81 protein-coding genes, 2 tRNA genes and 4 pseudogenes (2 of these 87 running past the window's edge) are annotated in these 115,343 nt (G+C 62.3%); 63 read left to right on the top strand and 24 right to left on the bottom strand.

The genetic code is table 11. The annotated features are described in order from the left end of the window. The 9 genes from BMYO_RS02495 to BMYO_RS02455 all read left to right on the top strand — a co-directional run. Positions 1–588, top strand: partial view of an ABC transporter substrate-binding protein gene (locus tag BMYO_RS02495; protein WP_094666992.1) — the end only. Its footprint begins 768 nt before the window's first position; the window shows 588 of its 1,356 coding nt (coding positions 769–1,356); its start codon lies off the left edge, out of view; the stop codon is at positions 586–588. A 231-nt stretch (positions 589–819) separates the two neighbouring features. Then, the gene (locus tag BMYO_RS02490; protein WP_094666991.1) at positions 820–1,788 is read left to right on the top strand and encodes a carbohydrate ABC transporter permease; all 969 of its coding nucleotides are present in this window, start codon (positions 820–822) and stop codon (positions 1,786–1,788) included. Positions 1,789–1,855: 67 nt separating this feature from the next. After that, entirely contained in the window at positions 1,856–2,863 is a 1,008-nt protein-coding gene (locus tag BMYO_RS02485) for a carbohydrate ABC transporter permease (protein ID WP_094666990.1), read from the top strand. Between the two features lie 177 nt (positions 2,864–3,040). Next, positions 3,041–5,290, top strand: coding sequence for a beta-galactosidase (locus tag BMYO_RS02480; protein WP_094666989.1), 2,250 nt, complete (start codon positions 3,041–3,043; stop codon positions 5,288–5,290). A gap of 56 nt (positions 5,291–5,346) precedes the next feature. Then, a complete protein-coding gene (locus BMYO_RS02475) occupies positions 5,347–6,402 on the top strand; it encodes a LacI family DNA-binding transcriptional regulator (RefSeq protein WP_094666988.1) in 1,056 nt (351 codons plus the stop codon). Positions 6,403–6,501: 99 nt separating this feature from the next. Further along, positions 6,502–7,371, top strand: coding sequence for an aldo/keto reductase (locus BMYO_RS02470; RefSeq protein ID WP_094666987.1), 870 nt, complete (start codon positions 6,502–6,504; stop codon positions 7,369–7,371). A 52-nt stretch (positions 7,372–7,423) separates the two neighbouring features. Beyond that, entirely contained in the window at positions 7,424–8,167 is a 744-nt protein-coding gene (locus BMYO_RS02465) for an HNH endonuclease family protein (RefSeq protein ID WP_169834019.1), read from the top strand. Positions 8,168–8,518: 351 nt separating this feature from the next. Beyond that, positions 8,519–11,140, top strand: a complete 2,622-nt coding sequence (locus tag BMYO_RS12005; RefSeq protein WP_233428042.1) for a glycoside hydrolase family 127 protein — start codon at positions 8,519–8,521, stop codon at positions 11,138–11,140. Between the two features lie 334 nt (positions 11,141–11,474). Continuing rightward, positions 11,475–11,559 (top strand) — tRNA-Ser (locus tag BMYO_RS02455). A 633-nt stretch (positions 11,560–12,192) separates the two neighbouring features. Here BMYO_RS02455 and BMYO_RS02450 read toward each other — a convergent pair. After that, complete coding sequence (locus BMYO_RS02450; protein WP_094666986.1) at positions 12,193–12,471, bottom strand: helix-turn-helix domain-containing protein; 279 nt, start codon at positions 12,469–12,471, stop codon at positions 12,193–12,195. A 32-nt stretch (positions 12,472–12,503) separates the two neighbouring features. On the opposite strand from BMYO_RS02450, the pseudogene BMYO_RS12530 reads away from it, so the two are divergent. From BMYO_RS12530 to BMYO_RS02435, 5 genes and pseudogenes are all read left to right on the top strand, one after another. Next, positions 12,504–12,617, top strand: a pseudogene (locus BMYO_RS12530) (zinc-ribbon domain-containing protein); the annotation flags it as partial. A gap of 12 nt (positions 12,618–12,629) precedes the next feature. Further along, entirely contained in the window at positions 12,630–14,057 is a 1,428-nt protein-coding gene (locus tag BMYO_RS11425) for a hypothetical protein (RefSeq protein ID WP_143249092.1), read from the top strand. Then, complete coding sequence (locus BMYO_RS11420; RefSeq protein WP_143249091.1) at positions 14,017–14,694, top strand: hypothetical protein; 678 nt, start codon at positions 14,017–14,019, stop codon at positions 14,692–14,694. Before BMYO_RS11425 ends, BMYO_RS11420 begins: the two co-directional genes overlap by 41 nt. 2 nt (positions 14,695–14,696) lie before the next feature. After that, positions 14,697–15,509, top strand: coding sequence for a zinc ribbon domain-containing protein (locus BMYO_RS02440; RefSeq protein ID WP_094666984.1), 813 nt, complete (start codon positions 14,697–14,699; stop codon positions 15,507–15,509). Positions 15,510–15,512: 3 nt separating this feature from the next. Continuing rightward, positions 15,513–16,565, top strand: coding sequence for a zinc ribbon domain-containing protein (locus tag BMYO_RS02435; protein ID WP_094666983.1), 1,053 nt, complete (start codon positions 15,513–15,515; stop codon positions 16,563–16,565). Between the two features lie 792 nt (positions 16,566–17,357). On the opposite strand, the gene BMYO_RS02430 is transcribed toward BMYO_RS02435, so the two are convergent. Beyond that, positions 17,358–18,161: a 3-oxoacyl-ACP reductase gene (locus BMYO_RS02430; RefSeq protein WP_094666982.1), complete on the bottom strand. Its 804-nt coding sequence runs from the start codon at positions 18,159–18,161 to the stop codon at positions 17,358–17,360. Positions 18,162–18,453: 292 nt separating this feature from the next. Between BMYO_RS02430 and arfA the strand changes: the two genes are divergently transcribed. Then, on the top strand, positions 18,454–20,031 hold the full coding sequence (gene arfA, locus BMYO_RS02425; RefSeq protein ID WP_094666981.1) for an arabinosylfuranosidase ArfA: 1,578 nt from the start codon (positions 18,454–18,456) through the stop codon (positions 20,029–20,031). A gap of 323 nt (positions 20,032–20,354) precedes the next feature. Here arfA and BMYO_RS02420 read toward each other — a convergent pair whose 3' ends face one another. Together BMYO_RS02420 and BMYO_RS12000 are read right to left on the bottom strand one after the other, a co-directional pair. Next, the gene (locus BMYO_RS02420; RefSeq protein ID WP_094666980.1) at positions 20,355–20,894 is read right to left on the bottom strand and encodes a DUF3592 domain-containing protein; all 540 of its coding nucleotides are present in this window, start codon (positions 20,892–20,894) and stop codon (positions 20,355–20,357) included. A 185-nt stretch (positions 20,895–21,079) separates the two neighbouring features. Further along, a complete protein-coding gene (locus BMYO_RS12000) occupies positions 21,080–21,922 on the bottom strand; it encodes a hypothetical protein (protein ID WP_233428070.1) in 843 nt (280 codons plus the stop codon). A gap of 206 nt (positions 21,923–22,128) precedes the next feature. Here BMYO_RS12000 and nusA point away from each other — a divergent pair, with 206 nt between their 5' ends. The 7 genes and pseudogenes from nusA to ribF all read left to right on the top strand — a co-directional run bounded on the left by nusA (position 22,129) and on the right by ribF (position 30,785). Further along, entirely contained in the window at positions 22,129–23,286 is a 1,158-nt protein-coding gene (nusA, locus tag BMYO_RS02410; RefSeq protein ID WP_094666979.1) for a transcription termination factor NusA, read from the top strand. A gap of 338 nt (positions 23,287–23,624) precedes the next feature. Then, complete coding sequence (gene infB, locus BMYO_RS02405; protein ID WP_094666978.1) at positions 23,625–26,624, top strand: translation initiation factor IF-2; 3,000 nt, start codon at positions 23,625–23,627, stop codon at positions 26,622–26,624. A gap of 253 nt (positions 26,625–26,877) precedes the next feature. Further along, complete coding sequence (gene rbfA, locus BMYO_RS02400) at positions 26,878–27,477, top strand: 30S ribosome-binding factor RbfA (protein ID WP_094666977.1); 600 nt, start codon at positions 26,878–26,880, stop codon at positions 27,475–27,477. 112 nt (positions 27,478–27,589) lie between these two features. Next, a pseudogene (locus tag BMYO_RS02395) lies at positions 27,590–27,883 on the top strand (tRNA pseudouridine(55) synthase TruB); the annotation flags it as partial. A 267-nt stretch (positions 27,884–28,150) separates the two neighbouring features. Next, positions 28,151–28,351, top strand: a pseudogene (locus BMYO_RS02390) (tRNA pseudouridine(55) synthase TruB); the annotation flags it as partial. 219 nt (positions 28,352–28,570) lie between these two features. Further along, positions 28,571–29,092: pseudogene (locus BMYO_RS02385) on the top strand (tRNA pseudouridine(55) synthase TruB); the annotation flags it as partial. 418 nt (positions 29,093–29,510) lie between these two features. Beyond that, complete coding sequence (gene ribF / locus BMYO_RS02380) at positions 29,511–30,785, top strand: bifunctional riboflavin kinase/FMN adenylyltransferase (protein WP_094666976.1); 1,275 nt, start codon at positions 29,511–29,513, stop codon at positions 30,783–30,785. 22 nt (positions 30,786–30,807) lie between these two features. On the opposite strand, the gene BMYO_RS02375 is transcribed toward ribF, so the two are convergent. From BMYO_RS02375 to radA, 7 genes are all read right to left on the bottom strand, one after another. Continuing rightward, positions 30,808–31,584, bottom strand: coding sequence for an amino acid ABC transporter ATP-binding protein (locus BMYO_RS02375; RefSeq protein WP_094667069.1), 777 nt, complete (start codon positions 31,582–31,584; stop codon positions 30,808–30,810). A 68-nt stretch (positions 31,585–31,652) separates the two neighbouring features. Next, complete coding sequence (locus BMYO_RS02370; RefSeq protein ID WP_094666975.1) at positions 31,653–32,543, bottom strand: amino acid ABC transporter permease; 891 nt, start codon at positions 32,541–32,543, stop codon at positions 31,653–31,655. Positions 32,544–32,693: 150 nt separating this feature from the next. Beyond that, positions 32,694–33,506 (bottom strand): ABC transporter substrate-binding protein, encoded by an 813-nt coding sequence (locus BMYO_RS02365; protein ID WP_420807284.1) that lies wholly within the window; start codon positions 33,504–33,506, stop codon positions 32,694–32,696. 356 nt (positions 33,507–33,862) lie between these two features. Beyond that, on the bottom strand, positions 33,863–34,312 hold the full coding sequence (locus tag BMYO_RS02360) for a cupin domain-containing protein (RefSeq protein WP_420807283.1): 450 nt from the start codon (positions 34,310–34,312) through the stop codon (positions 33,863–33,865). 102 nt (positions 34,313–34,414) lie between these two features. After that, positions 34,415–35,809 carry an amidohydrolase family protein gene (locus tag BMYO_RS02355; protein ID WP_094666972.1) on the bottom strand — a complete coding sequence of 465 codons (1,395 nt, stop codon included), beginning with the start codon at positions 35,807–35,809 and terminating at the stop codon, positions 34,415–34,417. A 66-nt stretch (positions 35,810–35,875) separates the two neighbouring features. Then, positions 35,876–37,357, bottom strand: coding sequence for an adenosylhomocysteinase (locus BMYO_RS02350; RefSeq protein ID WP_094666971.1), 1,482 nt, complete (start codon positions 37,355–37,357; stop codon positions 35,876–35,878). A gap of 188 nt (positions 37,358–37,545) precedes the next feature. Further along, positions 37,546–39,057, bottom strand: a complete 1,512-nt coding sequence (gene radA / locus BMYO_RS02345; protein ID WP_094666970.1) for a DNA repair protein RadA — start codon at positions 39,055–39,057, stop codon at positions 37,546–37,548. Between the two features lie 242 nt (positions 39,058–39,299). Between radA and BMYO_RS02340 the strand changes: the two genes are divergently transcribed. Then, positions 39,300–39,932 carry a hypothetical protein gene (locus BMYO_RS02340; protein ID WP_169834018.1) on the top strand — a complete coding sequence of 211 codons (633 nt, stop codon included), beginning with the start codon at positions 39,300–39,302 and terminating at the stop codon, positions 39,930–39,932. Between the two features lie 200 nt (positions 39,933–40,132). Then, positions 40,133–40,222 (top strand): 30S ribosomal protein bS22, encoded by a 90-nt coding sequence (locus tag BMYO_RS02335; RefSeq protein WP_004268639.1) that lies wholly within the window; start codon positions 40,133–40,135, stop codon positions 40,220–40,222. A 135-nt stretch (positions 40,223–40,357) separates the two neighbouring features. Here the strand turns inward: BMYO_RS02335 and BMYO_RS02330 are convergent, their stop codons facing one another. The 5 genes from BMYO_RS02330 to trxA all read right to left on the bottom strand — a co-directional run bounded on the left by BMYO_RS02330 (position 40,358) and on the right by trxA (position 44,790). Next, a complete protein-coding gene (locus tag BMYO_RS02330) occupies positions 40,358–40,792 on the bottom strand; it encodes a hypothetical protein (protein ID WP_094666969.1) in 435 nt (144 codons plus the stop codon). Between the two features lie 241 nt (positions 40,793–41,033). Beyond that, positions 41,034–41,609 (bottom strand): arsenate reductase/protein-tyrosine-phosphatase family protein, encoded by a 576-nt coding sequence (locus BMYO_RS02325; protein WP_094666968.1) that lies wholly within the window; start codon positions 41,607–41,609, stop codon positions 41,034–41,036. A 336-nt stretch (positions 41,610–41,945) separates the two neighbouring features. Further along, positions 41,946–42,506 carry a hypothetical protein gene (locus tag BMYO_RS02320; protein WP_094666967.1) on the bottom strand — a complete coding sequence of 187 codons (561 nt, stop codon included), beginning with the start codon at positions 42,504–42,506 and terminating at the stop codon, positions 41,946–41,948. Positions 42,507–43,126: 620 nt separating this feature from the next. Next, positions 43,127–44,125, bottom strand: coding sequence for an aggregation-promoting factor C-terminal-like domain-containing protein (locus BMYO_RS02315; RefSeq protein WP_094666966.1), 999 nt, complete (start codon positions 44,123–44,125; stop codon positions 43,127–43,129). Between the two features lie 293 nt (positions 44,126–44,418). After that, positions 44,419–44,790 carry a thioredoxin gene (gene trxA, locus BMYO_RS02310; protein WP_094666965.1) on the bottom strand — a complete coding sequence of 124 codons (372 nt, stop codon included), beginning with the start codon at positions 44,788–44,790 and terminating at the stop codon, positions 44,419–44,421. 223 nt (positions 44,791–45,013) lie between these two features. Between trxA and BMYO_RS02305 the strand changes: the two genes are divergently transcribed. The 11 genes from BMYO_RS02305 (at position 45,014) to BMYO_RS02250 (ending at position 60,313) form a co-directional block, all read left to right on the top strand. Further along, the gene (locus BMYO_RS02305) at positions 45,014–45,646 is read left to right on the top strand and encodes an NUDIX hydrolase family protein (RefSeq protein WP_094666964.1); all 633 of its coding nucleotides are present in this window, start codon (positions 45,014–45,016) and stop codon (positions 45,644–45,646) included. 73 nt (positions 45,647–45,719) lie between these two features. Continuing rightward, the gene (locus tag BMYO_RS02300; protein ID WP_094666963.1) at positions 45,720–46,568 is read left to right on the top strand and encodes an alpha/beta fold hydrolase; all 849 of its coding nucleotides are present in this window, start codon (positions 45,720–45,722) and stop codon (positions 46,566–46,568) included. A 131-nt stretch (positions 46,569–46,699) separates the two neighbouring features. Then, entirely contained in the window at positions 46,700–47,803 is a 1,104-nt protein-coding gene (gene nudC / locus BMYO_RS02295; RefSeq protein WP_094666962.1) for an NAD(+) diphosphatase, read from the top strand. Positions 47,804–47,885: 82 nt separating this feature from the next. After that, complete coding sequence (gene gcvH / locus BMYO_RS02290) at positions 47,886–48,290, top strand: glycine cleavage system protein GcvH (RefSeq protein ID WP_094666961.1); 405 nt, start codon at positions 47,886–47,888, stop codon at positions 48,288–48,290. Between the two features lie 244 nt (positions 48,291–48,534). Continuing rightward, positions 48,535–49,785 carry an App1 family protein gene (locus tag BMYO_RS02285; RefSeq protein ID WP_169834017.1) on the top strand — a complete coding sequence of 417 codons (1,251 nt, stop codon included), beginning with the start codon at positions 48,535–48,537 and terminating at the stop codon, positions 49,783–49,785. Between the two features lie 99 nt (positions 49,786–49,884). Then, on the top strand, positions 49,885–52,341 hold the full coding sequence (locus BMYO_RS02280) for a S9 family peptidase (protein WP_094667067.1): 2,457 nt from the start codon (positions 49,885–49,887) through the stop codon (positions 52,339–52,341). 123 nt (positions 52,342–52,464) lie between these two features. Then, complete coding sequence (locus BMYO_RS02275; RefSeq protein ID WP_094666959.1) at positions 52,465–53,496, top strand: 3-isopropylmalate dehydrogenase; 1,032 nt, start codon at positions 52,465–52,467, stop codon at positions 53,494–53,496. 612 nt (positions 53,497–54,108) lie between these two features. Further along, a complete protein-coding gene (locus tag BMYO_RS11995) occupies positions 54,109–55,347 on the top strand; it encodes a lipoate--protein ligase family protein (protein WP_420807282.1) in 1,239 nt (412 codons plus the stop codon). A gap of 109 nt (positions 55,348–55,456) precedes the next feature. After that, positions 55,457–56,176, top strand: coding sequence for a Crp/Fnr family transcriptional regulator (locus tag BMYO_RS02260; RefSeq protein ID WP_094666957.1), 720 nt, complete (start codon positions 55,457–55,459; stop codon positions 56,174–56,176). A 242-nt stretch (positions 56,177–56,418) separates the two neighbouring features. Further along, positions 56,419–58,767, top strand: coding sequence for a transglycosylase domain-containing protein (locus tag BMYO_RS02255; protein WP_094666956.1), 2,349 nt, complete (start codon positions 56,419–56,421; stop codon positions 58,765–58,767). A gap of 193 nt (positions 58,768–58,960) precedes the next feature. Continuing rightward, the gene (locus tag BMYO_RS02250) at positions 58,961–60,313 is read left to right on the top strand and encodes an NADH:flavin oxidoreductase/NADH oxidase (RefSeq protein WP_169834016.1); all 1,353 of its coding nucleotides are present in this window, start codon (positions 58,961–58,963) and stop codon (positions 60,311–60,313) included. Between the two features lie 209 nt (positions 60,314–60,522). Here BMYO_RS02250 and BMYO_RS02245 read toward each other — a convergent pair whose 3' ends face one another. Continuing rightward, positions 60,523–61,671 (bottom strand): quinone-dependent dihydroorotate dehydrogenase, encoded by a 1,149-nt coding sequence (locus tag BMYO_RS02245; protein ID WP_094666955.1) that lies wholly within the window; start codon positions 61,669–61,671, stop codon positions 60,523–60,525. 592 nt (positions 61,672–62,263) lie between these two features. Here BMYO_RS02245 and BMYO_RS02235 point away from each other — a divergent pair. The 6 genes from BMYO_RS02235 to BMYO_RS02210 all read left to right on the top strand — a co-directional run bounded on the left by BMYO_RS02235 (position 62,264) and on the right by BMYO_RS02210 (position 70,001). Beyond that, the gene (locus tag BMYO_RS02235; protein WP_094666953.1) at positions 62,264–63,067 is read left to right on the top strand and encodes a DeoR/GlpR family DNA-binding transcription regulator; all 804 of its coding nucleotides are present in this window, start codon (positions 62,264–62,266) and stop codon (positions 63,065–63,067) included. Between the two features lie 5 nt (positions 63,068–63,072). Continuing rightward, positions 63,073–64,323, top strand: coding sequence for a galactose-1-phosphate uridylyltransferase (galT, locus tag BMYO_RS02230; RefSeq protein WP_094666952.1), 1,251 nt, complete (start codon positions 63,073–63,075; stop codon positions 64,321–64,323). 120 nt (positions 64,324–64,443) lie between these two features. After that, positions 64,444–65,694, top strand: a complete 1,251-nt coding sequence (galK, locus tag BMYO_RS02225; protein WP_094666951.1) for a galactokinase — start codon at positions 64,444–64,446, stop codon at positions 65,692–65,694. Between the two features lie 867 nt (positions 65,695–66,561). Further along, positions 66,562–67,965, top strand: a complete 1,404-nt coding sequence (locus tag BMYO_RS02220; protein ID WP_420807281.1) for a DHA2 family efflux MFS transporter permease subunit — start codon at positions 66,562–66,564, stop codon at positions 67,963–67,965. A 164-nt stretch (positions 67,966–68,129) separates the two neighbouring features. Beyond that, complete coding sequence (locus BMYO_RS02215; RefSeq protein WP_094666949.1) at positions 68,130–68,402, top strand: ACT domain-containing protein; 273 nt, start codon at positions 68,130–68,132, stop codon at positions 68,400–68,402. 234 nt (positions 68,403–68,636) lie between these two features. Continuing rightward, a complete protein-coding gene (locus tag BMYO_RS02210; protein ID WP_094666948.1) occupies positions 68,637–70,001 on the top strand; it encodes a PFL family protein in 1,365 nt (454 codons plus the stop codon). 441 nt (positions 70,002–70,442) lie between these two features. Here the strand turns inward: BMYO_RS02210 and BMYO_RS02205 are convergent, their stop codons facing one another. Next, positions 70,443–71,165, bottom strand: coding sequence for a tRNA (cytidine(34)-2'-O)-methyltransferase (locus BMYO_RS02205; RefSeq protein ID WP_375137702.1), 723 nt, complete (start codon positions 71,163–71,165; stop codon positions 70,443–70,445). A 308-nt stretch (positions 71,166–71,473) separates the two neighbouring features. Here BMYO_RS02205 and BMYO_RS02200 point away from each other — a divergent pair, with 308 nt between their 5' ends. From BMYO_RS02200 to BMYO_RS02185, 4 genes are all read left to right on the top strand, one after another. Continuing rightward, the gene (locus BMYO_RS02200; RefSeq protein WP_094667063.1) at positions 71,474–72,523 is read left to right on the top strand and encodes an HhH-GPD family protein; all 1,050 of its coding nucleotides are present in this window, start codon (positions 71,474–71,476) and stop codon (positions 72,521–72,523) included. Positions 72,524–72,541: 18 nt separating this feature from the next. Then, positions 72,542–73,210 carry a hypothetical protein gene (locus tag BMYO_RS02195; RefSeq protein WP_169834015.1) on the top strand — a complete coding sequence of 223 codons (669 nt, stop codon included), beginning with the start codon at positions 72,542–72,544 and terminating at the stop codon, positions 73,208–73,210. Positions 73,211–73,540: 330 nt separating this feature from the next. Beyond that, entirely contained in the window at positions 73,541–77,104 is a 3,564-nt protein-coding gene (rpoB, locus tag BMYO_RS02190; protein WP_094666947.1) for a DNA-directed RNA polymerase subunit beta, read from the top strand. A gap of 150 nt (positions 77,105–77,254) precedes the next feature. After that, complete coding sequence (locus tag BMYO_RS02185) at positions 77,255–81,304, top strand: DNA-directed RNA polymerase subunit beta' (RefSeq protein WP_094666946.1); 4,050 nt, start codon at positions 77,255–77,257, stop codon at positions 81,302–81,304. A 267-nt stretch (positions 81,305–81,571) separates the two neighbouring features. Here BMYO_RS02185 and BMYO_RS02180 read toward each other — a convergent pair whose 3' ends face one another. Continuing rightward, a complete protein-coding gene (locus tag BMYO_RS02180) occupies positions 81,572–82,522 on the bottom strand; it encodes an ROK family glucokinase (protein ID WP_094666945.1) in 951 nt (316 codons plus the stop codon). 779 nt (positions 82,523–83,301) lie between these two features. Between BMYO_RS02180 and BMYO_RS02175 the strand changes: the two genes are divergently transcribed. The 3 genes from BMYO_RS02175 to xylA all read left to right on the top strand — a co-directional run bounded on the left by BMYO_RS02175 (position 83,302) and on the right by xylA (position 86,661). Then, positions 83,302–83,375: transfer RNA gene (locus BMYO_RS02175), tRNA-Asp, on the top strand. 60 nt (positions 83,376–83,435) lie between these two features. After that, entirely contained in the window at positions 83,436–83,855 is a 420-nt protein-coding gene (locus tag BMYO_RS02170; RefSeq protein WP_094666944.1) for a peptide deformylase, read from the top strand. A gap of 1,456 nt (positions 83,856–85,311) precedes the next feature. After that, positions 85,312–86,661, top strand: a complete 1,350-nt coding sequence (xylA, locus tag BMYO_RS02165) for a xylose isomerase (RefSeq protein ID WP_094666943.1) — start codon at positions 85,312–85,314, stop codon at positions 86,659–86,661. A 995-nt stretch (positions 86,662–87,656) separates the two neighbouring features. Here xylA and BMYO_RS02160 read toward each other — a convergent pair. Beyond that, a complete protein-coding gene (locus BMYO_RS02160; protein ID WP_094666942.1) occupies positions 87,657–88,703 on the bottom strand; it encodes a LacI family DNA-binding transcriptional regulator in 1,047 nt (348 codons plus the stop codon). Between the two features lie 154 nt (positions 88,704–88,857). After that, on the bottom strand, positions 88,858–89,181 hold the full coding sequence (locus BMYO_RS11735) for a hypothetical protein (protein ID WP_169834013.1): 324 nt from the start codon (positions 89,179–89,181) through the stop codon (positions 88,858–88,860). Between BMYO_RS11735 and BMYO_RS02155 the strand changes: the two genes are divergently transcribed. The 15 genes from BMYO_RS02155 (at position 89,069) to mmsB (ending at position 112,113) form a co-directional block, all read left to right on the top strand. Beyond that, positions 89,069–90,352, top strand: a complete 1,284-nt coding sequence (locus tag BMYO_RS02155; protein ID WP_094666941.1) for an extracellular solute-binding protein — start codon at positions 89,069–89,071, stop codon at positions 90,350–90,352. The two genes, BMYO_RS11735 and BMYO_RS02155, sit on opposite strands and share 113 nt — an antisense overlap. A gap of 94 nt (positions 90,353–90,446) precedes the next feature. Then, the gene (locus BMYO_RS02150) at positions 90,447–91,499 is read left to right on the top strand and encodes a carbohydrate ABC transporter permease (RefSeq protein WP_094666940.1); all 1,053 of its coding nucleotides are present in this window, start codon (positions 90,447–90,449) and stop codon (positions 91,497–91,499) included. 20 nt (positions 91,500–91,519) lie between these two features. Continuing rightward, positions 91,520–92,395: a carbohydrate ABC transporter permease gene (locus tag BMYO_RS02145; RefSeq protein ID WP_420807280.1), complete on the top strand. Its 876-nt coding sequence runs from the start codon at positions 91,520–91,522 to the stop codon at positions 92,393–92,395. A 156-nt stretch (positions 92,396–92,551) separates the two neighbouring features. Beyond that, entirely contained in the window at positions 92,552–94,171 is a 1,620-nt protein-coding gene (locus BMYO_RS02140; RefSeq protein WP_094666938.1) for a glycoside hydrolase family 43 protein, read from the top strand. Positions 94,172–94,554: 383 nt separating this feature from the next. Further along, positions 94,555–96,291 carry a sialate O-acetylesterase gene (locus tag BMYO_RS02135; protein WP_233428033.1) on the top strand — a complete coding sequence of 579 codons (1,737 nt, stop codon included), beginning with the start codon at positions 94,555–94,557 and terminating at the stop codon, positions 96,289–96,291. Further along, positions 96,291–97,454, top strand: coding sequence for a family 8 glycosyl hydrolase (locus BMYO_RS02130; protein ID WP_094666936.1), 1,164 nt, complete (start codon positions 96,291–96,293; stop codon positions 97,452–97,454). The genes BMYO_RS02135 and BMYO_RS02130 overlap by 1 nt, the downstream gene beginning before the upstream one ends. 12 nt (positions 97,455–97,466) lie before the next feature. Further along, positions 97,467–98,987, top strand: coding sequence for a carboxylesterase/lipase family protein (locus tag BMYO_RS02125; protein ID WP_094666935.1), 1,521 nt, complete (start codon positions 97,467–97,469; stop codon positions 98,985–98,987). 90 nt (positions 98,988–99,077) lie between these two features. After that, a complete protein-coding gene (locus BMYO_RS02120) occupies positions 99,078–100,682 on the top strand; it encodes a glycoside hydrolase family 43 protein (RefSeq protein ID WP_094667061.1) in 1,605 nt (534 codons plus the stop codon). Positions 100,683–100,812: 130 nt separating this feature from the next. Next, positions 100,813–102,624, top strand: a complete 1,812-nt coding sequence (locus tag BMYO_RS02115) for a glycoside hydrolase family 43 protein (RefSeq protein ID WP_094667060.1) — start codon at positions 100,813–100,815, stop codon at positions 102,622–102,624. 29 nt (positions 102,625–102,653) lie between these two features. Then, positions 102,654–103,304 carry a sugar O-acetyltransferase gene (locus BMYO_RS02110; RefSeq protein ID WP_094666934.1) on the top strand — a complete coding sequence of 217 codons (651 nt, stop codon included), beginning with the start codon at positions 102,654–102,656 and terminating at the stop codon, positions 103,302–103,304. Between the two features lie 162 nt (positions 103,305–103,466). Next, complete coding sequence (locus BMYO_RS02105; protein ID WP_094666933.1) at positions 103,467–105,446, top strand: right-handed parallel beta-helix repeat-containing protein; 1,980 nt, start codon at positions 103,467–103,469, stop codon at positions 105,444–105,446. A 1,544-nt stretch (positions 105,447–106,990) separates the two neighbouring features. Beyond that, the gene (locus tag BMYO_RS02100; RefSeq protein WP_094666932.1) at positions 106,991–107,182 is read left to right on the top strand and encodes a hypothetical protein; all 192 of its coding nucleotides are present in this window, start codon (positions 106,991–106,993) and stop codon (positions 107,180–107,182) included. Positions 107,183–107,929: 747 nt separating this feature from the next. Further along, entirely contained in the window at positions 107,930–109,045 is a 1,116-nt protein-coding gene (locus tag BMYO_RS02095) for a substrate-binding domain-containing protein (protein WP_094666931.1), read from the top strand. Between the two features lie 191 nt (positions 109,046–109,236). Further along, a complete protein-coding gene (locus BMYO_RS02090; protein ID WP_233428066.1) occupies positions 109,237–110,778 on the top strand; it encodes a sugar ABC transporter ATP-binding protein in 1,542 nt (513 codons plus the stop codon). Positions 110,779–110,898: 120 nt separating this feature from the next. Continuing rightward, positions 110,899–112,113 (top strand): multiple monosaccharide ABC transporter permease, encoded by a 1,215-nt coding sequence (gene mmsB, locus BMYO_RS02085; RefSeq protein WP_094666929.1) that lies wholly within the window; start codon positions 110,899–110,901, stop codon positions 112,111–112,113. Positions 112,114–113,324: 1,211 nt separating this feature from the next. Here the strand turns inward: mmsB and BMYO_RS02080 are convergent. From BMYO_RS02080 to BMYO_RS02070, 3 genes are all read right to left on the bottom strand, one after another. Next, positions 113,325–113,669 (bottom strand): hypothetical protein, encoded by a 345-nt coding sequence (locus BMYO_RS02080; RefSeq protein WP_094666928.1) that lies wholly within the window; start codon positions 113,667–113,669, stop codon positions 113,325–113,327. A gap of 398 nt (positions 113,670–114,067) precedes the next feature. Then, a complete protein-coding gene (locus BMYO_RS11990) occupies positions 114,068–114,412 on the bottom strand; it encodes a hypothetical protein (protein ID WP_233428032.1) in 345 nt (114 codons plus the stop codon). 508 nt (positions 114,413–114,920) lie between these two features. Next, positions 114,921–115,343, bottom strand: the end of a protein-coding gene (locus tag BMYO_RS02070; protein WP_094666927.1) for a xylulokinase. 1,098 nt of this gene lie beyond the right edge of the window; 423 of the gene's 1,521 nt are visible here — the last part of the coding sequence; its start codon lies beyond the right edge, outside the window; its stop codon occupies positions 114,921–114,923.

Raw genomic sequence — 115,343 nt, 5'->3', positions numbered from 1 at the left:
AACTGGTCGGACGACTGGAACCGCGAGCTCAACGACGGCACTATCGCCTCCCTGACCATCGGCGCCTGGATGCCGATCAACCTCATGTCCGGCGCTCCGGACCAGGCCGGCAACTGGCGCGTCGCCCAGCTGCCGCAGTGGGAGGAAGGCCAGGAGGTCTCCGCTGAGGACGGCGGCTCCGCGCTCGCGGTCGTCAAGCTCTCCAAGAACCAGGCCGCCGCCTACAAGCTCGTCGAGTACCTGACCCACGGTGAAGGCGCCCAGACCATGGCCGACACCGGCACCTTCCCGTCCCTGAAGAAGATCCTCCAGTCCGACGCTTTCGTCGATCCGACCACCGAGGCCAACAAGAAGACCAACGACTACTTCGGCGGCCAGAACGTGAACGAGGTGCTCTCCGCGGCGGCCCAGCGCCCGACCGAGAAGTTCCAGTACCTGCCGTACAACCCGTTCGCCCAGTCCGCGTACGGTGACGAGGTCTCCAAGGCCTACTCCAAGGAGATCACCCTCGAGCAGGCGCTGAAGAACTACGGCGACAAGCTCGCCCAGCAGGGCAAGGATCAGGGATACACCGTCACCGTCAAGTAGGGCGGTTCCATGACGCGGGCTGCAGATTCGTAGCGGTCCGGTCCCTCTCCCTCCCCAGCGTCTGCCCTGACGGCAGATTCGCGCACAAGGCCCGCGGTCGGGCCCATCTCCTCTCGCTCGGCCGCCGTCCAATCGAAGGCGGGGATGCTCCCCAGTGTCCCCGCCTTCACCATGCCCGGAACGTCGAATGGGCCGGGTTACGACAAGAATGTTGTAAGGAAAACATCGATTATGTCCGAACAAACAGTGGTTCCCGGTCTTCGGCCGCAGTCCGCAACGGGCCTTCTGCCCGAATTGGCGGCCAGTCACACATCCGAGGCGCGGGTGAACAAGCATAAGGCGGATTGGCGTGGCTGGAAGTTCATGTGGCCGTTCGCGGTGGTGTTCGTGTTCGTGTTCATCGTGCCGATCGTGTACGCCATCTATATCTCGTTCTTCAAGAAGCAGATGGTGGGCGGCACGAAATTCGTCGGGGTCGAAAACTATACCCGCCTGTTCGTGGATCAGCAGTTCTGGAGTTCGGTGGGGCGCGTGGCTTTGTTCACGGTGGTGCAGGTGCCGATCATGTTGTTCCTGGCGGCGGCGATGGCGCTGGCCTTGGATTCGATGAAGCTGCATGGCACGAAGTTCTTCCGCATCTCCACGTTCCTGCCCTACGCGGTGCCGGCGGTGGTGTCCACCATGATCTGGGGTTTCGTGTACGGCGCGAAGTACGGTCTGGTTGGCTCCCTGAACGACTTCCTCGGCACCAACATCGACGTGCTTAAGCCCAGCGTGCTGCTCGCCTCGATCGGCAACATCAACACGTGGGAGTTCACGGGCTATAACATGCTGATCTTCTACTCGTCTTTGAGCACGATCCCGCATTCGCTGTACGAGGCGGCGAGCATCGACGGCGCGAGCGAGTGGCAGATCGTGAAGTCGATCAAGCTGCCGGAGCTCAGGGGCTCGCTGGCCATTACGGTGATCTTCTCGATCATCGGTTCGTTCCAGTTGTTCAACGAGCCGAGCATTTTGCAGAACATGGTGCCGGGCAATGCGATCACGACGTACTACACGCCGAACATGTACGCCTACAACCTGAGCTTCACCGGCAACCAGTCGAACTACGCGGCGGCCCTGGCTATCACCATGGCGGTCATCACGATGGCGATCGCGTACGCGGTGCAGCTGAACAGCATGAAGGAGCAGATGAAGTGATGATGTGCATGGCTGTTCCGGTTGCGATGGTCAAGGTTGTTCGTGCGATGGTGAAGGAGCGTGCGTGATGAGTGCTGCGACTACGGGCGCCTCCGCCCGTTTGACGGATGCGGAGTTGAGGGCCCAGGAGCGGGCCGCGAAAAAGGCGGAGCGTGAGCGTCAGAAGCGCATCGCGCGTGATGAGACGGCGGAGCGCAGGAGGAGCGCGAAGGCCGGGTTCGCGAACGTGAACAACCCCCGCCGTTCGACCCTGATGACGGTGGTGTGTGCGATCTTCGCGGTGTACTGCCTGTTCCCGTTCGTCTACCTGGTGATCAACGCGACGAAGACGCAGGCGGACTTCACCTCGACGTTCGGTTTGGGCTTCGGCAAGTCGTTCGCCTTGTGGGACAACATCGTGACGGTGTTCACCTACCAGGAGGGGATCTTCGCCCGTTGGCTCATCAACACGATCCTGTACGTGGTGGTGGGCGCTGGCGGCGCGACCCTGTTGGCGATCATGGGCGGCTACGCGCTGGCCAAGTTCCGCTTCCCGGGCCGCAAGGCGGTGTTCGCCATCATCATCGGCGCCATCTCGGTGCCGGGCATCGCCCTGGCCGTGCCGCAGTTCCTTCTGTTCGCCAAGCTGAATCTGACCAACACGCCGTGGGCCATGATCATCCCCTCGCTGGTCTCCACGTTCGGCTTGTACCTGATGTGGATCTTCTCCGATCAGGCCGTGCCGGATGAGCTTCTCGAGGCCGCCCGTGTGGATGGCGCCGGAGAGTTCCGCACCTTCTTCCAGATCTCGCTGCCTCTGTTGGCTCCGGGTATCGTGACGACGGCGTTGTTCACGATCGTGGCGACGTGGAACAACTACTTCCTGCCGTTGATCATGCTGAAGGATTCGAATTGGTATCCGTTGACGATCGGCCTGAACCAGTGGAAGGACCAGGCGTCCACCGCGGGTGGTCAGGCGATCCAGAACCTGGTGATCACGGGCTCGCTGATCACGATCATCCCGCTGGTCATCGCGTTCCTGTGCCTGCAGAAGTACTGGCAGTCCGGCCTCGCCGCAGGTGCCGTCAAGGAATAGGCCCCGCGTAGGCGGGCTTCCCGCAGCAGGCTCCCCTCAGTCGCCTGCGACGACAGCTCCCCCTCTCACAGAGGGGAGTCAGGGAAACTGAGGGGAGTTTCGTAGACGCCCAGCAGGGTGCGTAAAACGCAAACCCACACCGGCCACGAGCCGGTAGACAATAAGGATTTGATCGATATGACTGCTCGTAGGCCGTTCAGATGGCCGGCTCTGCTGACGGAGTCGGGACGCGGCATCGCGTTCGGTGGTGATTACAATCCGGACCAGTGGCCGGACGAGATGGTCGCCGAGGACATTCGTCTCATGCGCGAGGCCAAGGTGAACACGGTGGCGTTGGCGATCTTCAGCTGGGATAGGATCGAACCGCGCGAAGGCGAATTCACGTTCGACTGGCTGGATTCGGTCATCGACCAGCTCGGCGCGGCCGGCATCGCCGTGGACCTCGCGTCGGCCACCGCCGCCGCGCCCCTGTGGCTGTACGAGACGCACCCCGAAGTCCTGCCGATCGACAAATACGGGCATGTGGTCAATGCGGGCTCCCGCCAGAGCTGGCGTCCCACCAGCCCGGTGTTCAGGCAGTACGCGCTGGACCTGTGCCGCAGGCTCGCCGAGCACTACCGGGACAACCCGACCGTCACCGCATGGCATATGGGCAACGAGTACGGCTGGAACAACCGGTACGACTACTCCGATGACGCGCTCAAGGCCTTCCGTCTGTGGTGCGAGCGGAAATACGGCACCATCGAGGCGCTCAACGAGGCTTGGGGCACGGCCTTCTGGTCCCAGCACGTCAACTCGTTCGACGAGGTGCTGCTGCCACGCCACATGGGTGGCGACGCGATGGTCAACCCGCCCCAACAGCTTGATTTCGAGCGCTTCGGCAACGACATGCTCCTCGATTTCTACAAGGCCGAACGCGACGCGATCGAGGCGATCTGCCCCGACAAGCCGTTCACCACGAACTTCATGGTCTCCACCGACCAGTGCACGATGGACTATGCGCAGTGGGCCCGAGAGGTAGACTTCGTATCCAACGACCACTACTTCCACGAAGGCGAATCCCATCTGGACGAGCTGGCCTGCTCGGACGCGCTCATGGATTCGCTCTCCGGCGGCAGGCCGTGGTACGTGATGGAACACTCCACCTCCGCGGTCCAATGGAAGCCGCTCAACACGCGCAAGCGCGCCGGCGAGCTCGTGCGCGACAGTCTGGCCCATGTGGCCATGGGCGCCGATGCCATCAACTTCTTCCAATGGCGGCAGTCCTCCTCGGGCGCCGAGGCGTTCCACTCCGCCATGGTTCCCCACGCCGGTGCCGACTCCAAGGTGTTCCGCGGCGTATGCGAACTCGGCGAGGCGTTGGAGACCCTTTCCCGGGCCGGCGTGCAGGGCACCGAACTCAGGCGTGCCGGCACGGCCATCCTGTTCAGCGCCGAATCCGAGTGGGCCATCCGCTCCCAGACGCTGCCCAGCATGAAGCTCAGCCACTGGCATGACGTGCGTGACTGGTACCGGGGGCTCCTCGACGTCGGCCGCCGCGCCGACGTGGTTCCCCTCGCCTATGACTGGAGCGGGTACAAGACCATCATCCTGCCTACCGTGCTGGTGCTCTCCGAACGGGACGTGCGCCGCATCGCCGATTTCGTGCGTGCTGGCGGCAACGTGGTGGTCGGGTATGCCACCGGGCTGGTTGACGAGCACTTCCACGCCGGACTCGGCGGCTATCCCGGCGCCGGCGACGGACTTCTACGCGACATGCTTGGCGTCCGCAGCGAGGAATTCAACATTCTCGGGACGGAAGCCGAAGGCGAACCCGTGACGATTGGCCTGTCCAACGGTCTCGAAACCCACCTATGGCAGAACGACGTGACCTCCACGGCGCCCGACACGACCATAATGGCCACCTACGCCGGCGACGCGGCCTCCGATTGGGAGCTCGACGGCGTGCCGGCCATCACCAGTCACCCCTATGGGCAAGGTGCCGCCATCTACGTGGGCTGTGACCTCGACCGTCATGCCATCGCGCGACTTGCCGCCGCTGCGGATGGCCTGCCATGGTTCGGCGAACCCGCATGCGTCAAGCCGGGAGATTATGGCGACGCGGCTGGGCCGACGGCTGCGACCGCGAACGCTGTCCCCTCGGAGGACGCGGCGGGCGCCAACGCTCCCGCCCCTCGCATTCTCCACACCGTGCGCGAATCCGCGGACGGCGCCGTGCGCTTCGACTTCTACATGAATCGAGCCAAGGAATCCGTCGCCGTTCACGACGTGCCGGGCGAACCGATCATCGCCCACCGGTGCAGTCGCAGCCCAAGCGGGTCGGCCGGCGACATTGCCGATGGCATCGATATCACCGGGGTCGCCGACGGCTGGCTGCTGCGGCGCAACGCCATCCTCGTCACCAGAACCGTGCACCGGCAGGAATAAGGGCGGGTAGAATGGCGAAGTCAGCATAGGCGGTGGGCACAAGGAGTACACGCATCATGAGTGAGGTAAGGCCGGGTCGGAAACGTGCCACCTTGCGCGACGTGGCACAGGCGGCCGGGGTGTCGCTCAAGACCGCCTCGAACGTGATCAACGGCTCCGGTCGCATGACCGACGAAACACGCGCCAAAGTCGAACAGGTCATCAAGGATCTCGACTACCGCGTCAATGTGGCGGCCCGCAACCTCAATCGGGACCACACCGGTTTCATCACCCTCGCCGTGCCCTCGCTCACCCCGCCGTATCTGGCCGAGCTCGCCAATCGCATCATCGATGCGGCGCGTCGGCGCGACTACTCCGTATACGTCACCACATACGCGGAAGGCTCGGCCAAGGGCGCCCGCGACCTGCTGAGGAAATTCAATTCCACGGTATCCGACGGCATGATTCTGTCGATGAGCGAGGTGGAGACCATCTCGCCCGACGATCTCAAGGTCGCTTTCCCCTTGGTCATCGTCGGCGCGCGTACCACATGGGACATCGCCGACCATGTGACTCCGGACGATGTGGGGGCCGCCGCCACCGCGGCCGGATACCTTTATGACCACGGCTCCCGGCATCTGGCTGTGGTGGGCGCGCGCGGTACCTACGACGAATCCGCGCTGCTCAAGGTCGTGGAAGGCAACGCCCAGTTGCGTTTGCGAGGAATTATCGAAGAGACGCATCGCCGTGGGCTGTCCATCGACCCGCGACTGATCGGCGTCACCGATCAGGACTGGACCATCGGCGCCGGCGCCCGCGTGACACAGCATCTCATCGACTCCGGCGTACCGTTCGACGGCGTGGTGGCGCTGAACGATCAGCTCGCCATCGGCGCGCTCACCGCGCTGCGCACCTCGGGCTATGAGGTGCCGGGCCAAGTACAGGTGATTGGCTTCGACAACAACGAAGAGGCCCCATACCTCCAGATTCCGCTGACTTCCATGGATTCCAGGCTCGATTGGACCGCCCCCACCGCAGTGGACCGCATTCTCGGACGTATCCACGGACGTGTCTCCAAGCCCGAACTGCTGACCTGCGAGTCGCGGGTCGTCGCACGGGCGTCCACACGGTGACGGCCGGCCAGCAGGCACAGCGTGTACAGTGGCGTGTAGTCGCAAGCGCAACCGGCCGCCAACCGGACGCGGCATAACGCAGCACAAGGAGCAGCAATCATGACCAACGGTCACATCAACCCAGCCAACGTGCCGGACATCGCACTGAAGGACGGCCACTCCATCCCGCAGATCGGGCTCGGTGTGCTGCGCATCGACGATGACGGGGTCACGCCGGTCGTGGAATCCGCGCTCGAGGCCGGCTACCGCCACATCGACGGTGCGGCCGGTTACAACAACGAGGCCGGTGTGGGTCGTGCGCTCGCCGCCACCGGTTACAACACGGGCGCCAAGCGCGAGACCCTGTGGGTCACCACCAAACTGCGCGACTCGCAGCAGGGCTACGATTCCGCGTTGCGCGCCTTCGATGATTCGCTCGCCAAGCTGCAGCTCGACTACGTGGACATGTACATGATCCACTGGCCTACCCCGTTCGACTGGCGCAGCGGGGAGACCTGGAAGGCGTTCGTCAAGCTGCGCGAGGAGGGACGTGCGCGCACGCTCGGCGTGTGCAACTTCATGCCCGCCGATTTGAAGCGCCTGTATGAGGAGACCGGGTCGCGTCCGGCCGTGAACCAGATCGAACTGCATCCGACGTGGCAGCAGCGCGAGGTTGTCGCCTACTGCAAGGAGCAGGGGATCGCCGTCGAGGCGTATTCGCCGATGGCTCGTGGAGCCGACCTGAACGCCGGCGACGGCACCATCGCCCGCATCGCCGAGGCGCACGGCGTGAGCCCGGCGCAGGTGATTCTGCGCTGGCACATCGAGAACGGCACGATCATCATCCCCAAGTCCGTGCATGCGGAGCGCCAGCGGGAGAACCTCGATTTGTTCGGCTTCGCGCTTACGGCCGAGGAGCATGCGGCGATTGACGCGCTCGACGGTCCGACGCGCGCCGGCCACGATCCGGCCACCTTCACCTACGCCTGATCGAGCGGTTGATTGATTGGTTGACTGGACTGACTGACGGATTGATTGATCAATGGCGCGTCGTAATTCCGCACATTTCCGCCGCCGTCCGAACGCTTCGAGCCCGCTGGAGCGCATCCTGATTCTGGTGGTGCTTGCCGTCATCATCGGTGTGACCGTCGGACTGTTGCTGCCGCAGGTCAGCTCGGACGCGGCACGCATCACCGGCGGCTACACGGCCACCGGTTCGGCAGCGGACACGTTGAACCGGCTTACCGTGGACGACGGTCAGGACCCGTCCGGCTATGATCGTGATTCCTTCGGCTTCCGCGAAACCGACACCGACGGCAACGGCTGCGACGCGCGCGAGGACGTGCTCGCCCGTGACCTGATCGATGTGCGCTACAAGTCCGCCGGCTTGTGCACGGTCGAATCCGGCACGTTGGACGACCCGTACACCGGCCAGACCATCCAATTCGTGCGCGGCCGGACCACCAGCGCCAAAGTCCAGATCGACCATGTGGTGGCCCTTGAAAACGCATGGCAGTCGGGCGCCCGCGACTGGACCACCGCCGAACGCCATCAGTTCGGCAACGATCCATACAACCTGTTGGCTGTGGACGGGCCGGCCAATCAGGAGAAGGGCTCCGCTTCGGCCGCCTACTGGCTGCCCACCAACTCCGCCTATCGCTGCCAATACGTGGCCCGTCAGATCGGCGTCAAGGACAAATACCATCTCACCGTCACCTCTGCCGAAAAGGACGCCATGCTCGCCGTGCTCCACTCGTGCCCCGGACAGGAGGTGCCGGGGGAGTAGCGCTCACGGGCGATGGGCGGTCGGCCAGATGTGGTGATGGCCAGCCGGGGATTCACAATCGCGTCTGGCAGACGAGGGCGTGCGTGCCGCGCTGAGGCGGCGGAACGGGCTTGACGGATGGTCCGGCAGCGGGATTGCCGGCCGTCTGAACAGTTTCCGTTCGTCTACCTGACCAACGATTTCTCCACCACGCGGGGAGAGCGGTTTTTCTACGATGAAGGCTAATCCGGCGTTTCCGCGATCGCCGGAATTCATAGGGCGATGGGATGGTCGTCATCCGCGAATCGCCCTTACTTACGTCCGATGCCGAACGTATGCGACACCGTTATGGAGCCGCGCGAAGGAGCAGCCATGTCCCAGTCAGCACAATCGTTCCAGTCTCCACGCCCATCCCAGTCGCCGGCGGGAATCGCTGGGACTTCCCCTTCCCCGCAGCCCACACCCGCCCAGATTCGGCACAGCCACACCCTGCCGCTCAAGGACGTCACCGTGAATGATGCGTTCTGGGGCGAGGAACAGGAGCGCGTGCGCACGGCGGTGATTCCGTACCAGTGGCGCGCACTGAACGATCAGGTGCCCGGCGCCGCGCCCAGCTACTGCATGCATAATTTCAAGGCCGCCGCCGCGCAGAACGCGCGCAAGGAGCAGCAGGGCAAGGATTTCGTCCCGCCCACGTACACCTACCGTGGGTTCCAGGCACTGCCCGAGGACCCGGCGCACCCCGAGGCCGACAAGTTCTACGGCTTCGTCTTCCAGGACACCGACTTCTCCAAGTGGATCGAGGCGGTGGGCTACAGCCTCGTCCACCACCCCGACCCGGAACTCGAGCGGACCGCCGACGCCGCCATCGACATCGTGTGCGCGGCCCAGCTCGACAACGGCTATCTCGACACCTACTACATCCTCAACGGCATGGACCGCCACTTCACGTATCTGAAGGACCATCACGAACTGTACTGCTTCGGCCATCTGGTCGAAGGCGCGGTGGCCTACTATCAGGGCACAGGCAAGGACAAGCTGCTCAAGGCCGCCGAGCGATTCGCCGATTACGTCGCCTCCCGATTCGGTCGTGAGCCGGGCCAGCTGCGCGGCTATCCGGGCCACGAGATCGCCGAAATGGCGCTGGTTCGTCTGTATGAGACCACCGGGGAGCGGCGGTATCTGGACCTCGCCGACTACTTCGTCACCGAGCGCGGCCAACGCCCGTCGTATTTCGAGCAGGAGGACCGCGCCCGCGCCAAGGTGGACGGCACCGAATACCGGCCGGAAGCCGATCATTACGCCTATTATCAGGCGCATGAGCCGGTCGTCGAGCAGGACGAGGCCGTCGGCCATGCCGTGCGCGCCGGATACTTCTACTCGGGTCTGGCGGACGTGGCGCGACTCACCGGCGACCGCTCGCTCATCGACGCGGCGCATCGGCTGTGGCGCAATATCGTGGACAAGAAGCTGTACATCACCGGCGGCGTCGGCGGCACCACGGATGGCGAGGCGTTCTCCTACAACTACGATTTGCCCAACGATTCGGCCTACTCCGAGACCTGCGCGGCGATCGCGCTCGCGTTCTTCGCGCGGCGCATGCTCGAACTCGAAGCGAAATCCGAGTACGCGGACGTGATGGAGCTGGCGTTGTACAACACCGCGCTCGCCGGCATGGCGCTTGACGGGAAGAGCTTCTTCTACGTGAACCCGCTGGAGGTCAACCCCTACGCCTGCCACAAGGATTCGCGGCTCGCGCACGTCAAGCCCGTGCGTCGCAAGTGGTTCGGCTGCGCTTGCTGCCCGCCGAATATCGCGCGTCTCGTGGAATCCGTGCAGGAGTATGCCTACACGGTGGCCGACGACGGCGCGACGTTGTTCACGCATCTGTACATGGGCGGCACGGCGACCGTGACGCTTGGCGGCGCGCCGGTGACGCTGGAGATGGCGGCCGGACTGCCATGGCGCGGTGACGGGCGCGCGACCGTGCGGATTGGCGGTGGGGCTGGTTCCGGGGCCGGTGCGACTGGTGGGATTGGTGACGCAGCTGGCGGTGTTGCCGGTGCGCCCGGGGCCGATGCGACGGACGGTAAGGCGGCTGGCGAGACGGCCGGCGGGGTTGGTGGTGTCGGTGTCGTCGGCGGTGCGTCCGAATCTGATGCGCCGGCTGGCGAGGTGACCGGCAATGCGACCGGTGAGGCGGCCGGTGAGGCGACGTTCACGCTGGCCTTCCGCTTGCCTGGTTGGGTCGGTGGCGGTGATGCGGCCACTGCGGCTGGAATCGCGGCCGGTGCGCTGACCGCGTCTGGCGAGACGTCCGGGCGCGTGACCCGTGAGGTCCGCGACGGGTACGTCTACCTGTCTGGCGTGTGGCATAGCGGTGACACGGTCGAGTTCGACTTCCCGATGCCGGTGCGCATGATTGCCGCGAACCCGTTGGTGCGTGAGGACGCCGGTAAGGTGGCGTTCACGCGCGGCCCGGTCACCTTCTGCGCGGAGGAGCGCGACAATGGCGCGAACCTGCACCTGCTGCACGCCGACGTCGCCGCGATTCTGGCCGATCCGTCTGCGGTGAAGGCCGAGGAGTTCGACTTCCACGCCGGTGCCGACGGTCTGGATGACAAGGGGCTTGGTGAGGTCGATTCGGTGTCCCGGCGATTGGTGCGTCTGCAGGTGCCCGCGTGGCGCGAGCCGGTGCCGGGTGATGATGGCGTGAAAGTCGGTTCTTTCGTTATCGATGAGGCTAACGATTCTGGCGCTGATGCAACGGTTCGTGATTCGTCCGAGGCTGGTTCTGTTACGGCCGGTACCGCCGGCGCGGTTCCGGCATTCGCTGATGTCGCCGCTGTTCCGGCAGCCGACAGGACGGCCGTCGCGCCGTTGTACGCCGATTACAAGCCGGTCGCCCGTGAGCGCACGACCGCCACGCTCATCCCGTACTTCGCCTGGGCCAACCGCGGCGAAAACGAGATGACCGTCTGGCTGCGCGAGTAGCTGAACGGGTAATCGTAAGTGTGGCATGGACGTCGAGTGCCAGTCGATTGGCGGCCATGCCCCGGACTGTTGTGGCTCTGCCGGCTCAACAGGCGTGGCTTTTCTTCGTATATGAGAAGTGCCCCGCGAGGTGATTCCGGAATCGCCCGGCCGATTCGTGTGCCGTGTTGTGATTTCGGTGTCGGATTCCTGGCCGACATGTCGATTCGGGAATCCGGATTTTGGTAGTCATGAAATTTGGATCTCTGCATTCGGATTTCTACAGTTGTGCGAAACACCGACTTGCGTGGTCGGCGGATTGTGGCATAATGAACAAGTTGCCTGTTGGCAGCATGGATAAGTGTCCGAGCGGTCTAAGGAGCACGCCTCGAAAGCGTGTGAGGTTAACCCCTCCGCGAGTTCGAATCTCGCCTTATCCGCCCCTAGGGTTTCAGGTTAATCGCCTGAAACCCTTTTTCATGCCGAAAAACGTTGCGATTCCGCCGTTTTGCCCGCACTTACGTAACCGTGTGTAACGGTGCGTTTTAGTAGGTACCATAGTGGGTACATCGACGGGTACGGAATGCCCGCACGTCAGAAGACGTGTGTGCAGGTGTTGTGCTGTTGGACCCTGTCGGATTTCGACACGAGACTGTCGGATTTCGAGGTTTCGGTGTCGGATTTTGACGCAAGCCTGTCGGTCCTCGACGGATGACTGTCGGATTTCATGCGAAATACGTACGAAATCCGACACCGAAATGTCGAGAACCGTCAGTCATGAGATGAGGCCCGACACCGAAATGTCGAAATCCGACAGTCATGAGACGAGGCCTGACGGTGTGGACCGAATACGGTCGAATGCAGGTTGGCATCTGTCATGATTTGCTGATGTCAAATCATGACAGACACGGAAAGACGCCAATCATATTGGTGCGTGCAAGATTTTCATGGATATGGATTGCGACGAGTGCGGTAGCTTGATGAATTTTCCAGCTATTCGCTGGATTTCGAGGCTCATTGATGGTTTGGATTGCAAAGACCGATACCGTAGCTGAAAAATCGTTGGCTCATCTTTATCGTGTGTGCAGATCGGGCCAAGGTTCGGGCAGGAGCTCGTCGAGGGTGACGCCCAGCACCTGCGCTATGGCCATGATGTTTCTCAGGCTGGGGTTGGCTGGAGTGCCGGGCATGGATTCGCCCTTTTCAAATTTCTGGTAGGTGTACCGGCTTAGTCCCGCCTTGTAGGCGACGTGTTCCTGTGAGAAGTCTCGCGCTATACGCAGCCGTTGCATGTTGAGCCCCAGTTCCTGTGCGTATCGGCTCCAGGAGCCTGTGGGTGTATTGCGCGGCATGCGCCACAAGATAAGACCGCTCGGTTTTGTATATGGCCTCCTATATATGGCAATATGGGGGTGTCGAAGGATTGGGGGAGTTCATGTACTGCCGGTTCTGTGGAGCAAGGTTGCCCGAAGAGGCCGAGTTCTGTGTGAAGTGTGGCCGGAATCTCTCGGTGAATCAGTCAATCCCCACTGCCGGCGGTGAAGTCGAAGCTCAATCGCAATTTGGGACTGCTGGGGATAACGTTCAAATGGCGGTGCAATCGCCTTTGACGGTGAATAATGCCAATGGTTTCTCTGGCGACAGGAATGGAGACAGGTCCGCATCTCTGACGGTGCTTGGTCTGACTGAGGATGATTCTTGTCTGCTGTTGCAAACTCTGTACGAAGCTTGGAATCTGCAGGCGTCAATCAAAGACAATGTTTCGAAAGTCCGGGAGAATCAGCGGGTTCTCAAACGTGATCGGAAGAGGCTGCTCGTATGCGCCGTAGTCGCTCCCGTTGTTCTGCTGCTTGGTTTGGTCTGTCTTTTTGCTGTTCTTCGGTGGGGCTTGACTATTCATCTGATTGCGCCTCTCGTGTTCGAGATCGTTGCTATGTCGGTGATGATCATCGGGATAGTCTTATTGATAAAGATTCGTAAAGCTGACGCCTCCGGTAGTGCGAGTGACTCCTACATCAAGCATTGTGAGGACCTGAATAAAAGAATACAAACGATTGTCGCCCCAATCGAAGTGCAAATTCCCGAAGTCTATCATACTCAGGCTTTTGCTGAATCGGTGTTGCATGATATGCATTCTGCTCATATCAATTTCGATGCAGCGGTTGATAGATATGATAACGAGCATGTTTTCAAGGACGGTAATCGACTGTCTGATTGCGGTGTAAGTCGTGTGCTGATTGAATCAGTGAGAAAAGACTTATCTGGTATTGATTCGATTCACCCATCGTGGAAGTTTGCATCTCCGGGTGGAAAAAAGATTATGTGGATCTTGGTACCTTTGCTTTCGCCGATTATTGGGGCTGTTTTGGCAGTGGTTTTGTGTGTGACTATTGTGAATAATTCACGGATATATTTAGGTGGTCATGATCAGTATCCATCGTTCGGAATACAGAATATTCTTACTGCAACATATCGGCATTGTAGTCAGTATGGAGAGTATAGTCCGGCGGATTCAATTCAGATTGCATCTTCCTCGTTGACATATAGGCCGAACCGGCAAGCCATTTTAGCGATGTTTGATGTGCCTTATGAGAATGCTGATAATACCGAAAAGAACGGGAATCTTGCCTCGTGTCTATACAGAGAACTTGGCGGTGCTGCATCTGTTGGTTCATCGGAGGCGTTGGATTTCTTTAACAGGTTCGCTTTGGATGGTATGGAGATACGTTCCGATGGTGTCAATGTCAGTATGAAGCGAGGGAGGTCATGCTATATCGCTGATAAGAAAGTAACGATTGCCGGATATAGTATGGGTCTAACTGGCGTTCTGACAGTGACTATTGGTTTAGGCGCACGAACTCCAAGTCCTGACCTTTCTAAATTTGATGAAGATATTAATGATAGACTTGCAAATTGCAAGTCTATCAGAACTGGATAAGAGTCTTCCTTCATTAGGCGATATTGCGGCTAAGACGAAGGGTGATGATGGTGGACAATCATCAAAACAGTCTGCTGCCAGTAACAATGATGCGGGTACGAGCAATGGCAATCAAGGAACTTCCCCGTCTCCTTCCGGATCATCGGCCGATACAGATTTCGTAAATCTGTGGCATTCCGTGGTTGATGGGCAGAGCGTGGTTCCGTTGGCTGGGACGTATTGCCGACAGGATGGTGTGTGCGTCAGTCTGAACGCCAATCCGAGCTATACGCCGGGTACATATGGTGATGAGTATCCCGGGTCTCTTGCTTTTGCGTCGGGTATTGCCAGTCCTCTTCCCGGTGGTGCATCCCAGTCGGATTTGGGATTCCAATATCAGTCACAGCCGGCGCTTCCTTCGGCGAAGACGCCCATATCTTTGATGGCTGGTTGCCAGGGTTCCGCGGGATGCGATGATGGATCTCAAACGTTCGTGTACTTCGTGATGGCGGGAACGGGGCTGGATGCTGTTGGCCAATTCTCCATCCCAGTCGCTCCCGGCAATCCTCCGGATTCCTCCCGCGATTATCTGGTGATGGGGACCAGTGCGTCTGGTCCGACGATTGCCGATAGCACCGTCTTCTATCGTCAGGAGTGAGCATGTTCTGTCATAAATGCGGTGCGAAACTATTGCCGGATTCTCAGTTTTGCGCAAAATGCGGAACGAAAATTCCCGAGATAACGCAGTCGTCTCCTAGGCCGCCTCAATCAACCCGATATGGACAGGCGATACAGCCGCCGAATAATGCAGGTTCCGGCTCAGCAGGGCCAGCAAATTCGATGCCGCCATATGGCCCGGCTCCGGTTCCTCCAGTGTCGACGCATCTGCCTCTTTCTGATGCGAAGCATGCAGGTGGTCGGCGCACATGGCAACAGATGGCGTACGGTGCCCAGTCAAATGCCGGCGCGTATAATGCCCGCTCTTATTCGCAGACGACGAATGAGAGGCCTTTCGATACGCCAATGAATCATCCATCGTTACCCTCGCGAATCGAGCAGACTGTAGGCTCGATTCCCCCTAAGACGTTGAAGACCGGACTTGCCGTTGCAGTAATCATCTTGTTTGTGATAGCCGTTGTTGTGGTTCAACGTTCCAGCCCATTGAAACGAGCAATGCAGGGGTGCGAGTCCCGGATTGATTCCCAAACATGGTCTTGGGAAGTCGATAGCGAATATGGGTATTTTCAGCTAGCCGACAACGGCCATACGTTGACCGTCAACGGAATCGACAACTATGACGACGAAATTCTTACGTGTATTTTCGACGAGTTGGAGATGCCTCAGTCGGTACGGTCGAAGATTCTACATACTCGAGCTCTCGATGGAACGTTGTCGGACGAGTGGGATCGGATAAAGATTACTTGGAATTTCCAGCCGAATGAAGGTTTGGATATTGTTTTCGAGGAAGAGTGAGAGATGTCGCGGTTTTGTCATAAATGCGGTGCGAAATTATTGCCGGATGCCCGATATTGTGCAAAATGCGGTACCTCGGTATGGGATGAGGATTCCTTCGAGCAACAACACCAATCAAATGACTCGACGAAGACCGTTGCGCCTACTTCATATGTGATGGGGCAAGGTGATACTGATGTTGATCAGTCATATGAGAATAATCCGACGCGGAACAATAGTGCTAAGACATTGATTATTGGATTGTTGGTTATTTTGGCCGTGTTGGCTACCTCGGTGTTTATTATAAAGCCGTCGTATGAACACTTCCAACGTGAAAGCGAAAAACAACAGGCAGAGGAAGTGCAAGCAAAGTTCGAGGAAGAACATCCTGTTGTTGCGGGAATATTGGCGAATTGTCCGTCGACGCAAGATGTAATAATAAGTTCAGCGGAAAACAAAGCATATGCAAGTGTGGAATTTTCGATAAGTAAATATGCCGACAAAGTTGCAATCTCACAGGATTTGGATTGCGTTCGACAACAGGTTGGTGTTCCTGCTCATAGTAAGGAAGCATATTTGAATGGTGCTCAATTATGGACTGAGCTAAGTGGTTTTGGGCTCGATGAGTATAAGCAACATGGTACGGATATTCAGTCTATGGATTTCCGGAATATCAGTGATAAAGCAGTCGCTCGTTGCGCTGTTTCAGATTCCTCATTTCCAAAGGTGTACTGTGAGATTGGTGACAGCGACGATGCTCAATCATCCTCTGTGAATAACGGGGACGGTACTTCCGGCAATGAAGGCGAATCTTCGATAGATGATGCTTTGGGAACCGAATCGACGACCGATGGCAGCTCGCCTGCTGATGCTCTTGGATATGAGCAATACAAAGATTACAATTGTGCAGCCGGAAATTCGGGACGTCTTATCCCATGTTCGGAAATCTACGCTGACATGGGCACTGGTATGAAGTACCTGCCTTTTGGCAAGGAGAACAATCCTGATCCCTCCAACACCTATGGCTATATCCCCGTCGATGAAAATGGGAATGGCGTCATTGATGCCGATGAGTAGGTTGTGACGCTGATGCTTTAAACTATGGTGTCATAGTCGGTAGAAACTGGATTCAGGTCCGTAAAGCTCCCCTGATAAATCATAAAAATAGGACAATGCGCTCGCATCCGGCGGTTACTGCATCCGACATACGGTGGTGAATGTACGTTCGTTCAGGAATATCCGGCTATTGTTTTCCCGGGTTAAGTAAAAGAAACGTAGGCCTTATCCGCGTATGTTGCATGCGCGCCGTTGGACCCTGTCGGATTTCGATGTTTCGGTGTCGGATCTCGCCTCATGGCTGTCGGACCTCGTATGAAATACGTACGAAATCCGACACTGAAATGTCGAGAAGGGGTATGGAGCCGAATCTCGTCTTTATCCGGTACCGGAACAGGCGGTAAGTACGCGTCTCGTCGAAGGTCTTGCGTACTTACCGTCTGTTTTGGGGGTATGAGGGACTGTATGTACGCGAGTATTTCGTAATGGCGCGTACATACAGTCTGTTCCGGTCTTGTGAGGATCTGCAGGTGGGGCTTGGCTTTTACGCCAAAATACGAAGAGCCATGAAACTGGATTCAAGGCCGTAGATCCTCTGATAAGTCATAAGAACAGGGCAATGTGCTTGCGGCCGGCGGCTACTGCATTCGACAGGCTCCGGTGAGCGTACGTTCGCCATGAACGTACGCTCACCGGAGCATTCCAGCTCCCCACGTGGGATTGATATTACCGGTACGTGTCTGCAGTGTGCCGAACTCGGTGCCTGCGTCTTCATCTCACGAGTGCTGGGAACGCGACACTACGAAATCCCAATCAGCCCTTGACGTACCCGCCGTCGACGATGAGGTTTTGGCCGGACACCGCGCGGGAGAGCGGGGAGAGGAAGAACAGGGCGGCGTCGGCGAGCTCCTGTGGCGTGGTCACATGGCCGAGCGGCGTGGATTGGGCGATGATGTCGAACACGGCGTTGGGCGTGGCGCTGCTGGCGTCGGTGGTGCGCAGCAGTCCGCCGGAGACCATGTTCACCGTGACGTTCTTCGGGCCGAGCTCCTGCGCGAACGTGCGGGTCACGGCGAGCAGCGCGCCCTTGGCGGCGGTGTAGTCGTGGTAGGGGACCACCGGGTTCTGGAACAGATTGGTGCCGATGTTCAGCACGCGGCCGTAGCCGGCCTCCTCGAATCCGGGCAGCGCCTGCTGGATGACGGTGACCGAGCCCTTCACCGCGCCGAGCAGCTGATGCTCAAAATCCTGCCAGGTGATGGTGTCGGCCTTCGGACGGTCGTCGCCGTTGAACGAGAAGCTGACCAGCGCGTTGTTGACGACGCCCGTGACCAGCGTGCCCAGCGCGGCCTTCGCGTCGTGGAACAGCCGGGCCACGTCGTCCTCGTTGGTAACGTCGGCCTGGATCGCGGTCACCCGGCCGGCGTACTCGGTTTCGAGTGCCTTGGCCTTCTCTTCGCTGTGGAAATAGTCGACGACGACGTTCGCGCCGGCCTGCACGGCCGCGCGGGTGATGGCCTCGCCCAGTCCGCGCGCGCCGCCCGTGACCAGAATGGTCTCGCCTTTCAGCAGTCCGCCAACGGCGCTGCTGGTGTTCGGATTGGTCGTATCGGTCATGATGGTCCCCTTCGGTATGTGACGCTTGATGGTTACGGGTGCCGTTCGACACTTGCGGCCAGCGTATCCGCGCGCGGCCGGACACGCCATAGCCCGGAACGTGGGAAGGCTCACATGCGGGATTTGACGGGTGCACGGGCGCTTCACTGTGCCCTTGGGACGCCTCCTGAGTGTCTGCCGTCGGATTCCCAAAACGCGGCATAGAGTTATGCATACAGATATATAGAGAAGACAACGGTGTGATCTGAAAAGAATATTCCCACAGACGATTCGCAAAACAAAGGAGCCAGCAATGACGCAGCAGATTACCACGACTTCGACCTCTTCGCATTCTCCGGTATCCCAGACTTCCCGCCTAATCGTTGACAACGATTTTGAGGTCGCTCCGGTCAATGATCGTCTGTTCGGTTCGTTCGTCGAGCATCTGGGCCGTTGCGTGTATGACGGCATCTACGAGCCTGGTCATCCGGAGGCGGATGAGGACGGTTTCCGCAAGGACGTCATCGAGCTGGTCCGCGAGCTTGGGGCGACGACCATCCGCTATCCCGGCGGCAATTTCGTGTCCGGCTACCGTTGGGAGGATGGCGTCGGTCCCAAGGGGGACCGTCCGCGTCGCCTCGATCTGGCGTGGCATTCCACCGAAACCAACCAGTTCGGCCTGCATGAGATGGCCAAGTGGCTGCACAAGGTGAGCGGCAACGAGCTGATGGAGGCCGTGAACCTCGGCACGCGTGGCTTGAAGAATGCGCTGGATCTGTTGGAGTACGCCAACATCCCCGGTGGCACCGAACTGTCCGAACGGCGTCGCGCCAACGGCGCCGATGAACCGTTCGGCATCAGGATGTGGTGTCTGGGCAACGAGATGGACGGCCCGTGGCAGACCGGTCACAAGAATGCCGAGGATTACGGCAAGCTCGCCGCGTCGGTGGCGGCCGGCATGCGCATGATCGACCCGGATGTGGAGCTGGTGGTGTGCGGCTCGTCCAGTCATGCGATGGATACGTTCGGTGAGTGGGAGGAGACCGTGCTCGACAAGACGTATGAGAACGTCGATTTCGTCTCCTGCCACGCCTACTACCATCCTGAGCTCAAGGCCGACGGCACCCGTGACATGGCCAGTTTCCTGGCCTCCGGCGTGGATATGGACGGTTTCATCAAGGATGTCGCCGCGGCCATCGACGCCACCAAGGCCCGGCTCAAGAGCAGGCATGACGTGTTCATTTCGTTCGACGAATGGAATGTGTGGTATCTCGGTGAGGAGCCGAGCAGGAACCCCGAAGGCATCGGCAACTGGCCGGTCGCGCCGCGTCTGCTGGAGGATGTGTATTCCGCAGTCGATGCCGTGGTGTTCGGAGACCTGCTCATCACGCTGCTCAGGAACGCCGACCGTGTGCACGCCGCGAGCCTCGCCCAGCTGGTCAATGTGATCGCCCCGATCATGACCGAGACCGGCGGTCCCGCCTGGCGCCAGACCACGTTCTACCCGTTCTCGCTGACCGCCAAATACGCCAAGGGCGGCACGGTGCTGGAACCGAAGCTCGCCTCGGGCACGTACGAGACCGCCAAGTACGGCGAGGTGCCCACGATCAATGCCGTGGCGGTCCGCGGCGCCGACGGCGCGGTGACCGTGTTCGTCACCAACCGTTCGCTGGAGGCGGCCAACGACTTCGAAATCCGTCTGCCGGAAGACCATGGCACGACCGTTCATGCGCAGACCCTGCACGAGGACGACCTGCTCGCCGCCAACACGCTGGACGATCAGACGCGCGTGACCCTGCACGACAATGACACGGCGACGCTCGACCCGGCCACCGGCACCATCCATGTGACCCTGCCGCCGGTCTCCTGGACGGCCGTGCGAGTGAAGTAGCGTTATGTCGGCTGATGTCGAGTGGTACCGATGCCGATTTGACTGTGGAGGCAGGAATCGGCGATACCTATAGCATCCCGGAAAGCCGTTTGCGGCAAAGGGGAGGGACGACATACAACTGTCCGATTAATATTGAAGTTGTCGATGAAAGAATCGGTTCAACTTCGGGGCTCTTTTTAGGTGGCTACTTGAAGCTTCGGCTCCGATGGGTTCTGATTCGGCGTTAGGCGTATGACTCGCCTTGTGAAATGGTGGGAGGCCGCCGGCTGTGCAAAGTCGGCGGCCTCCCGTTATTCAGGTCCCTAGCCTTGCCGCAAGGACGATCAGGCCTCGTCGGATTGTTGGCGTTTGCTGGTGATCATCGCTACGGGCAGCGCAGCCGTGAATCCGAGAAACAGGACTGTTAAGGCGCCGTATAAAACAAGAGCAGAATGGTCTCCATCCGCCACGTACCGCTTCGGATCGGCTGGATCATACTGTATGGTTACAGCCTGCCCCACCTTGTATCGCGGCGGGTACGACGACGTCGAGGATTGCTGCTCGTAGATTCTTCCGTCTACGCCATACCGGAACACCGGCGCCCAGGTGGGGCCGGAATCCTCGTCGTCGTCCTCGTCCTCGATGCGGATCATCTGTGTCACAACCCCGTCGGTGATTTCGGTGCAATCCATTCTCAGGGTTATTTCGCCGATGAGGTTTCCGCCGACGGCCACCAGCAGAATCACGCCGACGAAACTGAACCATGCGCTGATAGCGTGCTGCTTCAACTGATTCCAGAAACCGCGGATGCCACTGCCGTCCCGGACGCGTCGTTGATTGGTGTCGCTGGTTGATTCGGGATTTTTGTAATCGTCCGATACCATGATTTGCCTTCCGCGAGCTTCTGCGATACTGCGTGCAGGTCAACGACGTCGTTAATTATTCCAATTCCAACTATATCAGGGCATTCGTCCTGCTGGCTGGTGCTCTTGGACGCGATGAGGCGCCGTTAGGCGCCATCGGTCGTGCAAGGCCGGCGGCATCTCGCATGTTCCGCGTGCTCCTTGCCTCACTCGAACAGCGCGGCATCGGTGGCGGGGTATCCGAGTTGGATGGCGGTGTAGGCATGTTTGGCGGCCAGGGCGGCGAGAATCGAGAGCGTGGTGTCGTCGAATTGGGCGTCGGCGTCGGTGACGGCCTTGATTTCGGCGCGGGCGCAGTCCATTTCGATGGCGGCGGCCGTGGGTACGGTCTGCCCGCTGGCCTTGTCCGCGATGGTGGTGGGATTGGCCAGCAATTGGCTGATGTCGTAGACCTTCTTGCGGGGGTCGGCGTGCGTTCCAGCGTTGTCGGTGCCGTTGCCGGAACCGGAGGCGGCGGTACTGCCGTTATCGCCGTCGTCGGAGGAGGTGCCGGAACCGGACGAGCTACCGGAACCGGAACCGGCGTCACCGGACTCACCGGATTTTCCTGAACCGGCACCCCAGCTGCCGTCCGCCAATGACACCAGCTGCTGCCCGGCGGTTTTGTGCATATCGCTCAGCGTGAGCGTCGCGCCATCGGTCTGCCCGCGCGCGGCCAGCACCTCCAGCGCGAACCCAGCGCGATCCTCGGCCACGGCCATCGCGTCCAGCACATCGGTCCCGGCGACGGCCGACGTGACGCCATCCAGACGCGCCGGCGTCACGGTCGGAGCCACGCCGCCCAGACGTTCCGCCAAAGACGACAGCTGGGCCTTGGTCTGCGCGTCGCGCAATACACCCTCGCCGAACCGGCCGGGGCAGTAGGTGGCCACATCGATCCACGTCAACGGGACGGACTGCCCGGCCACGAACCGCACCATCATCGGTGAGCCATCGCCGGCCCAATCGTGGTCGTTCACCAGCGTCAGTGCCTGTTCGCACGGGCTCATCGTGCGCTCCGCCTCGGCGCGCCCCGCCAGACGCGGCATCGAACATGCCGTGAGCGAACATAGCATTGCCCCGGCGCACGCCACGGCCAAGGCGCGGCGTGCGGAATCAAACCAGAGGGGGCGTGTCTGCATGGAACCCTACACTAATAGCTAACTGTGACCATTCAAGGCCATGCGCCACATAACTTCATAGGAGGTACGGATCGATGGAACTGGACCTGACAGGAATGCACAAGCTTGCCGCTGAGCAAGGAATCGACCCCGGAACCCTGGATGAGGCGTTGGCCGAGGCCCTGCGTCTCGCCTATCTCAAGACCCCTCACGCGGCCAAGCATGCCCGCGTCGAGTTGGATGAGCGCGCCGGCACCTTCACCATCTGGGCCGCCGACGAGATTCCGGTGGAGCCCACCGAGGACAATCCGCATCCGGCCCCCAGGCTCGGTGAGGAATACGACGACACCCCGCATGATTTCGGCCGTCTTGCCGCCGCCACCGCCCGTCAGGTCATCACCCAGCTGTTCCGCAAGGTCGAGGACGAGAAGATCTTCGGCGCGTTCTCCGGCCAGAAGGGCAAGCTGGTGACCGGCATCGTCCAGCAGGACGCATCCGATCCGTCCAACGTGCATGTGGCTATGGGCGACGTCGAGGCCATCCTGCCTCGTCGTGAGCAGGTGCCGGGCGAGCGCTACCGTCACGGCGAGCGCATCCGCGTCTACGTGGTCAACGTGGCGCGCGGCGTTCGCGGTCCGGAAATCGTGGTCTCCCGCTCCCACCCGGAGCTGGTGCGCCGCCTGTTCGAGCGTGAGGTGCCGGAACTGGTCTCCGGCGCCGTGTCCATCATGGCTATCGCCCGCGAGGCCGGCGCCCGTACGAAGATCGCCGTCAAGGCCAACACCGAGGGCGTGAACCCGAAGGGCGCGCTGATCGGCCCCGGCGGCGCCCGTGTGCGTGCCGTCATGGAGAGCCTTGGCCCGGAGAAGATCGACATCGTCGACTACTCCGATGATCCGGCCAAGTTCGTGGCCGCCGCGCTGTCTCCGGCCGTGGCCACCGGCGTGCAGGTGATCAGCGAGAAGAACAAGACCGCCATCGCCTTCATCCACGACGATCAGCTGTCGCTGGCCATCGGCAAGGAAGGCCAGAACGCTCGACTGGCCGCCAAGCTCACCGGCTGGAAGATCGGCATCGAGTCCGCCGAGGCCCACGCCAAGAAGCTCGCGGCCGAACAGTTCGAGGCTCAGGCCAGGGCGGCGGCAGCTGCTCAGGCCGCCGCAGCGCAGTCCGAGCAGTCCGCTCAGTCTGCTCAGTCTGCCGAAGCCGAGGAGACCGGCGAGACCGCCGGCGATGCCCCGGCCGAAGCCTGATTCGCTGATTCACTGAATCACTGATTCGCGCCCGGTCCGCCGATTCGACCGGCGTCTTCGCCACCATCGGCGGACATGAACATTCCGGGCTCATCCCAAGCCCGGCAGGGAATGTTCGTCCGAGCCGCGTCCCTCGATGAGACGCGGCTCGCTGTCATGCCCGCTATCCAGCACTGTGAGTATGCTTGATTGGCGTATGTGGGCGGCGCAGTGTGCGCGAAATCGCCCGCACGGAGACGAGGTAACACGATCATGGTCGCACGATGAGACAGGGCGAGCTTGCCGTCATCACCAATTGACCACGCCCATGCACGCGTGGTCGCAGATAGGAGTAATTAGTGGCGAAACCACGCGTATACGAATTGGCCAAGGACTTGCATGTCGATAGCAAGACCGTTCTTGAGAAGCTCAAGGATATGGGGGAGTTCGTCAAGTCGGCTTCCTCGACCATCGAACCTCCGGTGGCGCGCCGTCTGAAGGCCGCCCTCACCAAGGATAAGGAAGGCAAGGGCGAGCAGAAGTCGTCCGCTCCCGCATCGAAGAACGCCGGTCGTCCGGGACCGCGCAAGCCCGCCGTGCCCACGCCTTCCGCGCCGGCGGCATCCGCTACGCCGAGCGCGCCGAGCGCCGCTTCCGGCAACACCTCTCGTCCGACCGCGCCAAACGCTCCGGCTTCCGCTACGCCGACCCCGGCTCAGGCCCGTCACGCCGTTCCCGGCGCTCCGGCTCCGCATCCGCAGGGCGCACGCCCCGGTGCTCCGCTGCCCGGCCGTCATGGTCAGCATGACCGTCGCGACAACCGCGACCGCGACAGGGATAGGGACGGTCGCGAGGGCCGCGAGAACCGCGACAACAACCGTCAGGGCCGTCCGGGTCAGGGTCGTCCGAACGGCGGTCAGCCCGGTCAGCACCAGAACAACCGCAATACGCCGGGTCCGCGTCCGGGCAATCATGGCAATGGCCAGGGCCAGGGTGCCAACGCCGGTGGCAACGGCAACGCCGCATCCAACGCCATTCCGCGCCCGCACACGCCGGGTCCGCGTCCGGGCAACAACCCGTTCTCCCGCAAGCAGGGCATGCATACGCCTACGCCGGGTGACATTCCGCGGCCGCATCCCATGGCACGTCCGACCGCCGAGGGTGGCCGCAATGGCCGTCCGGGTCGTCCCGGTCAGGGCGGCGGCACTCGCGGTGGATTCCGCAATGGCCGTCCGGGTCAGGGCGGCGGTGCGCCGCGTCCGGGCCAGTGGGGCCACAACCGTCCGGGTCAGGGCGGTGCCGGAACCCAAGGCGCCCAGGGCGGTGCACGCGGTGGATTCCGCGGCGGCCAGGGTGGCGGCAACAACTTCCAGAACGGCGGTCCGTCCAACGGTCCGGCGACTCGTGGTGGCGGCCGTGGCCGCGGCGGTGCCGCAGGCGCGTTCGGCCGTCAGGGCGGCAAGTCCTCGAAGGCGCGTAAGAACCGTCTGGCGAAGCGTCATGAGTATGAGGAGCTGAAAGCGCCGACCATCGGCGGCGTGCGCATCCCCAACGGCAACGGTCAGACCGTCCGTCTGCGTCAGGGCGCCTCGCTCGCCGACTTGGCCGAGAAGATCAACGTCAATCAGGCCGCGCTGGTCACCGTGCTGTTCCACTTGGGTCAGATGGCCACCGCCACCCAGTCCCTGGACGAGGAGACCTTCCAGATCCTGGGTGAGGAGATCGGCTGGAACATCAAGATCGTGTCCGCCGAAGAGGAGGACAAGGAGCTGCTCCAGCAGTTCGACATCGATCTTGACGAGGAGGAGCTGCAGGACGACAAGGACCTGAAGCCGCGTCCGCCGGTCGTCACCGTCATGGGCCACGTCGACCACGGTAAGACCCGACTGCTCGACACGATCCGCAAGACCAACGTCATCGCGCGTGAGGCCGGCGGCATCACCCAGCGCATCGGTGCATACCAGGTCACCGTCGAGCTCGACGGCGAATCCCGCAAGATCACGTTCCTCGATACCCCGGGCCATGAGGCGTTCACCGCCATGCGTGCCCGTGGTGCCGAGCTCACCGACGTCGCGATCCTCGTGGTCGCCGCGGACGACGGCGTGATGCCGCAGACCGTCGAGGCCATCAACCACGCGCAGGCCGCCAAGGTGCCGATCGTCGTGGCCGTCAACAAGATCGATGTGCCCGGCGCCAACCCGGAGAAGGTTCGCGGCCAGCTCACCGAGTTCGGTCTGGTGCCCGAGGAATACGGTGGCGACACCATGTTCGTCGATATCTCCGCCAAGCAGAACATCAACGTGGACAAGCTCCTCGAGGCCGTGCTGCTCACGGCCGACGCCGAGCTCGATCTTCGCGCCAACCCGAACATGGACGCCCGTGGCGCCACCGTCGAGGCCCGACTCGACAAGGGCCGCGGTGCCGTGGCCACCGTGCTCGTCCAGCAGGGCACCCTGCACGTTGGCGACGCCATCGTGGCGGGCACCTCGTACGGCCGCGTCCGCGCCATGCTTGACGAAAACGGTCAGGTCATGGAGGCTGCTGGTCCGTCCACGCCTGTCCAGGTGCTGGGTCTGACCTCCGTGCCGACCGCCGGCGACCTGTTCCTCGTGGCCTCCGACGATCGCGCCGCGCGTCAGATCGCCGAGAAGCGTCAGGCCACCGAGCGTGCCGCCCAGCTGGCCAAGCGTCGCAAGGTCGTCTCCCTCGAGGACTTCAAGAAGAAGTTCGCCGAGTCCGAGATCGACATGCTCAACATCGTCATCAAGGGCGATTCGTCCGGTTCGGTCGAGGCGCTCGAGGACTCCCTGATGAAGATCGAGGTGTCCGACGAGGTCGGCATCCAGGTCATCCACCGCGGTGTCGGCGCGATTACGCAGAACGACGTCAACCTCGCCACGGTCGACAAGGCCGTCATCATCGGCTTCAACGTGCGTCCGAACCGTCAGGTCGCGGACCTCGCCGAGCGCGAGGGCGTGGAGATCAAGTACTACTCGATCATCTACAAGGCCATCGAGGATATCGAAGCCGCCCTCAAGGGCATGCTCAAGCCGGAATACGAGGAGGTCGTCACCTCCCACTCCGAGATTCGCGAGATCTTCCGTTCCTCCAAGTTCGGCAACATCGCCGGCGTTATGGTGCAGGACGGCGAGGTCAAGCGCGGTACGAAGTGCCGTATTCTGCGCAACGGCGTGGCCACGGTCAACGATCTGGAGATCTCCTCGCTGCGTCGTTTCAAGGACGACGTCCAGTCCGTCAAGGAAGGCTACGAGGCCGGTATCAACCTCGGCACCTTCAACGACATCGAGATCGGCGACGTCATCGAGACCTTCGAGATGCGCGAGGTCGAACGCAAGTAGTCCGATCGCAGTCCGTGCGAAGGCACCTACCGGCAAGCGCATGCGGCGCTGTCGATAAGGGCCTTTCGCGCGGACTGCGCGTCAACGGCCGTTCCGATAACGGCTGCGATATCTCTATCTCTGGCTCCTCCTGCAAGGGGAGCTGCCGAATGAAGTAAGGCTGAGCGCGGTCTCGGACCGCAGCCTCGGCCGTCTACAGCGACAGCTCCCTCCATCAGGGGGAGCCAAGTCATATGTGAAAGGATTTTTGCCCATGGCAGGAACCAACCCCCGCGCCGCGCGTATCGCGGCACTAATTCAACGTGTCGTGGCCTCCTCCCTCGAGCGCGAGCTGCACGACAAGCGACTGACCAGCATCACCATCACCGAGGTCCGCGTGACCAACGATCTGCAGATCGCCAAGATCTACTGGACCCAGCTGGGCCACGAAGGCAAGGAGAACGGCGAACGTAAGCGTGCCCGGCAGGCGCTCGAGCAGGCCAAGGGCCATCTGCGTTCGCTGGTGGGCTCGAAGGCCGGCCTGCGACTGACCCCGCAGCTCCAGTTCGTGTTCGACGAGGTGCCCGGCGAGGCCCACGAGATCGAGGACATCCTGGTCATGGCCCGCAAGCGCGACGAGGAACTGGCCCGCGTCCGTGCGAACGCGCAATACGCCGGCGACGCCGACCCGTACAAGCACGACGACGAGCCGGCCGAGGATGATGACGACTTCGAGGATGACGATATTGAGGACGACGACATCGATGATGCCGGCGAGGACTTCGGCGCCGCCGATGCCGATACCGATACCGATGCCGAGGCGTCTGAGTCTGAGACGTCTGAGTCCGAATCACCTGAGCCCGACGAGCGGTAGATTCGCCTTTCCCTCCTATGAGAGGGATGACAGAATACGGACAGCGAGCAGCAGATCATGGCTGGCCTCCCTCTGCCGGGAGGTCGGCATTACCGATGACGGAGGGAGAGACATGCCGGAGGCGCAGCCCAGCGGCCTGTTCATCATCGACAAGCCCCAGGGCGTGACCAGTTTCGACGCGGTGGCCGCCGTGCGCGGCGCGTTGCACATCAAAAAGGTCGGTCACGCGGGCACGCTCGACCCGATGGCCACTGGTGCCTTGGTCATCGCGTTCGGCCATGCCACCCGACTGCTCAACGCCATCGTGGAGCACGACAAAACCTATGAGGCCACAATCCGACTGGGCCTGGCCACCACGACCGACGATGCCGAGGGCGATGTCATACTCCGCGAGAATGCGGATGCGGTCGCGTCGCGATGGCGGCAACTTGCGGCGGGCGGAGCCGTGCAGTCGGATGCAGCTGAATCCGGTGCTGCCAATCTTGGTTCTGCCAATCTTGGTGCTGTTGAGCCCGGTACCTCTGGAGATGACGGTACCGATACCGCTTGTGGAGCCGATTCCGGGGCCGGTTTTGGAATCAATTCCCGTGCCGGTTCCCGAGACTCGACGGCTGCGGTCGTTGCGCTCAGAACCACGCCTGCCACAAACGATTCGTCGGTTCATGGCGGTGTCTGGCATGACCTGCTGACCCGTACCATCGGCGAACATTTCACCGGTGATATCGAGCAGGTGCCCAACACCTTCTCCGCCATCAAAATCAACGGCCAGCGTGCCTACAATCTGGCCCGCGAAGGCAAGGACGTGGAGCTCAAGGCCCGGCCTGTCACCATCAGCGAGTTCACCGTGTTGGGCGTGAGAGTGGGCGTCGTGGCTGGGATGCGGCCCGACGAACCGTTGCAGGAGCGTGACATCGCGGGATTCCCATCCGTTCGGCCCTGCCCGTCCGGCTGGTCTGGCTCGGTTGGTTCGGTCAGGTCGGCCAATCATATCGGCGATTGCACTTGCACTGATGGTCGCTCCGATGGCTGTCCCCCGGCATCCGGTCCCGCTGATCCCGCCAGTTCCGCTGATCCCGCCAGTTCCTCCGGTTCCGACTCGGCGACCGGCGAAGCGACGGCCTCGAACATCGTTCCGATACCCGTCCTTGACGTGGACGTGCGCGTCAGCTGCTCTTCGGGCACCTATATCCGCGCATTGGCCCGTGACCTCGGCGAGGAACTGGGCGTCGGCGGCTATCTGACCCGCCTGCGCCGCACCCGCGTGGGGAGGTTCGCCCTGCCGGACGACACCAGTGGACTCATCACCCCCGAATCCTTGGCCGAAACCCGCACCCATACGGTGACGGCGCACGTCGAAACCAAGACGTTCACCAACCGTGAAGGACAGACCGTCACGCGCAACAAGTGCGTGCTGGACACGCCGGATACGATGGCCGGCGAAGAGCGGCGCGAATGGCTGCTCGACCGGGCCCTCACGATGGAACAGGCCGCCCGAGGCGCCATGCCGGTAGTGGAGATCACGGCCGAGGAGGCCGCCGAGCTACGATTCGGCCGTCGTATCGAACGGGTGCTGGCCAAAGGCGTGCAGGCCGTGGCCATCGTGCCGTCGGCGCATAGTCCGGCACATAGTCCGGCACATGATGAACCGGCCGTGGAGTCGTGCGATGCGACGGACACCGGGACGAATATGAATAACGATGCGTTGCACGGTCGAGCGGCCGAGCCGGTTTCCGCTGAGCCGCATGGTGATGCGGTGCACCCCTCGGGCGTTGCCAACGCGCCGCGTTGCGCGACAGCCGACGTGGTGGCCATCATCGAACGCGCGAACGCCCATCAGGCCAAACCCGCCACCGTATTCCCCGCCGCGTAGAGTGGACGCGGTTACAGTACGATTCAACGAAGGCGCTTCCGGCAGGCGAGCTTGCGGAAATCCGCAGGTAGCACCGGTCGGACGATGACCGGGTTCCGCCACGCATATCGCTGGGACCCCGTCGAACCGGATGCGCGGAACTTGAGAAAAGGAACTGCACGATATGAACATCACCTACCTGACCCCGGACGCCGAGGGCGAAGTCGCATGGCCCTCGTTCGACAATGACAAAAAAGCCGTGGCGACGTTGGGAGCCTTCGACGGCATGCATCTGGGACATCAGGCCGTGATCCGCCGTGTCGTGGAGTTGGCTCACCGGCATGACGCCTTCTCCGTGGTGATTCTGTTCGACCCGCGTCCGGCGTTCGTCCACGGCTGGGCCGCACGTCACGAAGGCGCCGAACCGGATAGCGCGGCCATTGACGCTGAAGCGCTGACCGGCATCGGCGAACGTCTGCGCCGTATGGAGGAGCTGGGCGTGGATCATGTGCTGGTGGTCCGGTACACGCTCGCCTTCGCCGCCAAGTCCTATATCTTCTTCCTTGGCCGGCTGACCGGCAAACTGGGCATGCGCACGCTGGTACTCGGTCAGGACGGCGCCTTCGGCAGGAACCGTGAGGGCGATGTGCAGCATGTGGCCAATTTGGCCGCTGCCACCGGCGTCTTTGAGCTTGACATAGTGGATGATCGCGGTCCGGGCGAGGTGCGCATCCCGCGCGATTTCAAACCCGAGATGCCCGCCGAGTGGGGAGAACCGGCCGATCCGCTGGCCGGGGCCACCAAGGCGGAGCGTCGCGCGTGGAGCAAGAAGCATCAGGCCAAGGCCATGCGCGCTTGGAGTTCCACCAATGTGCGTTACCTGCTGGCCCACGGCCGCATTCAGGATGCCAACGCCATCCTGGGCGAGCCGCACGCCATCGAGGGCGTGGTGGTACACGGCGAGGAGCGCGGCCGCACCATCGGATTCCCCACCGCGAACCTCGGCACGGATATCGAGGGATACATTCCCGTGGACGGTGTCTACGCCGGTTGGTTGGTCGATCTGGGGACTGCTTCTGAGCAGGAGACGGACGCCGAAGCCGGGCAGCCGGCACAGGCCGGGCCAGGGGAATCCACCCAGTCCGAAGCCGCGCAGGCACAATCCGGCACTGAAGTTGTCTCCGACGCCGTTCCCGAAGCCGGTACACAGGACCAGCCGCGCCGCTGGCCCGCCGCCATCTCCATCGGCACCAAGCCGACCTTCAGCGAGAAGACCGGGCTTCACGAGCGCGTAGTCGAATCCTACTGCATCACCGATGACTGGATCGACCTCTACGGGCATAAGGTTCGCGTGGAATTCGCCGGCTTCCTGCGTCCGCAGGTCAAGTTCGACGGCCCGGACGCGCTGGTCGATGAGCTCAAGCGCAACGTCGAGGAGACCAGGCGTTTGACCGCATAATACGGCCAGACGCCGAAGTCCACTAGTGCCGGAAGTGGGCGAAGAACTCGCGGGTCTCCGGGTCCTGGGATTCGTCCATCACCTCTCGCGGCGTGCCGTTTTCGGCGATGACGCCATGACGCAGCAGCACGATGCGGTCGGCGGCGTCATGGGCGAAGCTCATCTCGTGCGTGGCCATCAGAATCGTCGTGCCCTGCGACTTGAGCTCCGCGACCATGTTGAGCACTTCGCCCACCAGCATCGGATCGAGTGCGGAGGTGATCTCGTCCAGCAGCAGCAGTTCGGGATCGGTCATCAGCGCGCGTGCGATGGCCACGCGTTGCTGTTGGCCGCCGGAGAGCTGGTCAGGGTAGGACTTCGCCTTGGCTCGCATGCCGATACGATCCAGCAGCTCCAGCGCGCGTGCCTCGGCCTTGTCCTTCGGCCAATGATGCACCTTGACGGCGGCCAGCGTCACGTTCTTCAGCACCGACATATGCGGGAACAGGTTGAACTGCTGGAACACCACGCCGATGCGCGAACGGATCTTGTCCTGATTGGCGCGCGGGTCCGTGATGTCGGTGTCGCCAAGCCATATCTGCCCGTCGTCCACCTGTTCCAGCAGGTTCACGCACTTCATCAGCGTCGATTTGCCCGAACCGGACGGGCCGAGCAGGGCGACCACCTCGTGCGGTTGGATGTCGAAGGAGATGCCGCGCAGCACCGGGGTGGAGCCGAAGGATTTGCGCACATCGTCCAATCGCAGCACCGGCTTGGACGGCGTCGTGCCGCTGCCTTGATTCTGCTGTGCCGTGTTCATATCGTTCACCGTGGTTTCCATCGTCGTTGTCATTGTTCCGCCCATGGTCCCTTCCATGCCATGCATACTCACACCGTGCCGGCGCTCAGCTCACGCTTGCGCAGACGGGCCGTGTACCAGTCGTTGAGCAGGATGAACGGCACGCTCATGAGGATGAACAGCAGGCTCGCCACCACGTACGGCGTGAAGTTGTACGAGCTCGCCACTTCGATCTGGGCGGCGCGCACCGCGTCGACCGCGCCCAGCACGGAGATGAGGCCCACATCCTTCTGCATGGAGATGAAGTCGTTCATCAGCGCAGGAGCGACCTTGCGCAACGCCTGCGGGATGACGATCATGCGCGTGGTCTGGCCGGCCGTAAGACCCAGAGATCGGGCCGAGGCACGCTGCGAGGGATGCACGTCGTTGAAGCCTGCGCGCAGCACCTCGGCGACGTAGGCGCTGTAGCCCATGATGACGGCTATCGTGCCGAGGATAGCCGGATTGATGCGGCCGAACAGGCCGAGGCCGGGGATGCCGAAGCCGATGAGGTAGAGCACGACGATCATCGGGATGCCGCGCATGACGGTGGTGTACAGCGCGGCCAGCACGCGCAGCGGGAACATCACCGGGTTCTTGCTGGTGCGTACCAGCGCGATGAGCGTGGCGAAGATCGCGACGCCGATCACGGCCACGACCAGCACCTGGATGTTGAGCCACAGGCCGTCCAACGTCTCCGGCAGCGACTTCATGAAATACTCGGGGGAGAAGAACGTCTGCTTGACGCGTGGCCAGCCGGGGGACATCTTCAGTCCGGCGACGACGATGACGGCCAGCACGATGGTGCTGACGAGACTCGTGACCACCGACTTGAGCTGTTGCCGGCGCCGGTAGTCACGGCGGGAAAGTTCCACCTCGCTCACCGAAGACGTGGATGTCGTTTCGGCGGCAAGGTCATGCGTGGATTGCGAATCGACCATATGTGGATTCTATTGCAGTGTGCGAACCGGTTTGATGCCAGACGTCCATTCTGCGAGTCGTCTTGACGGCAAAGCCCGTTCCCGGCATGACGAGGCGATGGGGGACGGGCTTTGCTCTGCGATTCTCCGATGGACGTGGCGGCGCGGTGGTTACTTGAGCTCGGTCAGGTCGGTGGTGTATTCGGCCAGCCACTTGTCCTGCAGCTGCTTGAGGGTGCCGTCGGACTCGAGATCGTCCACGGCCTTGGTCACGGCCGCGGTGAGCTTGGAGTCCTTCGGCAGCACGATGCCCAGGCCGTCCTTGTCCTCCGAGCCGGCGATGCGGCCCAGCACCTTGGCGTCCTTGACCTGTTCGGACTGCACCATGTACACGCTTTCCACCGTGTTGGTGACCAGCGCGTCGATCTGGCCGGCGTCCAGCGCCTGGCCGAGCGCGGCGTCGTCGTTGAACGTCTGGATGTCGTCCTTGATCTTGTCCTTGACGATGGTGTAGGCCTGCGTGCCCACCATCACGCCGATCACGGCGTCCTTGAGATCGGCCAGCGACTTGGCGGAGGCGAACTTGCCGTCCTTTTTGACCACCACGGACTGCGTGTCCTTGTAGTAGCCGGAGGAGAAGTCGACGGCCTGCTTGCGCTCATCGGTGATGCCGAACTGCTGGATGTTGAGGTCCCAGTCCTTCGGCCCCGGCGCGATGGCCGAATCGAAGGTGGTGCGGGTCCAGACCACGTCGGCCTTGTCGAAGCCGAGCTTGTCGGCCACGTCGTAGGCGAGCGCGGCCTCGAAGCCCTCGCCGGATTCCGGCTTGTCGTTCATAACCCACGGCTCGTAGGCGGGGTCGCCGGTGGCGATGGTGAGCTTGCCCGGCGTGACGGTCTGCTGCGTGATGTCGGAGCTGTCTGCGTTGGTCGAGGCGGTGTCGGACGAGCCGCTGTTGGAGGCGCCGCACGCGGTGGCGAGCATGAGGGATGCCGCGGCGAGTCCGGCCGCGACGAAGCGGATGGTGGTTTTGAATGACATGGTTGCTCTCCTTCTTCTTCGTTGTCTATGTCGGTCGTATTTCGGAACGAGACGTACCGATTCCGGCTGAACGGAACCTCTCCTGACCCTTGTGCAACTGGCAACTATAACGTGCCTGCGTAAGCGACATGTTGCCGGGGCTATCGATTCCTATGATGGCCGGTTATCGATGATGGCTGGTCATCGGTTTGTTGGCTGATTGGCTTGGCCGTGTTCGACGAGCCGGTTGAGGATGGGGTGGCCTCTTGGTTATCAGCTTCCGGTTTATCCGTTCATCGGTTCATCAGTTTCTTGGCGGGTCACTCCAGAGTGAACCCCTCGAAGGTGAAACCGGGGGACACCACGCACGAGACCAGGGCGTCACCATGCCCGGGGACGGTGCGTTGCCAGACACCTGTCGGGACGACCGCATGGCCGACGGGCATGGCAGGCGTACCGGCCTGTGCGTCGATGCCTTGACCCAGCACGACGGCCCGCCGTATTGCGGGGTCGTCGGACGGGCTGTCCCCGTCACCGCCGAACTCCAGCGTGACCGGTGCGGGCCCGTGCCACAGCCAAATCTCGTCCGCGTCCACTTTGTGCCATGCACTGGCGTCGCCTTCCGGCAGCAGGAAGTAGATCAGCGACGCCAGCGGACGGCCGGTGGACGGTTCCGGCAACGGTGACTGCCAGTCTCGCCTATACCATCCGCCTTCGGGATGGGGTTCGAGGCTGAGACGGTCCACCAGGGAACGGGCATAGGGGCTCATGGCCTCCAGTGCAATGCTCATCAGGTCATCATCCTTCTTGTTACTTGTCATGCTGCAGCGTACGACTGTGCTCTATCGTGCGTCGCTCTATCATGTGCCGCTTTACCATGCGCCGTCGTTGTAGGCGATGCGGCCGGAGATCACGGTGGCGCGATTCGTTCCGGCTCCATGGCATACCAGCTCCTCGAGCGTGTCCTCGATGCCGCGCGGGGTGGCCACATACACGGGCACGTCGAAGAACGCCAGATCGGCCATGGCTCCGGCGTTGATCTGCCCGATGCGGCCGGCACCCACATGCATGCCGAGCTCCTGCGCGCCGCCCAGCGTCATCATGCGGATCAGCCGATGGGTCAGGTCGTCCTTCGCATAGCCCTGCTCGCGGGCCAGATCGTAAAGCACCGCCACATCGTCGAGTACATCCAGACTCGGCGAGCTCGACAGCGAATCCGTGCCGATGGCCAGCAGATTCCCTTCTTCAAGATATTCGCGGATCGGTGCGTCGCGACCGGTCACCGTGATTCGGTTCGATCGGGGGCACAACGCCACGCCCACGCCGCGCTGGCGCAGGATGCGTCGGTCCTCGGCGTCGGCCCACACGCCATGCGCGATATGCACATCCGGGCCGAGCGAACCGAGCTGGTCCAGGAATTGGATGGCGGACGCGCCCTTGCCCGCCTCCTTGAGTTGCTGGTAGCTGGTCCAATCATGGTCGCGCCAGGACGCTGTGGAATACGTGGATAGCGTGGTTTCGCGTTCGCCGGCCTCCATCGGCGTCTCCGCCAGATGGATATGCAATCGCATGTCAAGCTGACGCGCGATATCCGGCAGATCCACGAACGGCGCGGTCTCCAGCGTGTAGGGGGCGTGCGGGCTGATGCCGATGCTGGGCAGGTCCTCCTGACGCATACGGCCCAGATGCCGGACCAGTTCATGTACGCCGGCGTTGCGCCAGTCGTCGTTATGCCAGTCCATCACCTCCCAGTACGCCACGCCGTGCATGCCCTGCGAGGCCAGGGCCCCGGCCGCTTCGGCATCGGTGACGATGTCCGCCGCGGCGGTGGTCCCCGCCTCGACCATCATGCGCGCGCCCTGCTCGGCCGACGTCTTCCAGTCGCCTTCCTTGCACAGGCGCTCGTACACCGGGTTGAAACCGAGCTCCCAATCGCGGAAGCTGCTGTAGGAGCCGCGGCCGACCTCGGCCATGTTGGTGTATTGCAGATGGGTATGCGCGTTGACCAGACCCGGCGTGATGATGCCGTGCCAGTGATGCTCCTCGATGTGGCCGTGCGCCGACATATCCTGCTTGAGCGTATCGAGTACCCAGCGCCGCGTGCCCACATGCACCACGCGGCTGCCGGCCACCGCGACGGCTCCGTCCATGATCACCGGTCCGGTGACCGGGATGATGAGTGGTGCGCTGTATAGCGTCACCGAATCCAATGGGGCCGGGTGCGCCGCCGCATACAACGGGTCGAACGAATCGTCGGTCAGAGTCATACCTCCTTTTATACCGGGTGCCGTATGGGTGCCGACCATAGGCATGTCGTACGGCATACGGTTATGTCATACGGTGTCGTCGAATCGGGTGAGACGCCAGTCATAGCCGTTGTCGGCCGTGGCATGGCTGGCGGACAGACCTCGCGTGCGCAGCGCGATGGCGGCGATATGCCGGTCGGATGCCGCTGACAGACGATGCACTTGCGGCGGCAGACGATGCTGTCCGCTCCGATGCGCGAGCAGATGATGGACCGCACTAATCTGCACGGCGAAACTGAGATCCATGATCTCGATGGGATTGCCGCCGCCGGCCGTGTAGTTCACGCCGTCGCCCTGTGCCAGCAGCGTGAGCGTTGGGCCGTCGGGCACGACGATGGCGCTCACGGGTTGCGTGTTGTCGTGATGGAAACCGGGGATGTCATCCAAGGCGATTTCATTGGCGATGCCTCCGATGACCGACAACACCGCGCGCTCGCGCATGAGCCGCATATGCTCCACGGTGATGGTGTGCCGTACGCCGGTGGCCGAAACCGCGATGTCGGCATCGATGACGGCCTCGTCGATATCGCGGGCGTCGAATCCATCGAACACGGCCTTGAGCGCGGCAACCGGGTCGGTGTCACAGATGGTGACGTTCGCGCCGAGCGCGCGCACCCGCAATGCGAATCCCCGCCCGACCGGACCGTATCCGATCACGGTTACGGAGGCGTCTCGGAAGCAGTGCGCGCCAAGGAGCTGCTGCATGGTGGTGACGCAGGTCTCGCCGGTGCCATGCGCATTGTCGAAGCCGGTTTTCAGCACGCTGTCGTTGACCGCCACGACGGGGAAGGTGAGCGCGCCGGCGTCCTGCATGGCTTGGAAGGCGCGCACTCCGCTGGTCGTTTCCTCCGCCACGCCGATCAGGCCATCCAGCAGGGCCGGGCGCTTGGCTGCGGCGAGTCGGGCGAAACTGGCGCCGTCGTCGATGATGATATGCGGCGCGATCGTGTCGAGCAGCCGCAACGCCCCGGCCTGCGCCTGCTCGGCGGTCCATCGCGCATCGGCTTCGACGGTGATGCCTTCGCGACGCAGCTGATCCGCCACACGCTGGTCCGTCTCCGACGGATCAGCGAACACGCCGACCAGCGCTCCGGCGGCTTTCAGCTGGCGCAGCAGCACCGCCGTTTTCGGCTCCAGAACGAGACAGACGGCAATGCGCAGACCGTTGAAATCGGTGCCGGACCGCAACTCGGCCATCAGCGTGCGCATCACCGGCATGTACCGTTCGGCGTAATCGATCGCATCCTTGCCGCTCAGCGTCCGGGCGTCCTGCACATCCCGCACGCCCAGTGCAATGGAGGCCGTTCCTTCGGTGTCGACGTCGGCTCCGGCATCAACGCCATCGTCATCATCGGCATCGGCCGACACGGTCACGCCCCACTGGACGGCCGCATTCCGGAACACGGCCGTCGGTTGTTCCCGTTCCGGTCGCAGGCGCGACCCGGCCAGCGACCGGTTCGTTCGTTGGGAGTAGGTCATCGCCCATTCGGCGAAATCCTCGTCTGCCATGTCGCTTCCTTTCCTATGACTGTCGTGCTTTCTTAATGACTGTCGTGACTTGCGCGACTTACGAAGTCGTTGCATGCAACGTTATCGTCTATCACATCGAACCGAAAAGACCGGTGCGGCACACGTCGTATGCCGATGGAGCGAATCGCCGCCCATGGTGCGGCCCGCGCGGGTGCAAAGCAGTATGGTCATGCCGTCTCCTTGCGTCGTGCCGGCCGTGTGTTGGAGGACAGCCCCAGCGCGTCCAACGCATCCTGCAGCGTGCAGACCTCCACCAGCGTGCACCCCTCGATATGCAGGGGTTTTCGCAGAGGTGGCACCACGGCGGTGGTGAAGCCCAGACGCGCGGCTTCCCTCAGACGGTATTCCATACGAGGCACGGGTCGAATCTGCCCGGTCAGGGAAATCTCTCCGATCGCGCATGCGGTGCGCGGAAGCGGCTTCGACGTGGCGGCGCTCGCCAATGCGCCCACAATCGCCAAGTCGCAAGCCGGCTCCCGCGCCTGACCTCCCGCGATGGTGGAGATGTACAGATCGTTGGAGAGCAGGTTCATCTTGCCATGGCGGGACAGCACCGCGGCCAGCATGGCGATGCGGCTGGGATCCACTCCGTTGACCGCGCGACGCGGCGTCGGCAGCACGGACGTGGTCACCAACGCCTGCACCTCGACGGGCAGGCTCCGATGCCCGTCCAGCGTGAACGTCACGCATGTGCCTTCGACGGGTGCCGCGTTCCCCGCATCCGGACCACTGCCGGAAAGGAACAATCCAGCCGGGTCGGTGACCTCCTCGATGCCCTCGCCGCTCATGTCGAAGCATCCGACCTCGTCGGTGGGGCCGAAACGGTTTTTGACCGCGCGCAGCATCCTCAGCGCGGTTTCGCTGTCGCCCTCGAACTGGCAGACCACATCCACCAGATGCTCCAAGGTCCGCGGTCCGGCGATGGACCCGTCCTTGGTGACGTGGCCGACGAGAAACACGGGGATATCAAGGGTCTTGGCGGTATCGATGAGGGCGCTCGCCACCTCGCGCACCTGCGTCGAGCCTCCGGAAATGCCGTCGACCTCCTGCGAGACTATGGTCTGCGCGGAATCGACGATGGCCAATGCGGGGCGATGCTCCTCGATAAGCCCCAGCACCGTGGCCAAATCGGTGGTGGATGCCAGCAGCAGGTTCGGTTCCACGGCATTGATGCGCGAGGCGCGGAGCCGGACCTGCGCCTGCGACTCCTCACCGGAGATATACAGCACGGTACTGGAATGGCCATCGCCGGACACCGAAGCGGCGACGTCGTGCCGTGCGCCGTTGCGGGAAACGGATCGTGCCACATTGCCGGCCGTCTGCAGCAGCAGGGTGGATTTGCCGATACCCGGTTCTCCGGCGATAAGCGTGACCGATCCGGGAACCACCCCACCGCCTAGGACGCGGTCGAATTCGGAGAACCCGGTGCCCAGACGTTTCACGCTTTCCGTGCCGATTTCGGTGATCGGACGTGCCGCCGTGCGCCCGGTCGATGGCACGGCCACCGATTGCGTGCGTGACGTCCTGCCCGGTGCGGCCGTGCGCGATCCCGCGGCGGCACGGGCCTCGTGGAATTCCTCCACCGTGCCCCACTGCCCGCACTCGGGGCAGCGGCCGTACCACTTGGGGCCGTTCCAGCCGCACTCGGAACACACATACTGCACACTTGATTTCGCCATGCATTCACCCTAACCCCGAATGACGTGGCCGGTAAAATTTTACCGAAACGGACGAAGTCAAGCCGAAAACAACCGTTTGAGGATGTGTGGCGGTGATCAGGGGCGGCAGCTCGGCGCGGCCGGCTGTCGCCACACGAGGCGTGGCGGGATCTCCTTCCGATTCACGATACATTCACGCGGGAGGCGGGAAACGAGCTGAGCGAGGCTGTCCCGCGTCACGCCGCTGTGAGAGAATCGGGGACATGACTAACACCGAGAACTCTTCGACCACGCAGTCTCATGGCAAGCTCATCGCGGTGGTGGTTGCCGCCGCCGTCGTCATCATTCTGGCGGTGCTGTCGGCTTTCGTCTGGCCGGGCTGGGCCATCAGGAAGGATGCCGGCACGGCCGCCCCGAACGGCAGCAGCCAGCAGCAGTCCGCCGAGGCCGAGCCCACCACGCCGACCATCGAGGCCACCGCGCTGCCGGACGATGCCACCGAACTGCTCAAGGCCATGCCGGACAGCGTGCTCAACTACGCGCGCACTAAGGCGGAGGCGTCCACCACATGGAGCGCCGCTTCGCCGCTCGAAGAGTACACGTTGACCTACTCCACCGGCGACAAGGCCAAGGATGTGACGTTGGTCGCCGCGCAATGGTCCACCGCGGACAGCGCCAAGACCCAGTACGATGCCTTGGTGAGCGCCCAGACCGGTGACGATCAGGCCTCCGGCAACGTGAAGGTGTCCGGCAATGTGACCGGAGCGTATGTGGTCAAGGCCGATGCCGCCGATGCCAAGAAGTCCGTGGCCATCTGGCAGAACGATACGGTGGTGTTCCAGGCCACCGGCACCAAGGAGGCCGTCGAGCGCTTCTACCAGAAGTTCCCGATGTGATGCAAGCCGATTTCCGAGAGTACGGCCGTCCGGCCGTTTCCCTCTGAAACCCGCATGTTTCCTAGCATTCATGCAGGATTCATCCACGAGTGGATGGTGATTTCGACGACACAGGTATCATGTCGGTTTCGTCTGTCTGGTTGGATGTGTAGTATTGTGCGAGTTGCAACTTTTACGATTAATCGAAATGGAGGCTTCAGATGGGTTCTGTCATCAAGAAGCGCCGCAAGCGGATGAGCAAGAAGAAGCACCGCAAACTGCTGCGTAAGACCCGCCACCAGCGTAAGTAGTCTTACCTGCAATCAAGGCATGAAAACCCCGCAAACCTCAGTAGGTTGCGGGGTTTTTCGTAAGCACAGAGCCCCTGAATAGTAGGGGAGCGGCGGCGTGGCTCGTGCGAGTCCGATGCCGCCCTGGCGGCCCGATCAGGCGGCCTTCTTGCGTCCGCGGCGCTTCATGGTGCCGGCGGTAGCATTGGCCACGTCGAAGATCACGGTCTTGCTTTCCGGGTAGGCGGCGCCGGCCACGGACTGGTACGCCACTTCGCCTTCGGGGGCCTCTCCGACGGGCAGGTATTCCTTCACTGCCTCGACCAGCACGGGCTCCTTGACGCTTACGGATGCCGTCTGCTTGCCTTCCGGCTTGCTGAACTTGATCGCGTTGTCGGCCGATTCACTGGCCGGCGTGACGGCGATCTGCCGGGTCTTCCCGTTGATGAGCACCTTCACATACGCCGGGAAGCCCAATGCCTCGGCGGTGGCCTTGTTGAAACGGATAGCGGCATCCGTAACGGTCAACACCGTTTTGCCAAGCGGCTTGACCAGTTGCACTTCTTCAAATCCCTGCAGCAAAGAAGCCATGACACTCTCCTTAATGATTGACGTTATCTCGTGAATTCCGGTTCCGATTGTAACGTTTTTCATCTACGAATGACAAATGAAAAAAGTGGCTTCCGCTATATATATCGCGCGAAAAACTTTGCGGAACAACGTCGTGCGATTATCGCGTGATATGACTGTTGGTTACTGCTATCGGTGCCGCTATTGTCACGCAAGGCAACCGCATGAATAATGATTATCACAGTGGCTATTGTGCGGACGGTCACATGACCGTATCGGATGTTGAGGCCGTAGGCGAATCAAATATCATGTTGATTCCACGCTTGATTTCCGCATATACCCGCACGAATACTTCGCGTGATTGGCGGTGGGGGTCTGCGGTGTCGTTCGCTCGGGGAAGGAACGGCCGGATCATCGACATGGCGTCCAGCGTTTCGCGGATTCCGTCGTCATAAGGGGTGTCGATGGGCGAACCGTGATGATGCAGGTATTCGCATGCATTGACGAAATCGTCGAATAGCGCCGTTTTACGGACGGCGGATGGATTCCACCTCGATAATTCATTGATATGATTGCGCTCAAAACATAGGATTACATCCGCATTCGCGATGATTTCCCGATTGATGGACGTGGAACGGTGGCCTGTTGCGTCGATGCCGTCTTCGGCCAGTAATTCCACGGTCATCGGGTCGGCGGTGTGCGGTGGATATTGCAATGTGCCGGCGCTGGATACGGTGATATTCGTGTCGGTTCCGTGAGCTTTGATGGTCGCGCGCGTGAGATATTCGGCCATCACTGAGCGGCACTGATTACCGGTGCAAACGAAAAGAATGTGCATGGATATCCTTCGTAATGGCGAGTGTTGACAATGGAAATCGCAGTGGGTTGCGTCGGCGAAAAGCTGCGTCCGGCAATGGCAGGGGTACTCCGGAGATTCATGGTATGGAATCTGCCTCTCGGCGTCCTTCGCATATTCGGCGCAGTGTGATGCGCGGCGAATTGCCGAATGATGGATATGGCAAGGGCAATGAAAAACCGGGGAATCGTGAGATTCCCCGGTTTGTGAGGCGAATGCTGGGAGGATTCCACGGTCGATCTAGACGGTCCAGATGGTGCCGTGCCACAGGTCGTCAGCCGGCTGCTCTCCAGCGTTATTCCAACATCCCTAATGGGATCAGCGGCGCTGCCCGGCTCCCCGGCGGACAGCGAACAGCGCGAGGCCCGCGGCGGCCAGCAGCACGGCGGCCACGCCGTACGGCGCAATGGCGGCACCGGTATTGGCCGTGGTGCCGGACCCGCCGGCGTTACCGATGATGCCGCCGATGCCGCTGTCGCCATTACTGCCGGACTGGTCGCCGGTGCCGGTGGATGGCACGGTGATCTGCGCGGTGCGGGAGCCGGACTGCGCGCCGACCGCGGTCACGGTGATCGTCTGGCCGGCAGCCTGTCCTTCCTTGAAGATGTAGCGGAGGCTCAGCGAGCCGTCCGCGGCGGCGGTGAACGTGCGCTCGCCGATCTGCTGCACGTCGGCGACGACGTTGTCGTCCCATGTGACGGTCACCTGCTCGTTCGGCTGGAAGGCTCCGGCCGGGAACGTGACGGTGGCGGTGTTGCCGCTGACCGTCACGGAAGCGCCGTAGCCATCGCCATCCACGGCGAAGGCGGTGGCGGTGGCGAAGCTCAGTCCGAGCGCGGTGGCGATGACGGCCAGAATGGCCATGATTTTCTTAGTCATAGCTGTTGTTGTCTCCTTGGGATCGGGGGTCTGCCTACCGTGATTCAAACCGGTTCGGTATCGATGCCTGTGCTGGCGCAATGCCAAAGCGGGTGCTTGTGGTGATGACGATGCCGGAATCCGCAAACCATGGCGTGATGCCGTGAACGGCTCGGCGTCGGTGGTGTGTTCCATGCGTTTGATTATCACGGCGCAGTTGTGTGTTCCTGCGCAATACCCCCTACTATACATGCCCCCGTACGACGATATACGGGGTGATTCGGTGGATGAAAGGGGGTGTGGATGAGTGTGAGCGGTAACATTGATTGCCGCTCTGTGGCTCCGAACGGCATGAGGTACCCGGAAACCGTTGCATTAGTTGACTTTTGGTAATTTGCCGCAGGATGCATGCGATACATGCCTTGCCGTGAGGGGCGCCGACACGCCGAATGGTGCATGACGGCAGCGCGCGGCGTGATTCCGGGACGCATTGCCGGTATGCACCGATGGATAACGGTGCGCGGACGGGAATCACCGATATTCCGCAATATCGCGTGCGATGCCGGCGAGGCAACTGCCGGCAGATCAGCCAGCGCTGATCAGCGCAAATCGACGCAGCCCAATACCAAAGGTGGCAACAATCAGTAGCTCTTGTAGGTGAGCCAGTAGTTGTAGGCCGCCGTGATGCCGCCGTAACGCTGGTTGCAGTAATCGATGAACCACTTGAACTGCGTCTGGTAGTTCGTCTGCCAATCGGCGCCCGCCGAGGCCATCTTGCTGCCCGGATACGCCTGTGCGAGGCCATATGCGCCGGAGGAGGGGTTGGTGGCGGTCGGGCTCCAGCCGGATTCGTGGCTGATGATGTAGTTCGCGGCCGTGAAGTCCTCTTCGGAGTAGCCATTGGCCAGCAGATAGTCATGCGCCCAGGACTGGATCTCACCGGCCGGCGTAGTGGTGCCCAACGCGCCGCCGGCCGGGCTGGTGGCATCCGAGCCGGTGCCTACCAGGATTACCTTGTCGACCGGGGCCTTCTTGACCCACGAGGCGAACACGTTGGAGGAGACGACCTTGCCGCCGGCGCGCGTGACCAGCGCCGTGGTCTCCATCACGCCGTTCTCACCCTCGGTCTCCACCTTTTCCTGACCCTTAGGCAGGCTTGAGGTCTCCTTGCGCACCTCGTTGAAGGCGATCGGAGTATCGCTGGTCTCCACATTGGCGCCTGCGCGGTCGATGGTGATCACCGTGGCTTCGGTGACCTTGGTCTTGAGCGACGGGCTCACCGCATCGTTCGGGTCAAGGGTGATGTTGCCGGTCTCCAGCACATCCTTGACGGTGGTCATGTTCTGCTTCTCACCGAGCACCGTGCGCGGATCGCCATTGATCTTCACGGTGACGAAGGTGGTGTTCTTGTCCGCGCTGCCGATGGCGCCGCGGGTCGCGGAACGCGAGGCGGCGGAGTCGGTGGCCGAGAACGCGGTGACATTGGAGTATGACTGCGGCGCCTCGTTCTGGTAGAAGTTGCGGGAGACCACGCCTGCGGCTGCGATGAGACCGACTGCCGCGACCACTGCCGCGATTCTGGTCCACTGGCGTTTGCTCAGGGACTGCAGCAACGGGGTATGCCTGACGTGCTTCGACATTATGCTCCTTGGTCGGCCATCAACGGTCGTGGTTCACACTGCACACCATGATAAGGCGGCGCGTGGATGAACGGAAATCAACGAATATACGGCAACCGCCATATGTAGTCGCCGTGAAATCATGCGGACACTACATATGGCGGTTGATGGGGATTGGCGGTGATTGGCGCGGAATCAGGGTCTGCGCCCGCGCCTTGCTTCCCCTGCGCCCGCATCCTGCGCCCGAGCGGCGGTCGAATATCCCCGACCGTATGTCTTTGTCGCCGGGGCGGCCGGTACGGCCAAGGCTGGAATCAGTTCTGCTGGGCTGCCGCGGCCTGAGCCTTGGCCGCCGCCAGGTCGAGGGCCTTGGCCTGGGCGATGAGATCGTCCAGATCGGCGGCCTGCAGCGCGCCGGCCTGCTGGAAGATGACCTCGCCCTGCTTGGCGATCATCAGCGTGGGCACGGCCTGGATGCCCGCGGCCTGCGCCAGATCCTGGTTGGCGTCGATGTCGACCTTGACGAAGGCGATGTCCTTGTTCTCCGGATTGTCGGACGCGGCCTCGAAGATTGGGCCGAACGCGCGGCACGGTCCGCACCATGTGGCCCAGAAGTCCACGAACACAATCTCGTTGTCGGTGATGGTCTGCTCGAACTCGGCTGAGGTGATGGCCTTGGTTGCCATGATGTCTTCCTCCTGCTTTCCCAACTTCAGCTGTATAAGAATTGAATGGTATGGAACCTTCCAACCAACAGCTTTCCAGCACCACCCAACATTTTGCCGGGAATGAACCGGTGCAGGCGGCGCCGTGCCTAGGGCTCGTCGGCTGCCGCCATGCGGGAGCCACGTCGGGAAATATTCGGGATACATCCACCTGCCTCCCCGCTTTCGCGCGATAATGGGAGGCATGCCAGTCATGAATGACGAAGTGCCCGACGAGGGCGACTACGACGCGGGCCGCAACCGCGGCGAATTCGACAACATCACGCCCGAGGACTTCATCCACGGCGGCGGGTCCGGCCACGGCAACCCTCCGGGATGGCTCGGGCCGGCGGACATCAACCGCGCACGTCACCAGATGCCAATCGCCTATGTGGAGATCGTCCCGGTGCGTACGGACGACATGGGCCGCATCTCGCAGGTGGGTTCGCTGCTGCGCGTCTCGGACGACGGCTCGATCGAACGCACGCTGATCACCGGCCGCGTGCTGTTCCATGAGTCGCTGCGCGAGGCCATCGCCCGCAACGTGGCCAAGGATCTGGGCGACATCGCGCTGCCGATACTGCCCGCCTCGCTCCAGCCGTTCACAGTGGCCGAATTCTTCCCCACGCCGGGCCTGAGCGAGTACTACGACCCCCGCCAGCACGCCATCGCGCTGTGCTACGTGGTCGCGATCGCCGGCGACTGCAAGCCGCAGGATGAGACGCTGGACGTGGAATGGGTGGCGCCCAAGAGCGACATGATGGAGACGTTCATAGACCAAATGGTCAACGGGCACGGCCGGATCGTCCGTCAGGCGCTGGCTTGGGCCGGCGCGTAGGGCGTGGCGATACGCCTGGCGATGCGTAAATGCGTGAATTGACGAACGACGAGTGGTGAAGGAGCAAGGAACCATGGCAATCGAATTGGCCAATCATATCTACCGCGAGGGCGAAGGCGTGCCGGTGGTGCTGATGAACGCCTACCCGGTGGATCACCGCATGTGGGACGTGTGCGCGAAGGCGCTCGCCGACTTCGCCGATCTGGACGACGTGCCGCCCTTCCCGATCTGGGCGCCGGACATGGCCGGCTCGGGTGCGTCCCCGGTGCCGAGCGAGGCCGATTCCGGCCCCCGCATGGCCAACGGCGCGTATAGCGAGGCGTTGGACCGACTGGCCGGGGCGTATGTCGATCTGGTGAAGTCCGCCGGCTACGACCAGGCCATCTGGGTGGGCCTGTCGATGGGAGGATACGTGGCGATGGACATCCAGCGCCTCTACCCGCAGTCCGTGGCCGGGCTAGCCCTGTGCGACACGATGGCCGCCTCCGACGGCGTGGGCGGCGAAGGCCGTCTGGCCATGGCGAACGCCGCCGAAGAGACCGATTCCGTGGAACCGGTGATGCACTTCGCACGTCCGTCCGAGGGTGATTCCACGGTGAAGCGCACCCCCGAATTCATCAGGACGATGACGGACTGGATCGGCGAACAAAGCCCGGCCGGTCTGGCATGGCGACAGCGCATGACCTACGGCCGCCCCGAGATGGGCGACGTGCCCGCCACCATCACCGCGCCCACGGCCGTGGTCTCCGGCAAACTGGACCCCACCAGCAATCCGAGCGTGATGAAGCCGTTGGCCGACAAGATCCCCGGCGCCACGTTCACGGCCATCCCGGATTGCGGTCATTTCAGCGCCGTCGAGCATCCGGACACCGTGGCTCGCGCGCTGCTGGCGCTGGTCCGGCGCGTCCAGGCCAGGGGCTGAGGCCCGACAAGCGAATAATCGCGGGCGTTTGAGCGTATTCGAAAGCGCGCGATCATTCGCAGGCAGCGCCGTGACCCGCTGCGTCATGGCTGTAATGATTGCGTCATGGTTGCGTCATGAAGGAGTTTCGTATGACCGCTGACATTCATTTCTCGCCGCTCGCCCTGACGCGGGCCCTGCCGTTCCTGCCGCTGGCGCAGGGCGACATCGATTATCAGGTGGACCGCCGCAGCGAGCCCGGGCTTATCGGGCAGCTGCTGGCCGACCCCAACACCAAGGTGATTCTCACGCGCGGCGGCCGCATCGCGGTGCCCCGTGGCCAGGGCGAGCTGGTGGACTACGAGTCCGTCAAGATGCGCCTCGCCACGCTGCCCGGCGCCTACGTGTCCGCCGAGCTGGAACGCCAGCCGGAAGCGGTGGCCATGTTCCTCGGCTCCTACGGCGGCGTGCGCGGCGAATGCGTCGTCGCCGTGGACATCACGCGCGTGCCGGTCGCGGGCAAGACCAGCGCCTCCGACTCGGCCGGTCAGGGCGCGGACGACGCCTTCGACGACAGCGTGGACGACGGCGGTCGTTCGGCCGCGAAACCCACTCTGCTGCAGGAAGCCGTAGGACGGTTCGATTGGGTAGACCTGCGCGGTTTCGCACCCCACGCCAATGCGCGCGAGGCCGGACAAGCCACCAGCGCCGTCACCCTGAGCATCTGGCACACCCGTCAGCGGTTCTGCCCCACCTGCGGCGCGCCGGCCGAAACCGCGCTCGCCGGCTGGGCCCAGCGCTGCACCAGTGAGGCGGACGGCAACCGTGTGCTGTTCCCGCGCGTGGAACCGGCGGTGATCACCGCCATCGTGGACGGGCAGGACCGTCTGCTGCTCCAGCACAACGCCGCGTGGAAGGACAGCCGGCTGTATTCGGTGTCCGCGGGATTCGTGGAGGCGGGGGAGAACCTTGAGCACGCCTGCCGCCGCGAGGCCCTGGAGGAGACGGGCATCCGGCTCGGCGAGGTGCGCTACCTCGGCTCCCAGCCCTGGCCGTTCCCGGCCTCGCTGATGATGGCGTTCAAGGCCCACGCCATGACCACCGACGTGCATGTGGACGGCGAGGAGACCGTGACTGCACGCTGGGTCACGCGAGACGAATACACCGCCGAACTCATCTCCGGCCGCATGGCGGCGCCCGGCAAGGCCACCATCGCCCGCTACATGATCGAGGAGTGGCTCGGCCGCGAACTGTAGGCGGCGTGCACCCGGAATCATGCGCCGGAAAGCGCGCGGCGGGCGCGTGCGGGGCCGGACGATATGGGTTAGTCTGGTATCCATGAACGAAGACGACAACGAACAGCCATTGAACCTCGACATCCCCGACCATCTCGAGTACTCCGAGGAACATGTGTGGGTGGACCGTTCGGTCGACCCCGCGATCATCGGCATCACCGAATACGCCGCCGACCAGCTCGGCGAACTGGTGTTCGTGGACATGCCCGAACCCGGCTCCCGCGTGGAGGCCGGTGACGAAGTGGTGGAGCTGGAATCCTCCAAGGCCGTCCAGCCGCTCATCAGCCCCGTGGCCGGCACTGTCCGGTACGTCAATCATGACGTGGCCGACGATCCATCCGTCGTCAACGGCGACCCGTACGGCGAAGGCTGGATACTGAAGATCGAGCTCGATGATGACGAGCCCGAGCTGCTGAGCGCCGACGAATACGCCAAGATCGTCAAGTAGCGTCGTCCGCATCCCCGCGTCGGAGATCCGCCGCCGCAGCCAACGTCCTCGGCCCCGTTTCGTGGGGCCGGCTCCCCGGGCGGGGAGGGCGTGGCATGACCGGCGGGCCTGACGCGGGGCACCGGATACCGGCAAAGCTGTGCCGGCAGTGGCGCCGGCAGTGGCTACACCGCAATGGCCAAACTGGTGATTTAAGGGTTTTCCCTGAGCCTTCTCATAAGCCCCATGTCCTACTATGGGGCTTATGAGAAGCCCACGTGAGGATTTTGAAGCGGCCGACCGACGGCTAAGGCATCAGGCGCGGCCCGATTTCGACGACATGCCCACCGTGCCCATTCCCGCGCGCAAGGCCGTCACCACCTTCGATGCCGCGTCCAAGCGCGAGCGCATCGAATTCAAACCGTTCACCACACGTCTCATCCGTCGCACGATCACCGGAGTGTTCGGCGCCTGGTCCCGCATCTCCACCGCCGTGGTGCGTCACCTCGGCTGGTATCCGCGTGTCGAGCCATATGTCGGCTACGGCACCGGCGACTACTCGCGGCTCATCTGCCGCACGGTATACGCCCCCGAACGCGCACAGTCCGGCGTGCTGAGCCGTGGCATCCGTGGGATGCTCGCGGTGCCGGCCCCGCGCACGCATGTTCAGGCGAGCATCGACGGCGTGCCGCTCAACACCGTGCAAGTGGGCGTTTCCGAAACCTATGACAAGGTCGATTCATCGCAGATCCGGAGCGTGGAATACGCCGTCTCCGACTCGGCCGGCTACCTCGACCTGGTGGCCGAGCACCGGCTGACCCCCGGCATCCACCGGGTCTTCTACACGGTGGGCCGGCGCAAGCCCGTGGGCGCGAACCTGTACACCATCCCGGCCAGCGCCAAGGTGGGCATCATCTCCGACGTGGACGACACCATCATGATCACCCAGGCGCCGGTGTTCTGGAAGGCCGCCTATAATCTGCTGTTCCTCGATCCCAAGAAAAAGGCCTCCGTGCCGGGCATGAGCGTGCTGTTCGCCCGTATCGCCGACCTGTTCCCGGGCGCGCCGTTCTTTTACCTGTCGACCTCGCCGTGGAATGTGGAGAGTTCGATTCGCCACTTCATCACCGACCACGGTTTCCCGGAGGGGCCGCTGCTGCTGCGCGACCTCGACCCCCGGCCCAAGACCTTCGTACCCACCGGCCCCCAGCACAAGCTCGAGTTCGCCGAGCAGCTCATGGCCGACTTCCCGGACATGAAGTTCATCCTCGTGGGCGACGACGGTCAGAAGGACCCCACCACGTATGCCACCATCGTCCGCCGGTATCCCGGTCGTGTGCTGGCGATCGCCATCCGGCAGCTCAGCCCGCGCGAGACCCCCGGACTGGCCTCGGTGGCCGGCATGACCTCCACCCAGCCGATTCCGGTCACGGATGTGCCGGTCTTCACCGGCACCACGGGGGCGAATCTGCTCAAAACGATGATTCCGTATCTCAAGACCCATCTGGAACAGTGAGCGTCCGGCCGCCCAGCGGCTGACCGTCGGCCACCCATCGGCCGCACGGGGCCGCACGGATGGCCCGCGATGCCGGGAGCCACGCCTATAATCGCCTCCATGACTGAAAGCATGAACGAGACGGCCGCGATGCCGCCGGTGGCCAAACGCGAGCCCACACGCCGGGAATTCCACGGCGATGTGTTCGAGGACGATTACGAATGGTTGCGTGACAAGGAGTCCGCGGCGGTCCAGGACTACGTGGCCGCGGAGAACCGCTACTGCGACCGGCGCATGGCGCATTTGGAGGGCTTCCGGCACACGCTGTTCGAGGAGCTCAAGGCGCATGTGGAGGAGACCGACATGTCGGTGCCCACGCGCGTCAACGACTACTGGTATTTCACCCGCACCCAACAGGGCAAGCAGTACGGCGTGCAGTGCCGCATGCCCGTGCGCGGCGCCGACGATTGGGACCCGCCCGTAGTCGATCCGCAGGGCGCGCCTGGTTCCATGCCCGGCGAACAGATCGTCTTCGACGCGAACGTCGAATCCGAGGGGCATGACTTCTTCCGCCTCGGCGGCTTGGACCTGAGCCATGACGGCCGGTGGCTGTTGTACGGCGTGGACGTGAAGGGCGACGAGCGCTACGACTTCCGCATCCGCGACCTCGCATCCCGCACCGAGGACGGTGGTCCGGTCGAGCTGCCCGAGCGGTTCGACGGTATCGGGGGCGCGTCCTTCACCCCCGACGGCAAGTGGGTGTTCTGGGTCGAACTGGATGATTCCTGGCGTCCCTGCGCGATTTGGCGTCATCAGGTGGGCACGCCGACGGATGCGGACGTGTGCGTGTACCGCGAGCAGGACGAACGGTTCTGGGTGGGTGTCGGCATCAGCTTCGACGAACGCAGCATCGTCATCGGCACCGGCTCCAAAACCACCACCGAAGTGCTCATGCTGCCGGTGACGACCCCGGAAGGCGAGTTCCAGGCGTTCATCCCCCGGCAGCAGGACGTCGAATACGACGTGAGCTTCGCCTGCTTCGAGGGCGCGGGGGAGCACGGCGAGGACGTGCCGCTCGCCGTCGTCTATCACAACGCCTCCAATCCGAACTTCGAGATCGACGTCATCGACATGCGAGACCATGAGCCGCCGTATCGGCTGGGCGAAGGCGTGTGCGTGGCCGCAGGCTCACCCTACGGATGCGAACACGGCGAGCCGGACCGTCCGATCACCGAGGCCTACTTCGATCCCGTCAACCCGGCTATCCTGCAGGGGGCGCACGGACTGGGCATCGAGGGCATTGGGCTGCACCGCCATTTCGTCACCCTGAGCTACCGGTCGGACGGTCAGGCGCATGTGGCGTACATGACCAAGACCGATGCCGCCGCCGATTTCCTGGCCGAGCGGCCCTGGAGGTTCGTCGAACTGCTGCCGCCGCCGCTCGAGAACGACTGGGACATGGTCGCCGCCGATCGAGCCGACGAGACCGGCGACCACGGCGAGACGTTGTGGACGGGGGCTGACGGTGTGCGCCCCGCCGACCACACCTCCTCCTCGGACGGCGCCAGCGACGACCATCTGCCTGGCGAGACCCGACGGCTCTACACCATCGGCACCGGCGGCAACCCGTCCTATGACGCGCCGCGCATGCGCTACTCCTTCGCCAGCTACACCCGTCCCGGCGAGCTGCATGAGATCGACCCGGTCACCGGGCAGGACACGCTGCTCAAACGAGCCACCGTTCTAGGCGACTTCGACCCGCGCGATTACATGGAGCGGCGGGTGTGGATCACCGCACGGGACGGCGAACGCATCCCGGTCTCGCTGGTGTGGCACCGGGACTTCCCCGCGCAGGATTCCCCGATGTTCATCACCGGATACGGTGCGTACGAGATTTCCTCGGACCCGGGCTTCTCGGTCTCGCGTTTGAGCATGCTCGATCGTGGCGTGCTGTACGCCGTGCCTCATATCCGCGGCGGCGGCGAAATGGGCCGTGCCTGGTACGAACAGGGACGGCGGCTCAACAAGAAGCATTCGTTCGAGGACTTCGTGGACGCCACGCGCGCGCTTGAGGAGGCCCATCTGGCCGATCCCCGGCGCACGGTGGCCAACGGCGGCTCGGCCGGAGGCCTGCTCATGGGCGCGGTGGCGAACATGGCGCCCGAATGCTACGCCGGCATCGAGGCGGATGTGCCGTTCGTGGACGCGCTCACCTCGATACTCGATCCGGACCTGCCGTTGACCGTGACCGAATGGGACGAGTGGGGCGATCCGCTGCACGACCCCGAGGTGTACCGGTACATGAAGTCGTACACGCCGTATGAGAACGCGCCGCTCACCGTGGCCGACGCCGCGGATTTCCCGCGCATCTTCATCACCACGTCGATGAACGACACGCGCGTGCTGTACGTCGAGCCGCTCAAATGGCTGGCCCGGCTGCAGGCCGCCGGCGTGGACGCTGTGGCCAAGATCGAGGTCGAGGCTGGTCATGGCGGTATCTCCGGACGGTACAAGCAGTGGGAGGAGGTCTCCTACGAGAACGCCTGGTGCATGGACGTGATGCATCTGGCGCGGTAGCCCTCGCGCCTCGACTCGTCGCCTGTATTCCCGGCTCCGCGTGTGATAGGAGCCGGGGTGGCGTGTCCACCAGCTGAGCGGATGATAACCGGCTTGTGGGCGCGCGAGTACGCTCCAGAAGCTATGGCAAAGACATATAAAATCGCCGTCATCCCCGGCGACGGCATTGGCAAGGAAGTCACCCCGTGGGCGCAGAAGGCCTTGGAAAAGGCCGCTCAGGGCGTGGCTGATTTCGAATACGAGCACTTCGACTTGGGCGCCGAGCGCTATCTGCGCGACGGTGCCATCCTCCCCGAAGAGGAAGAGGAGCGCATCAAGGCCAACGACGCGATTCTGCTCGGCGCCGTGGGCGACCCGCGTATCAAGGCCGGCATCCTCGAGCGCGGTCTGCTCCTGAAGCTCCGCTTCGATCTGGACCAGTACGTGAACCTGCGTCCCTCCAAGCTGTACAAGGGCGTGACCTCGCCGCTCGCCAACCCGGGCGACATCGACTTCGTGGTGGTGCGCGAGGGCACCGAAGGCCTGTACTGCGGCGCCGGCGGAGCGGTCCGTCGCGGCACCCCACAGGAGGTGGCCACCGAGGTGTCCATCAACACCGCGTATGGCGTGGAGCGCGTGGTGCGCTACGCGTTCAAGCTGGCCATGAAGCGCCGCAAGCACGTCACGCTCGTGCACAAGAAGAACGTGCTGATCAACGCCGGCGACATGTGGCAGCGCATCGTGGATAAGGTGGCCGAGGAATACCCGGAGGTCTCCCACGACTACCTGCACATCGACGCGACCACCATCTTCCTGGTGTCCGACCCGTCCCGCTTCGACGTGATCCTCACGGACAACCTCTTCGGCGACATCATCACCGATGAGGCCGGCGCAGTGGTGGGCGGCGTGGGCTACTCCGCCTCCGGCTGCATCAACGCCTCCGACGAGTATCCGTCCATGTTCGAGCCGATTCATGGCTCCGCGCCGGACATCGCCGGACAGAACAAGGCCAACCCGACCGCCGCCATCCTCTCCGCCGCGATGCTGCTCGAACACCTCGGGTTCGACGATGCGGCCAAGAAGATCCACGCCGCGGTCGAGGCGGACATCGCCGAGCTCGGCTCCACGGTCCGCAGCACTGACGAGGTCGGCCGCGACATCCTCGCCCGCATCTGAGCGTCCGAGCGAGGTCTGCGCGACGTCTGTGGAGGTTCGCACAAGCATCCACGGGGCTCAAGTGGGACGAAACGTAACTTTCAACGGTCATAGTGTTACGTTTCGTCCCACTTTTTATAGGTAAAACGGGACGAAACGTAACATGGCATCGTCGCTGACTTACGTTTCGTCCCACGCAACGACGTCGCGGGCGCCCGGGTCGATGATTTGCCGATGATCAATCCCGGGAAGCGGGTTGATGATCAATCACCATCCCGGGGATTGGGTTATGGTGATGGAATGAGCGGGATGATCGGACGCGGCGAATACAAGACTCCGGGCGGCAAACTGGTGGCGGTGACCGTGGTGCTGGCTGATTACGCCATGGCGGATGGTGCCGCAGCAGATGGTGCTGTGGCTGATGATGCCGCGGCGAATGGCACCGCAGTTGGTGGGGTCGTTGCTGATGGCACCATGACGGATGGACCCACGGCTGGTGGGACCGTAGCTGGTGGCACCGTGGCTGACAATGCCGCGGCGAATAGCGATGATATCGCGCGCGGTGCCGGCGCCCGCGTCGGTACTCCAGTCGGTGCCGTCGTGGAATCCTGCCGCGTGGACGGCGATTTCTTTGTGGAAGCGGCGTCGGATGCCGAATCCGAGGCGCTGCTGCATGACATCGAACTGGCCTTGGTTCACGGTCGCCCGGTTCGAGCTGCGTTGGACGCCCATCCCGATGCCCGTCTGGTCGGCACCGATGCCGACGCTATCGAAACCGCCTACGAGCGCGCTCTTGCCGGACTTCACGCCGGCGGCACAGAGCAATCGGATGACTCCCGGAAGTATCGAGGCGAATCCATCAGGAGGCTGTGCGGGGAGTCGGTTCGGCATCGGCAGCCTGTGCAGGAAAGGGCCTCCGTCAATCCGTCACAGGGGGATTCCGTCGCTCTTTTCGAGCGGAACTCGCCGGACGCGGTCGCCGATTCGTCACAGGGGGATTCCCCGGACGTCGCGCCGGGCCAAGCCGGGGGATTGGGCCATACCGGGGAATGCAATCCCAAGGGATTGGGCCATACCGAGGGGTGTCATCCCGAGGAATACCGCGCCCGCTGGGATTCGCTGCGGCGGAATCTCGTCGTGGTCCATGACACCCCGCGCATGCCCGCCGAACAGATGGCGATTGACGAGACCTGGGCGCGCGAGGTCGCGGCGGGGGAACGCCGCCCCACCTTGCGTCTGTGGGAGTGGGCGGGGCCCGCGGTGGTGATCGGACGGTTCCAGTCCGCCCCGGACGAGGTCAATCTGGACGTCGCCGAACGATACGGCTTTGATGTGGTGCGGCGCTGCACCGGCGGCGGGGCGATGTTCATCGAACCCGGCAACACCATCACCTATTCCCTGTATGCGCCGCTGGATTTCGTACGGGGCGTCAGCATCGAGGAGTCGTACCGGCTGTGCGATTGGTGGCTGGTCGAATCCCTGCGCGGACTGGGACTGGACGTGCGGTTCGCCGGACTCAACGACATCGCCTCGCAATACGGCAAGATCGGCGGCGCGGCACAGCGACGATTCCCGGTCGATACGGGTAGGGCCGGCGCGGCAGCGGTGACGGCAGACGTCGATGCCAGAGGCTCTGCCGAGGATGCCGGTAGCGGTTTCGGGCGCGGGCGCGGCGCGGGCGCGGTGCTGCACCATGTGACCATGGCGTACGACATCGATGCGGCGAAGATGGGCGCCGTGCTCAACACCAGTCGTGAGAAGATGTCCGACAAGGCGGTGAAGTCGGCGGTCAAACGCGTTGACCCGCTCAGAAGCCAGACCGGACTGAGTCGCGAGGCGATCATCGACCATTTGCTGGCATGGTTCGCGTGACCTTGCACCGCAGGGTGAACGTCTCGGGAGAAACCAGCGACGGCGCGCTACAATATGACGGACGGCCGAAGACGGCCCTGGATCCCGGAGTGAAGGCAAGGATGGTGTAATGAGCTTGAATACGCCCAATGCGTTTGCCGACGAGGAGAACATCCTGTTGCACACGGCGCTGTTCAAGCAGGTGTCACCCACCGAAGCCGAGGAGCTGTTGCCGCATCTGCGGCGTGCGGCATACGACAAGGGCGATTACATCTTCTCCGAGGGCGACACCGACCACCGTATGTACCTGCTCGAACAGGGGCGGGTGAAACTGATTCGCACGTCGTCCGACGATCGTGTGCAGCTGCTGTCCATCCATGCGCCCGGTGAGGTGCTGGGCGAGATTCCGGTGTTCGACCCGCACGGCGGCCCGCGCACCGCCTCGGCGGTGGCCATGAGTCACGGCACCCGCGTGGCCTGGCTCGAGCATGACGCCCTGTTCGCATGGCTGGACGAGCATCCCCGCGTGGCCATCGACATGCTGCAGGTCATGGCCAACCGCCAGCGCGCCAACAACGAGCGGATCTCCGATCTGGTGTTCATGGACGTGCCCGCACGTCTGGCCAAGACGTTGCTCAATCTCGGTTCGCGATTCGGTGAGCCGGTGGAGCAGGGACTCAAGGTCCCGCACGATCTGACGCAGGAGGAGCTCGCGCAGCTGGTGGGATCGAGTCGCGAGACGGTGAATAAGGCGCTCATGGACTTCTCGAACCGTGGCTGGATCGCGCGCGACGGACGCTCCATCATCATCTTCCAGCCCGGCATGCTCATCCGGCGCTCGCGGCGATAGCATCGCGGCATAGCGGTTTGTTTCGTCATTGTCTGAGCGGTGTTGGCTCCCTCTGATGAGATGGGCTGGCAGTGAAGCTGACTGGGGAAGAGACAGATATTAGTGAGACGGATCACTAAGCCCTCCGCGACATATTCGGCGGATATTCAGCGAATCTTACGCTAGTGCGGTTCTTGTGATGATATGCCCGCGCCCGTGGTGGTGGCGGGCGGTTGGTAGGGCGGCCCCTTTAGAATGGCCGCATGCCCAAAAAGAAGTCCCTCACCGTCCATCGTGTGCTCATTCTCCTTCTGGCCTACGTCATGCTCGCCGTCTCCGGCGGCGTGGCGGCCAGCGTGTTGTTCGTGCCGGGCGTGTTCGCCGCCAACAACGCGGCCAAGGCCGTGATCCCCTCGCTCAAGGTGGAGAACGTGGACTTCGATGTGACCAGTCTGCCGCAGAAATCCATCATGTATGCGAACGATGGCAAGACCGTGATCGCCACCTTCTACAACCAGAACCGCATCGTGGTGCCGCTGAGCAAGATCTCCAAGACCATGCAGCAGGCGGTGGTGGCGCGTGAGGACCGTCGATTCTGGACCCACTCGGGCGTGGACGTGCAGGGCGTCATGCGCGCCTTCGTGCAGACCTATCTGCTTGACCGTGACCAGCAGGGCGGTTCCTCGCTCACCCAGCAGTACGTCAAGAACGTGCTGCTCATGCAGGCCATCGAGGACGACGACCCGATCGCCCAGTACCACGCCACCGAAGACACCATCGCCCGCAAGGTGCGCGAGATGCTCATCTCGGTGCAGATGGAGAAGAAGTACTCCAAGCCCGAAATCCTGCAGGGCTACCTCAACATCGCCCAGTTCGGCGTGAACACGTATGGCGTCGAGACCGCCGCGCAGCGATACTTCAGCGTCTCCGCCGCGGACCTCAATGTGGTGCAGTCGGCCACCATCGCGGCCATCACCAAGAACCCGAGCCAGTTCGACCCGCTCATCGAGGCCAACCAAAAGGCAAGCCAGAACCAGCGCGACACCGTGCTCAAGCTCATGCTCGATCAGCAGTTCATCACCCAGAAGCAGTATGACGAGGCAGTCAACACCCCGCTCAAGGACACGCTCAAGCCCCAAAGCGTCAACGTGGGCTGCCAGGACACCGGCGACTACGCCTTCTTCTGCGATTTCGTGGTCCACCGTATCCAGAACTCCAAGGAATTCGGCAAGACCCGCGCCGAACGCAGCAAGCTGCTGCAGGAGGGCGGCCTGAAGATCGTGACCACACTGGATGTGGATGCCAACGCGCAGATGATGGAGGCCGCGCGCAACGCCATCGCTCCCAACGATTCGAGCGGCATGGAAATCGCGATGGCTTCGGTCAAACCGGGCACCGGCGAGGTGCTGGGCTTCGGTCTGAACCGTTACTACGACGCCACCTCTGCGGCCGATAGCGATCCGACCAAGTCCGGCCAGAACTTCGCCGTTGATTTGGCGGACGGCGGCGGCTCCGGATGGACCATCGGCTCGTCCTGGAAGCCGATCAACCTCATCGCGTGGATGGAGTCCGGCCATTCGATCAATGACAACCTCCAGACCACCACGAACTATCCGACCACCGACTTCGCCTGCGACCGATACTCCGGCGGCGCCGACTCCTGGTCCGTCCAGAACGCGTTGGGCGCCGGCACCGTGAACCCGGAAAGCCCGTTCCTCGGTCTGGTCCGCTCCCACAACACCACACAAGCCACGATGGGCACCATCATGAAGCTGTGCAAGGTGGCGGACACGGCCACCGAAGTGGGCTACCATGATGCCGCCACCGGCGAGACCATCGACAAGACCTCGCAGTTCACGCCGTCCATGATGATCGGCTCGGTCAACGTCTCCCCGCTCACCATGGCCAGCATCTACGCCGTGTACGCCTCCAACGGCGTGCAGTGCAACCCGATCGCGCTGAAGAAGGTCACCGACCGTGATGGCAACGATCTCAAGGTGCCGTCCGCCAACTGCCATCAGGCCGTGGACAAGGACATCATCCAGACGCTCGCCTACACGCTGAACCAAGGCGTGGTCAGGGCCGACGGTGCCGGCGGCACGTTCCAGCTCAACAACGGGCGCAAGTCCTTCGGTAAGACCGGTACCAGCGACGATCTCGCCATCTCCGGCGGCTCGTTCATCCCGAACCAGATCGCCACGTTCGCCGTGGCCGGCGACGCGCAGAACCCGTACTCCAACCGCATGTCGAACATGACCATCAACGGCGTGTACGCCAATGTCTGGGATGGTTCGATGATTCCGGCGCCTGCCGTGCGCAACTTCCTGAACGCCTATGCGGACAAGAAGCAGCTGCCGATAGACAACGACTATGGAACGCCGGTCTCGAAGTACACGACCACCGGCAAGTACTACGGCATCGGCGGCCGCGCGTACACCGTGCCGCAGCAGTCCACGAACAACAACCAGTCCACCACGCAGGGGCAGGGCCAGAATCAGACCGAGAGCCAGGGCAACCAGACCGGAGGCACCACGACGACTCCGGAAGCCAACCAGAACGGCAATCAGAATCAGACCCAGAACCAGGGCGGGCAGACCAACAGCGGTCAGTGACGGACTGCCGGGTACCGGCTGATTCGTTCGCCGGGCAGTCGGTCCGGGAATGGCCGGCCCATGACCATTCGGTTGTGGTCCTGCCGTAATTACGTAGTTAACGGGCGTGCGTCTCTTCAGACGGCGCCCGTTCTACAATATTGAGGGATTGCATGGAACCGGGCCGCGGGGACGGCCACGATGAAGGGGAGCGATGAGCGATACCACTCACGACGAATTGACACACGAGAATTTTGATTTCCGGGGATTCGATCTGCCGGATCTCAAGGCGGTGACTTTGAACGCGGCGAATGCGTCGGGCAAGGGGCCGAAAGGCTCCGGACCGGATGGCGCCAACGGTGACACGATCGGCGGAGCCGGCAAAGCCGGCAAGAGCAAGGGCGGGAATTCGAAGAAGAGCGAGAAAGGCGGAAAGGCCGTGGCCAAGGAGAAAAACGAGAAGAACGGCGTTGACAAGAAGAGCCGTCCGGGACTGTTCACACCGATGGAACTGCGCGGGATCACCGTGCGCAACCGCATCTGGCTGCCGCCGATGTGCACCTATTCGGTGTTCGCGCGCGACGGCAGGCCCACGCCCTTCCACTACCAGCATTACGTCTCCCGCGCGTTCGGTGGGTTCGGCATGATCATCGCCGAGGCGACCGCCGTGGCACCGGAGGGACGTATCTCCCCGTGCGATACGGGTCTATGGGAGGACGGTCAGATCGATGCATGGCGCTGGATCGTGGACGGCATCCGCGAAGCCGGCGCGGTGCCGGCCATCCAGCTCAACCACGCCGGACGCAAGGCTTCGACCGGCTGCTTCGCGTTGGGGTACGAAGGCCAGAGCGTGCCTGAGGAGGCGGGCGGCTGGCCCACGGTGGCGCCTTCGCCGATTGCGTTCGGCGGGCTGGCCACGCCTCGTGCCTTGTCCGTGGACGAGGTCCATGGCATTGTCGGAGCCTTCGCCGCGGCCGCCGGCCGTGCGGTGACGGCCGGATTCCAGGCCATCCAGATCCATGCGGCCCATGGATACCTGATTTCGCAATTCCTCGACCCGCTGTGCAACGAGCGCGACGACGAATATGGCGGCGGTCTGACCGGCCGCTCCCGCTTCCTCATCGAAGTGGTGGACGCCGTGCGCGGTGTGGTGCCGGAGGATATGCCGGTGCTGGTGCGCGTCTCCGCGACCGACTGGGCCGCAGGCGGTTGGGATCTCGACCAGACGATCGCACTGGCCAAGGTGCTCAAGAACCATGGCGTCGATCTGGTGGACGTCTCCACCGGTGGCATCGTGGCGGGCGTGTCCATTCCGGTCAAGCCCGAGTATCAGGTGCCGTTCTCGGAGCAGGTGCGACTCAAGGCCGAGGTGCCGGTCACCGCGGTGGGACTCATCACCAAGCCGAAGGAAGCGGCCAAGGTGCTCTCGCGCGGCAAGGCGGATGCCGTGGAGATCGGCCGCGCCGGCCTGCGCGACCCGTTCTGGCCGTTGCGCGCCGCCAACAAGCTGGGCGTGCCCGTCACCGAGGCCCCGTATGCGCCGCAATACGTGCGCGGCGCGTTCTGAGCGGTGTTGCGAGGTGAAGTGAATGACGTGACGATGAGGGCTCTTTTGGTGCTTCATCGTGGGGCGTAGATAGTTGAGGGGAGCTATGGGTGTTGGCCCGTGGCTCCCCTCAGTCAGCTTTGCTGACGGCTCCCCTCGGGGAGAGAGCCGCTGTGTGGGGAGGCTTGTCTTTGTTCGTCGGGTCTCCTCGGGGAGAGAGCCGCTCTGTCTTATGCGTCTACACCGACGGCGTCGGATACGTGCTCGAAGCCGTCACGGCGCAGGAGCTGCGCGAGGCCGCGCTTCAGTACCGTGATCTGCTGCGGGCCGCGGTACATCAGCGAGCTGATGAACATGACCAGATCCGCACCGGCACGAATCTTGGCGTAGGCCTGCTCCGGGGTGAAGACGCCGCCGATGCCGGCGATCGCGAACCGGTCGCCGAATTCGTGGCGCACGCGACGGACCAGTTCGGTGCTTGCCGTCGAGCACGGTCCGCCGGAGAGTCCGCCCTCCCAATCGCGCGGAATCTCGAGGCCCGTGCGGTCCTTCTGCAGATTGGCTAGGGACACGCCCTGCACATTGTGCTCGGTGAGCACGTCAAGCAGCTCACGGTATTCCGGCCACGGCTTGTTGAGCGGCATTTTGACCAGCGTCGGCTGCGGACGGTCGATTTTGTCCAATGCGGTGAACAGGCGGTCCAGATTCTCCGGGCTGGCCGTGAACGGCTCGCCGACATGCGTGTTCGGGCAGGAGACGTTCACCTCCACCATCGCGGTGCGGCCGGCAGCCCGGCGCATGGAGATGCAGTAGTCCTCGATGCCCTCGTCCAGATCGCCGCACAGCTCATCGTTGGTGCGTGCGATGGAGACGGACACCTGCATCTGCCGGGCCTGCGTCCAAGCCTGCTCGGCGCGGGCGATGACCTTGTCGGAACCGATGTTGGCGAGTCCGACATGCACCATCATCGAATCGTATTCGGGCAGACGATGGAACCACGGCTTGGGGTTGCCGGGGCAGGGGCGCGACGTGGTCGACCCCACGGTCTCGAAGCCGAAGCCTGCGTTATCCAGCAGCACCGGCATCTCGCAGTTCTTGTCCAATCCCGCCGACAGGCCGAACGGATTGGTGAAGTCCACGCCCATCACCTGCGTCTCGAGGATCGGGTCTGTGTAGTCGAGCATCGTGCGCTCGGCCCACAGCAGCGGCGGCATGTGCTTGACCACGCTGCAGAACGTGATCATCTGGTCATGCGCCTCGTCGGGGCGGTGGTTGAACACGAAGTTCGGCTTGATGATGTGCTTGTAGCCGAAGGTGAAGAGGTCCGTGGTGGCTTTGTTGACGGCATCATGCCAGAAACTTTGCGAAACGTAGGTCATGGTTCCATTGTCTCACGGGCCCGTCGCCCTCGGTAGGGGTGGGGCCGTCAGATGGGCGGAGGCAAGGGCGTGCACAATGCCGCCGTGTCCATGAGAAGCGTGGAACAGTGCGGCGGATTGTTTGGCGGCCTCCGGGAATGCCGCCGCGTCCGTGAGAAGCATGGACGCGGCGGTCGGGTGGAGTCTAAGGCGGACGCTCGTTAGGTTACTTTGTGCGGTTTCCTGCTTGGTCCTTCTGCGTGCCTGCATATCCTCGTCGTCGGGCGTTGCCGGGGTGTAGCCCACCTTGTCTTCATCGCCCCAAACATGCGTGCCCGTTGCGCCCTCGTCGCCGGGGTGTCGGGGTGTCAGGGCGTCGGGGTGGCATAGGAGGGGCGTGAGAAGGCGCATGACGACAGCCGACTGCCGAACCAACGACGACCGGGCCGATACGTAGTTTCACGACCGAGAATGTGAGATTTTGCGCGGTTTGGCGGTGGTGAGGTGGCAAAACTACCGAAATGGGCGCCAAAAGCTTCATAACGTCGGAAATTTGTCCTCAAAACGATCAGTTCGGTTTGGTTTGTGAGCTTTTGTGTGCGATAATGTTCGTATGATTTCGTCACAACGTCAGCACCTGATCCTGAGCAGGCTGCGCACGCGAGGTGCCGTGCGCATCACCGCGCTCTCGAAGGAGCTGGGGGTGTCAGCGATGACCATTCGCCGAGACATCGCCGAGCTTGCGGACAAAGGTCTGCTCAAGCGCGTCCATGGCGGTGCCGTGACCACCAGTACCTTGTTGAGCGAGCCATTGTTCTCCGTCAAGTCCCAGATGGACATCGGCCTCAAGGACGCCATCGCGCAGGAGGCCGTCCGATACGTGGCCCCCGGCGACGTGATCGCCATCGGCGGCGGCACCACGGCGTATGTCTTCGCCCAGCATCTGCTTGAATCGCAGCAGTCCAGCGGCATCACCATCCTCACAAACTCGATTCCGGTGGCCGAACTGGTCCAGGCCCTCGAATCGAAGGACGTCGAGGTGATCGTCACCGGCGGCGTGATCACCCGCTCGAATTCGCTCGTCGGGCCGATCGCGGACAAGGTCGTCGCCTCGCTGCGCGTGAACACCGTCTTCCTCGGCACCCATTCGGTGTCGATTCCCCGTGGCTTCCTCATGCCGAACTCGCTGGAGGCCGCAACCGATATGGCGATGATGGACATCGCCGATCGCACCATAGTTTTGACCGATCACACCAAGTGGAGCTGCACGTCGTTGTCGTTGTTCGCGCGCTTCGATCAGGTCGACACGGTCATCACCGACGACGGGCTCGATTCCGATTCCGCCGCCAAAACCAAGGATTTGGTCAAGGAACTCGTGCTGGCCCACCAGAGCGAGACCAATGAGGAAAGTGAGTGACACCCATGGCTGATTTCGCCAACTACACCCCTGGGGAGTATGCGAAGGAGCACATCCGCATCACGCCGACGACGCTTGCCGACGGCCGTGATTTCTTCTACCTGGACGACGACCCCGAGTACGTCTCCGGCGCCAAGACCCGCGAGCTCAAGGATCCGCGTCCGCTGGCCTACCGCTTCGCGCCGCATCTGGATGCCGACGGCAACGAAGTGCCGTACGCCGCCCCGCAGATGCGCCGCGACCCGCTGACCGGCGACTGGATTCCGATGGCGACCGCCCGCATGAACCGCCCGATCACCGCCGGCCCCGGCGCCACCGCCAAGGGCAACCCGCTGGCCGCCCGCAAGCCCGGCGACCCCTACCAGGACGGCGAGGTGCCGGACACCGACTACAACGTGGTCGTGTTCGAGAACCGTTTCCCCTCGATGGTGCGCGTGCCCGGCGAGGACGACTCCACGAAGTTCGTGAACGGCAACCAGCTGTGGGAGCAGAAGCCCGCCGCCGGCCGCTGCGAGGTCATCTGCTTCGACCCGAACGAGGACGGTCTGCCGGCCGACCTGCCGGTCTCCCGCCTGCGCACGGTGGTCGAGGCCTGGGCCTTCCGCACCGCTGAGATCTCCAAGATGGACGGCATCGAGCAGATCTTCCCGTTCGAGAACCACGGCGCTGAGATCGGCGTCTCGCTGGCCCACCCGCACGGCCAGGTCTACTGCTACCCGTTCATCGCCCCCAAGATGGAGAAGGAGCTGCAGCACACCGAGGCCTACCACGAGAAGACCGGCGGCAACCTCCTCAAGGACATCATGAACGCCGAGCTCGAGGCCGAGGAGCGCGTGATCATGCGCAACCACAGCTGGGTCGCCTACGTGCCGGCCGCCGCCCGCTGGCCTCTCGAGGTCCACGTCGCCCCGGTGCGCGACGTGCTCACCCTCGACCAGCTCAACGACGACGAGCGTTGGGACCTCGCCTCGATGTACTCGCACCTGCTCAAGCGCGGCAACGCCTTCTTCGACAAGGGCGACGGCAAGGGCATGGACCTGCCGTACATCGCCGCCTGGCATCAGGCTCCAATCCACGACCCGCGCCGCGAGAACTACCGCCTGAACCTGCAGTTCTTCTCCTTCCGTCGTGCCGCCAACAAGATCAAGTACCTCGCCGGCTCCGAGTCCGGCATGGCCGCCTGGATCTCCGACACCACCCCGGAACTCATCGCCAAGCGCTTCCACGAGCTCGGCGACGTGGACATCGCCGACTGAATCCAGTTCTCTCCTCTCCCCTCTGCCCGCCTAGCGTCTGGCTCCCCTCCCTGAGGGGAGCTGCCGGGCGAAGCCGGCTGAGGGGAGCCTAAGCAATTGCGTACAGAAAGAAAAACATCAATGACTGCTGTTGAATTCATCGAACCGATCTCCCATCAGGCTGGTGTGGAACAGGCCACGGCGCTGTTCGCCAAGACCTATGGCGTCCAGCCCGAAGGCGTCTGGGCCGCTCCGGGCCGTGTGAACCTCATCGGCGAGCACACCGACTACAACGCCGGCCTCTGCCTGCCGATCGCACTGCCACATCGCACGTTCATCGCCCTGAGCCCGCGTGAGGACACCAAGGTGCGTGTCGTCTCCGACGTCGCCCCGGACAAGGTCGCCGAAGCCGAGCTGCAAGACCTGCAGGCCCGTGGCGTGGACGGCTGGTCCGCATACCCGACCGGCGTGGCATGGGCGCTGCGCGAGGCCGGCTTCGACAAGGTCAAGGGCTTCGACGCCGCGTTCGTCTCCTGCGTGCCGCTCGGCTCGGGCCTGAGCTCCTCCGCCGCGATGACCTGCTCCACCGCTTTGGCTCTTGACGACGTGTACGGCCTCGGCTACGGTGCCTCTGACGCCGGCCGCGTGACCCTCATCAACGCCGCCATCAAGTCCGAGAACGAGATGGCCGGCGCCTCCACCGGTGGCCTCGACCAGAACGCCTCGATGCGCTGCACCGCCGGCCATGCGCTGCTGCTCGACTGCCGTCCGGAACTCACCCCGCTGGAGAACGTCTCCCAGCAGGAATTCGACCTCGACAAGTACGGCCTCGAGCTGCTCGTGGTCGACACCCAGGCCCCGCACCAGCTCAACGATGGCCAGTACGCCCAGCGGCGCGCCACCTGCGAGCAGGCCGCGAAGATCCTCGGCGTGGCCAACCTGCGCGTCACCGCCGACGGCATCTCCAAGTCCGATGATCCGTTCCAGGCGCTGAAGGAGACGCTGGACGCCCTGCCGGACGAGACCATGAAGAAGCGCGTGCGCCATGTGGTCACCGAGATTGAGCGTGTGCGCTCCTTCGTCCGCGCCTTCGCGAACGGCGACATCGAGGCTGCCGGCCGTCTGTTCAACGCCTCCCATGATTCGCTCGCTGCGGATTACGAAGTCACCGTGCCCGAGCTCGACGTGGCTGTGGCCGTGGCCCGCAAGAACGGCGCCTACGGTGCGCGTATGACGGGCGGCGGCTTCGGCGGCTCCATCATCGCGCTGGTCGACAAGGGTCGCAGCCACGAGGTCGCCCAGGCCATCGCCGACGAATTCGAAAAGCAGGGCTTCCACGCGCCGAGGGCGTTGGCCGCTGTAGCGGCTGCATCGGCGTCGCGCGAGGCGTGACGTCAATTCAGCCGAGGAGAGCCCAGTGGGCTCTCCGGCTACAGCGGCCGAGGGTGAGCCGATAGGCGAACCCGAGGTGATATTGAGTCGGCCGTAGGCCGTCCTTAATTGCAGGACTGCGGTCGCGGCATCTCACCTACGGGCAGTCCACTGGACTGTCCGTTTGACGGTTTGGCACGCGAAGCGTGACAAGAGCCGACGGCGCGTTGGACAGTCCAGTGGACTGTCCAACGACCGCGGCCGAGACAAGCCGATAGGCGAGTCGAGGTGGCATTGAGTCGGCCGTAGGCCGTCCTTAATTGCAGGACTGCGGTCGCGGCATCTCACCTACGGGCAGTCCCACTGGACTGCCCATTTGACGGTTCGGCACGCGAAGCGTGACCAAATATCGGCTTGGCTCCCCTCTATGAGGGGAGCTGTCAGCGAAGCTGACGGAGGGGAGTCGTCAGCGAAGCAAGGTGAGAAGGGAGTCCTAAGGAAATCCCGCAAGTCAACTCCATCCACCCCGCGACACGCGCGGCCCGACTTACGAAAAATCGAAAATCGTATTACGGTACCCCGTGACTTGATAATCGCATGCCTTTGGCGTTTTCCGCCTGAAGGCATGCGATTTTTTGTTGCCGACCGAGACCCGGACGTTAGGGGTGTTCGGCTTCAGCCAAAGACGCCACGCAACGGTTCGGGCCGCGGCATGCTCCGCGGGCCCGGCCCGGCGTGAGCCATGGCCAGCCGCCGGTGGCGACACAAGCGCACATGAGAGAGGTATTTCAGTTGTCCGTCGATAAGACAACCGTACGTAAGAATCAATTGATCGATGCGTCGTTCGTGCCGGACAGGCCGCATCACATCGACCATCCGCACAAGGTCATGCTCGGCCTGTACATCAGCGTGTTCCTGGGCATGCTTTCGGAGACATCCATGAACATCACCCTGCCCGACCTGATGACCGATTTCGGCGTCTCGTCCGGCACGGTGCAGTGGATGGTCGTCGGCTACATGCTCGCCATCGGCGTGGTGCTGCCGTGCGTGGGATTCCTGCTGAAGTGGGTCAAGGCCAAGACGCTGGCGCTGTTCGCGCTCACCTGCTTCCTGATCGGTGCAATCGTATGCACCTTTGCCCCGACCTTCCCGATCCTGCTCGCCGGCCGTATCGCCCAGGGCATTAGCACCGGCATCGTGCTGCCCACCATGTATGCGGCCATCATGCGCGTATTCCCGCCGCATAAGATCGGCGCGGCCAACGGCGTCGCCGGTCTGGTGATCATGTTCGCTCCGGTCATCGGTCCCACCATCGCCGGAGCGCTCATCGGCGCCCTGTCGTGGCGCGCGATTTTCGCACTGTTCGCCGTGGTCGCCGTCATCGCAATCGTGTGCACGGCGCTGTTCTTCATCACGCCGATCGAACGCACGCGGCCGTCCGTCGATGTGCTGTCCGTCATCGCGTCCGCCGTCGGCTTCGGATGCCTCGTCGCCGGCGTGAGCCTGATCAGCGACATGGGCTTCTCGCCGGTCGTGATCGGTCTGCTCGTCGTTGGTGTGCTGGTGTTGGCGTTCTACGCGCGCCGTCAGCTGACGATCGCATCGCCGTTGCTTGATCTGCACGCGTTGGGCATCGCGGCGTTCCGCGTTCCGGCCATCATGGTCAGCTGCTCGTTCGCCTGCACGTTGGCGTTCATGTACTTGGTGCCCCAGGAACTCCAGCGCGGTCTTGGGCTGAGCTCCACCGTCGCCGGTCTGCTCATGCTGCCCGGCGGCGTCGTCAACGCGATCTGCACGCTGATGGCCGGGCGTCTGTTCGACCGTCATGGCGCGAAACGACTGGTGTGGTTCGGCGTGGCGATGACCGTGATCGGTGGCGCGATGTTCTTCGCCATCGGCACGGATTCGACGATTGCGCTGTTCATCGCCGCGCACGTCATCGTGATGGTCGGCATCCCGTTCATCCAGCAGTCCGCGCAGTCGGCGGCGCTGAAATCGCTGCCCATGCACATGGCGGCGGACGGCAGCACGATCATGAACACCATGCAGCAGGTGTGCGGCGCCATCGCCACGGCTGTGGCCACATGCCTGCTCGGCCTTGGCCAGATGCGGTATGTCGCGGCGGGCGGCGACAACCCGGCCCAGGGCTTCGTGGACGGCTCCCGGTACGGGTACCTGTTCGGTCTGGCGCTGGTGGCGGTGGCCCTGCTGTTCTCGTTCCTGCTTTCGGAGCATACGGATGAGCCGAAGCTGGTGCCGGTGCACGTCGATATCGAGAAACTGGCCGCGTGACGCGCCGCGCGCCCCTCGGCAGGTGCTTCCCGATTTCCCATGATTCCCTGTAATCAGCGCTGAATGGACCATGCTACGGCATGGACATTCCGGGTGTTCGCAACGGGTGTTTCCCTATACTGGAAACACCCGTTTTTTCGTCTTCAACCTGAATCAGGAGAGCCATGAACAAGGCCATCATCACCGTCGTCGGCCAGGATACCGTCGGCATCATCGCGCGCGTGTGCACGTACCTGTCCAATCACCACGTCAACGTGCTCGACATTTCGCAGACCATCATCGACGGCTTCTTCAACATGATGATGATCGTCGACTACTCCAATGCGGACAAGGAATTCAGCGCCATGGTGGGCAACCTCGAGGATCTCGGCGACGACATCGGCGTGCGCATCCGTTGCCAGCGTGAGGAGATCTTCACCAAGATGCACCGCATCTGAACCAGCCCGCTGGCCAGGCTGGTTCACGCGAGGAAGCGGAAAGCCCGGTGTGCTTTCCACCGACGGAACCAGCCTTGTCGCCACCAACACATGGATAGTATGCCGCGTCGTAAGTTCGTTGATGATGCCATGTTTCCCCTTGTCAGAGGAACCGGGCCGCGAAGCGGGCCTGAGGGGCAGTCGATTCGTCAATGAGTTTTCCGATGCAGGGCAATAGAACCTAAGGAACACACCATGCTGAACATCATGGAGGTCCACGAGACCAATCAGATGATCGAGCAAGAGAAGCTCGACGTCCGCACCATCACGATGGGCATCTCGCTGCTTGACTGCGCGGCGTCCACCGTGGACGAGACCTGCGACAACATCTACCGCAAAATCACCACGTACGCCAAGGACCTCGTCTCCACCGGCCAGTCCATCGAACGCGACTACGGCATCCCGATCGTCAACAAGCGCATCACCGTCACCCCGATTTCATTGGTCGGCGCGAGCTCCTGCAAGACCAGCGAGGATTTCGTCAAGATCGCGCACGCGCTGGACCGCGTCGCCAAGGAGGTCGGTGTGGACCTCATCGGCGGCTACTCCGCGCTCGTCTCCAAAGCCATGACCCCGGCCGAGAAGCTGCTCATCGAGTCGCTGCCGCAGGCGCTCGCCGAGACCGACATCGTTTGCTCGTCGGTCAACGTGGGCTCCACCAAGACCGGCATCGACATGAACGCCGTCGAGCTGCTGGGCCGCATCATCAAGGACATCGCCTACAACACGCGCGACAACGACTCCTACGGTTGCGTCAAGTTCGTGGCCTTCTGCAACGTTCCGGACGACAACCCGTTCATGGCGGGCGGCTTCCACGGCGTGACCGAGGGCGACGCCGTGATCAACGTCGGCGTGTCCGGCCCGGGCGTGGTCTCCCGCGCGCTCGACGCGGCCAAGGGCAAGGACTTCGAGTTCCTGTGCGAGACCATCAAGCGCACCGCCTTCAAGATCACCCGTGTCGGTCAGCTCGTCGCCCAGGAGGCGTCGCGCAGGCTCGGCGTGCCGTTCGGCATCATCGACCTGTCGCTTGCCCCGACCCCCGCCGTAGGCGACTCGGTGGGCGAGGTGCTCGAGAAGATCGGTCTGGAGCAGGTCGGCGCCCCCGGCACTACTGCGGCACTCGCCATGCTCAACGATCAGGTCAAGAAGGGCGGCATCATGGCGTCCTCCTACGTGGGTGGCCTGTCCGGCGCGTTCATTCCCGTCTCCGAGGACAAGAACATGATCGACGCGGCGTCCTCCGGATGCCTCACCATCGAAAAGCTTGAGGCGATGACCTGCGTGTGCTCGGTGGGCCTCGACATGATCGCCATCCCCGGCGACACGTCCGCCGCCACCATCTCCGGCCTCATCGCGGACGAGGCGGCCATCGGCATGGTCAACCAGAAGACCACGGCCGTGCGCGTGATTCCCGTCTACGGCAAGGGCGTGGGCGATATGGCCAACTTCGGCGGTCTTATGGGATACGCCCCCATCATGCCGGTCAATCAGACCAGCTGCGAGGCCTTCGTGACCCGCGGCGGCCGCATCCCGGCTCCGATCCACAGCTTCAAGAACTGAGTCGTCGGGGTATCTGCGTTGCAAGGGGTACTTCTTGCCACTTGCGGACAGCTATCCGCTTTGCAAGGGGTACCCATATACGAAAACCACGGGTATGAACGTTGCAATATCAACGCCCATACCCGTGGTTTTCTCGTTGAAGTACCCCTTGCAAAGCAGATAGCTGTCCGCGGAAGTGAAAATGTACCCCTCGCAAGGCAGATAGGGCTGCGAAGGCCGTTGCGCACGGGTGTACGGAGGAGGATGCGGTCGATGTGGCCGCTTCTCCCAATTTCATGGTTCCGCAATCTGCCCGGTGCTGACGGGGTTCTTTCCTAACCCTCCGGTCCGTTGGGACGGGAATGGGGGGATGGAGGGAGCGGACCGGTGGGGCGACAGACCGCAGTCCATGCGGAAAGGCCGGGAATCAAGTAAGCGGAATGGGAATGGTGACGGCTTCCCTCACCGGCCGCCAGCGAACCCCAGCTGTCGCCATGCCTCGTAGATGGCGATGGACGCGCAGTTGGTGAGATTCAGCGAACGAAGCGACGGGCGCATCGGGAGCCTCACCTGCTCGGCCACATGCGGGCCGGCCATGATGTCCATCGGGTCCGGGATGTCACCGGGCTCCGGCCCGAACAGCAGGATGTCGGTCGGACGGTATTCGATGTCGGTGTACAACTTGGTGGCATGCGCGGTGAACGCGATGATGCGCGAATTGGGCATCGACTCCACCAGATTCTCAAAGTTCGGGTGCAGCACCACATGCGCCATGTCGTGATAGTCGAGCCCGGCGCGGCGCAGCTTGGTGTCGCGCAGATTAAAACCGAGCGGCTCCACCAGATGCAGGATCGTGCCGGTCACTGCGCACAGGCGGATCGCCGAGCCGGTATTGCCGGGGATGCGCGGCGAGTAGTAGCACAGATGCGGTGTGACGGTCTCGGCGGCTGCGGCCTTCTCAGCCGACAGCATCGCGTCCACCACCGAGATCGGGTTGCCGTGCGCATCGGTCACCAGCTCGTCCGGCCCATAATTGGACTTGCGGTAGCCGTATTCGAACATCTTCTCGACTTTGGCTTCGGGGTCGGCGGCCGGGCCGACCGCCGAGTCGGCCACCTGCGCCGAAACGGTCTGGGCGCCCTCGGATGCGGGGATGTGCGGGTTCACTTCTGCCTCGTTCGTCATAGCTGCTAAGAATAAGAACGATGAACGACACGATGTGGCTTCGCTCCCGTCCGGGCGCCGGCAAGGAACCACGATGGCTGGTTGGTCGGACGCACGGCATTGCAAGGCGCCGCGGGGCATGAGGGACATCGCAGGGGGAGGGCATGTTCATGACGAGGGACACGGACGTGACTGATGACGCCGGTGCGGTGGATACCAGTGCTGCCGGATGCGTCGGTTCCACTGGGAGCGTCCGGATGCTTGGTGACATCGATGTGGTTGTCGGTGCCGCCGATGCGTCGGTCGGTGGAAGAGCCGGCGTCTGCGATATGACCGGCACCGGCGCCTCGGGCTCGGCATCGCCGCATGCCGAGCGCATCCGCCTCAGGCTCGCGGCGTGGTGGGAGGCCAACGCGCGCGACCTGCCGTGGCGTTTCGGACGGGCGACCCCGTGGGGTGTGCTTGTCTCCGAAGTGATGAGTCAGCAGACGCAGATGAGCCGCGTGGTGCCCTACTGGACCGATTGGATGGCCCGCTGGCCCGACGCTCGTGCGCTCGCCGCCGCGCCCAAAGCCGAGGTAATCACCGCGTGGGGGCGGCTTGGCTATCCGCGCCGCGCCCTGCGATTGCAGGAATGCGCGCGCGTCGTTTCCGCTGATTACGCCGACGAACTTCCACGCACCTACGACGAGTTGACCGGCCTGCCCGGCATAGGAGACTACACCGCATCCGCCGTGATGAGCTTCGCGTTCGGCAAGCGCATCGCCGTGATCGACACCAATATCCGTCGCGTGCTGAGCCGCGTGTTCCTCGGCGTCGAGTCACGCGGGGGAGCGGCAAGCCCGGCCGAACGCGCGCTCGCCAACCGTATGCTGCCCGTGGATTCTGTGGATTCCGTGGATGACGGGCCCGCCGTGACGCGGTGTGGAACCGGGAATGCCGTGGCCGGTAATAAGGGAAGCGGTATCGTCGGCCGCCGCACGGGACGGGATGACGAATCCGGCAATAGTGACACCGCACGCCGGTCGGTCATGTGGAACCAGTCGGTGATGGAACTGGGGGCGGTGGTGTGTACGGCGAAATCGCCGTTATGCGATGCCTGCCCGGTGGCTGGCGACTGTGCGTTCCTCAAGGCCGGCCGCCCCGGACTGGGGGAACGGCGCACCCGCCCGCGCCAACGGTTCCAAGGCACGGATCGGCAGGTGCGCGGACTGGTATTGGCCGCATTGCGCGGTCTGCCCGCAGGGGCCACGCTCGCTCGGGTCGATGCCGAGAAACTGTGGAAGGACCAGGTGCAGCTCGCCTCGTGCATCGCCAGTCTTGACGATGACGGTCTTGTCGAGATGACGCAGGACGGAGCGTTGCGGCTGCCGCGCTAGCTAGACTGGGAAGTTGTTATGGCTCAGGTGAACAAGCGCAGGGTCGGCAAAGCTGGTAAGGCCGGTAAACCCAGGAAGCGCAAGATCAGCAAGAAGCAGCAGGCCATCTATCGCCGCCGCCGTATCGTGGTGGGCGTGGCGCTGTTGCTGGTGCTTGCGCTCATTTCGTTCTGCGTCTACAGCCTCGGCCGCGGCATCGGTGCCATCAACACCGCGATTCACCATGACGAGGTGTATGCGGTCTCCCGCGACTCGGTGCCCACGCCCAGAAAGACCAGCAGTGTGAAGGACTGCTCGGCCAAGAACCTGTCGTTGCAGCTCTCCTCGAAGTACCAGTCCGTGGCGGTGGGCGGCAGCATGGAATTCACCGCGACCATCGTGCATGAGGGCACCGACAGTTGCTTGGTGGACGGCTCCGATGAGGGGCGCGTGCTCACCATCACTTCCGGCAACGAGACCATCTACAAGTCGGACGTATGCCCTGCGGATTCGCGCATGCTGCTCATGGCCAAGGGCGACAAGGACGTCCAGCAGATTACGTGGAACGCCGATGCGAACGCCACGCTCACCGAGTGCACCGACGAATCGACATGGCCCAGGGTCAACGCCGGCACATATGTGGCGCAGCTGAGCCTGAAGGACGCCCCGAAGGTGAAGAGCGAGCCGTTGGTGTTCACCGTCCAGTAGACGCCGGGGCCTGCGGGGCTTCGGCATGCCGCGCCGGACGCGACTCCACACCGTCCAGTAGATGACGGCCGGTGCGGCATCGTGCGGCATCGTGCGGCATCGCAGTGGCATTGTGCCGCACCGTGCACGCATCGTGCCGTGGCGGCGCTTGACGGCAACCCTGAGTCAATGTCCGGTTGTCCTTCCATACTGCTAGATTTAAGATTTTGCATATGGTGTGTCATATTGCGGGCATGCCACCGACAATGAAGCGTCCGCATAGGCATATGGTGGCCATGCCGGCGCTCCCAGGGGAATTACTCAATCTAAGCGAGCGATAAGGAACGTCCATTGGCTAACACAGCTACGACGAACACCACCACCATCACCGCACGCGCCGACCAGCATGACATCGACCTGCACAAGGCGTCGGATCGCGTGAACTTCGGTTCCATCAAGGAACCCATCGATGTGCCCTACCTGCTGGGCGTGCAGACCGACAGCTTCGACTGGCTGATCGGCAACGAGCGCTGGAAGGCGCGCGTGGCGCAGGATGAGGAGAACGGCACCAACACCGTGCCCCATGTCTCCGGCCTCGACGAGGTCTTCAACGAGATCTCCCCGATCGAGAACTTCGCCCAGACCATGTCCCTGACCTTCTCGGACCCGTACTTCGAGGAGCCGCGTCACACGGTCCAGGAGTGCAAGGAGAAGGACTACACCTACTCCGCGCCGCTGTACGTGAACGCCGAGTTCGAGAACGGCGACACCGGCGAGATCAAGTCCCAGACCGTGTTCATGGGCGACTTCCCGCTGCAGACCCCGCACGGTACCTTCATCATCGGCGGCACCGAGCGTGTCATCGTCTCCCAGCTCGTGCGTTCCCCGGGCGTGTACTTCGACCGTCAGCAGGACCGCACCTCCGACAAGGAGGTCTTCGGCGCGAAGATCATCCCGAGCCGTGGCGCATGGCTTGAGTTCGAGATCGACAAGAAGGACCAGCCGCAGGTGCGCGTGGACCGCAAGCGCAAGCAGTCCGCCATCGTCTTCCTCATGGCCATCGGCATGACCAAGCCCGAGATCCGCGAGTCCTTCAAGGATTACCCGCTGGTGCTCGACGCCCTGGACCGCGAGACCCTGGAGACCCAGGAAGAGGCCCTGGTGGATCTGTACCGCAAGATCCGCCCGGCCGACACCCCGACCCCGGAGGCCGGCAAGAACCTGCTCGACTCCTTCTACTTCAACACCAAGCGTTACGATCTGGCTCGCGTCGGCCGCTACAAGATCAACCGCAAGCTGGGTCTGGCCGCCGACTTCAACGATCGCTCCCTGCACCGCGAGGACATCATCGCCACCATCAAGTACTTGGTGGCCCTGCACGACGGCGCCCAGACCTTCCCGGGCAAGCGCGACGGCCAGGACGTCGACCTGCGCGTGGACGTGGACGATATCGATCACTTCGGCAACCGTCGTATCCGTCAGGTCGGCGAACTGATCCAGAACCAGCTGCGTACGGGCCTGTCCCGTATGGAGCGCGTGGTGCGCGAACGCATGACCACGCAGGACGCCGAGGCCATCACCCCGCAGTCCCTGATCAACATCCGTCCGGTGAACGCCACCATCAAGGAGTTCTTCGGCACCTCCCAGCTTTCCCAGTTCATGGACCAGAACAACCCGCTCTCCGGCGTGACGAACAAGCGTCGTCTCTCCGCCCTGGGCCCCGGTGGTCTGTCCCGCGACCGCGCCTCCATGGAGGTGCGCGACGTGCACCCGTCCCACTTCGGCCGTATGTGCCCGATCGAGTCCCCTGAAGGCCCGAACATCGGTCTGATCGGCTCGCTGGCCACCTTCGGCCGCGTGAACCCGTTCGGCTTCATCGAGACCCCGTACCGCAAGGTCGTCAACGGCCATGTGACCGACGAGGTCGAGTACATGACCGCCGACCGCGATCTGGACCACGTCATCGCCCAGGCCAATCAGGAGCTGGACGAGAACGGCAACTTCGTGCAGAAGTCCGCCCTTGCCCGAGTGGGCGAGGAGGAGGCCGTCGATGTGCCGGTGAGCTCCGTGGACTACATGGATGTCTCACCGCGTCAGATGGTCTCGCTCGGCGCCTCCCTCATTCCGTTCCTTGAGCACGATGAGGGTCACCGTGCACTGATGGGTACCAACATGCAGCGTCAGGCCGTGCCGCTGATCGAGTCCGAGCGCCCGCTGGTGGGCACTGGCTCCGAATGGCGTGCCGCCAACGACTCCGGCGACGTCATCAAGGCCGACAAGGACGGTGTGGTCACCTACGTGTCCGCCGACCTGATCCGCGTGATGAACGACGACGGCACCACCAGCTCTTACAAGCTGGCCAAGTTCCAGCGCTCCAACCAGACCACTTGCTACAACCAGCGCCCGATCATCCACGACGGCGAACGCGTCGAGGCCGGTTCCGTGCTGGCCGACGGCCCCGCCATCCAGAACGGCGACCTGGCCCTGGGCAAGAACCTGCTCATCGCCTTCATGCCGTGGAACGGCTACAACTACGAGGACGCCGTGATCATCTCCCAGCGCCTCGTGCAGGACGACACCCTGTCCTCCATCCACATCGAGGAGTACGAGATCGACGCCCGCGAGACCAAGCTGGGCGCCGAGGAGATCACCCGCGACCTGCCGAACGTCGGTGAGGACGCGGTGGCCAACCTGGACGAGCGCGGCATCATCCGCATCGGCGCCGAGGTCGAGGCCGGCGACATCCTGGTCGGCAAGGTCACCCCGAAGGGCGAGACCGAGCTGACCCCGGAGGAGCGCCTGCTGCGCGCCATCTTCGGTGAGAAGTCCCGCGAGGTGCGCGACACTTCGCTGCGCGTGCCCCACGGCGAGACCGGTACGGTCATCGGCGTCAAGGAGATCACCCGCGAGGATGCCGAGGAGGATGGCGACGAGCTGCCCAACGGCGTCAACCAGATGATTCGCGTGTACATCGCCCAGCACCGCAAGATTACGGTGGGCGACAAGCTCTCCGGCCGCCACGGCAACAAGGGCTGCATCTCCCGCATCCTGCCGGAGGAGGACATGCCGTTCCTCGCCGACGGTACCCCGGTGGACATCATGCTCAACCCGCTGGGCGTGCCTTCCCGAATGAACCTGGGCCAGGTGCTCGAGTTGCACCTGGGCTGGATTGCGCATTCCGGTTGGGACATCTCCCTCGACCCGAACATGGAGGCCGAGTGGAAGAAGCTCGTGCCGAACGGCGCCGAGAAGGCCGAGCCGAACACCCCGGTGGCCACCCCGGTGTTCGACGGCGTCAAGCCGGAGGTCCTCAAGGGCCTGCTGTCCACCACGTTGCCGAACCGCGACGGCGACCGTCTGGTCGGCCCCGACGGCAAGGCCACGCTGTTCGACGGCCGTACCGGTGAGCCGTACACCAAGCCGATCTCCGTGGGCTACATGTACATGCTGAAGCTCCACCACCTCGTGGACGACAAGATTCACGCCCGTTCCACCGGCCCGTACTCGATGATCACCCAGCAGCCGCTCGGTGGTAAGGCCCAGTTCGGTGGCCAGCGCTTCGGCGAGATGGAGGTGTGGGCCCTTGAGGCCTACGGCGCCGCCTACACGCTGCACGAGATGATGACCACCAAGTCCGATGACGTCGACGGCCGCGTGCGCGTCTACGGCGCCATCGTGAAGGGCGACAACCTGCCGCCGGCCGGCATCCCGGAGTCCTTCAAGGTGCTGCTGAAGGAAATGCAGTCCCTGTCCCTGAACGTCGAGGTGCTCAACGCCGAGGGCGTGGCCATCGACATGAAGGACGAAGAGGACGATCCGGCGAGCTCCACCGACGACCTCGGCTTCAACATCGGCGCTCGCCCGGACGCGGCCGCCAAGGAAGACCAGAAGGCCGAAGAGCCCGAGTACCAGTGATTCCACGGGCCGACCGCCGAAGGCCGACGCCGTCCGCCGATTCCTCTGATCAAGGGATTAGCGGCGCGTCGGCCCGGCGGTCTGGCTCCCACCCGGCGTGGAACCCACGCGAACGTGAACAAACCTTTCAAACAAGAAACGGATTAACAAGTGCTGGACGTCAACGCATTTGACAAGCTTCGCATCGGCCTGGCCACCACCGAAGACATCCGCGGCTGGAGCCACGGCGAGGTCAAGAAGCCTGAAACCATCAATTACCGCACCCTCAAGCCCGAGAAGGACGGTCTGTTCGGCGAGCAGATCTTCGGCCCGACCCGTGACTGGGAGTGCGCCTGCGGCAAGTACAAGCGCGTGCGCTTCAAGGGCATCGTCTGCGAGCGATGCGGCGTCGAGGTGACCCGCTCCCGCGTGCGTCGTGAGCGCATGGGCCACATCGAGCTGGCCGCCCCCGTGACCCACATCTGGTTCTTCAAGGGCGTGCCGAGCCGTCTGGGCTACCTGCTCAACGTCACCCCGAAGGACCTGGAGCGCGTGATCTACTTTGCCTCCTACATGGTTACCGAGGTGGATGACGAGACCCGTCACAACGATATGCCCGGCCTGCAGGACGAGTTCGATTCCGAGATCAAGCGTCTCGAGCAGCGTCGTGACGCCGATATCGAAGCCCGCGCCAAGAAGGTCGAGGAGGATCTCGCCGCCCTTGAGGAGGCCGGCGAGGCCAAGGGCCCGGCTCGCGCCAAGCTGCGCAACGGCGCCGAGCGCGACATGACCGCCATCCGCACCCGCTACAACGACCAGATCGCCCGTGTGGACGCCGTCTTCGACAAGTTCAAGAAGCTCAAGCCCGGCGACATGGTCGACGACGTGGACCTGTGGCGTGAGATGCAGGACCGCTACGGCGATTACTTCGACGGCTGCATGGGTGCCGAGGCCATCAAGAAGCGCCTGCAGTCCCTCGACCTCGAGTCCATTTCCAAGGAGCTCCGCGAGGAGATCAAGGACGCTTCCGAGCAGCGTAAGACCAAGGCCCTGAAGCGCCTCAAGGTCGTCAACGCCTTCCTGACCACCGGCAACAAGCCGGAGGCCATGGTGCTCGACGTGATTCCGGTCATCCCGCCGGATCTGCGCCCGATGGTCCAGCTGGACGGTGGCCGTTTCGCGACCTCCGACCTCAACGACCTGTACCGCCGCGTGATCAACCGCAACAACCGTCTGAAGCGCCTCATCGAGCTCGGCGCCCCGGAGATCATGCTCAACAACGAGAAGCGCATGCTCCAGGAGGCCGTCGACTCCCTGTTCGACAACGGCCGTCGCGGCCGTCCGGTCACCGGTGCCTCCAACCGTCCGCTCAAGTCCCTGTCCGACATGCTCAAGGGCAAGCAGGGCCGCTTCCGTCAGAACCTGCTCGGTAAGCGAGTCGACTACTCCGGCCGTTCCGTGATCGTGGTCGGCCCGTCGCTGCGCATGCACCAGTGCGGTCTGCCCAAGCCGATGGCCCTCGAGCTGTTCAAGCCGTTCGTCATCAAGCGTCTGGTGGACATGAACTACGCGCAGAACATGAAGAGCGCCAAGCGCATGGTCGACCGTGGCGACACCGAGGTGTACGGCGTGCTCGAGGAGGTCATCTCCGAGCATCCGGTGCTCCTCAACCGTGCACCTACGCTGCACCGTCTGGGCATTCAGGCCTTCGAGCCGATTCTGGTGGAGGGCAAGGCCATCCACCTGCCGCCGCTGGCCTGCGCCGCCTTCAACGCCGACTTCGATGGCGACCAGATGGCAGTCCATCTGCCGCTGTCCGCCGAGGCCCAGGCCGAGGCCCGCTCGCTGATGATGGCCTCCGACAACATCCTGAAGCCGGCCGACGGCCACACCGTGACCATGCCGAGCCAGGACATGATCCTCGGTCTGTACTACCTGTCCACCGTCATCGAGGGCGCCAAGGGCCAGGGCCGCGTGTTCTCCTCGCTGGAGGAGGCCGAGATGGCCCTCGACCGCCACGAGATCGACATGCAGGCCAAGGTGCTCATCCGTCTGCCCGAGGACTTCACCCTGCCGAAGAACTGGGAGCCGGGCGAGGTCAAGGTGCTCGACCCGCGCGAGGGCGAGACCGACGTGGCCAAGGAGGAGCGTCTGCACGACGGCACCGTCCTGTTCGCCACCTCGTACGGTCGCATCCTGTTCAACGAGACCCTGCCCACCGACTACCCGTTCGTCAATGATCAGGTCGCCAAGGGCCGCCTGTCCAAGATCGTCGATGACATCGCCATGCGCTACTCCACCCAGCAGGTGGCCGCCACGCTGGATGCCCTCAAGGATCTCGGCTTCACCCGCGCCCCGTGGTCCGGCGTGTCCTTCGCGTTCTCCGACGTGAACGAGCCGCCGGAGCGCGACCAGAAGATCGCCGAGTACGAGGCCAAGGCCGACAAGGTCAACGCCAACTACGAGATGGGTCTGTTGACCGAGGAGGCTCGCCGCCAGGAGCTCATCGACCTGTGGACCGAGTGCACCGCCGAGGTGTCCAAGGAGGTCGAAGACAAGTTCGATCCGACCTCCAACCTGGCCATCATCGTGCAGTCCGGTGCACGAGGCAACATGATGCAGATCAACCAGATCGCAGGCATGCGTGGCCTCGTGGCCAACCCGAAGGGCGAGATCATTCCGCGCCCTGTGAAGTCCAACTACCGCGACGGCCTGTCCGTGCTGGAGTACTTCATCTCCCAGCACGGCGCGCGTAAGGGTCTGGCCGATACCGCACTGCGTACCGCAGAGTCCGGCTACCTGACCCGTCGTCTGGTGGACGTCTCCCAGGACGTCATCGTGCGCGAGGAGGACTGCGGTACCAAGCAGGGCCTGATGATTCGCGTGGCCGATCGTGACAACGACGGCAACCTCGTGCTCGTCAAGGCCGCCGACGGTGGCCCGTACTCCCGTCTGCTCGCCTCCGACGTCATCGACCCGGCCGATGGCCAGACCGTGCTGTACAAGCGCGGCGACGCCCTGTCCATGGACGTGCTCAACGACCTCGTGGCCCACGGCGTCGAAGAGGTCAAGTGCCGTTCCGTGCTGACCTGCGAGTCCAAGCGAGGCGTGTGCGCCAAGTGCTATGGCTGGTCGCTGGCCACCAACAAGCTGGTGGACGTCGGCGAGACCGTCGGTATCGTGGCCGCCCAGTCCATTGGTGAGCCTGGTACCCAGCTGACGCTGCGTTCCTTCCACTCCGGTGGCGTCGCCGCGGCTTCCGATATCACCCAGGGTCTTCCCCGTGTCACCGAGCTTTTCGAGGCCCGTACGCCTAAGGGCGAGGCCCCGATCACCGAGTTCGCAGGCACCATCAAGATCATGGAGAACGATCGCGGCCGCCAGATCATCCTGAGCCCGGACGCCGATTCCGGCGCCCCGAAGGAAGAGGGCATCATCAAGCCGATCACCTACCAGGTCTCCAAGCGCGTGCCGCTCAAGGTGGCCGATGGCGATCACATCAAGGTCGGTACCCAGCTGGTCGAGGGTTCCGTGGATCCGAAGAAGATCCTCACCATCCTCGGCAAGCGCGCCGCCCAGGTGAACATCGTGGAAGAGGTGCACACCGTGTACCGCTCCCAGGGCGTGGACATCCACGACAAGCACATCGAGGTCATCGTGCACCAGATGACCCGTCGCGTGACCATCATCGACTCCGGCGACACCGATCTGCTGCCGGGCGAGCTGGTGGACAACGCCCGCTTCCGCGAGATCAACCGCAACACGGTCAAGAACGGCGGCAAGCCCGCCGTGGGCCGTCCGGCGCTGATGGGCATCACCAAGGCCTCGCTGGCCACGGATTCCTGGCTGTCCGCCGCGTCCTTCCAGGAGACCACGCGCGTGCTCACCGAAGCCGCCCTCTCCGAGAAGGTCGACGACCTCAAGGGCCTCAAGGAGAACGTCATCATCGGTAAGCTCATCCCGGCCGGTACGGGTCTCGCCCGCTACCGCAACGCCGTGGTCGAGCCCGACAAGGCCATCCGCGACACCATCTACCCGAACTTCGGTCTGGGCGGCGATGGCGACCTTGGCGACGCGAGCTTCTCCGATGCCGACCTGTCCGACCTGAACTTCTCGAACCTCGAGTTCGGCGATCTGAAGCTCGGCGACGACTTCAACCCCGACGACTTCTACAGCGATCAGGGTGGTCAGCCCGACGGCGACGATCAGCCGCTGCTCTGATGAGGCTAGCCTGACACGCTCGGTCTGATTGGTGGATCGTCGCTTTCGGAGCGGCGATCCACCGATGCCGAGCCGTGTTGCGTCGTGAACGTCATACATACGACAGTGGCCCGGAACCGTTCCGTTATGGAAGGTTCCGGGCCACTTTCGCATATACAGGGCGATGCGGGGATGTCCGGGAGCCGGGAGCCGGGAGCCGGGAGCCGGGAGCCGGGAGCCAGAGGCACCGGTACATCCGTTTCCTGAAATGTGCCCGCCTGAGGAGGCCTAGCGCAGCGCGAGGTTCGCCGCACCGATCAGACCGGCGTCCTGACCGGCCGTCGCGGCCACGATCTTGGCATGGCCGCGGTATGCGCTGCCCTCAAGGAATCGCTGGTAGTTGTAGCGGGCCGGCTCGAGCAGGATGTCGCCCACAGCCACCACGCCGCCGCCGATCACAAACAGATCGGGGTCGAGCACCGCGGCAACGGCGGCCATCGTGCGGCCCAGCCACTCGCCGATCTTGTTGAAGGCGTACAGGCCCAGCACGTCGCCCTCCTGGGCGGCCTGGGAGACCATCGGGCCTTCGAGCTTGGTCACGTCGCCGCCGCACAGTTCGAGCAGGCGGCCGGCGTCCTGCGGACGGCGGCGTACTGCCGCCTTGGCGAAGTGCTCCAGTGCGCTGCCGGACGTGTAACGCTCGGCGCAACCGCGAAGGCCGCAGCCGCAGGTGTCGCCGTCCGGGACCATCGGCAGGTGGCCCAGCTCGGCGGCCATGCCGAAGGAGCCGCGGAACAGGCGTCCCTCGATGACGATAGCGCCGCCAAGGCCGGTGCCCACGGTCAGTGCCACCATGTTGGAGCTGCCCTGACCGGCGCCATGTACGTATTCGCCCCAACCGGCGCAGTTCGCGTCGTTCTCCACGACGACCGGAACGGCGTGGTCGATAAGCGCGCCCACATGCTCGGACAGATCGTAATTGATCCAGGCGGGGATGTTGGCGGCGAAGGTGAGCGTCTTGCGGTCCGCGCCCACGTTGCCGGCCGCGGAGATGCCGATGGCCTGGATGTCGGTGTGACCGGAGGCTACGGCCTCGCGGTAGATTTCGGCGATGTGCTGGTTGATGGCATTGGCGTCCATCGGCGTGGGAACACGCCAGCGCTGGACAATGGCATCGTTTTCATCGCACACGGCGGCGGCGATTTTGGTTCCTCCGATATCGATGGCGAGCGTGGTCATGGCCTCTCCTTTGATTGTCTTAGTACGCTGCAAACACTGGAATGATAACGGTTGCTGGAGACGTTACGGCGTATTTGACGCATGTTTTGATGGAATTTGTTCATGGTTTGCGCGCTGTTGGTGTAATGAGAGCGCTCACATTGGATGTGCCTTAGTTACCATTTGGCAAGCAAACGCTGTCATTGCAACGAATCTGTGGTGGGCGCCCCAGCCCCCCTGCCGACGCAACAGCTGCAACTATCATGCGCAGAGCATCCGTGGCGGGCGCTTTAGCTGTCACGGGTCGCGATTTCGGATTACCTGAGTCCCGTGTGGTGGAGATGCCCAACTTGTCCGTGGACAGGCCGGGGGCGAGGGGTGGAGAGGCTCCCTTGGCGGTGCGGTTCGACTGTCCGTGAGCAGGCCGAACCCTAGTGGTGTGTTTCACTTCAGCAGGGGCGACACCACTCGGACAATTGTGAGGTGGATCACTGGCATGATGAGTCGGTCGAGGGCGATGCCGGATCTGGGGCATCAGTTGGCGGGCCGATTGGTCCCGCGCCTCCGCGGCGCCCTTCGATATGGGACGAAACGTAAGTCAGCGACGAGGCCATGTTGCGTTTCGTCCCGTTTTGGAGTGTCAAAGTGGGACGAAACGTAACACTATGTCGTGTGAAACTTGCGTTTCGTCCCGTTTTGGGTTCCGTTCCATGGTTGTATACTGCGACACGCCGAGTTGCGGTTTGCTCCCGTGGCCATGTAATATATCCACTCGTGCCTCACGAGAGTGAGTACCACACGGCCCCGTAGCTCAGTTGGTTAGAGCGCCGCCCTGTCACGGCGGAGGTCACCGGTTCAAGTCCGGCCGGGGTCGCCCGTCAAGGCTTCCGATGATTCGGAAGCCTTTTTTGTCATCACAGGAGCGTCAACCGGAATGCAACGACCCATTATGACTTCACGATCCTTCCTCCGCATGCCGTCTGAGGAGGCCGCTCCCGGCGACGAGATCGCGGCGCAGGATTTGGTCGACACGCTGGAGGCCAACCGTTCGCGTTGTGTGGGCATGGCTGCGAACATGATTGGCGTAGGCAAGCGCATCATCGCGTTCGTGGATGAGGACTTCGGTGGCCGTATCACCGTGATGTTCAATCCCGTCATCACCGGTACCGATGGCGCGTACGAGACCGAGGAGGGGTGCCTGTCTCTGACCGGTGAACGTCGCGCCATGCGATACCGTCGCATCGAGGTCGATTACCAAGACCGACGTTTCCGTGCGCGCCACGCGACCTTCACCGGCTTCACCGCCGAGATCATCCAGCACGAGGTCGATCACTGCAACGGCATCATCATCTGATACGTAGCGGTGGCGCACAACGGCGCCGCGTATGCCGTCGCTGGCTTCTTGGTCACTTTTGACGAGAAGCCGGCGGCGAAGCAGTCTGGGGAAGGGGAGGAGTCGGAATCCTCAATCATTGGTGAGGTGAATCATTCGAGTCTGGAGACTGCATAGCTCGGCACCTGCTGCGACACGCCGAGTGAGGATGAGCCGAGATGCGAGATGGTGGATAACCGGTCTGGCCGACGGTGGACAACCGTCCTGTAAGCAGGGTTGTCCACCATCGGCCGAATGAGTTATCCACATTTCGCATCCTTGGAATCATGCGGTTTTCCACTTATCCACCAATCGAATCACTGGGGTTGCAAACGTTGGCAGTATTGCCGTACAGTGAGTGGCACGGCGGAAGGAACATCCGCCGGCCAACGCTTGCCGATTCGTTGTTGTGAGGTCGTTGCGGTCAATCTGCGCCGACAGTTCCGATGGTGATTCGGCGCTGACTTGTCGAATATGGAAAGCCGAACTGCCCTATCCGGGCGTAGTCCGAACCTGTGGTGCGATGATTCGGTTTGCCGCCGGATGCCGGCAGCCGGGCTGGTGCGGGCCTTGTCATGACCCGCCGTCGCAGTGTGGGGGACGCTTCGCGGGCGGCCTGCCGGAATAGGGGACCGGCGGGCCGGGCGTCGCGGGGTACGAGTGATGCCGCAACCGTGTGATGGGGTGCTCTATTGAGGTGCTCGCTATATCGGTTCTATAGATTCGATGGCGGAATCAAGTCGGCGATGGGGAGGCCGGATTGGATAAGGCGGGTGGGGTGACCGTCGCGTCGGCGGTGTATTGCTTCAATGTTTGTTCGGCGGGTTGAGAGGTGTTTTCCCGCAGAAATGTCGAATGTGCCTAAGCAATGAAAACGCATGGCCCTTACGCGCCAAAATCGGAAGAGCCGGAGAACGCCGCTCAGGAGGCCAACTTGCTAAAACGCCGGCGGACAGGTTCGTCGCGTCGGCGGGCAGATCCCCGGTAAGGTGGTTTTCGTGTCTGATGAGGGTCGGCGGGTTCGTCGCGTCGGCGGGCAGATCCGTCGTCCGTCTGGTCCGTCATCTATCGGGCTCGTCGTCCGGACCTCCGCATTGATTCAGGTTGCGGCCACGGCTTTGCCGCCCTGGCTGTTGTCTTGAGGATGGAATGCGGTCTGGGATTTCCTCAGAGGAAACCCGACCGGCTCGAATCCGAGGTTCCGAGTCATGCCGATTATGGTGTAAGCCGTGCCGATTGCGGTGTAGCGGGGCAAAACTACCTGTATCAATCGTTGATGCACGTTGCCCGATGCCAGTGGTGCTCGGCAAAAATCGTTGTAATTATTGATGACACGCCGTCTCCCCAACTATTAATTCAATCGTTTGACAAACATAGTTCAATGGTTTTATTATTAATGCCGTAATCCGTTGAACCACTACAGCAAAGGAGCACCCAAATGGGTCTGTGGGATGTTGACAAGGTCGAGTACGTCGGTCGCGCCAAGGGACCGAAGGAGGGCCTGGCCTTCCACTACTACGATGCCGACAAGGTTGTTGCCGGTAAGAAGATGAAGGACTGGCTGCGTTTCGGCGTCGCTTGGTGGCACACCTTCAACCAGGAGCTGGTTGATCCGTTCGGCACCGGCACCGCGCACCGTCCGTACTACAAGTACACCGATCCGATGGATCAGGCTCTGGCCAAGGTCGACTACGCCTTCGAGCTGTTCACCAAGCTCGGCGTCGAGTACTTCTGCTTCCATGACCGCGACATCGCCCCCGAGGGCGACACCCTGCGCGAGACCAACGCCAACCTCGACAAGGTCGTTGACAAGATTGAGGAGAACATGAAGGCCACCGGCGTCAAGCTGCTGTGGAACACCTCCTCCCTGTTCACCAACCCGCGCTTCGTGTCCGGCGCCGCCACCTCCCCGTTCGCCGACATCTACGCCTACGCCGGTGGCCAGCTCAAGAAGAGCCTCGAGATCGGCAAGCGTCTGGGTGCCGAGAACTACGTGTTCTGGGGCGGCCGTGAGGGCTACGAGAACCTGTGGAACACCGAGATGAAGCGCGAAACCGACCACATCGCCAAGTTCTTCCACATGTGCGCCGACTACGCCAAGGAGATCGGCTTCGACGCCCAGTTCCTGATCGAGCCGAAGCCGAAGGAGCCGACGCTGCACCAGTACGACTTCGACGCCGCCACCGCCATCGAGTTCCTGCGCAGCCATGACCTGACCGACGTCTTCAAGCTGAACCTCGAGGGCAACCACGCCAACCTGGCCGGTCATACCTACCAGCACGAGATTCGCGTGGCCCGCGAGAACGGCTTCCTGGGCTCTCTCGACGCCAACCAGGGCGACAAGCTCATCGGTTGGGACATGGATGAGTTCCCGACCGACCTCTACGAGACCGTGGCCGTGATGTGGGAGGTCCTGCAGGCCGGCTCCATCGGCCCGCGCGGTGGTCTGAACTTCGATGCCAAGCCGCGTCGTACCTCCTTCTACGCCGAGGACCTGTTCCGCTCGCACGTCGCCGGCATGGACTCCTACGCCGCCGGCCTGCTGGTCGCCGACAAGATGAACCAGGATCACTTCATCCAGGATCTCATGGAGGAGCGCTACAGCTCCTACGACTCCGGCATCGGCAAGGACATCGACGAGGGCAACGTCACGCTGGCCGACCTCGAGGCCTACAGCCTTGACAAGCCGCAGTCCGAGCTCATCGCCGCCACCAAGTCCGACCACCTCGAGTCCGTCAAGGCCACGATCAACAACTACATCGTGGACGCTCTGGCCGAGGTCGAGTGACCTCAGGTCTTCTTCGATTGGCTGATTAGCCAGTTGATGGCTGATTGCTGATTGATGATTGGCTGATGACGGATGGGCTGATATCTGTCCATCCGTCACCAGCCGATTGGTCATCGGTCGGCTTGCGGTCGAATGGTTCGCGCGTGCGTGACGTCCCTTACCCACGCGCGGACCGTTCTGGCTGAGCTGGTCGGTCGTTTGATTATTCATTTGATTGACGTCCTACCGTCAGTCAGCCTTTGGTGGGATGCGGTCCTTGGATGTATAGGGTCGCAAACCGTCGCAGGCGTGGGGCGCTACCGTCTGGCCGGTTTCGTGCGGTCATTGTGGGTCGGCCATTGTGGGTCTAGGGGTTGCGGCGGCTGTCGCCGTCTTGCAAGCCCGATGAATAACTGAATAGATAACTGAATAGCGCGGATGTGCGGCATCGTTGCCGAGTGTCCGCATAACATTACCGTTCTTCTAACTCCTTCTCCTTTCCTTCCACCGGAAAACCCGCTTGGGCGCAGTGTCCAAGCGGGTTTTCCGGTTTTATGGCGAGGACGACGAGTGACGGGGCGGGCAGTTGCCCCGATTCAACCGTTAAGGGTTTGAATCTGATATGGGGACAATAATCCTTGCCCCCATATCAGGATTTGGGCATTTTTGTTCAATCGGGACAAGCCTGATATGGGAAGCTCGGCATGCCACTTCCGCAGAATGGCGTAGTTTCAATGATTTGATAAGGCACCTGTTTGCCCCGATATGAGTGTGAATCGCTTAATGCAGTAATGGGGGCAAGCCTTCTTGTCCCCATTCTCGATAAAGACCGATTAGACACAATGGGGACATGATTTTCTGTCCCCGCATGCGCCAAAAGCCGCGGATGAGGGCTGCGTCCCACTGGCACCCACTGGCAGAATGGTCGATGGATGATTAGGGGCCTGACCTACCGCGACTTGCACCGAAATGCGATTGGTGTGTCGTTGGTGTCCCGGGATGATTAGACACCGGGATTATTGGTCCTTGGCTCGAGCCAACCGTTGTGTACTGTCGCGTACCACAAGCGAGGTGGACAGAATCACACGTTTTTGGATTGTGCGTCCCTCTGTGGTGTCGATAATCATACGGGCGGCGGTGGATGCCATATCCTGCAATGGCTGACGCACGGTAGTGAGTGCCGGCCCCATGTAAGCGGCGGTCTGGATGTCGTCGAAACCGATGACGGACAGATCTTCCGGGATGCGGATTTTCAATTGCCGCGCCGCCTCATACACGCCCATGGCCTGCAGGTCGCTGCCGGCGAAAATGGCGGTGGGACGGTTGCGTTCGTCTTCCAATAAGGCCTTTGCGCCTTCATATCCTCCTGGAGTGGTGAAGTCGCCCTCCGCAATGAGCTCGGGGGAGCTGGGGATGCCGCGCTCGGCCAGCGCCGCGGAAAAACCGTCAAGACGCGCCCGAGAGCACAGCATCTCATCCGGACCGGTGATGATGCCGATGCGTTTGTGGCCAAGCTCCAGCAGATGGCGGGTCGCAATCACGCCACCCATCCAGTTGTCCGCCTGCACGGAAAGGTCGTCCAGAGCGGGGTTGCCTGAAGGGTCGAAGACGACGAACGGGATGTTGTAGGACTGGAACATCCCACGCTCCCTGTCGGTCAGATTGGAGAACACCAGGATTGCGCCGATGGGCTGACGCTCGATGATTCCCTCGATCCATGAGGGGTCCGGGTGCTGCCGGTCGCCGCTTTCCGCCACCATGACGTTGATGTCGTGTGGCTTGGCTTCGCGAATGATGCCGCGCAGCACCTCCAAGGCCCAGATGGTTTCGAAATCCTTGAACACCACCTCAATGGTTCGCTGTCTGCGGGTTGGAGATACTCGGCGGACGTATCCGCTTTCCTTAAGCGCCTTGTCGATGGCCTGTCTGGCGGTCTCCGAGATATCGCCCTTGCCATTGAGCGCTTTGGAGACCGTGGCCAGAGAATAGCCGGTCTGCTTGGCGATGTCCGAAAGCTTGACCTTTGTGCCGTCGTTGGCTTGGTGTGATTCGGTTGATGTCATCAGCGTCCACCTTATCGAAACTTATGCTCTTATTATATTCGAAACTTTCGGTATGTCAATTTGCGTTCTATGGAAGAGCTTGGTGGTAATAAACGTTGAAAAAGCAGCCTTTTAGGCGATGAAACACTTTCGCTAACCAAGTTTGACCGTTGAACTAAAAAAGATTTATGATAAGGCCATCGAAAATACGAAGCGAGTTTTCGATAAAGTTGAAAAAGCGGACGAGGTCCGATTTGACGTGGAGGTCAGCGGGTTCTGAGTCTTTGTCGCAACAACAAAAGGCGCTGTTGCGATGAATAGCTTTCGAGACTTTCGTTAATCGCTGATTGGCGGTGATGCCAATCAAAATGAACAAGGAGACGATAATGAAGTTCAAGTCCGTAGCTGCAGCTGCTCTGGCCATGGCAACTTGTGTGGGTATGGCCGCTTGCGGCAGCAGTAGCAATACCAATGCCGATGGTAAGGTCGAGATCACCATGTGGCACAATTCCACCACTGGCGATGGCAAGGCGTACTGGGAGGCTGCTGCGGCGGCCTTCGAGAAGGAAAATCCCAACGTCGAGATCAAAATCGAGGCCATTCAGAACGAAGACATGGATGGCAAGCTCCAGACCGCCTTGCAAGATCCGAACTCCGCTCCTGATATCTTCATGGCCCGTGGCGGCCAGAAGCTGCGCGATGTGGTCGAGGCTGGTCAGGCCATGGACCTGACCGACAAGGTCTCCGATACGGTCAAGACCCAGATGGCCACCGCCGAGGCAACCGGCACTATCGACGGCAAGATCTACAGTGTGCAGCAGTCCGTGCTCCCCGGCGGCATCTGGTACTCCAAGGACCTCTTCAATCAGGCCGGCATCACCGAGACCCCGAAGACCTGGGACGAGTTCAAGACCGTGGTGCAGAAGCTCAAGGACGCCGGCATCACCCCGATCGCTGTCGGTGGCAAGGACGCTTGGCCGGCCGCCCACTGGTGGTACTGGTTCGCCCTGCGCGAGTGCTCTGCCGACACCTTCGAGAAGGCACAGGCGGACAAGGACTTCAGCGATTCCTGCTGGACCCGTACCGGTGACGATGTGCAGAGCCTGCTTGACCTTGATGCCTTCAACGACGGCTTCCTGACCACCCCGGCCCAGCAGGGCGCAAGCTCCTCCGCCGGTCTGCTTGCCAACCACATGGCGGCCATGGAACTCATGGGCGGCTGGGAGCCTGGCGTGATTAAGGATCTCACTCCGGATAAGACGGAGATGGCGGATCTCGGCTACTTCGCCTTCCCGACCATGGATACCGGCGAGGGCGACCCGACCGCCATCATGGGCGGCTCCGACGGTATGGCCGTGGGCGCTTGGGCTCCGGAAGAGGCCGTGGACTTCCTCAACTTCGTCTCCGAGAAGGAATGGCAGGAGAAGTACGCCACCGCATTCTCCACCATCCCGGCCAACAAGGAAGCCCAGGATGCCGTGACCAATGACGCACTCAAGCAGGTGCTGTCCGTTTACAACGACGCCTCCTCCGTCTCCATGTGGCTTGACACCGTGTTCGGTCAGAACATCGGTAACGCGCTCAACGAGGGCGTGGTCAACATGATGGCTGGCAAGGGTTCCGCTGCCGACATCGTCAAGAGCGTCGAAAGCGCCGCGGCCAAGGGCTGAGGAATCAACCTGATGCATTGTTCATGGGCCGTGGTGATTGCTTGCAAGCGCTATCACGGCCCGTTCCCTCTCAAGGTATAAGGAAGGTCTTCCAATGTCAGCATCAGCGGGCGCAAGGGTTAAGCGCCGTCAGTCGGTACTGAGCGACAAGGCTCGCAAACGCATCGAAATCGCCATTCTCTCGCTCCCGGCTTTGATCATGTTTCTCGGATTCGTCATCCTGCCGGTGTTTATGGCCGGATACTACGGATTCTTCAAGTGGAAGGGGTACGGCAAACCCACCGTCAACGGCCAGTTCATCGGCTTCGAAAACTACAAGATCATCCTGACCGACCCCAATTTCCAAGAAGCACTGGGCCACACGCTGTTCGTGGTGGTCGCGTCCCTGATCATTCAGGGTCCGCTCGCCATCCTCTTCGCACTGCTGCTCAATCAGAAGTTCAAGGGCCGCGCCCTGATTCGTACCCTCATCTTCGTACCGTACGTGGTCTCCGAAGTCATCGTGGGTACCGGTTGGAGCCTGATCCTCCAGACCACCGGTGCGCTGAACGCTCTGCTTAAGAAGATTGGACTCGCCGGAGCGGACTGGATTTCCGATCCGAAGATTGCCATTTGGACATTGATGTTCATCATTTCGTGGAAGTACATTGGTTTCGCTGTTATCCTCATGATTGCAGGCATGCAGTCGATTCCCGAGGATCTGTACGAGGCGGCCCGCGTGGACGGCGCCGGCTTCTGGCGCCAGCAGTGGAGCATCACCCTGCCGCTGCTCGGACCCACCATCCGCATCTGGGCGTTCATGTCCATCATCGGTTCCCTTCAGCTTTTCGATCTGGTCTACATCATTTGGGGCCAGTACGTCTCGTCCACTGCAGGCACCTCCACGATGGCTACCTACATGGTCCGTGAAGGCCGACTTGCCAACAACTATGGCTATGGCTCCGCAGTGGCTGTGGTGATCTTCGTCATCTCCCTGATCATCGCCCTAACCTACCAGCGGTTCGTCCTGAACCGTGATCTGGAAGGCGCGCTCACCGATGAGAAGGACGCCAAGCGCCGCGCCAAGAGGGCGGCGAAGGAAGCAGCCAAGCTCGCCAAGGCCAACGGTGGTTCCTCGGCGGTCGCGAATGAGGTGATTTCACAATGACAACCGCAATTTCCCAGCCCATGCACAAGTCCGGCGGCCGGAAGAACTATGATCCTTACGCGCTGAGAAAGTCCTCCAAGACACCGTGGGGAAATCCCGTGGTTTACTTCTTCTCGCTGCTGTTGGTTGCTCTATGCGTTGGTCCGGTGTTGTACATCATCATCGGCGGTTTTCGCACCAACTCGCAGATTACCCGTGATCCGGCAGGCTGGCCCAATCCGTGGAACTTCGAGAACTACAAGACCGTGTTCACCTCGAACATCTTCTGGTCGGAATTGGTCAACTCGCTCATCGTCTCCATCGGCACGATGGTTGGCGTGGTGGTGCTGGCCCTCATGGTGAGTTTCGTGATTGCCCGCTATGAGTTCAAGTTCAACAAGCTCCTGTACTCGCTGTTCGCCGCGGGCATGATGTTCCCGATTACCGTGGCCATCACCCCGCTGTACCTGCTGCTACGCAACCTGCACCTTATCAACTCGCATCTGGGCATCATACTGCCGCAGATAGCGTTTGGCCTACCGCAGGCGATTATCATCCTGGTGCCGTTCCTCAAGTCCATTCCGAAGGAACTGGAGGAAGCCGCCGAGCTGGACGGGTGTTCCCGCATCGGTTTCTTCGGCCGGATGGTGCTTCCGCTGAGCTGGCCAGGTGTGGCTACCGTCGGCATCCTGACGTTCGTCAGCAGCTGGAACGCCTACATGCTGCCGTTGTTCCTGCTCAACGATTCAAGCAAGTACACCCTGCCGCTCGGCGTCCAGATGTTCAGCTCGCAGCACTCCGTCGACACGGCCCAGGTGCTGGCCTTTACCTCACTCTCGATGATTCCGGCCCTCATCTGCTTCACGATTTTCCAGAAGAAGATTGTGGGTGGCCTGACAGGCGCAGTCAAGGGCTGAGCAAACAACATGCGCCGGACGACCGCCGCCCGGCGCATTCCGCAGACGTGCCGTGAGGAAGGAAATTATTCGGCTGTTCCGAACCGATTCCTTTCATTCCTCCTCCCTCCCTGATCCTTCCCGCGGCACCCAATTCTTTTCAACGAGGAGAAGAACATGAAAATCTCCAATCCCGTACTGCCGGGCTTCAACGCGGATCCCTCGATGATCCGTGTCGGCGACACCTACTACATCGCCACCTCCACCTTCGACTGGTGGCCGGGCGTGCGGCTGCACGAATCCAAGGACATGGTTCATTGGAATCTGCTGCCCGGCCCGCTCAACCGCGTCTCCCAGTTGGATATGAGGGGCAATCCTTCCGGTGGCGGCATCTGGGCCCCGGACCTGTCCTACGCGGACGGCAAGTTCTGGCTCATCTACACGGATGTGAAAATTGTCAACGGCGCGTTCAAGGACTGCACAAACTACTTGGTCACTGCTGAGGACATCCACGGTCCGTGGAGCGAGCCGGTCCGCGTTAACGGCGTGGGCTTCGACGCCAGCCTCTTCCATGACGATGACGGTCGCAAGTATCTGGTTCAACAAACGTGGGACTTCCGCGAATACCGTCACCCCTTCAACGGCATCACCCTGACCGAATTCGACACGGAAACCATGCACCTGAAGCCGGAAACTGCCCGAATCATCTGGCATGGCACGGATGTGAAGTTGGTGGAAGGCCCGCATCTGTACAAGATCAACGGCTGGTACTATCTGTTCTGCGCCGAAGGTGGCACCCAGTACGAGCATCAGGAATCCGTGGCGCGCTCGCGCACGCTGGATGCGCTGTCCTTCGAGGTAAGCCCGCACGACCCGTTCATCTCCAACTTCGATACCCCGGACACCTACCTGCAGAAGCAGGGTCACGGCGCGCTTGTGAACACGCCCGGCGGCGAATGGTATTACGCCTCCCTGTGCGGTCGCCCGTGGCGTCATGAGACCGAACCGGCCCACGGCGTGCGCGGCTGGTGCACGCTCGGACGCGAGACCTCCATCCAGAAGGTCGAATGGGATGAGGATGGCTGGCCCTACGTGGTCGGTGGTCACGGCGGTCAGCGTTATGTGGAGGCGCCCAAGGATGCCATTGAAACCGAGGCTCCGGTGGATCACAGCCAGCATGACGAATTCGAATCCGACGAGCTCGATATCAACTGGAACACCCTGCGCGTACCCTTCACCGAGGCGATGGGCCGCGTAAGTGGTGGCTCGCTGACGCTGCGTGGGCAAGGCTCCCTGTCCAACCTCTTTGAACTGTCGCTGATCGGCCGGCGCTGGCAAGCGTTCGACTTCGACGCCGAAACCAAGGTGACGTTCAGCCCGGACAACTACATGCAGATGGCCGGTCTGACGAACTTCTACAACCACCTGTGCTGGTCGTGGGCGTTCGTCACTTGGGACGAGAAGCGCGGCAAGCGCGTAATTGAAGTCGCCCAGAACGATTTCGACACCTACACCTCGTTCCTTAAGGACAAGGCCATCGAAGTGCCGGATGACGTGGAGGGCGTGTGGTTGCGAACCAAGGTGCGTACCAGCACCTACACGTATGAATACTCGTTCGACGGTGAGATCTGGCATGAGATTCAGGTCACTCTGGACGCCGCCGTGCTCTCCGACGACCATGTGGCCCGGCGTTATGGTGGCTTCTTCACCGGCGCGTTCGTGGGCCTCGCGGCCGTGGACCTTGCCGGCTACGGCAAGGAAGCGGTGTTCGGATATTTCGATTATCAGGAACGCTGATACGGCGTTGATGATATTGCGTTGACGCGATATGGTCAGTCCATCCGGTCGGCTCCACCCGCATAGGTGACAGCCGACCGGTTAATGCGTTAGAGGAGGGATTCATGCTGAGATTGCCGAAACTGCTGGATGATGGATGCGTGCTGCAGGCGTCCATGCCAATCACTATCTGGGGATGGGCGGAACCGAGCGCCGATGTGTCGGTCAGCGTGCAGAACCGCGCGGGCTCCACAACGGCCGGCGATGACGGTTCATGGTCCGTGACGCTGGATTCCCTCGAGCCGGGCGGACCTTTTACACTGTCCGTGGAAGGTTCAGACGGTTCCCGCATTACGCGTGAGGTGTACGCCGGCGAAGTGTATCTGTGTTCCGGACAGTCCAACATGGAGCTGCCGATGGCGTGGGTCCGCCCGGAATACGCTTCGGAATTCTCCCGCCCCGCCGACCCGCTGCTGCGCCAGTACAAAGTCATTCCCGAATACGATTTCGCAGGCTCCCATGACGACCATACAGATGCGCGTTGGACCGCCTGCGATGCGCAAGGTACTGCGGAATTCTCGCAAATCGGATACTTCTTCGGTCGTATGATGCGCGAACACCTCGGCGTGCCGGTAGGCCTGCTCAATGTGTCGCTTGGCGGCTCGCCCATCGAATCATGGATGGATAAAGCGTCGTTGCGACGATTCCCGGACATGCTGAGCATTCTGCGCCAATACGCGGGCGAAGGCGTGGGCGTCAAGCGCAGTGAGGACAGCATCGCCGCGCGTGACGAATGGTACCGGGCCTTGGGCTACGATGCCGCTCCCGACACCGGAAGCTATCTGCCGCTGGGACAGTGGCCTTGGCGTCACGATGACGAAGCTCCCGCTGACGATCTGCAATGGCATGACATCACGTTACCCAACTGGTTCGCCGATCAGGGCCTCGCCGGGTTCCGTGGCGAACTGGAACTGCGTAAAATCGTCTACCTGCCCGCACATATGGAAGAGAGGCCCGCGTTCCTGCGTCTGGGCACAATGGCCGATGCCGAACATACATGGCTGAACGGCTATCTGCTTGGCGGACGAACCAACCAGTATGAGCCGCGCGATTACGAGATACCCGCCGGTGTGCTGCATGGGGGTGCCAATGAGTTGCGTCTGCGTCTGGTATGCGAACATGACACCGGTCGTGTGACTCCCGGCAAGGCCATGACACTGAGCGTTGGCGACGATGTGATTGATGTGAGCGGTATCTGGCGGTATGCCATCGTCACTGTGGCTCAGACGGACTGCCCATGGGAGGATTTTGTCCGTTGGAAGCCCACCGCGCTGTACAACACCATGCTTGCACCGTGCTTCCCGTACCGTGTTCGCGCGGCGCTGTGGTATCAGGGCGAATCGAATACCGGGGACAGCGCTCCCGAATATCGCGATCTGCTGGAATCTATGATCGGGTTGTGGCGGCGGCAATGGCATCAGGAACGACTGCCGTTCCTAATCGTACAGCTACCGAACTTTGCCATCGACTGTGTGGAGGACGGCGGCTGGCCTGTGGTGCGCGAAGCACAGTGGCAGGTCGCGCAAACCGTTGCGGATGTGGCAACGGTAGTTGCCATTGATGCAGGCGATTGGAACGATCTGCATCCCACACATAAGAAAATCATCGCGAATCGGCTGTTCCAGGCGGCACGTCAGCTGGTGTACGGCGAATCAAACGATTATCGTCAGCCATGCCTGGCGCAGGTGCATATCGAAGGCAGTGCCGTCGAACTCACCTTTGAGGACCGGATGACGGTCCGTGCCACCGGGGCCGGCTGGCCGCAATCCGCTCCCAGTGCGCTCGCCACCTTGGATGGAAAGGCACCCGGAGAGTTCACTTTCGTCTGGAACGATGGCGGCTGCGTGCCGGCACGAGCCACCATCGACAGCAATCGTGTCACTGTGCCGATGCCGGCACGCACTCCGGACGAACTACGCTACGCATGGCGCAACAATCCCGACAATGGACTGCTGTGCAATGCTCAGGGTGTGCCGGTCACGCCGTTGCGGGTTTCGCTACGTGCGCTGATGCAGCCTCCGGCGTCGAGCGCGGATGGTAACGACGAGGCCGGAACAACAGGGCAAGGAGTAGAACGGTAATGGAAAAGAACGAGACGGGACGATCGCTGTTCGCACAGTGCGGCTATGCGCAGGCCGACATCGACGCGCGCGTGGCACAGGTCTGGCATGAGATCTTCGAGGGGCCGAACAAGTTCTATTGGGAAAGCGAAGACGGTCTCGGTTACGTGATGGATACCGGAAACGACGACGTGCGCACCGAAGGCATGAGCTACGCGATGATGCTCGCTGTGCAATACGATCGGCAGGACGTGTTTGACCGGCTGTGGGGCTGGGTGATGAAGTACATGTATATGGTCGAAGGCCATCATGCCCACTACTTCTCTTGGTCGGTCAAGCCTGACGGTTCCGAGCGGGCGGACGGTCCGGCACCGGATGGCGAGGAGTACTTCGCCATGGACCTCTTCCTCGCACACCGCCGGTGGGGCAGCCGGGAAGGCGTCTATGATTATGCGGCCCGGGCACGAGAACTGCTGCATTACTGCGTACATAAGGGACGGGAAGAGGCCGGTGAACCGATGTGGAACGCCGACAATCATCTCATCAAATTCATACCCGAGACCGAGTGGAGCGACCCCTCCTATCATCTGCCGCATTTCTACGAGGTGTTTGCGCAGTACGCCGACGATGCTGACCGGCCGTTCTGGAATGAAGCCGCTGCGGCGAGTCGTACCTATCTGGCCCTTGCCTGCGACGAGCATACCGGCATGAACGGCGAATACGCGCTGTATGACGGAACGCCGTACACCGAGGAACGATTCGGCCGCCATGATTGGTTCTTCTCTGACGCCTATCGGACCGCCGGTAACATCGGTCTGGATGCGCTGTGGAATGACGCGGAGCCGGTATTGTGCGACCGCGTGGCGGCACTGCAACGTTTCTTCCTGACTCACGACCGCACCAGCGTCTATGAGGTGGATGGCACTGCGGTGGATGAACGTGTACTGCACCCGGTCGGCTTCCTCGCCGCCACTGCGCAGGGGTCGCTGGCAGCAATGCACGCCGCCTTGCCCGATGCCGAGCGCAACGCCCGCGTATGGGTGCATATGCTGTGGAATACGCCTATGCGCGTCGGTTGCCGCCGGTACTACGACAACTTCCTCTACGCCTTCGCCATACTGGCTTTGAGCGGCAACTACCGGCGTGAATTCGAACGGTTGCGGACAGCACAACGAAACCAATGAAGGAGAATGGCAATGGTGCTCAGACAGGTGCGTACGGCATATGGTGTCATTGAGGGATTGGCCTCGGAAGATCCGGAAATCACCGTTTTCCGCGGCGTACCGTTTGCGGCCCCTCCAGTGGGGGAGCTGCGCTGGCGCGCTCCGCAGCCGCTCCAGTCATGGAAAGGCATTCTGCATGCGCATGATTTCGGTCCCAGTGCCATGCAGCCGCGTTGGAATCCCGAGGAATTCTATGGCAGGGAATGGCAGGTGGACCCCGATTCGCCACGCAGCGAGGACTGCCTGTACGTGAATATCTGGACACCGGCATTGACAGGCAGTGGTGAGGCCAGACTGCGCCGTGGCATTGGCCATGGTTGCGGCAAGCAGCCGGAAGACGCTTCGTGCATGCCGGCAGACTCACGACATGGGTTGTTGCCGGTTATGGTGTGGATTCATGGCGGCGCGTACCAGTGCGGCACGCCCGCTGAAAAGGAATTCGACGGCAGTGCGCTTGCGCGTCTGGGCGTGGTGGTGGTCAGCGTCGCCTATCGGATGAATGCGTTCGGATTCTTCACCCATCCCGATTTGCAGCGTGAGGCCGAGCTACGAGCCGCCGGAAGCGTGCCGGAGGAACCGTACGCCAACTTCGGACTACTGGATCAGAGGGCAGCCATTCTGTGGGTGCAAGGCAATATTGCCGCATTTGGTGGCGACCCGGCTTCAATCACCGTGTTCGGCCAATCGGCGGGCGCGGCCAGTGTGCTTTCGCAGATTTGCTCGCCGCTCAATCAAGGACTGTTCCATCGTGCAATCATGCAGTCCGGTGCCGGAATCGGTCTGTTCAACATGCGGCTTCGTTCGCTGGAGGAAGCACAGCACAACGCCATCCGATTCCTCGATTTCCTTGGCGTGCCGTCGGTGCGGGAGGCGCGTCGCATCTCCGCCGACGCGTTGCTGGACGCCGCCGAACACTTCCCGGCTCCTGAAGACGCTGGACTTGCTGCTCAAGCCTGGCCCATGCCGGCCAACTGGATGCCCTGCGTCGATGGGCGTATGCTGCCGGGTCAATATGGCGACATCCTGCGCCGTGGTGCACAACAGCCGATGGACATCATCATCGGCAATACCACAGGGGAATTCCTCGAAACCCAAGCGGACGGCACCGTCATGCCCGCCGGCGAGCAGGGCAACATGGATCTGATTCGAGCGTGGATTTCAGGTGGCGCGAACCCGCCCTACTATTACCGTTTCGATGTGGATATGCCTGGTGATAGCGCGGGGGCCTTCCACTCCTCGGAACTCTGGTTCACCTTTAATTCGCTGGCACGCTGCTGGCGCCCATTCTCCGGTTGGCACTATGAGCTTGCGGACATGATGAGCCGCTACTGGGCGAACTTCGCCATCACCGGCAACCCGAACGGGGTACGCAACGACGGCACGCCATTGCCCCAATGGAGTCGTTGCGGCAGTGATGGAATCCAGTTCGCGGCCATGCGTTTTGGCGTCGTCACCGGCATGGAATCTGATGGCACAATCGCGACGGGCTCATGACATGACAGGGGGCGACGGATAGGACCCGAGTCAATCAATCCTGAACCAATCCTGAAGCGATCTTGAGAACGGAACATATCAATGACGACCATGGCCACCGCGCACAATCCGATTATCAACAGCGATTTTCCCGACCCGGACATCATTCGTGTGGGCGATACGTACTACATGGCCACCACCACGATGTTCCTGATGCCGGGCTGCGATATCCTGCGATCATACGATTTGCTGCACTGGGAATTCCTGACGCATGCTTACGCGAAGCTCGATGACACTGCGGCGCAGCGGTTGGAACAGGAAGGGCGCAACGCCTACGGATGCGGTATGTGGGCTCCATCGCTGCGCTACCATAACGGGCTGTTCTCCGTGGTGTTCGCTGCCAACGACACGCAGCGGACCTATGTGTTGGAAGCGAGCGACCCCGCCGGCCCTTGGACGAAACGCGTCATCGACGGCCTGTACTACGACAACAGCGTGCTCTACGACGATGACGGTCGGGTGTACATCGTGCATGGCAACACCCGTCTTCATCTGACGGAAATGGAGCCCGACCTGAGCGGCCCGAAGTCGGGAGGCATCGACCGCATCATCGCCGAGGACGATCCCAACGCAGATCTGGGATATGAGGGTAGCCATATCTACAAGCATGACGGCCGGTACTACGTGTGGACCTGCCACTTCCGTTCCGGACACCGCAAAACCGAAGTTTGCCTGCTGTCCGATTCGTTGGAGGGTGAATTCAAGGCGCGGGAGGTGCTTGACGACGATTTAGACTTCCATGACCTCGGCGATGCGCAGGGAGGCATGGTCGATACTCCTGACGGACGATGGTACGCCTTCATGATGCACGACCGCGGCGCCTTGGGCAGGGCACCCACCGTCATGCCTATGCGATTCGGAGAGGACGGGTTCCCCGTTTTGGGCATTGACGGTCGCGTGCCGATGCAGGTGAGCGTGCCGACCAATCATGCCGACTACGAGTACGCTCCGCTCAATGGCAGTGACGATTTCCGGTATACGGCGGGCGAGGAAACCGACGTGGAGGTGACCGATCTCAAGCCTTTCTGGCAGTTCAATCACCTAGCGCATCCTGCATTCTGGTCGGTGAGCGAGCAGGAGAGCAGTTTTACTTTGCACGGCGGCAGTGTCGCGATGAACATCAGCCATGCGTGGAACACGTTGACCCAACGCACGGTCGGGCCACGGTGTATGGCCGAGGTCACCATTGATGCGGCATCGTTGCGTGACGGCGATTATGCCGGTCTGGCCGCGCTCCAAGGATACTATCGCTATATTGCTATAACGCGGTCTGGAGAGTGCTTCTCGGTGTGTGTGCAACTGAAGCCCCGCATCAACGATTCGATATGGGGAGATGGCGATTATGACGCTCCGGCGGTCGAAACCATTCGTACCGAGGTGAGCGGTCCCGTCGTACGGTTGCGTGCCATCTACGATTTCACCGACAAGAAGGACATGGTCGCCTTCGAATATCTGGATTTGGGCGATGTCTCACCCGGGTGGAGAAGGCTCGGAGGAATCTACCCGCTGTATTACACCTTGGACTATTTCATCGGCTGCCGTATTGGTTTGTTCCTGATGCCGACCGTCGAGGTCGGGGGTGTCGCGCATTTTCGTGATTTCCGGTTCGCGGGGCCGAGGGATACGCCTGAAGTGGACGGACGAATCGGCGGATGATGCGGCTTGGTATTGCGGACCAGTGCCGCGGCGAAACATGGTTGTTCAACGAAAGAAAGGGAAGTAATCAATGGTGACTATCAATAGTGGCGTCACGGATGTTGTGAAGGAAAGCGTGCAGGTTTCCGGCATGGAGGGGGCGCTAGGTACGCCGGACGCACAGGGGGTGCGGATCGTCAGCAACCCCGTCATGCGGGGCATGTATCCGGACCCCTCGTGGATATGGGATGATTCGCGCGAGGAGATCGTGCTGGTCAACTCCTCATTCGAGCTGGTGCCGGGACTGCCCATCCATGTGACCCGTGATCTGGCAACGTGGACCCATGCGGGTGATGCCGTAGACGGGGCGATGGCACGCCGGCTGCTCATCGACGGTGTGGAGGATTCCGGCGGACTGTACGCGCCGACCATCCGCCGCATCGGCGGACGATACGTCATCGTCTGCACGGTGGCGCGCGTCAACGAGGGCCAGGCTCTCGCCGCCGGGTGCGCGATGGAAGACATCGAGGCCTGCCGCGCGGCACAAGGCAACTTCGTGATCGTCGCGGACACGTTGGAAGGCCCATGGCAAGGCCCGTACTGGGTGGCTGGCGCCGAGGGCATCGACCCGGACATCTTCGAGGACTCGGACGGCACTGTCTGGTGGACGCAGACCCGACCGGCCTTGAACCCGCAGTGGGAAGGCCAGACCGAAATCTGGACCCAGCCCATCGATCCTGCGTCCGGCTGGTCGCTGCAGGGGCGGAAAACAGTGATCTGGCGCGGGTACGGCGTAGGCGCGGTATGGGCGGAAGGTCCGCACCTCTATCGCATCGGTGACTGGGTGTACCTGATGACCGCGGAAGGCGGCACCAGCTTCGAGCACAGCGAGATGATGATGCGTACCTATGCGCCGAACGGGTTCGCCGCAGCGCTCGCCGATTTCGAGCAGGGGCTGGCCTCGCGCGAGGTGCTCATCGAACCCGCCCGAGACGGCGAAGGATGTGTGATCGGCCCGTTCGACCGTCTGTTCGAAGGATTCAAGAAGAACCCGATACTCACCCACCGTCATCTGGGCAACGGGGAGCTCATCCAGTGCGTCGGGCATGCCGACCTGCTGTGTCATCCTGAAGCCGGGTGGTTGCTCACTTGCCTTGGCGTGCGCGAAGTGCCGGGGAACGAAGCCGGCGAGTTGTTCAGCTATCTCGGACGTGAAACGTTCGTGGCGCCGGTGAGGTGGGAACGTAATCCCGTCTCATGGAAGCTGGAGGGCAGCGGCCCGACCAAGCAGGACGACACCACCGATCCCGGCTGGCCTGTGGTGGCACCTGGGCTCGGGCGGCTGCCACATGCTCTTGCGGTCGAAACCGATGGGCATGGCGGATTGCGTTCGGTGCGGGCAGTGGAAATCGCCGCTGCGGCCACTGCTGCCGAAATCGTTCACCCTGAACCCATTTGGGTGGGCGACAATCGTTTGGTCGAGGTGCGCGGGCGGGATGGCTATCGGTTTGTTCGCGTAGATGCGTTGGACTACGCCGTACTGGCCGGTCCGGGTCGCACGCTGATGCTGCATCAGGATTCCACGCACGACGTCACCATGGGAATCGATGCGATAGGTGGGCTGATGGTTAGGGTCGTTGACCGTGGCAAGACACATGTCCTCGACTGCGGGACTCTGGCGCCGGGTGAATGGTTCGGTCTGCGGCTGTATGGCAATCGGCTGACCTTCCTCGCATGTCTGCCGCCGGTCGATGGACTGGAATCGGGCCATGAACGTGCGTCGAGTGCTGTAGAAGGTGAGGCGCACGATTGTGCGGAGCTCGCGTTGTTGACGCATATCGACACCTCGGCGGCGCGGATTTTGGGGGAGTGCGACGCGCGGTTCCTGAGCACGGAATGGGCCGGCGGGTTCGTGGGTTGCGTGGCCGGCAGCCGTACAATACCGTCCAACGAATATTGTTAGACCGTCAAACCAAAGCGAGGAGGCAATTCATGGTAGATACTACGGTCGCGACCCGCAATCTCGACCAACTCAAGCGCGACTATCCGGACGTGGCGAAACTGTTCGCGGACGACTGGCTGCAGTACCGCAAGTCGGCGATTCTGCCGGAGCTCACGCGCGAGGCGCAGTCCACCTGTGATCGCATCAATCGCATCTATTTCGAGGATACGGCCGAGGCTGAGCGACTGTTCCGCGAGCTCGTGCCCGAAGCCGGCGCTGGCGTGGACTTCCGCCCGCCGATTCGCCTTGATTACGGTTTGGGGCTGAAAATCGGCGACCGCACATTCATCAACATGGACTTCCTCGTCGTGGGCGGCGGGCCGATTTCCATCGGATCGGACTGCCTGATCGGCCCCCGTGTGAGTATCTACACACCGAACCACGCCATCGCGCGCAAGCCCAGACTTGAGGGCTGGCAGCACAACGAGGATGTGACCATCGGCAACAACGTGTGGCTCGGCGGCAACGTGGTGATCTGCCCTGGCGTCACCATCGGCGACAACACCATCATCGGCGCGGGTGCCGTGGTCACGCATGATATCCCCGCCGACTCCATCGCCGTGGGCAATCCTTGCCATGTGATTGGCCGCGTTCCCGATGACTGGACGCCCGAACAGCGTGCCGCCGTAGAGGGCGCATAGGCCGCAGCTCCCCCCTGAGACCTTCACTTTCCGCTCCCGCCGTGAGCGGCCAGCGAAGTCGTCTGAGGTGGGCGTCCCGGCGGCGGGCACATCGGCGGCGGCCTTGTCTGAACCGGGCACAGGCCGTCATGGATTTCAACAACAGAGCAAAGGAGCAATGCAATGACGCAGTATCATGTTTCGGCTTCGGCCGGTTCCCTGGCGGGCGGCGGCACTGAGGCCGACCCGTTCCTGACCATCGGCCAGGCGGCCGCGATCGCGCGTGCCGGCGACGAGATAATCGTGCACGAGGGCACCTACAGGGAGTCCGTGGACCCGAGGTTCGGCGGCGAAAGTGAGACGAACCGCATCGTCTACCGGGCCGCCGAGGGCGAGCCGCGTCCGGTGATCACCGGTGCCGAACGCGTCACGAGCTGGATGCCGGAGGGCGATGGCGTGTGGAAGGTCGTCCTCCCGAGCGGTTTCTTCGGCGGATACAACCCGTACGTTGAGACGGTGTTCGGCGATTGGACCGTCTACCCGGACCCCAAGGTCGAGGTCCGTCATCTGGGCGACGTGTACCTCAACGGCAAGTCGTTCTACGAGGTGTCTTCGCTGGACAAGGTGCGCGCGCCCGAGCGCTGGGACACCGGGCGCGACGCCGCAACGAACACCATCGTGCCGTTGCTGGACCCGGATGCCACACTTAATGTGTGGTACTGCGAAACGGATGCCGAACACACCACGATCTGGGCGAACTTCCATGACGCGGACCCAAACGTCGAGATGACGGAGATCAACGTACGCGAGACGTGCTTCTATCCGAGTCGTCCGTACGTCAATTACATCACCGTACGTGGTTTCGAGCTGTGCCGGGCGGCCTGCCCGTACACGCCGCCGACCGCCGATCAGGTGGGGCTGATCGGGCCGCACTGGTCGCGCGGCTGGGTCATTGAGGATAACGTGATTCATGACGCCAAATGCTCGGCGGTTTCGCTGGGCAAGGAGATCTCGACCGGCGACAACGAATCCACGCGTACCCATCGCAAGTCCGGCTACCAGTACCAGAAGGAGGCCGTGTACAAGGCGTTGCATGTGGGTTGGCGCAAGGGCGTGGTTGGCGGGCATGTAGTGCGTGGCAACACGATCTACGATTGCGGACAGAACGGCGTGGTCGGGCACATGGGTTGCGCGTTCAGCCTCATCGAGCACAACCACATCTACCGCATCGGCACCAAGCGGGAGTTCTTCGGCTGGGAGGTCGCCGCCATCAAAATGCACGCCGCAGTGGATACGATCGTGCGCCGCAACCGTGTGCACGACTCCGTGTTGGGCATGTGGCTCGACTGGCAGGCGCAGGGCACGATCGTGGACTCGAACGTGTTCTACCGCAACACACGCGACGTGATGACCGAGGTGACCCACGGACCCATCACGTTCATGAACAACGTATTCGCATCCCCGTTCAGCTTCGACGACTACGCGCAGGGCGCCGCGTTCGTCAACAACCTGTTCGCCGGACGCATCCGACATACGCAGGTGCTCGACCGGTCAACGCCCTACCACTTCCCACATTCCACGGATGTGGCCGGTGAGGCATTCGTCTACGGCGGCGACGACCGGTACGTCAACAACCTGTTCATGACGGCCGACGGTGCCGGTGAAGCCGAACGCATGTCCGATGCCGCTGGTGGAGAGGGTGTGGTCGATACGGGCACTGCCTGTTTCGAGGATTATCCGCATTCGCTTGACGAATACGAGCGGCGCATCGAGCAGGCGGGTCTGGGCGATGAGGAGCTGTATCGCAGCGTGCCCCAACCCATGATGCTGGAAGCCAACACGTATGTCGGTGGAGCGCGGGCGGCCTCTTGGGAGACGGATGCCGTGATCGATGCCGGTGAGGGGTCGATGGCGCTGCGCGAGACTCCGGAGGCGGTATGGCTTGCGGTTGTGCTGCCGGATGCGGCGCGCGCTGCGGTCGGTCGGGTCGTCGGGACGGCTGATCTTGGCCAGCCGCGCATCGTGGAGGAGTACTTCGAGAACCCGGATGGTTCGCCGATCGCCGTGAACCGGGATATCACCGGTGCGCTGCGCGGGGAGCGATCCGCGCGAGGTCCGCTGGCTTCCTATAGCGACGGAGAAGTGCTGATTTGGGAGCGGTGATGTTGGGTTGATGTCGGCTGATGTAGGTTGATGTTGGCTGATAGCCGAGTGACGGTGATGCCGGACTGATACTGCCTGACGGCCGAGCGGCGATCGATTGGTTGCTGCTCGGCCGTTGCATGGCCGCTGTTTCGCTGCGGACGGGTTGCGCGTTGCTTGGTCGCTGCTCGATTGTTGCGCGGCGGACTTCTGGTTTCTGTTTGGTTGATGCCTGCTTGATTGCCTGAGCGATTACTTGATTGCGCATCGATAGCGCAGAGGGCGCTGTTGCGTTCTTCAGTGGGGGCGCCCTCCTTGTGAATGTGTGTTGTGACTGCGCCTTGCGAATATGCCTTGCGACTGTGTGTTGCGAATGCGCCTTGCGAATGTGCGGGCTGCTCCTCGTGACTGTGTGCTTGATGAAATGACTGTGATGAACCCGTTGACGTAGGTGATGGCGTCGCAAACAAGCCAATCACTGGCTTGCTGACGACGCTGACGGGGAAAATCGCGTTGACATGAGGCCATGGCGTGGCCTGTCGGCGACGCTGAGCTCGTCAGCGGTGTTGCTGGGCCACGTCTTGGCTCGTCGGCGATGCTGAGACGGTCGAAAATGGTGTTGCGTGGCCATGCTTTGGCCTGTTGACGACGCTGAGGGGCTCAGTGTCGTTGCTGGGCCAATCCGTGGCTTGTTGCTGACGTGGAATTGGGCGTCAGCGGTGTTGCGATACCAAGCTCTGGCTTATCAGCGACGCGGGGATAGTTGGGATGGCCATGCTGTAGAGCGTGGGACTGGATTAGGCATCGCCGGGCCGGTCTTGTAACCCGTTGCTGACCGGGGATTGGCCGTCGGCGGCGTTGTGTGACCTTGCGGGCGCTGTTGGGATGGCCGAAAATGGTGTTGTGCGGCCATGCTTTGGCCTGTCGGTGACGCTAAGGGGCTCAGTGTCGTTGCTGGGCCAATCCGTGGCTTGTTGCTGACGCCGAATTGGGCGTCAGCGGTGTTGCGGTACCAAGCTCTGGCTTATCAGCGACGCGGGGATAGTTGGGATGGCCATGCTGTAGAGCGTGGGACTGGATTAGGCATCGCCGGGCCGGTCTTGTAACCCGTTGCTGACCGGGGATTGGCCGTCGGCGGCGTTGTGTGACCTTGCGGGCGCTGTTGGGATGGCCGAAAATGGTGTTGCGTGGCCATGCTTTGGCCTGTTGACGACGCTGGGGTGGTTGGTGTGGCGATGCTGAGTGTGTGTGAGGTATGCTTTGCCGACGCTGCTCCAAGGCCGTTTCGGAGCTGGGGCGCCCATAGGATGCATGCGGATGCACGCGAGAAATGCGTGCTTGGCGTGTGTGTAACTTGCGTTGGTAACATGAACGATATATGGTTAAACCATTAAACTAAATATCTGACAATTGGATGCGCATTATGTGGCGATCGCTGATCGCTGGGCTCCGCGCGCCGAGGTTCGAACGCTGGGCTTATGCTCCGGTGCGACAAGCCTGGGTGTCCATAAGCCGGATGTAACCTACCCGATGCGTACCTACGCAACGTCAATGGAGATACTGCCATGCGCGCACATCATATGCTGTTGTTCTCGCTTGCCATGCTGGCCGTGGTCTACGCCGTACTGTTGTTTGTCGCCCCTGTCGCGGCGCCGATCGGCGTGGCGCTTACCGCCACGGGGTTGGTCCTCGTCTCTACCCGATATGCCTGGCGACCCAAATTCCTCGCATTGTTCGAGGCAGGGGAGTCCTGCTGATTTGTGCTGCATTCTTCGTGTGGCGCATGCGATGTCCCATCGCCTATATGCGAAACGCCGTTCTGCCTTCGGGTGGGGCGGCGTTTCGCATGTGTGTGATGAGTGAGTTTGGTGGGCGCATCGTTCTGTTGTCGGTGGGCGAGGTGATGCGCCGATACTACGCTGGACGTCGATGAGTGCATCGCTCTGTTGGCGCTGAGCGAGGGCGAATTTGCGGAGTGTCCGTGAGATGTATGGGCGTGGCCGTATGGAGTGTGTGCTGTGCGTTCGTGCGTCGGATTGCGTTGACTGTTGTGGGTTGTGTCAAACTGCGTCAAACTGCGACGGCCTGTTGTGGGTTGCGTCAGGTGGTCGTGGCTGCCGTGGGCCGGCGTAGGCTGTTGCGGACTGTTGTGAACTGGCGCGCAAGCGTGATCCCCGCGCGTGTAACCGGTGCAATGCTTCTGGCCTGGGTCCGAGGTGCTCTTCGTTCATGCATGGATGTCGGCGTGTCGCGATTTTTCGGTGCTGGTGGGCGGTGTGCCAATAGCCTCCGAGAACGTTGAAAATACGTCACTGTTACCGTTCACATTTAGTTAGTGCAATGAATCAAATAAAGCAAAAACCGCGCGATTTCAGCGTAAATGACCGATTGGCAATTGTTAAATCAAAAAACTATATGGTATATTTCTAACAGGTTCGGCAATGGTTGCCAGACCGCAAGGAAGAGGAAACAAACAGTTCCTATCAATGACGAAAGGAATTCCCATGAACAAGTGGACCAAGGTGCTCGGCGTCGTTGCCGCGACCGCCATGCTCGTCCCGCTGGCCGCCTGCGGAGGTGGCACCCGCGGCAGCACCACGGCAGGTGGTGATGGCGGCAGTGGCGACACCGTCAAGGTCGGCATTTCCATGCCTGAGCAGATGCTCGAGCGCTGGAAGATCGATGGCGAGAACCTGAAGAAGCAGCTTGAGGGCTATGGCTACGAGGTCACCCTCCAGTACGCCGATGGCAAGACCGATCTGCAGACCTCCCAGATTCAGAACATGGCCAACAACGGCATGAACTACGTGGTCATCGCTTCCATCGACGGTACCGCCACGGGTGCTGCGGCCGAGCAGGTGGCCGCCAATGGCGGCAAGGTCATCGCCTATGACCGCCTGATCATGAACACCGACGCCGTGGACTACTACGCCACCTTCTCCCTCGAGGACGTCGGCAAGATGCAGGGCGAGTATATCGAGCAGAAGCTTGGTCTCAAGGATGGGCAGAAGGGCCCGTTCAACGTCGAGCTCATGGCTGGTTCCCCGACCGACAACAACGCCGGCTACTACTTCAAGGGCGCTTGGGACGTGCTCGGACCGTACTTCAAGTCCGGCGTGCTGCAGTCCAAGTCCGGCAAGGTCCCGTCCTCCGCGGATGACTGGCAGTCCATCGGCATCGACAACTGGGATCGTCAGAAGGCCCAGAACGAGATGGAGAACCGCATCAACTCCTTCTACAACGACGGCACCAAGCTGGACGCCGTCCTCGCCCAGAACGACGCCGAGGCCACCGGTACCTACAACACCGTAGAGGCCGCCGGCTGGGACTACTACCCGATCATCACCGGACAGGACGCCGAGAAGGCCAACGTTCAGGCCATCGTTCAGGGCAAGCAGGCCATGACGGTCTACAAGGACACCCGCGAGCTGGCCAAGGCCACCGCCGAGATGATCAAGGCCCTCGTGGACGGCAAGGAGCCGGAAGCCCCCGATACCTTCAACAATGGCAACAAGGACGTTCCGTCCCAGCTGCTGACCCCGGTCACCGTGGACAAGGACAACCTCAAGGAAGTCCTCGTTGATGGCGGCTACATTTCCGCCGCCGACGCCGGCCTGTGATCGGATCGGAAGCCGAACGCAAGCCAATAGCGACGGAAGCGATGGAATAGGGCTGTAAACAGGCCCGGACATCAGCTCACAGAACAGGAGGCGCCGCACTGCATCGATGCGGTACGGCGCCTTCGCCATGCACAGGGACATTACTATCGGAGGAGGTAACTGTGGCTACGAATGGTGACGTGATTCTTGAGATGCGTCATATCGTGAAGCGTTTCGGTCCGGTCACCGCGTTGAATGATGTGAATATCACGGTCAAGAGGGGCCAGATATTCTCGATCTGCGGTGAGAACGGTGCCGGCAAGTCGACTTTGATGAACGTGCTGTCGGGCGTGTATCCGTACGGCACCTACGAGGGCGACATCATCTACAACGGCGAGACCTGCAAGTTCAGGACGATTCGCGATTCCGAGGAGAAGGGCATCGTGATTATCCACCAGGAGCTCGCGCTCGTGCCTTACATGTCAATCCAGGAGAACATCTTCCTGGGCAACCAGAAGAAGAAGGGCATCGCCATCGACGCGGACGAGCAGCGTCGCATCGCCTACGAGGTGATGAGGAAGGTCGGTCTGGACGAGAACCCGGACACCCTGATCTCGAACATTGGCGTGGGCAAGCAGCAGCTGGTCGAGATCGCCAAGGCCCTGACCAAGAATGTGAAGCTCCTCATCCTGGACGAGCCGACCGCGGCCCTGAACGACGAGGATTCCAGGAACCTGCTCGACCTGATCGACGGGCTGCGCCGCGAGCAGGGCATCACGGCGATCATCATCTCGCACAAGCTCAACGAGATCGCCTATTCGGCCGACGCGGTGCAGGTGATCCGCGACGGCCAGACAATCAGCCACATCGACATCGACGCGGCGCACCCGCTTGACCAGGACGTCCTGATCCGCGACATGGTCGGCCGTCCGCTGACCAACCGGTACCCGGTGCACGAGTCGCACATCGGCAAGGAGATGTTCCGCGTCGAGGACTGGAAAATGCACCACCCGCTCGACGAGACGCGCCTGGTGTCCAACGACGTGAGCTTCAACGCGCGCGCGGGCGAGATCGTCGGGTTCGCCGGACTGATCGGCGCGGGCCGCACCGAGACCATGATGAGCGTGTTCGGCCGCCAGTACGGCACCAACGCGTCCGGCCGCATCTTCGTGGAGGGCAAGGAGGTCAGATTCCCGACCGTGCGCAGCGCGATCGACCATGGCGTGGCCTACGCGACCGAGGACCGCAAGGTGTACGGCCTGAACCTCATGAAGACCATCCGCGAGAACACGTCCCTGGCGAGCCTCAAGGAACTGGCGAGCAGGCTGGGCGTGGTCGACGAGACGCGAGAGAAGCAGACGGCCGAGAAGTACCGCAAGGAGTTCCGCACCAAGGCGCCGACCATCGAGATGCCCGCCGGCAACCTGTCGGGCGGCAACCAGCAGAAGGTCGTGCTCGCCAAGTGGATGGCCACCAACCCGAAGGTCCTGATCCTGGACGAGCCGACGCGAGGCATCGACGTGGGCGCCAAGTACGACATCTACGAGATCATCGACCAGCTGGCCGACTCCGGGTCCGCGGTGATCGTGGTCAGCTCCGAACTGCCCGAGCTGCTGGGCATCTGCGACCGCATCTACACGATGAGCGGCGGCAGGATCACCGGAAACTTCAACGCGAAGACCACCAGCCAGGAGGAACTCATGCGATACATGACCTCCGCAACACCCCTGCCCAAAGACCAGGCGTTCGCCTGAGCCGTTCGCCATACGTTCGCCATATTGACGGGCCGGCCGGCGGAAACGGCACAGCAGCCGCGTCATCGGGACCCGCCCGCATTCCATGTGCTTTTCGTTCTTTGAAAGGATAATCTTCAAATGTCTACCGCAACCGTAACCCCCGCAGCCAAGAAGGGCGGCGAGGAACAAAGCCTCAAGTCCCTGCTGCTGGGCAACATGCGCTCCTATGGCATCTACCTCGCCCTTGTGCTGGTCATCATCGTCTTCCAGATTCTGACCGCCGGGCGTCTCCTCAACCCCAATAATGTGGTCGCCCTGTTCCAGCAGAACGCGTATGTGCTCATCGCCGCCATCGGTATGCTGATGATCATCATCGCCACCCACATCGACCTGTCCGTGGGCTCCGTGGTCGCCTTCATCGGCGGCGTCGGCGCTCTGGCCATGAAGCACGGCGTGCCGTGGTGGGCCGCAATCCTGCTCATGATCGTCATCGGCCTGCTCATCGGTGCATGGCACGGCTTCTGGGTCGCCTACGTCGGCGTCCCCGGCTTCGTCACCACCCTGGGCGGCATGCTCATCTTCCGTGGTCTTGCCACCGTTGTGGCCGGCGAATCCATCCCGGTCTCCAACTCCGCTTTCCGTGCCATCTCCAAGGATTACCTGCCCACCATCTTCGTCGGACAGTTTGCCCTGACCGCATTGATCGTCGGCATCGCCGCCATCGTGCTCGTGATTTGGAGCCAGCTGACCAAGCGCGCCAAGGCCGTCAAGAACGGTCTGCCCGCCCAGCCGATGAGCTTCGTCATCCTCAAGTGCGTGGTCGCCGCGCTCGCCATTGGTTACGTGACCTATCTGCTGGCCATGTCCGGCAATGCCACCCAGGGCGGCATCCCGATCGTGCTGGTGATCATCGGCGTGCTGGTGTGCGTGTACTACTTCGTGCTCAACCGCATGGTCTTCGGCCGCAACGTGTACGCCGTGGGCGGTAACCGTAAGGCCGCCATTCTCTCCGGTATCGACACCAAGAAGGTCGACTTCGAGATCTTCCTGAATATGGGCTTCCTGGTCTCCATCGCCTCCATCATCACCCTCTCCCGTCTCGCCTCCGCCTCCGCGCAGACCGGTATGGAGTTCGAGATGGATGCCATCGCCGCCTGCTTCATCGGCGGCACGGCCGTCACCGGCGGCATCGGCACCATCCCGGGCGCCATGGTCGGCGCCCTGATCATGGGCGTGCTCAACCAGGGCCTGTCCATCATGGGTGTGGACGCCGCCTGGGTCAAGACCATCAAGGGCCTCGTCGTCATCGCCGCCGTCGCCTACGACCTGCTCTCCAAGAAGAAGAAGGGCTGACCTCTATAGAACGTGGTTGATGACCGGTTTTTAGCCGATTTGCAACCACGAGGATAGGAATCGATAGTTCCCACTCCTCCTCCGAAAGGGATGTCGTTTCGACGGCATCCCTTTTCCGTGCTTTCGGTTCCGTTCCGGTGCGGGCTCGGTTTGAGGCTTGGCTTTGCACATGATTGATGGAGCGGGCCGTTCGGCAGGTAGCGTTAGGTCGGCAGCGATAGGTCAGGTTTGAGCAGTTGCGATGAGTGTGCTGTGCTGCGCGCTGCGCTCTGCCTGAGGATCAAGAGTATTTTGTGGGCGTTGCGGGCGACGGAGGCGGGGCGATGGAGATGACCTTGGGGCACGGGAATGTGGGTGCTGCCGCCGATTTGGAGTTGTGATTGTGCCTTCGGGTTGCGGTTGGTTTGTTGCGTGGGAAGCGTTCGGCGATGATGCCGATCATTGGAGGTTTTTGGTTCCGGTTGATGTTGGTTCTGGGCTTCTGGTTTTCGGACGCGTGATTCTGTGCGTTGTTGTGAGGCCATGCTGTGGTGGTATGGCTTCGCTGGCATGCCTGTGGGCGGGGTGATTGGGCCATGGACTGGCTTCGTGGTGATGCTGGGCGGCTGAGCGTCGTTGTGGAGCCAGTGGGTGGCTGTTTGGCGACGCCTGGTGGGCTGTTTTCGGTGTTGGGCGGCCAGTGGTTGGTATGGTGACGACGCTGAGCGTGTCAGTGGTGTCGGGGAGCCAGTGGGTGGCTGTTTGGCGACTCTTGGTGGGCTGTTTTCGGTGTTGGGAGGCCAGTGGTTGGTATGGCAGCGACGCTGAGTGCGTCAGCGGTGTCGGGGAGCCAATGGATGGTTGTTTGGCGACGCCGGAAAGGGGCTCAGCGTCGTAGAGCGGCCGGTCACTGGCCTGATGGCGACGATACGGAGAATAAGCGGCGACCAGACGACGGTGTAGATGCCGTATGAGACGCGGTCTGGATGCCGTTTGGGTGCCGTACTGAGGCGGTACAGGTGTCGTATGAACCCCAACTGAGGCGGTACCGAGGCAATATGGATGCGGGCAGAGGCGCGATGGCATAGGCTCGATATGGAGTGCGCGGGAAAGAACATGTCCGTGCCGAATCGGTCATGCCTTCAGCGTTGTCGGTAAGATTCCCTAGCTCCGAAGAGATTCCCCATCACTCGAATCGACCATAGGAATTACGAACCGAAGTCGAGGGAATCCTACTTCCGCTTGGCTTTTTTGACGCGCTTGGCCTTGGGGGCCGGCTTCTTTGGCTCAAGAAACGGCCACTTGGCCAAGGCCCAGACGTGGAACGGCGGAATCTTGCCGATGGCGAAGCCAATGACCAGGCCGATCACGATGGCCCAGGTCTCAAGATCGCGTCCGGCGATGAGCAGGCCGATGAACACCAAGGCGATGATGAAGCACATCATCTGTGACGCGCGCGACTGCTTGGTGGTCACCTGATCAGCCTTCATCGGGATGAGGCCGAGAAACACGCCGCAGGGTATGCAGACAATGCCCAGTACCACGCTGATGACGATTCCCATGGTTGCTGAATCCATGACGCTCCTTTGTATCTGTACTTTGCGGCGATGATACCCCGCGGATGTTCCATGCGCATGAAACGGACCACGGACGCAGGATTAGTCTGCGTCTTAGACCCGGGTGAACTGACTACCTTTCAGACTACCCCTCGGGCCCGCTTACCTGCCCTATCCAGTGGTCTGTCTCCGCAATTGTTTGAGTGGTGTCGGCCCTCTCTGATGAGGGGGCCGACTGAAGCTGATTGGGGGAGGGAAAAGCTGAAGCCCTCATTAAGAGACGGACCACTAGTCCTGCAAGGTATGGACGCGCTGTGCGCTCAGCCTGCAGCCCGTACGTGCCCGCACGCAGATCCACTGTCTGCTTCACGACAACGCTCTGACAGGGGAGTGAGAATACTTTTCACAGGACACTAACGTCAGTCTGCGGGGGCTTTGGCATCATCTGTGGATTTGGCTTTTCCGCCATTCTTGGCATCGTCCTCAACTTCGGCCGTAGTGCTGGACTCATCATCCTCGTCATCGGCCGTCTCGGACGGTTCCTGCCCATCCTCGTCGTCGTTCTTGCCCGGCTGCCGCCACCAGAGAATCAGCGCGTTGGCCGCGCAGTACACGGCAGCGATGCCGATGCAGACCAGAAAGATGATGTTCGAGGTGCTGATCATCGTGCCATCGGTCATCGATTCCTGCACGGATTGCCAGATCCAGACCACGCAGGCCACTGCGGTCAAGGCGTACAGCATCATACGGGAGCGGTCGTTCATAGGAATCTCCAGACTTCAACAAACCTCATGATTATAGCGCATCCTCGCATTCAGCCCCAGCTTAAAGGGGAAGCGGATAGGGCCGATCCCAGTCGGGGCCCGAATCGTAGGTCCTGGTCGCAAGTTCCAATCGTCGATTCCAATCGGCGGCCTGAATCGCAAGTCCCATTGCAAGTTCAAATTGGAAGACTGGATTGCGGGTTCCCAATCGCAAGTCCAAATCGCAAGGCAGAACGATGCCCGCTCGTCGTATCGGTGCACTAATGGTCCATCTCTTAAATGATTGAGAGTTTCAGCTTTTCTCTCCCCCAGTCAGCTTCGCTGACAGCCTCCTCATCAGCGAGGGCCGATACTACTCAAACAATTGCGAGACGGATCACTAATCGGTGCACTAATCAACTGAGGGCCGCCGTCCAAGAAAGGACGACGGCCCTTATGTGAGCCCTTGTGCGCGCCTCAACCTACGGCCGGTCAGGTTCGCCGTCCGCCTGCTGAACCCGCACTACCCTCAGCCGCGGGCCTTGGCGTAGGCGGCGTAGACGGCCTCGGTGGGCTCGCCGGTCTCCACGCCTTCGATATTGAGCTTCCAAGCCGGCGGTTCAGCCTCGCCGGAGAGCACCCAGGCGGCCTGACGGGCGGCGCCGATGGCCACATACTCGTCAGTGGCCGGACGGGTCACGTCCATGCCGAGGATCGAGGGGGCCAGCGTGCGAATCGCCACGGATTTCGCGCCGCCGCCGATCAGAAGGATGCGGCCGATCTTCGCGCCGAGCGAGCGGATGAGCTCCAGGCAGTCGCGCTGGGAGCACAGCAGACCTTCGACGAATGCGCGGGCCAGATTCTCCTTGGTGGTGTTGTGCAGCGTCAGGCCCGTGAGCGAGGCGGTGGCGTCCGGACGGTTCGGCGTGCGCTCGCCGTCGAAATACGGCAC

This window comes from Bifidobacterium myosotis (genome assembly GCF_002259745.1).
Classification (GTDB): Bacteria; Actinomycetota; Actinomycetes; order Actinomycetales; family Bifidobacteriaceae; genus Bifidobacterium; species Bifidobacterium myosotis.
This window is presented reverse-complemented; position numbering and strand designations above follow the sequence as displayed.

What these genes read in the sequence shown, in the direction of transcription:
- BMYO_RS02490 (WP_094666991.1), top strand. Translation starts at nt 820, where the DNA reads ATGTCCGAACAAACAGTGGTTCCCGGTCTTCGGCCGCAGTCCGCAACG.
- BMYO_RS02485 (WP_094666990.1), top strand. Translation starts at nt 1,856, where the DNA reads ATGAGTGCTGCGACTACGGGCGCCTCCGCCCGTTTGACGGATGCGGAG.
- BMYO_RS02480 (WP_094666989.1), top strand. Translation starts at nt 3,041, where the DNA reads ATGACTGCTCGTAGGCCGTTCAGATGGCCGGCTCTGCTGACGGAGTCG.
- BMYO_RS02475 (WP_094666988.1), top strand. Translation starts at nt 5,347, where the DNA reads ATGAGTGAGGTAAGGCCGGGTCGGAAACGTGCCACCTTGCGCGACGTG.
- BMYO_RS02470 (WP_094666987.1), top strand. Translation starts at nt 6,502, where the DNA reads ATGACCAACGGTCACATCAACCCAGCCAACGTGCCGGACATCGCACTG.
- BMYO_RS02465 (WP_169834019.1), top strand. Translation starts at nt 7,424, where the DNA reads ATGGCGCGTCGTAATTCCGCACATTTCCGCCGCCGTCCGAACGCTTCG.
- BMYO_RS12005 (WP_233428042.1), top strand. Translation starts at nt 8,519, where the DNA reads ATGTCCCAGTCAGCACAATCGTTCCAGTCTCCACGCCCATCCCAGTCG.
- BMYO_RS02450 (WP_094666986.1), bottom strand. Translation starts at nt 12,471, where the DNA reads ATGCCGCGCAATACACCCACAGGCTCCTGGAGCCGATACGCACAGGAA.
- BMYO_RS11420 (WP_143249091.1), top strand. Translation starts at nt 14,017, where the DNA reads ATGATAGACTTGCAAATTGCAAGTCTATCAGAACTGGATAAGAGTCTT.
- BMYO_RS02440 (WP_094666984.1), top strand. Translation starts at nt 14,697, where the DNA reads ATGTTCTGTCATAAATGCGGTGCGAAACTATTGCCGGATTCTCAGTTT.
- BMYO_RS02435 (WP_094666983.1), top strand. Translation starts at nt 15,513, where the DNA reads ATGTCGCGGTTTTGTCATAAATGCGGTGCGAAATTATTGCCGGATGCC.
- BMYO_RS02430 (WP_094666982.1), bottom strand. Translation starts at nt 18,161, where the DNA reads ATGACCGATACGACCAATCCGAACACCAGCAGCGCCGTTGGCGGACTG.
- arfA (WP_094666981.1), top strand. Translation starts at nt 18,454, where the DNA reads ATGACGCAGCAGATTACCACGACTTCGACCTCTTCGCATTCTCCGGTA.
- BMYO_RS02420 (WP_094666980.1), bottom strand. Translation starts at nt 20,894, where the DNA reads ATGGTATCGGACGATTACAAAAATCCCGAATCAACCAGCGACACCAAT.
- BMYO_RS12000 (WP_233428070.1), bottom strand. Translation starts at nt 21,922, where the DNA reads ATGAGCCCGTGCGAACAGGCACTGACGCTGGTGAACGACCACGATTGG.
- nusA (WP_094666979.1), top strand. Translation starts at nt 22,129, where the DNA reads ATGGAACTGGACCTGACAGGAATGCACAAGCTTGCCGCTGAGCAAGGA.
- rbfA (WP_094666977.1), top strand. Translation starts at nt 26,878, where the DNA reads ATGGCAGGAACCAACCCCCGCGCCGCGCGTATCGCGGCACTAATTCAA.
- ribF (WP_094666976.1), top strand. Translation starts at nt 29,511, where the DNA reads ATGAACATCACCTACCTGACCCCGGACGCCGAGGGCGAAGTCGCATGG.
- BMYO_RS02375 (WP_094667069.1), bottom strand. Translation starts at nt 31,584, where the DNA reads ATGAACACGGCACAGCAGAATCAAGGCAGCGGCACGACGCCGTCCAAG.
- BMYO_RS02370 (WP_094666975.1), bottom strand. Translation starts at nt 32,543, where the DNA reads ATGGTCGATTCGCAATCCACGCATGACCTTGCCGCCGAAACGACATCC.
- BMYO_RS02365 (WP_420807284.1), bottom strand. Translation starts at nt 33,506, where the DNA reads ATGCTCGCCACCGCGTGCGGCGCCTCCAACAGCGGCTCGTCCGACACC.
- BMYO_RS02360 (WP_420807283.1), bottom strand. Translation starts at nt 34,312, where the DNA reads ATGAGCCCCTATGCCCGTTCCCTGGTGGACCGTCTCAGCCTCGAACCC.
- BMYO_RS02355 (WP_094666972.1), bottom strand. Translation starts at nt 35,809, where the DNA reads ATGACTCTGACCGACGATTCGTTCGACCCGTTGTATGCGGCGGCGCAC.
- BMYO_RS02350 (WP_094666971.1), bottom strand. Translation starts at nt 37,357, where the DNA reads ATGGCAGACGAGGATTTCGCCGAATGGGCGATGACCTACTCCCAACGA.
- radA (WP_094666970.1), bottom strand. Translation starts at nt 39,057, where the DNA reads ATGGCGAAATCAAGTGTGCAGTATGTGTGTTCCGAGTGCGGCTGGAAC.
- BMYO_RS02340 (WP_169834018.1), top strand. Translation starts at nt 39,300, where the DNA reads ATGACTAACACCGAGAACTCTTCGACCACGCAGTCTCATGGCAAGCTC.
- BMYO_RS02335 (WP_004268639.1), top strand. Translation starts at nt 40,133, where the DNA reads ATGGGTTCTGTCATCAAGAAGCGCCGCAAGCGGATGAGCAAGAAGAAG.
- BMYO_RS02330 (WP_094666969.1), bottom strand. Translation starts at nt 40,792, where the DNA reads ATGGCTTCTTTGCTGCAGGGATTTGAAGAAGTGCAACTGGTCAAGCCG.
- BMYO_RS02325 (WP_094666968.1), bottom strand. Translation starts at nt 41,609, where the DNA reads ATGCACATTCTTTTCGTTTGCACCGGTAATCAGTGCCGCTCAGTGATG.
- BMYO_RS02320 (WP_094666967.1), bottom strand. Translation starts at nt 42,506, where the DNA reads ATGACTAAGAAAATCATGGCCATTCTGGCCGTCATCGCCACCGCGCTC.
- BMYO_RS02315 (WP_094666966.1), bottom strand. Translation starts at nt 44,125, where the DNA reads ATGTCGAAGCACGTCAGGCATACCCCGTTGCTGCAGTCCCTGAGCAAA.
- trxA (WP_094666965.1), bottom strand. Translation starts at nt 44,790, where the DNA reads ATGGCAACCAAGGCCATCACCTCAGCCGAGTTCGAGCAGACCATCACC.
- BMYO_RS02305 (WP_094666964.1), top strand. Translation starts at nt 45,014, where the DNA reads ATGCCAGTCATGAATGACGAAGTGCCCGACGAGGGCGACTACGACGCG.
- BMYO_RS02300 (WP_094666963.1), top strand. Translation starts at nt 45,720, where the DNA reads ATGGCAATCGAATTGGCCAATCATATCTACCGCGAGGGCGAAGGCGTG.
- nudC (WP_094666962.1), top strand. Translation starts at nt 46,700, where the DNA reads ATGACCGCTGACATTCATTTCTCGCCGCTCGCCCTGACGCGGGCCCTG.
- gcvH (WP_094666961.1), top strand. Translation starts at nt 47,886, where the DNA reads ATGAACGAAGACGACAACGAACAGCCATTGAACCTCGACATCCCCGAC.
- BMYO_RS02285 (WP_169834017.1), top strand. Translation starts at nt 48,535, where the DNA reads ATGAGAAGCCCACGTGAGGATTTTGAAGCGGCCGACCGACGGCTAAGG.
- BMYO_RS02280 (WP_094667067.1), top strand. Translation starts at nt 49,885, where the DNA reads ATGACTGAAAGCATGAACGAGACGGCCGCGATGCCGCCGGTGGCCAAA.
- BMYO_RS02275 (WP_094666959.1), top strand. Translation starts at nt 52,465, where the DNA reads ATGGCAAAGACATATAAAATCGCCGTCATCCCCGGCGACGGCATTGGC.
- BMYO_RS02260 (WP_094666957.1), top strand. Translation starts at nt 55,457, where the DNA reads ATGAGCTTGAATACGCCCAATGCGTTTGCCGACGAGGAGAACATCCTG.
- BMYO_RS02255 (WP_094666956.1), top strand. Translation starts at nt 56,419, where the DNA reads ATGCCCAAAAAGAAGTCCCTCACCGTCCATCGTGTGCTCATTCTCCTT.
- BMYO_RS02250 (WP_169834016.1), top strand. Translation starts at nt 58,961, where the DNA reads ATGAGCGATACCACTCACGACGAATTGACACACGAGAATTTTGATTTC.
- BMYO_RS02245 (WP_094666955.1), bottom strand. Translation starts at nt 61,671, where the DNA reads ATGACCTACGTTTCGCAAAGTTTCTGGCATGATGCCGTCAACAAAGCC.
- BMYO_RS02235 (WP_094666953.1), top strand. Translation starts at nt 62,264, where the DNA reads ATGATTTCGTCACAACGTCAGCACCTGATCCTGAGCAGGCTGCGCACG.
- galT (WP_094666952.1), top strand. Translation starts at nt 63,073, where the DNA reads ATGGCTGATTTCGCCAACTACACCCCTGGGGAGTATGCGAAGGAGCAC.
- galK (WP_094666951.1), top strand. Translation starts at nt 64,444, where the DNA reads ATGACTGCTGTTGAATTCATCGAACCGATCTCCCATCAGGCTGGTGTG.
- BMYO_RS02220 (WP_420807281.1), top strand. Translation starts at nt 66,562, where the DNA reads ATGCTCGGCCTGTACATCAGCGTGTTCCTGGGCATGCTTTCGGAGACA.
- BMYO_RS02215 (WP_094666949.1), top strand. Translation starts at nt 68,130, where the DNA reads ATGAACAAGGCCATCATCACCGTCGTCGGCCAGGATACCGTCGGCATC.
- BMYO_RS02210 (WP_094666948.1), top strand. Translation starts at nt 68,637, where the DNA reads ATGCTGAACATCATGGAGGTCCACGAGACCAATCAGATGATCGAGCAA.
- BMYO_RS02205 (WP_375137702.1), bottom strand. Translation starts at nt 71,165, where the DNA reads ATGACGAACGAGGCAGAAGTGAACCCGCACATCCCCGCATCCGAGGGC.
- BMYO_RS02200 (WP_094667063.1), top strand. Translation starts at nt 71,474, where the DNA reads ATGACCGGCACCGGCGCCTCGGGCTCGGCATCGCCGCATGCCGAGCGC.
- BMYO_RS02195 (WP_169834015.1), top strand. Translation starts at nt 72,542, where the DNA reads ATGGCTCAGGTGAACAAGCGCAGGGTCGGCAAAGCTGGTAAGGCCGGT.
- BMYO_RS02180 (WP_094666945.1), bottom strand. Translation starts at nt 82,522, where the DNA reads ATGACCACGCTCGCCATCGATATCGGAGGAACCAAAATCGCCGCCGCC.
- BMYO_RS02170 (WP_094666944.1), top strand. Translation starts at nt 83,436, where the DNA reads ATGCAACGACCCATTATGACTTCACGATCCTTCCTCCGCATGCCGTCT.
- xylA (WP_094666943.1), top strand. Translation starts at nt 85,312, where the DNA reads ATGGGTCTGTGGGATGTTGACAAGGTCGAGTACGTCGGTCGCGCCAAG.
- BMYO_RS02160 (WP_094666942.1), bottom strand. Translation starts at nt 88,703, where the DNA reads ATGACATCAACCGAATCACACCAAGCCAACGACGGCACAAAGGTCAAG.
- BMYO_RS02155 (WP_094666941.1), top strand. Translation starts at nt 89,069, where the DNA reads ATGAAGTTCAAGTCCGTAGCTGCAGCTGCTCTGGCCATGGCAACTTGT.
- BMYO_RS11735 (WP_169834013.1), bottom strand. Translation starts at nt 89,181, where the DNA reads ATGGTGATCTCGACCTTACCATCGGCATTGGTATTGCTACTGCTGCCG.
- BMYO_RS02150 (WP_094666940.1), top strand. Translation starts at nt 90,447, where the DNA reads ATGTCAGCATCAGCGGGCGCAAGGGTTAAGCGCCGTCAGTCGGTACTG.
- BMYO_RS02145 (WP_420807280.1), top strand. Translation starts at nt 91,520, where the DNA reads ATGCACAAGTCCGGCGGCCGGAAGAACTATGATCCTTACGCGCTGAGA.
- BMYO_RS02140 (WP_094666938.1), top strand. Translation starts at nt 92,552, where the DNA reads ATGAAAATCTCCAATCCCGTACTGCCGGGCTTCAACGCGGATCCCTCG.
- BMYO_RS02135 (WP_233428033.1), top strand. Translation starts at nt 94,555, where the DNA reads ATGGAGCTGCCGATGGCGTGGGTCCGCCCGGAATACGCTTCGGAATTC.
- BMYO_RS02130 (WP_094666936.1), top strand. Translation starts at nt 96,291, where the DNA reads ATGGAAAAGAACGAGACGGGACGATCGCTGTTCGCACAGTGCGGCTAT.
- BMYO_RS02125 (WP_094666935.1), top strand. Translation starts at nt 97,467, where the DNA reads ATGGTGCTCAGACAGGTGCGTACGGCATATGGTGTCATTGAGGGATTG.
- BMYO_RS02120 (WP_094667061.1), top strand. Translation starts at nt 99,078, where the DNA reads ATGGCCACCGCGCACAATCCGATTATCAACAGCGATTTTCCCGACCCG.
- BMYO_RS02115 (WP_094667060.1), top strand. Translation starts at nt 100,813, where the DNA reads ATGGAGGGGGCGCTAGGTACGCCGGACGCACAGGGGGTGCGGATCGTC.
- BMYO_RS02110 (WP_094666934.1), top strand. Translation starts at nt 102,654, where the DNA reads ATGGTAGATACTACGGTCGCGACCCGCAATCTCGACCAACTCAAGCGC.
- BMYO_RS02105 (WP_094666933.1), top strand. Translation starts at nt 103,467, where the DNA reads ATGACGCAGTATCATGTTTCGGCTTCGGCCGGTTCCCTGGCGGGCGGC.
- BMYO_RS02100 (WP_094666932.1), top strand. Translation starts at nt 106,991, where the DNA reads ATGCGCGCACATCATATGCTGTTGTTCTCGCTTGCCATGCTGGCCGTG.
- BMYO_RS02095 (WP_094666931.1), top strand. Translation starts at nt 107,930, where the DNA reads ATGAACAAGTGGACCAAGGTGCTCGGCGTCGTTGCCGCGACCGCCATG.
- BMYO_RS02090 (WP_233428066.1), top strand. Translation starts at nt 109,237, where the DNA reads ATGCGTCATATCGTGAAGCGTTTCGGTCCGGTCACCGCGTTGAATGAT.
- mmsB (WP_094666929.1), top strand. Translation starts at nt 110,899, where the DNA reads ATGTCTACCGCAACCGTAACCCCCGCAGCCAAGAAGGGCGGCGAGGAA.
- BMYO_RS02080 (WP_094666928.1), bottom strand. Translation starts at nt 113,669, where the DNA reads ATGGATTCAGCAACCATGGGAATCGTCATCAGCGTGGTACTGGGCATT.
- BMYO_RS11990 (WP_233428032.1), bottom strand. Translation starts at nt 114,412, where the DNA reads ATGAACGACCGCTCCCGTATGATGCTGTACGCCTTGACCGCAGTGGCC.